This window comes from Nocardioides thalensis (genome assembly GCF_013410655.1).
Lineage (GTDB): Bacteria > Actinomycetota > Actinomycetes > Propionibacteriales > Nocardioidaceae > Nocardioides > Nocardioides thalensis.
Genome location: NZ_JACCFP010000001.1, coordinates 3,614,462 through 3,727,272, shown reverse-complemented (window position 1 = coordinate 3,727,272; position 112,811 = coordinate 3,614,462). Strand labels below are relative to the sequence as shown.

Sequence of the window (112,811 nt, the reverse complement as noted above, 5' to 3'; positions counted from 1 at the left end):
GCCTTCTGCTCGTCCCGGTCGAGGTCGGTCCACCGGAGCAGCTCGATGCCGTGGTCGCGCAGCGCGGGGACGATCTCCTCCCGGAACGCCCGGGCGTGCCGCTGGCTCAGCTCCTCCGAGCGCAGCCAGATCTTCTCGAGGACCTCGCGGGGCATCATCCCCGACGCCGCGCGGACGGCCAGGCCGGTCGCGATCCGGCGCTTGAGGCCCGCGACGCGGACCATGAAGAACTCGTCGAGGTTGCTGGTGAAGATCGCGAGGAACCGCGTGCGCTCCAGCAGCGGCAGCTCGGGGTCCTCCGCCAGCTCGAGGACCCGCTCGTTGAACCGCAGCCAGGACAGCTCGCGGTCGATGTAGCGGTCCGCGACCGCCTCGATCTCGGCGACGATCGTCGGGTCGGGGACGTACGCCGCCGCGTCGTACGTCGCCGCGTCGGGCGCCGCCGCGTGCGCACCCGCGGCACGCTCGGGGACCGTGGGCCCGACAGCGTCGTCCACCGGGTCGGGCAGCATCTCCAACGACATGCGGGGAAGTCTCCCACCCGCGGGTGAACGGGGAGTGACGACGATCGCAGGTCCGGACCGGCGATCGCACCTGGATCGGGGCTAGGGTCGCTCCCGTGAGCATCCGGAGCGCCGTCGAGGCGCGGACCCTCAACGCCCTGCTGGCCCTGCCCGAGCGTGTGCAGCGTCGGCTCGGCGGCCGGCCCGACGTACAGGACGGGGAGCCGCTGGCCGCCGACCTCCAGCTGATGCTGCGCCTGCAGCGGCTCGCCCGCAAGCAGGGCCTGGTCAGCCAGCCCCCGCTCGAGAAGAGCCGGCGCGACATGCTCGAGAACACGAGGGTCGTCGGCGGGCGGCAGCCGATCGGCGAGGTCCGGGAGCTCGAGGTCGCCGGCCTGCCCGCACGGCTCTACGTCCCCACCTCACCCGGGGTGACCTCCGGACCCGGCCCGCTGCTCCTGTTCTTCCACGGCGGCGGCTTCCTCAACGGCGACCTGGAGTCGCACGACCCGCCCTGTCGCGTGCTCGCCGAGGAGTCGGGCGTGCCGGTGCTCGCGGTCGAGTACCACTGCGGCCCCGAGGCCGCGTTCCCCGCCGCGTTCGACGACGCCGTCGCCGCCCACCGCTGGGTGGTCGACAACGCCGAGGAGCTCGACGCCGACCCCGCGCGTCTCGGGGTGGCCGGCGACTCCGCCGGCGGCAACATCGCCGCGTGGACGGCGATCGCAGCCGCCCGGGCCGGTACGCCGCTCGCGTGGCAGCTGCTCATCTACCCGTGCACCGAACCCAGGCGCGCGACGAAGAGCCTGGAGCTGTTCGGCGAGGGCTACTACCTGACCCGCGACTTCATGGACCACGTGAACGACGTCTACCTGCCGACCGACGCCGAGCGCGACGACGAGCGGGTGCAGCTGCTCGCGGCCGACCTGCCGCAGGGCCTCGCGGCGGCGTACGTCGTCACCGCCGGCTTCGACCCGCTCCGCGACGAGGGCGAGAGCTACGCCCGTCGCCTGTCCGACGCGGGCGTGGCGGTCGAGCTCCAGCGCTTCCCCGACCAGATCCACGGCTTCCTCAACATCGTGGGCGTCGGCTCGAGCAGTCGTGCCGCGGTGCTCGAGATCGCCGAGCACGTGCGCAAGGCGCTCGGCTGAGCTTCTCTACAGGGCCGGGCGGTACTGCCGGAGCTGGGCCACGAAGGACGCCGGGTCGACCATGTCGTCGTCGACGACGAGCGGGTCCATGTTGCGGCGCAGGAACCGCACCTGCCAGTAGGAGTCGCCGGGGCTGCCGTCCATCTCCACGCGGGTGGAGTCGTTCTTCAGGTCGAAGCGGTACGACGACCCGCCGCGCTCGGCGTACACCACACCGTTGGTGATGTGGACGTCGACCGGCTGCGACCGGGAGCGGGTGGCCGCGATCGCCAGGCCGATGGTGAGCGCGATCATCACGTAGCCGAACGTGGTGAACAGGTTGCCGTTGAGCAGCGCGAGCAGCGTCACCATGGCGGAGACGACGGCCGTGGAGCCCAGAGCGAGAGAGACGACGCGCGCGTCACCCTCGTCGTCCGCCGGGCTCGTCGGCTCGCCCTCGAAGAAGACCATGTCGTCGTGCGCGGGCCGGCTCTCTGCCTCGGCGCGGAGCCGAGCGACCTCCGCGTCGAGCTCGGCCGCCCGCTTCTCCGCGGCCTCGGCGCGCTTCTCCGCGGACACGCATCTCCGAGCCATCTCGTCGAGCTCGGCGAGCAGCTGCTCCTCGCTGGGGTGCTCTACAGGTCCGGACGCCACTGGCGAAGCGCCTCCGTGAAGCTGCGGGAGTCGACGGTCTTGCTGTCGATCACGACGGGGGCGAGGCTCCGCCGCAGGATGAGGATCCGCCAGCTCTTCTGGCCGGGCTCGCCGACGCGCTCCAGGGTGGTGGACGGGCTGGTGAGGTCGAAGGTGCTGGTCATCTCGCCCTTGGTGACCTTCAGCGTGCCGCGCTCGTCGAGGTGCACCGACCGCGAGGTGCCGCTGGCCCGCAGGGCGTAGAGCAGGAGCACCGCTGCGGTGACCGTCAACGCGGTGGCGAGCGGGATGTCGTCGCGCAGGGTGTCGAGCCAGGCCATCCGGCCGACCACCGCGGCGCACGCGATGGCGACGAGGATCGCGAGCGGAGCGAGGGCGTCGGTGCCGCGCTTGGAGTGGTAGGGCGCGTGCTTGCCCTCGGTGATCACCGTCGGAGCGGCGGTGGCTGCCGGGCGGGCCGTCCTCGCGGCCGGCGCGGTCACGACCGCGACCGCGGCCTCGTCCTGGTCCTCGTCGTGGCCCTCGTCCTCGTCGTCGAGCTCGGCCTCGCCCCGGATCTCGTCGAGCTCGTCGTCACCCTCGAGCTCCGCCTCGTCCTCGGCGAGGGCGTCAGCATCGTCCGGGAAGTCGTCCGTGAAGTCGGCCTCGAAGTCGTCGTCGTCGAGCTCCTCGTCGAAGAACGCGTCGTACTCGTCGTCGACGTCGTCCTCGCCGGCCTCGTCCTCGGCCGCCTCGGCGACCGGCTCGTCGTCGACCTCGACCTCGGCGACGACCTCGTCGGCAGGCTGGTCCTCGACCTCGTCGGCGGGCTCCTCCTCGACCAGGGCGACCTCGTCCGCCGTCGGCTCGTCGGCGAGCAGGTCGGCCGCGGCCGCCCCGGCAGGCGCGACATCGAGCGGGTCGACCTCGTCCTCGGGACGCCAGGAGCTGCGCCACCGGTCGAGCAGCGACTCGCCGATGCCGACCGCGGGACGCGGCTCGGTCGACGCCGGCGCGGCGTCGGCCTCGGCCGGGTCGTCGGGCAGGGCCTGGTCGGTGTCGGTCTCGTCGGCCTCCTGCACCACGCTCGCGAGGGCGGCCTCCTCGACCTCTGCGCGGGCGGCCTCCTCGGCGGCTGCGCGGGCCTCCTCCTCGGCGCGGGCGGCCTGCTCCGCCTCGAGCCGGGCCTCCTCCTCGGCTGCGGCGCGGGCGCGGGCCTCCTCCTCGAGCCGCGCGGCCTCCTCGGCCTCCAGCCGGGCGGCTTCCTCGGCCTCGGCGCGGGCTGCTGCCTCGGCGGCGAGCCGTGCCTCCTCCTCGGCTGCGGCGCGGGCGCGGGCCTCCTCCTCGAGCCGCGCGGCCTCCTCGGCCTCGAGCCGGGCGGCCTCCTCGGCCTCGGCGCGGGCGGCAGCCTCGGCCGCGAGCCGTGCCTCTTCCTCGCGGCGAGCGACCTCGACGGCCTCGAGCCGTGCTGCCTCCTGGGCGTCGGCGGCCGCAGCCGCGGCCGCAGCCACGGCCGCGGTTTCCGCCTGGGCCGCGGACTCGAGTGCGGCAGCGCGGGCCTCGGACACCTCGTGGGCAAGTGCGGCGGCGCGTGCCTCCGCCTCGGCGCGCGCGACCGCCTGAGCGGCGGCCTCGCGCTCGGCCTCGGCTCGCGCGACGGCGTGCTCGAGCGCCCGCTGCTCGGCGCGCAGCAGGTCGGCGCGGACCGCGGCGATCTCCTGCTCGTGGGCGGTGGCCGCCTGACGGGCCTCGGTGAGCGCGGCGGTCGCCGCCTCCGAGCTCTCCAGCGCGACCCGGGCGCGCTCGGCCTGCTCGGCGGCGGCGCGCTCGGCGATCATCCGCTGCTCGTGGGCGTCCTGGGCGAGCCGGGCGTGCTCGGCGGCAGCCTCCGCGGCCGCCTCGGCCAGGGCCCGGGCCCGCTCCTCCGCGTTGGCACGCTCCTCGTGGGCCCGCTGGGCAGCGCGTGCGAACTCCTCGGCCGTCGCCTCGGCCGACTGGCGGGCGGCGGCCGCCTGGGCGGCGAGGTCGCTCTGCTCGCGGGCCAGAGCCTCGGCGGCCTCGCGGTCGGCGTACGCCGCCGCGGCCCGTGCTGCCTGCTCCTGCGCCAGCCGCTCGGCCTCCTCGCGCCGCGACGCCTCGGCGTCGGCGGCCGCGGCGAGGTTGCGGGCGGCCTGCTCGGCGACCTCGCGTGCCTGGGCGGCCCGGAGGGCGGTGGCCTCGGCCTCGGCCAGCGCGCGATGGGCCTCGGCGGCCGTCTCCGCCTGCTCGCGGGCAAGCCGGTCGGCTTCCTCGCGGGCCTGGGCGGCTCGCTGCGCCGCCTCCTCGGCGGCGATCCGCTCGGCCGCCTGCTCGGCGGCTGCGAGCTCCGCGTCGCGCCGGAGCCGGGCTGCCGCTGCGGCGGCGGCCTCGGTGCTGGCGACGTCGACCGCGCCCGGGTCGAGCGGCGGGGGCGCGATTGATCCGGACACGCCCACCGGCTCGTCGACGACCGGACGGGTCGGGCGCGGTCCGGTCTCCTTGCGGCGGTGCCACAACCGCCGGTGGGTGTCGCTCGGGAGCGGCTCGCTGAAGCCCAGGTCGACCGCCTGGGCGATCACGCGTTGCGCGGCGAGCGTGTCGTCGGTGGTGAAGTCGTCGTCGTCCTCCGCGGCCCGTGCCGTCGGGACAGCCGGTGCCGACGCCGCCTCGTCGGCGACCTCCGTGGTCTCGCTGGCGTCGGTCTCGTCATCGGTGTCGATGCCGGTCTCGTCAGCAGGCTGCGGGGCGGCCTCGAGGGGGTCGACCGGTGCGACCGAGGCGTAGGAGAGCGCCGCGAACTCCTCGTCGGCCATCGGCGCCTCACCGTCGGCGTCGGCCTCCGGTCGGTCGGCGGCGCTGTCGGCGAAGGCCGACACGACCAGCTGGTCGATCGACCGGTCGTCGCCCACGGGCTCCGATGCAGCCTCGTCCAGGCGGTCGGTCAGCGGGCTCTTCGAGCGCTCGGCGACGTGGGCCGGGTCCTGCTGCTCCTCCGCACTCGCGAACGACTCGTCCTCGTCGTCGGCGAGGCCCGGCAGGGGCGCGGTCAGCGGGTCGAAGTCGTGGGTGAAGACCGCCTGGCCCGGTTCGGGCTCGTCGTCGGGGGTGCGCTCACCCAGGGAGCCCAGCCGGGACAGCACGACCTCGTCGGCCTCGGACGCGGTCGCGTCCTCGTCGTCGCGGGCGTGCCGGGCGTCACCGGTCAGGGCGGGCTCGTCGTCCTCGTCGTCGCCGGGTGCGTCGGCGGTCGCGACCGCCGACCAGTCGAACTCGTCGTCGCTCGCTGCCGGGCGCGGGCCGGTGCGGCTCTCCACGCTGCCGACGATGTCCTCGTCGGGGTCCTCGTCGATGTCCTGGTCGTGGTCGTCCGCGTGCCCGGGCGCGTCGTCGACAGGGCGGTCGACCGGCAGGTCGTCGGCGTCCTGGTCGTCCTGGTCGTCCTGGTCGCCGATGTCGACGCTGCGGCGGATGATCGCCTCGACGTCCTCCTCGGTCAGCTGGGCGACGACCGGGGCGTCGTCGTGCCGCCGTCGCCAGGGGAGCCCGCCCCGACCGCGCCCACGGCGCGCCGCAGCGTTCCGAGCACCCTCAGGCGTCGGCTCGCCGCTGGTGACGGAGCTCATGTGAACTGATGTTACCGACCGGAAGCCTCCGTGACCGCCGTACTCGAACGTCGGTACTGCACATGGGTGTCCGCCGCCGCGTGCGCGAACTCGAGCCCGCGGTAGACGTGCAACGCCGGTTCGTTGTCCGACTCGACGTACAACACCACCTCGCGGGCGCCGCGGCGGACCAGGAAGTGGAGGCCGGCGAGCGTCAGCTCGCGGCCCAGGCCGCGCCCCTGGGCCGCCGGCGCGATGCCCACGACGTAGACCTCGCCGCGCGTCTCGTCGTGCCGCTTCGTCCAGTGGAAGCCGAGCAGGTCACCGGTCTCGTCGACCGCGAGCAGCAGGCCGGACGGGTCGAACCACGGCTCCCGCATCCTCTCGGCGAGCCCGGCCTCGTCGAGCGAGCCCTGCTCGGGGTGGTCGGCGAACGCAGCGGCGTTGACGGCCAGGATCGCGGCGTCGTCGGTGCCGCCGGCGTAGGACCGGATCGTCACGCCGGGCAGTGGTGCCTGCTCGGGCAGGGGCACGTCGCTGGGCCGGCGCATGACCCACAGCTCGCGCACCCGGTCGAGACCGGACCGCTGCGCGATCACGGCCGCGGCGGGGTGGTCGCCGTGCGACCACGCCGACAGTGGGCCCGGCTCCGCGAGCGCCGCGGCCGCCAGCCGCCCCCCGAGGCCGTGGCCCCGCGCGTCGGGCGCGACCGCGAGGTCCAGCTGCCCGTCCCGGCGGACGGCGAACCCGTCCGAGGTCACCCAGCTGGCGGCGCCGTCCAGGCCGTCGTGCTTGAGGCGCAGGTGACCGGCCTCGTCGACCGGGTCGTTGCCGTCGGCCGCGAGGCAGCGGCGTCGTACGTCGTGGACGGCGTCGAGCGCCGCCGCCCCATCGAGCAGCTCGAGCTCCGCGGTGGCCATCCCTCGACCATAGCCAGCGCCGAGTCGGCTCGTGTTCACGCGGGTACGACGTCGAGTCGGCTGGTGATCACGCGCCGACTCGGCAGAAGCTCGCTGGCGGACGGCGCTGAGTCGGCAGAAGTTGGCGACCAGCGCCGGCCGACTTGGCTACCCGGCCGCGTGGGTCGCTTCGCTCCCCGCGGCCGGTTCTGCCTGTGTGTCGTTTGCCGATTCCTCGCGGCTGGACGGGAGGACGAAGCGGTAGCCGACGTTGCGGACGGTGCCGATGAGCGTCTCGTTCTCGGGGCCGAGCTTGGCGCGCAGCCGGCGGACGTGGACGTCGACGGTGCGGGTGCCGCCGAAGTAGTCGTAGCCCCAGACCTCCTGGAGCAGCTGCTGGCGCGAGAACACCCGGCCCGGGTGCTGCGCGAGGAACTTCAGCAGCTCGAACTCCTTGAACGTCAGGTCGAGCACCCGGCCGCCGACCTTCGCGGTGTAGGTCGCGTCGTCGACGACGACCTCGCCGGAGCGGATGACGTGGGCCTCGGGATCGGCCGCCTCGCGGGCGGCGGTGAGCCGGCCGATGGCCAGCTTGATCCGCGCCTCGAGCTCGGCGGGGCCGCAGGTGTGCAGCACGACGTCGTCCATGCCCCAGTCGTGGCTGACGACGGCGAGGCCGCCCTCGGTCGCGACGAGGATCACCGGGACGTCGGTGCCGGTGGTGCGGATGAGCCGGCACAGGTCACGGGAGCCGGCCAGGTCGTGCCGCCCGTCGACGAGGAGCAGGTCGGCGTCGGGCGCCTCGAGGAGCGCGCTGCCCTCGGCAGGCAGGATCTTCACCTGGTGGCCCAGCAGCGCGAGGCCGGGCAGGACCTCGGCCGAGGGCTGCAGCGCGCTGGTGAGCAGCAGGAGTGTGCTCATGGTGGCCTCCTCTCGGCACCAGCGCGGGAGGGCGCAGAGGGCGGTGCCGGATCGAGAGACCGAAACGCAACGCTGGGCTCCGGCCGGTTTTCCTTTCGGGGACCCTAGCCGAAATCGGCCCGACACGGGGAGGATCACCACGTGAATGAGATGCAGGTCATCCGGGTCCACTACTGGGCCGCCGCACGATCTGCGGCCGGCACCGCCGAGGACGTGATCGACGTCCCGGGCCCGCTCACGCTCGCGCAGCTCAAGGAGGAGGTCGTACGCCGCCACGCCGGCTCACGCCTCGGCGAGGTGATCCAGGTGTGCTCGGTGCTGCTCGGGGACCAGCCGGTCGCGACCCGCGACGCGGCCGAGGTCGAGGTCCCGCCGGGCTCGACCGTCGAGTTCCTTCCTCCCTTCGCCGGAGGCTGACCTAGACTCGCGACTCGCGCCGCCGGTGAGACCGGTACCCCACCGGGAAGAGAGAGACGTGGCTGAGAAGGCTGGGCCGATCGCGACACGAGACACTCGTGCGATCGTCGACCCGACGGGCGCGCCCGCCGGTGGCCGCGGCTCGATCCTGCCCCCGACGATCCTGCTCGCGCTGGTGGCCGTTGCGCTGGCGGTCGTCGCCACGAGCGGAGGCCTGCTCGAGGCCGTCCTCGCATGCGGCGCGGCGGCGTACATCCTGGTGCTGGTGATCATCGGCCGGGAGCGGACCGCCGTGCTCACCCTGATGGCCGCGTTCGCGACGGCGCCGATGTACAAGGGCCTGGCGCCCGCCGGCAGCACGGCGACGCCGACCGACGGCCTGCTCGTGCTGGGGTTCCTGCTGCTGATCCCCAACCTGCTCCGGGGCCGGCTCCGGCTCCCGCTGACCTACGTCATCGGCGTCTCGATCATCACGATCGCCGGACTGGTCGCGACCGTGCTCTCCGAGGAGCAGCTGCTCAGCGCGATCGCGCTGGTCTTCTGGCTCGCGGTGATGATCGGCCTGCCGGCGTTCATCATCATGTGGGCTCCCTCGTCGCGGGTGCTGCAGATCCTGGCGTGGAGCTATGTCATCGGGCACTTCATCAGCTGGGCGGGCGGCATCGCGCAGGGCCACGTGACCAACGGCCGTCACTTCGGCATGACCAACCACCCGAACTTCTTCGGGCAGGCGGCGCTCATGTCGGTCGGCCTGCTGATCTACCTGCTCTTCCGCCACCGCTCGACGATCGGCCGCGTGTGCGTGCTGGGGGCCGCCGCCCTGTGCGGGATCTCGATCATGTTCAGCGGCAGCCGCGCGGCCGTGCTGGTCGTCGCCGGCGTGTTCGTCCTGTTCCCGCTCGTCGAGCGCTCGGCGCTCAGCGGCCTGCTCATGGGCCTGGTCGCCGGTCTCGGCGTGGCCTGCCTGCCGCTGGTGGTCGAGCTCGGCGCCGACATCCCGGCCATCGAGCGGCTCCTCGGCAACGAGTCGACGGCCGGATCCAACATCGCACGCTCCGAGGGCGTCGAGACCGCGGTCGACCGGTTCTGGGCGAGCCCGTGGTTCGGCGACGGCCTGATCGACCTGTTCGACATCCACAACAACTTCCTGGAGGTCCTCGTCGGCATCGGCGTCGTCGGGACCGTCGGCTATCTCTTCGTGATCTTCGCGTTCGCCCGGCCGCTGTTCAGCTCCTCGGTCCACCGCCGGCTCTGCTACGCGATGTGGATCTACGTCGCCTGGGGCTTCTTCGTGCCGAGCCTCTACGACCGCAGCATCTGGATCCCGATCGCGATGAGCGCGATCGCCTGGTTCACGCCGTCGTCGACGGACGAGGCTGAGCCAGCTGGGCGAACACCATCAGGGTCGGCTGCAACCGCGGCGGCGTGAGCCGGTCGACCAGCGACGCCGCCCGCCAGGCCGCGGTGCTCGAGCCGGCGTACTGCGGCTCGCTCGCGTGGCCGTAGACGAAGAGGTTCCACCGGTCGGCGGGGAACAGCCGGGCGAGGTCGCGGCGGGTGTTCATCGCGTAGCGGGTCGGAAAAACGTCGCGCTCCTGGCGCCCGGGCTGGAGCTTCTCGAGCACGCGCACGTGCAGGTCGTTGGGCACCATCCGCGCGCCGACGCCGATCATGCCCCACTTGTTGGGCGTGCGACCCGCGAACCAGCCGCCGGGCCGGAGCACCCGCTGGAGCTCGCTGACGACGAACGGGGCGTCGGCGTGGTCGACGTGCTCGAGCACGTGGTCGGCGAAGACCAGGTCGAACGCGTCGTCGGCCAGCGGCAGCCGCTCACCGGGGGTGATCACGTGGGCCTCGTCGACGGACGGGTTCTCCGTCACCACTTCGTCGACGTCGACGCCGACGACGCGGTGCCCGGCGGCCCGGAAGTCACGCAGCCGGCGGTGGTACGGCGACAGCGGCGCGTCCGTCCAGCCCCCGCGGCCGGCGCCGAAGTCGAGCACGTCGGCCTTGTCGGGGAGCAGCGCGTTGATGCGGGAGAAGAACTCCACGAAGCCGTCGTGACGGGTGAAGCCGCCGGCGACCACCTCGGGGTAGAGGCGGGCGAGCGGGTGGTCGGGGTCGAGGTCGTCGCGCACGGGGGAGTGGCCTCTCAGTCGGGTCAGTCGGGATAGCCGAGCCGCTTGGCGAGGCCGGGGATGATCTCCTCGATCGCCGCGTAGTGCTCGGGGCCGAAGATCTCGCGGAAGCTCGAGCGGTCGACCCGGTAGTGGGACTCGCCGTCGCCGCGCTGCGCGAGGTCGGCGGCCTGGAGCGCGTCGCGCGACACGTCGTTGAGCACGGTCTCGAGCGCCTCGGGCTTGAGGAAGACACCGCAGTGCTCGAGCATCCGCGGCACCTCGGTGCGCGGGTCGTGGTCGATGTCCTCGAGCCGGAACGTCGCGATCGTCGGGTCGTCGACGCCGACCCAGGTCTCGATCTCCCGCAGCCGCGGCGCCGCCTGGTCGATGAGGCGCAGCAGGCCCTCCTCGATCGGGATGTGCCGGAGCTCCTCGCGGAACACCTCGAGCTCGGGGATGTGCACCTTGCGGTGGGTCTTGGTCGCCGAGAAGTAGCCGCTGACGACGAGCTCGCGCGGGTCGCGGAACATGTAGACGGTGCGGTGGTTCCACGGCTTCGGCCAGTCCCGGAACTCCGGATAGCTCATGTAGATGCCCGGCACGAACGTGCCCGGCGGGAACGCGCGGACGCGCACCATCTGGTAGTCGAGCTGCGGCAGCGTGAACAGGCCCGTCTCCGCGCGCACCAGCGGGTGGTGGAACAGGTGCTTCATCCACTGGCTGCCCGCCTTGGGCGAGCCCGCGGCGTAGATGTTGGCGATCTCCGGGATGTTGGTCCCGGCGGCGGTGAGTGCGGCACCGCGCACCCGTGCGGCCACCTGCACCCCGCGCTTGAGGCCGGAGCGACCGGCTTCCCACTGGACCACCCGGGTCGCCCACTCGCGCAGCCCGGATCCTTCGGTCGTCGGCATGGCGCGCACTCTACATACGGAAACACTAGGCTCGCGGCCGACTGAACAACTCCCCGAGACACCGGGGCGATGGAACTGCTCCGAGGGGAAACGTGGGAAGCCAAGCCGGTGCCGGGCGGCGCCTGAGCGTGATCACGATCGACCAGATCGTGTCCGGAGCGTCCAACCTGCTCATCGCGCTGCTGTCGGCGCACCTGCTCGGCACGGCCGCCTTCGGCTACTTCGGCCTGATCCTGGTGATCTACGCAGGCGCGCAGGGGGTCACCCGCTCGCTCGTGGGCGACCCGCTCCTCGTGCACCCCGACGACGCGCGCAACCGGGTGGGCGCGCCGGTCTCGAGCGCACTGGTGCTCGGCGTCGGCATGGGCGCCCTGATCCTGGCGCTCGCCGGCGTCCTCCACCTGGCGGACCTCCCGCTGGCCCCCGAGATGCTCATCCTCGGCCTCGCGTTCCCCGGCCTGATCCTCCACGACCTCGGGCGCTACCTCGGGTTCGCCGTGCAGCGACCGTCGCTCTCGCTGGTGCTCGACCTGACCTGGCTGGTGCTGAGCACGACGGCGTTCGTGGCCGTGATCGCCCTCGACGACATCTCGCTGACCTGGTTCACGCTGGCGTGGGTCGGACCGGGCGCGCTCGCCTCCCTGCTGGTGTTCGCCCAGCACCGGATCCGCCTCGGTGGCGCGCGGGCGTGGCTGCGGGAGCGCTGGTCGTTCTCCTGGCGCTACCTGATGTCCTACCTCGCGACCCAGGGCGCGGTGCTGGGCTTCTCGGTCACCGTCGCGGCGGTCGCGGGCGCCTTCGCGCTCGGCGCCGTGCGCGGCGCCCTGCTGCTCATCCGCCCCTACATGACGTTCCAGACCGCGGCCGTCGCCGCCGGGGTCTCCGAGATCGCCAACGACGCGGACCCCGCGGCGGCCTCGCGCCACCTTCGCCGTACGACGGTGCTGGCGATGTCGATCGGGCTCGTCAACGTGGCGGTCCTCCTGCTGATCCCGGACTCCGTGGGCCAGCTGGTGCTCGCGGACACGTGGTTCGCCACCGAGCCGCTCCTCGTCGCCGCGTCGCTCCACATCCTGTGCCTCGGGCTCGTCGCGGGACCGCGCTCCTACCTCAACGGGACCCGCGCGATCCGCACCACGACGACCCTCGACATCGCGACGACGTTCGGCGTCGTGGCCACGGGAACGATCGGCGTCTTCGTCGACGGCGCCCTCGGTGCCTACTGGGGAACCGCCATCGGCCAGGGTGTCGCAGCTGCCATCTGGTGGACCGTTCTCGGACTCCGCCGCAAGCGCTCGAAGATGCCGTAACCTCGCGACGGCACGCGACGTTGGGACACGACGTTGGGGGGCCGACGGCAGGAGGAATGGTGCGACTAGGTACGGCCCTGAACGCGGTACGCCTGAAGGCGTCGTGGGCGATCCGCGACCGGTTCCCCGACCGCAAGGTGGTCCGCAACATCCAGGGCGTCGAGATGGTGCTGCCGTGGTCGCACCACCTCCCCGACTACACGCGCGGCGACTCGCCGTACGGCAAGAACCTGGTCGCGCTGGCCGCCGGCCTGGCGGCCACCGGCGACGAGCTCACCGTGCTCGACATCGGCGCCAACGTCGGCGACTCGGCGCTGCAGATCCTCGACGCCGCCGGCGGTCGCGTCCTGTGCGTCGAGGGTGACCCCTACTACTTCGAGTACCTCGACCTCAACGTCGGCACCGACGAGCGGGTGACCGTCGTCGAGGCGCTGCTCGCGACCGGCGAGACCGCCGAAGCGCTCACGCCCGTGCGGTCGGGCGGCACCACCCGCTTCGAGGTCGCCGGCGAGTCGGTCGGCGTACCGACGGTCTCCGCCGCCGACCTGCGCGCGGCGCACCCCGAGTTCGCGCGGCTGCGGCTCGCGAAGTCCGACACCGACGGCTACGAGGTGCTCCTGGTGCCGGCGATCGCGAAGGCGTGGGCCGACCAGCCTCCCGTGCTGTTCTTCGAGTACGACCGCCGCCTGACCCGGATGGCCGGCAACGACCCGGAGCCGATCTGGGACGAGCTCGCCGCGCTGGGCTACGACACCGTCGCGATCTGGGACAACGGCGGCCGTGCGCTCGGGCGGGCGCCGATCGCCGACCTCCCGCGACTCTCGCAGCAGGTCGACCCGACCGGCCCCCGCGACCGCCGCTACTGGGACGTCGCCGTCACGCACGCCGACGACGCCGCGGCCCGCGAGGTCCTCCACCGACTGGTCCCCGAGACGATGGGAGAGCACGCGTCGTGATCGTCAACCTGCTCCGCAGGATCTGGCACCGCCTGATGGCGGCTCGGGACGCGGTGGTCGGCCGCAACGAGGCCCAGCTCAAGCGCCTGACCCGCGCCGGCCGGGTGACCATGGGCGAGCACACGTACGGCGTGCCGATCATCATGAGCTACATGCTCGACGAGACGAAGCTCCACGTCGGCAAGTACTGCTCGCTGTCGGAGACCGCGCAGATCATGCTCGGCGGGCAGCACCCCACCGACACCGTCAGCCAGTACCCGTTCCGCATCAACTGGCGGATGCCCGGCGCGGGCAAGGACGGCAACCCGGTGCCGTCCGAGGACACCTACATCGGCAACGACGTCATCATCTACCAGCGCGCGTTCATCCGGAGCGGCGTCAAGATCGGCGACGGCGCGGTGATCGCCGGCGGTGCGATCGTCACCAAGGACGTCCCGCCCTACGCCGTGATGGGCGGCGCGCCCGCGCGGGTGCTGAAGTACCGCGCGACCCCCGAGCAGATCGAGGCCCTGCTCGAGATCAAGTGGTGGGACTGGCCCGACGAGGAGGTGAAGGCCGCCGTGCCGCTGCTCGCCAGCAAGGACATCGACGGCTTCATCGCCTACGCCCGCGAGAAGCAGGGAGCGACCCGCCATGGCTGAGCCGACCTACTGCACGGTCCTCGCCGAGAACTACCTGCCCAAGGCGCTGGCGCTCGCCGACAGCGTGCGCCGCCACCAGGGCGGCGCCGAGCTCGTCATCTTCCTGATCGACGCCGAGCACGCCGACGACCACCAGCTGCCCGACCTGCCGGGCGTGCGCATCGTCGGCACGGACTTCCTCGGCCTCCCGCTCGAGAAGATCCGGGCGATGACGACCTACTACGAGCTGGTCGAGTTCGCCACGGCCGTCAAGCCGCTGCTGTTCAAGCGCCTGCTCGAGGACAACGACCAGGTCTTCTACCTCGACCCCGACACCTACGTGACCTCGGCGATGTCCGAGCTGCCCGGGGAGCTCGCGGCCAGCGAGGGCGGCGTCCTGCTCACCTCCCACTTCCTGCACCCGCTGCCGCCCGAGGCCCCGGCGACCGAGGGTCATCAGCTCGCGGTCGGCATCTACAACCTCGGCTTCTGCGGCTTCGACCGCCGCGGGATCCCGGCGCTGGACTGGTGGTGGGCCCGGCTGGAGTGGGACTGCCTCGTCGACTTCATGAGCGGTCTGTTCGTGGACCAGAAGTGGATGGACGTCGGCGCCGACCTGTTCCGCGCGCGCAGCCTGCGCCACCACGGCTACAACGTGGGCGTCCTCAACCTGCACGAGCGCCCGCTCGCCCACGACGACCAGGGCTACGCGATCCGCGGCACCGACGAGCGGCTGCGGCTGTTCCACTTCCACGCGTTCGACCCGCACCAGCCGCTCGCGCTGTCGACGCGCTTCGAGGGCGCTACCGGCGACCACATCGAGGACCAGCGCGACGCCGTCGAGGCGCTGTGCCTGGAGTACGCCGAGGCGGTGCTCAAGCACCAGGCGCAGCTCCCCGAGGCGCCGGCCTATCGCTACAACGTCGACACCCGCGGCCGCCGCATCCCGCGGCTGCTGCGCCGCGCGTGGCGCGTGCAGGCGCAGGCCGGCCAGGTGCCGCCGTCGCCGTTCGACCCCGCCCAGGCGGCCGCCTACGACAAGTGGCGCCGCCGCGCCTGGTCGACCGTCGGCCGTGAGCTGGCGGGCGACGTCGCGAAGGGCGCACGGATGTCCCTGGTCGACGAGTTCGTGGCGGTCCAGCAGCGGTTCCCGCGGCTGGTGTCGGCCGTCCGCGGCCGGGTCGCCGGCAAGACCGGCATCTGGGGGTAGCCCCTCGCTCCGGGCGGCGCGACGTACCTGACGAATCGGCTGCTCTCGAAGTCGATTCGCGACCAATACGTCAGGTGCCTCGCGCCCCCGGCGACGTACCTGACGAAATGGCTCTTAGTGACGTCGATTCACGACCGAAACGTCAGGTACGCCGGAGCACGATCCGGTCAGCTCTTGATGCCCTCGACGAACCAGCTGTCCTCACGCTGCTCGACGTCGGCCAGGTGGGGGAGCTTGCCTTCGCGGAACGAGTACTCGGTGAGGTCGCCGAAGCCCGCCTCGGTCATCAGGGACTTCACCAGGCCGCGGGTCGGCTGCCAGCGGTGCCAGTTGGAGCCGCCGACGAACGCCACCAGGCGCTTGCCCGAGGGGCGGCTCTCCGGGTGGGCGCGGAGCATCTCGCCGTACTGGATGCCGGCCTTGCCCTCCGGGTCGTCGCCGGCCTCCAGGAGGTCGCGCGCGAACTGCTCGGCGTCGGGCAGTGCGAGCCGCATCATGCCGCCGGGCTTGAGCACGCGGGCGCACTCGGCGAGGAACTTCCGGGCGTCCTCGAGGAAGAGGTGCTCGAGCATGTGGGAGGAGTAGACCGCGTCGGCGGTGCCGTCGGCGAGCGGAAGCGGCTTGGACAGGTCGCGCCGGATGATGTTCTCCGGCCAGTCGATCATGTGCGCGTCGTGGAGCACGCCGACCTTGCGCAGGGCCTTGCGGACCCGCGGCGCCTTCCGCAGCACCATCATCGGCGAGCGGTCGATGTTGATCCACGTCTTCGGCGCGTGGTGGCCGCAGCCGAGGTTGAGCAGGACGCCGCCGGGCCAGTCGGCCGGGTCGATCAGCTTGTCGCTCATGCGGGCTGCTCCATCGTCTTGCGCCAGAAGGCTCCGTTGCCGTCGATGTCGACGATCTCCTCGGTGATGCCGTGCTGCTTGCGGTAGTCGTGCACCGCGGCACCTGCCTGCTCGGGGAGCGTGCCGTAGTCGTCGATGATGCAGAAGCCGCCCGGCGAGAGCTTCGGGTAGAGCGCCTCCAGGGCCTGCCAGGTCGACTCGTAGAGGTCGCCGTCGAGACGGATCAGCGAGTACGACTCCGCCGGCGCGGTGGGGAGCGTGTCCTTGAACCACCCGACGAGGAACTCGACCTGCTCGTCGAGCAGGCCGTAGCGCTCGAAGTTGTGCTTGACGATCTCGACCCCGACGTTGAGGCCGGTCTGCTTGTAGAACCAGTCGCCCTTGTCGGCCGGGTAGTCCTTCGGGTTCGGCTTGGGGAGCCCCTCGAACGAGTCGGCGAGCCAGACCTTGCGGGAGGTGTCGCCCCAGGCCTTGAGGTTGCCGGCCATGAAGATGCACGCGCCGCCGCGCCAGACGCCGGTCTCGATCAGGTCGCCGGGCACGCCGTCCACCATGATCCGCTCGATGCAGTCCTGGATGTTCTGCATGCGCAGCAGGCCGATCATCGACTCCGCGCGCGAGGGCCAGTCGTTGCCGTGCTGGCGCGCCTTGGGGTCGTAGGGCTTCTTGTAGGCGATCTCGAACCCGAAGCGGGTGGCGAGCCGGCCGACGGCGTCGGCGGCCTGCTTCTTGCGCGAGGGCGAGCCGGCGGTGCGGACACCGCCGAGGATCGAGTCGTTGTCCTCGGCGACGGCGCCGGTGAGGCTCCGCTTGAGCAGGTCGAGGTAGAGCGCGCGCAGGGCGTCGGCGCCCACAGGGGGGAGGGTCACGCCGCGGAACGCTAGCAGTCCATCGGCTTCCATCTCGGCGGTTGAGCGAAAGGAGTCCGACCCGTTCACAAGATCCCCTGCCGCAGCGCGTCCTTGATCCACGGGATCAGCTCGTCGAGCATCTCGTCGAGGGTCACCCGCGCCTCGAACCCGAGGAGCTCGCGGGCCTTGTCGACCGACGGGATGCGCTTCTGGACGTCGTTCTCGAACGCGGGGTCGCTGACGTAGCGGAACGGCTCGTCGGGTCCCTTGATCCGCGTCCAGATCGCCTCGGCGAGCTCCAGGACGGTCGTCGCGACCGGCGTGGAGATGTTGAAGTCCTCGTTGAGCGCGGCGTCGTGCTCGAGCGTCGCGATGATGCCCGCCGCCAGGTCGGAGCCGTGGGTGTAGCAGCGCACCTGCGACCCGTCGCCCAGGATGTGCAGCGGGTCCTGGCCCTTGAGCAGCTTCTGGATGATGTCGGGCACGACGTGGCTCAGCGCCAGCCGCACGTTGCCCGACTGCTCCTCGACGTCGCCGACCGCTCGTCGCTCGCCGACGCCGACGGCGTTGAACGGCCGCACGATCGTGTACGGCACCTTGTACTGCTGCCACGCGGCGCGTGCCCAGTACTCCACCGCGAGCTTCTGGAAGCCGTAGCTGTTGGCGGGCGGCGGGATCGTGAGCTCGTCACCCTCGACGGACGGCCACCGGTCGGTCGAGCCGTAGGCCATCGAGCTGGACACGTACGTGACCTTCTTGAGCGGTCCGCCCTTGCCGACCACGTTGATCGCCGCGTCGCAGGAGGCGCCCATGATCGCCTCGTTGATCGACATCAGGTCGTAGGCGTGCTTGTTGAAGTACGCGATGCCGCCGATCATCGCGGCCGCCGCGACGAAGTGGTCGCAGCCCTCGAGGAGCTTCTCGACCAGCTGCGCGTCGCGGGCGTCGCCCTCGGTGAAGTGGTAGTTGGGGTGGTCGTCGTAGGACTTCGTGATGCGGCCGTACTTGGAGTAGTTGTCGAGCCCGACGACCTCCCAGCCGCGGTCGAGCATCGCTTCGACGAGGTAGCCGCCGATGAAACCGGCGGAGCCGGTCATGAGAACGCGGGTCAAGACGTGCCTTTCGTGGGGGTCAGACGCGGACGCCGGCGCCGAGCATCCCCCAGATGTCGGCGACAGGCTGGTGGGGCCGCAGCTCGCGGTAGTCGGGGTGCGGGGTGGCGATGATCAGCAGGTCCGACCGGTCGAGGACCTCCTCGAGGGGCAGGACGTCGGGGTCGTCAGTGACGTACGGGTCCGTCGTCAGGACCTTCGCCGCCTTGAACCGCAGGATCCGCTTGAGCTTGTAGGACAGGCTCTCGCGGGTGTCGTCGGACCCGCCCTTGAACGCCATGCCGAGCACCCCGACCGTCATCTTCGACAGGTCGTGCTGCTGCTCGAGCCGGCTGACCACGTGCAGCGGCAGGCCCTCGTTGACCAGCATCGCCGCGTGCCCGAGGGCGAAGTTGTTGTCGTTGAACGCCGCCAGCTGCATCGTGTCCTTGAACAGGCACGGCCCGGCGGCGAAGCCGGCGCGCGGCATGTCGGCCGCTCGCGGGTAGTCCTGGGTCACGACGCGGCGGATCTCCTCGAAGTCGAGGCCGCGCTCGTTGGCGATCATGTAGAACTGGTTGACCGTCGCGAACTTGATGTAGCGGTAGACGTTGGCGAAGAGCTTGGCCAGCTCCGCCTCCTGGGTGCCCGTGTAGATCAGCCGGTCGGTCAGCACGCCGAACAGCTCGGCGGCCCGGTGCCGGGCGCGGTCGTTGCGGGCCCCGATGATCTGCGGGAGCGAGTAGAGCTCCTCCATGGCGTGGCCCTCGAGGATGCGCTCCGGGCAGAACGCGACGTCGATCTCGCGCCCGTCCAGGATCGACGCGTCGATCAGCCGGTCGGTGACGCCGGGGAAGAGCGTGCTGCGCAGGACGACGAGCTGGCCGTCGCGGAAGTAGGCGTCGCACGGCTGCAGCGCCTTCGCGAGCATGTTCGGGTCCGGGTTGAGGTGCTCGTCGACGGGCGTTCCGATGACGACGACCACGTTCTCGGCCATGCCGACGACGGAGGCGTCGGTGGTGGCGGAGAGGCGGCCCTCGTCGACCGCGGCCAGCATCGGCTCGGCCGCGCCGGGCTCGTCGAACGGCAGGTTGCCGTCGTTGACGAGCTTCACGCGCGCCTCGTCGACGTCGTAGGAGCACACACGGAGGCCCTGCTTGGCGAACGCGATGGCCAGGGGAAGACCGACGCGGCCGCAGCCTCCGATGATCACGACGTCCAGCTGGAAATCGGGGGTGTCGCTGGAGTTGAGCATGTTCGTCCTAACGACGAAGACCCTCGGTAGTCTCGCCCCAATTGCTCCGCCTCGGGCGTCGGCCCCCACGACCATTGATCGGATCTTTCTCTTGCACCTGCTCGTCGATGCGTTCGCAGTCCAGCCCGGAAGTGCCGCGATCACGGTCGAGAACCTCCTCCTCGGCTGGTCCCAGCTGGGCACCGACGACCGAGTGACGGTCGTCGCCGCAGAGGACAAGAAGCTCGTCCTCCCCGAGGGGATGGAGAGCATCGTGATGACGCCGCCGGTGGGCGGCGCGGCCGGCCGGATCTGGGCAAGGACGCTGGGCGTACGGCGCGCCGCCCGCGAGCTGGGTGCCGACGCGGTGCTCTCCGCGGTGCCGGCCAGCGGGCTGCTCGGAGCGCCGACGCCGCACGGCATCATCCTCTACGACCTGCGCCACGAGCTGCGCCCGCACCAGTTCCCGCTGTCCCGCCGGATCGCGCGCCGGGTGTCGTGGGGCTGGAACATGCGCCAGACCGACGGCATCTACTGCATCTCGCGCCGGACGCTGAGCGACCTCGAGCGGTCGCACGCCCGGGCCGCGCGCAAGGGCGTGGTCGCCCGCTACGGCGCCGATCACGTCGACAGCTGGCCGCAGGTGCCGAAGGGCGAGCCGCCGTACGCCCTCGCGTTCGGCCACTTCTCCAACAAGAACGTCCCCGCGGTGCTCGAGGGCTGGCGGCAGTTCTGCGAGACCGACGACAAGATGGTGCTGCGCCTGGTGGGCATGGGCCGGGCCGACCGCGAGAGCGCCACCGCGCGGGTGAGCGAGCTCGGCATCGCCGAGCGCGTCCAGCTGATGCCGTGGCTCGACGACGACGAGTTCAAGGCCTGCTTCGCCGGCGCCAGCCTGGTGGTCTTCCCCTCCGACTTCGAGGGCTTCGGCCTGCCCGCGATCGAGGCGCTGCGACTGCGGATCCCGCTTGTGGTCTCGGGTGACGAGGCGCTCGCGGAGGTCACCGGCGGCCACGCCGCGACCGCCCGCTCGGTGGGCGCAGCCGATCTCGCCGCCGCGATGCGGGAGGCGATGGAGTTCTCGCCCGAGCACCTCGAGGCCGGGCGCCGGCACACCGACGGATTCCAGTGGCGCGGCACGGCCCAGGCCGTGCGCGACGGGCTCCTGTCAGCGCGCTGACGGGTCCAGGTAGCCCGGGTCGTCGACGACGCCCGTGCGGAGCCGGCGGAGGTCGACCCGCACCATGTGGGCGACCAGGTCCTCGAACGACGTCGTCGCCCGCCAGCCCAGCGCGGCGGCGGCCGGCTCGGGGTCGGCCACGAGGAACGCGGCGTCGACGGGCCGCATCAGCTCCGGGTCCTGGCGGACGTACGGCGCCGGGTCCGCAATGCCGGCGGCGGCGAACGCGGTCACGAGCAGCTGCTCGAGCGTGTGCGGGGTGCCGGTGCCGATCGTGAGCTCCGTCGGAGCGTCGTAGCGGACCATCGCGTGGATCGCCGTCACGTAGTCGCCGGCGAAGCCCCAGTCGCGGCTGACGTCGAGGTTGCCGAGCGCGAGGTGGTCGCGCCGCCCGAGCGCGATCTCGGCGGCGCCGAGCGTGATCTTGCGGGTGACGAACGCCGTCCCGCGCAGCGGGCTCTCGTGGTTGTGCAGGATGCCGATGCTGGCGTGCAGGCCGCGGTGGTCGCGCGCGTCCCGCACGATCGCCTCGGCCTCCGCCTTGGCGCGGGCGTAGGGGCTGTCGGCGGCGGCGCCGCGGACCTCGGCCGAGGACGCCTGGAAGAAACGGATCTCCCGGCCGGTGGCCGCCTGCGTCGCGAGCGCCGCGTCGACGAGCGCGCCAACGGCGTCGCAGTTGGTCTGACGCGCGACGTCGGGCTCGGCCCAGCTGCGTCCGACGGAGCTGAACGCGGCGAGGTTGTAGACCTCGTCGGGCTCCCACCGGCGGACGACGTCGCTCATGCCCGCCGCGTCCCTCAGGTCCTGGCTGACGACCTCGACCCCGGGGAGGTAGGCCGCGACCCGCTGCGCGCCGTCGCCGCCGGGACGCACCGTGCCGACCACCCGGTGGCCCGCGGCCATCAGTAGGCGGGCGAGGTAGATGCCGTCCTGGCCGGCGATGCCCGTGACCAGCGCCGTGCCGGGACCCGTCATGGGATCTGGCGTTCCCCGCGCTTGTTCTCGACGAGGCGGCCGAGCTGCTCGAGGTCGGCGTCGACCATGATCTGGGCGAGTCCCTTGGCGTCGGTCGTGGCCTCCCAGCCGATGACCTCGCGGGCCTTGGTGGCGTCGCCGATGAGGGCGTCGACCTCGGTGGGCCGCTCGTACTTCGCGTCGAGCCGGACGTGGTCCTGCCAGTCGAGGCCGGCGTGGGCGAACGCGGCCTCGCAGAACTCGCGCACGGTCGTGCCGATGCCCGTCGCGAGCACGTAGTCGCCGGGCTCGTCGTGCTGCAGCATCCGCCACATGCCCTCGACGTACTCCGGCGCGTAGCCCCAGTCGCGCACCGCGTCGAGGTTGCCCAGCGTCAGCGTGTCGGTGATGCCGAGCTTGATCGACGCGACCCCGAGGGTGATCTTGCGGGTCACGAAGCTCTCGCCGCGCCGCGGCGACTCGTGGTTGAAAAGGATCCCCGAGACCGCGAACAGGTCGTAGGCCTCGCGGTAGTTGACGGTGACCCAGTGCGAGTAGAGCTTCGCGGCGCCGTACGGCGAGCGCGGGTAGAACGCCGTGTCCTCGGCCTGCGGAGGCGGCGTCGCGCCGAACATCTCCGAGGTGGACGCCTGGTAGAAGCGGCAGTCGAGGCCGGACGCGCGGATCGCCTCCAGCAGCCGCAGCGTGCCCACGGCGTCGGTGGACGCGGTGTACTCCGGCATCTCGAACGACACCTTGACGTGGCTCTGCGCGCCGAGGTTGTAGACCTCGTGCGGCTCGATCGCGTGGATCAGGTTCACCAGGCTGACGCCGTCGGTGAGGTCGCCGTAGTGGAGGTGCAGGTCGGGGTTCTGGTGCAGGTGGTCGATCCGGCTGCGGTTCAGGGTCGACGCCCGCCGCACCAGGCCGTGGACCTGGTAGCCCTTCGACAGCAGCAGCTCGGCGAGGTAGGAGCCGTCCTGGCCGGTGATGCCGGTGATGAACGCGCGCTTCACATGAACTCCGTTGGTGGGTAGGGGCGGGGAGCCTCGGGGGTGAGCTAGCCGTCGTGGCGTCGGACGGTCTTGCCGCCCTGGGTGGCCAGCTCGTCGACGATCGCGATGCTCCGGGGGTGCCAGGCGCGGGGCAGGTCGCTCACCGCGTCCTTGACCGTACGGCGCAGCGTCTCCTCGTCGAGGGTCGCGCCGTCGGCCGGCACCACCTCGACCGCGACGATCGAGCCGGTGAGCCGGTTGGCGCGGCCGAAGACCCGTGCGGCGGCCACGCCGTCGAGCGCGAGCACCCGCTGCTCGACCGGGAGCGGGTGGACCTTCACGCCGCCGACGTTGATGACCTCGGACGTGCGCCCGCGGAACAGCACGCGATCACCGTCGACCTCGACCAGGTCGCCGGTCGGCCGCCACTCTCCGGCCCAGGTGCGCGACTCGGCCTCGTCCGCTCCGGCGTACCCCTGCATCTCGGTGGCCGGGCGCACCCAGAGCTCCCCGTCGATGACCCGCAGGTTGGCGTCGGGGTTGTCGGGGCCGAAGAGCGACGCGGCGTCGAGGCCGGGCCGGTCGTCGCGCACCGACGTGATCGACCCCAGCTCGGTCGAGGCGTAGACCTGCGAGATCCGGGCGTCGGGGAACCTCTCGCGCAGCTCGGCCAGCAGGTCGGGCGGGCTCGCCTCGCCGCCGAGGGTGATCTGCTCGAGGGCGGGCAGCTCCACGTCGCCCGCGCGCGCCTCGGCCAGCAGGAACCGCCAGTAGGTCGGCGTCGCGCTGACGCAGGTCACGCCGTGCTCGGTGATGGCCTGGAGGCCGTCGCGGGGCTGGCGCGGGAACGGCGCCACCAGCGTGGCCTGCGCGGCCAGGGTGTGCAGCAGCACCTGGATGCCGGCGAACTGGTGGGCGCCGTAGGCGAGGAGCCACCGCTGCTCGGGGCGCGGCTCGACCTGTGCGACGGCGCGGGCTAGCACCTCCCAGTCGTGGCGGGCCGCCTTCGGGGCGCCGGTGGTGCCGGTGGTGCGGATCAGCAGCGGCTGGGGGCGAAGCGCTTCGTCGTCGTCCTCCGCGCGCGGCTTCGGCGCGCTCGACAGCAGTGCCTGTGGTCGCACGACCGTCACGCCCGGCAGCCGGTCGGTGCCGCCGCCGAGGAAGCCGGACAGCCCCGGGACCAGGTCCGGTCGCGAGGTCACGACGACGTCGTGCTCGAGCGCGTCGAGATAGGTCGCCAGCTTCGGCACCGGGGTGTCGGGCTGGTACTGGCACGACTCGACGCCCGCCAGTGCGGCACCGGCGAGCAGCCTGAAGACCCAGGCGGCGTCGGCCTCGACGATCGCGACCCGGGTGATGCTACGGGCGTCGAACGCCGCCGCGACCCGCTGGGCGTCGGCGAGCAGGTCGCCGTACGTCAAGCGGTGCGGGAGCAGCGCCAGCTGGCCCGGGCGAGCCTGGGCCGCCCGTTCCAGCAGCCGGATCATCAGACGGAAGCGGCCTCGTCAGCGGGGCCGTAGTAGGCGAGCACGTCGCCGATGGTCTCCGGCAGGACGTCGGAGGTCGAGAACGGGTCGGACCCCAGCTCGTCCTCCAGCATCGTGGAGAGCTCGGCCGCCTCGAGCGAGTCGAGGCCGAGACCCTCACCCCAGAGGCTGGTCTCGTCGGTCACGGTCGTGGGGTCGACGTCCTTGTCGATCCGGTCGAGGAACTGCGCGACGATCTCCTGGGCGCGCGAGCGGTTCGGCACTGGGTTCTCCTTCACGGCTCAGGTCGGCGTTGGTGCCGATGCCTTGGCCGCCGACAGCATTCCATAGCCCAGGGTGCCATCACGCCAGAACCCTTCAAGAATGTCGCAGGCGCGGACGTAGTCGTCGACCGCCTCGGCGCCGATCAGCTCGACGAGCTCGGCCCGGTGGGCGGCGCAGTTGGCCCGCCACGCAGCGAACGTCGGCAGCGTCGGCTCGGTGATGTCGCGGGACCCGGTCACGGTGAGACCGAGTTCCTCCAGCGCTGCGGTGTACGACGCCAGCGGCTGCATGTGGGCGTCGCCGAACGCGCGGCGCAGCGTGGCGAGCTCCACCTTGCGGTCGCGCACCTCGCGGAACGGGATCTCCCGCTTGCGGATGATGTCGCACAGGACCATCCGCCCGCCGGGCGCCAGGACCCGCGCGCACTCGGACAGCAGCGCGGCCCGGTCGCGCATCAGGTGCGACGACTCGAGCACCCACACCACGTCGAACGAGGCGTCCGGCAGGCCGTTGGCGGTGCCGTCGCGGACCTCGAACCGCGCGTCGGCCAGGCCGCGCTCGGCCGCGAGCGCGGTGGCGGCGGCGACCCCCTCCTCGCTCGTGGTGATGCCGAGGGCGCGGACGCCGTACTCGTCGACGAGCGCGCAGGACTGGTGCCCGGTGCCGCAGCCGACGTCGAGCAGCCGGTCGCCCGCGCGCGGCTGCGCGCCGTCGACCATCAGCGCCGTGAGCGCCGCCGTGGCCTCGCCGAGCGGCGTCTCCGGCGTCGCGAACACGCCGTAGTGGAACTCGCTCCCCATGATCAGGCGCCACGCCTCGTGGACGCGGTCGTAGTGGGCCGCGGGCTGGTGGCTCACGTCGTTGCTGGTCATCTGCCTGCCGATCTGCTCCGCCTGTCGGATCGTGCCCGGTCATCCAGGGCCTCGCGTATAACCCCAGGGCCTCGCGTACGTTACTGGTGCTCGGGGGCCAATCGATACGAACGGTGGGTGTGATGCGGCTGCTGTGGGCAGTTCTCCAGCTCGTGCTCCCCATGCCGCTGAAGCGGCGCGTGGGCAACTGGTTCTTCGGGTGGGACGTGCACCCCACCGCGCACATCGGCCGCAGCATGATCATGGTCGGCAAGCTGGTCATGGGCCCGCACAGCACGATCGGCTCGTTCAACACGATCCGTGGTCTGGAGGAGGTGGTCCTCGAGGAGGGCGCGAGCATCGCGACCCGCAACCTGATCACCGGCTTCCCGCCGGGCTCGGACTACTTCGCCGTGAGTCCCAACCGCCGCTCGGTGCTGGTGCTCCGTCGCCACTCGATGGTCACCATCGGCCACACCATCGACTGCGCCGACCGGGTCGAGCTGGGGGAGTACTCCGCGATCGCCGGCTACCGCTGCGCGATCCTCACCCACAGCCTCGACCTCGCGCGCGACCGCTTCGTGGCCCAGCCGGTGGTCATCGGCGACCGCAGCGCGGTGATGAGCGGCTGCACGCTGCTCAACGGCACGTCGGTGCCCAGCCGCGCCATCGTGTCCGCGGGCTCGGTGGTCACGACGAAGCTGACGACCGAGCTGACCTTCTACCGCGGCAACCCCGCCGAGCCGGTGCGCGCGCTGCCGGAACGGCTGAAGTACTTCCGGCGCGGCCTCGTGGAAGTAGCATCCGAGCAATGAGTCGGCTGAGGAGTGCGTCGTACCTCCTACGCAGGGTGCGGCAGACGCCCGCCCTCTTCACGAACTTCGGGTCGGTGTTCCTCGACCTCGGCGCCCAGGCGACCCCGTGGAGCAAGCCGGAGCTGACGTTCCGGCTGCGCAACGGCTACGTCGTGCAGTGCCCCAACGTGCCGGGCGCCCGCTTCCCGCTCTACGAGATCTTCGGTGACGACGCCTACCGGATGGCCGAGCTCCTCGACGGCGTCGACGACGACGCCGGGGTGCTCGACGTCGGCGGCCAGATCGGCAGCTTCTCGCTCGCCGTCGCCGCCGAGCTGCCCAAGGCGCGGGTCCACGTCTACGAGGCCTCGCCGACCAGCGCGTCCTACATCCGCCGCAACGTCGAGGGCAACGACCTCGACGGCCGGGTCACCGTCCACGGTGCCGCGATGGCGGGGGAGGCGGGCGACTTCACGTTCGTCGACAGCGGCACGGCGAGCGGGCACAACGGCCTCACCGCCCCCGACGCGGCGGGCACCGAGGTGACGGTGCCGGCGGTGACGTTCGACGAGGCGGCCGCGCTGGTCGCCGCCGACGGCAGCGCCGTGCAGCTGGTGAAGATGGACGTCGAGGGTGCCGAGTACGACATCGTGCTGCGCTCCTCGCCCGAGTCGTGGCGCGAGGTGCGCTCGGTGGTCATGGAGTATCACCCGGTGCCGGGCCGCCACCTCGACGACCTCCTCGAGTTCTTCGCCGCCGTGGGCCTCACCCCGTCGCGCATGGAGCCCGGCACGCTGCCGGGCCTCGGCGTGATGTGGCTGTCCCGCCGCGCCGCATGAGCAAGCTCCCGGCCCGGCTGCAACCGCTGTGGCCGCTGGCCAAGCGCGTCCACCGGGCGCTGTCGTTGGTGCTGGGCGTCCTCGGGCGGCGGCTGGCGCCGCTGCTCGGCGAGCGCGGTCTCCCGCGCTCGGGCAGTACGACGTCCGCGGCCACCGCGGCCGCGGAGCCCGACGCGGTGACCCTGCACGGGCCGGCGCCGTCGCCGCCCGTCGAGCGCGCCGTCCCGCCCGGGATGCCGCCGCGGCACTGGGCGTTCACCACGACGACCCGGCCGGACGTCCCGCCGGTGCAGACCCTCGACGTCCGCGACGGCACCGTCGTCGGGGACTTCGCCGCCGTGATCACGCCCGGGCGCGTGCTCGACTTCGAGACCAGCGACTACTGGGGCATCGCCGGCTGGCAGGAGCACCCGCTGTTCCTCCGGCCCCGGCTGCCCGCGGTCGAGCACGTCAGCGGCACCGTCGCCGTGCTCGCGACCCGCGGCGGCAACGCCAGCTACTACCACTACCTCCTCGACGTGCTGCCCCGGCTCGAGGTGCTGCGGCGCACGGTCCCGGACGTCGCCGTCGATCACTACTACCTCGAGCGCTCGACCCGCTACCACCGCGAGATCCTCGCTCTTGCCGGGCTCGACGGGCTTCCTCGCCTCGACGTCGGCCGCGAGCGCGCCGTACGAGCGGACCGGCTCTTGGTGCCGAGCATCCCCAACGTCGGCGAGCACACGCCGCCGTGGATCGTCGACCACGTGCGCTCGCTGCTGCCGCCCGCGGACACCGCGGACAAGCCGACCCGGCTCTACGTCACCCGCGGCGATCGTCGCCACACCCGCCGGATGGAGTCGGAAGCCGAGCTCTGGCCGCTGCTGGAGGCGCGCGGCTTCGCCCGCGTCGACCCGGGCTCGATGTCGGTGCGCGACCAGGTCGACACCTTCGCCGCGGCCGAGGTCGTCGTCGGCGTGCACGGCGCTGCCCTCACCAACCTGCTGTTCTGCCGCCCGGGCGTCCGGGTGCTGCACCTGATGGCGCCGACGTACGTGAAGCACTGCTTCTACGCGATACTCGACGCGATCCCGGACGCGCGCTACCGCTACGTCCTCGGCGAGGGTCGTACGCCGCCGCCGGGCACCGAGCTCACCGGGGTCCAGGACGACATCGACCTGGCCCCGGAGAAGGTGCTGGCCGAGCTCGACGTACTGCTGGAGCAGTAGCCGAGCCCGGCCAGCAAGGACCGTGCCAGCTCAGGCCATCGAGCGCTTCACCTGGTCGTAGACCCAGGCGTAGGTGCGCGCCATGCCGTCGGCGAGCGTGATCGACGGCTCCCAGCCGTAGACCTCCTGGATCAGCGTGTTGTCGGAGTTGCGGCCGCGCACGCCCTGCGGGGCGTCGAGCTGGTAGTTGCGCTTGCAGCGGATGCCGGCGATCTCCTCGACGATCGTGTAGAGCTGGTTGATCGACACCAGCTCGGAGGAGCCGAGGTTGATCGGCTCGGCGAAGTCGCCGGCCAGTATCATCTGCGATCCCTGCACGCAGTCGTCGATGTACATGAAGCTGCGGGTCTGCTCGCCGTCGCCCCAGATGTCGAGCTCGTGGCGGCCGGTGATCACGGCCTCGGCGATCTTGCGGCACACCGCGGCGGGCGCCTTCTCGCGGCCGCCCGTCCACGTGCCCTCGGGCCCGTAGACGTTGTGGTAGCGGGCGACCCGGGTCGTCATCCCGTAGTCCTCGCTGAAGTGGCGGCACATCCGCTCGCTGAAGAGCTTCTCCCAGCCGTAGCCGTCCTCCGGCATCGCGGGGTAGGCGTCGGCCTCGCGCAGCGCCGTCACCGCGGTGTCGGTCTGCTTGTCGGCGGCGTAGACGCACGCCGACGAGGAGTAGAAGTAGCGCTCCACGTCGTGGGCCTTGGCCGCCTGGAGCATGTGGGTGCTGGTCAGCACCGACAGCATGCACAGCGCCTTGTTGTTCTCGATGAACCCCATGCCGCCCATGTCGGCGGCGAGCATGAAGACCTCACCGGCGCCCTCGGTCGCCGCCATCGCGTTCTCCAGCAGCGAGACGTCGGCCTGCACGTTCTGGGCGTCCGGGTGGACCTGGTACCACTCCTCGAGCGGCTTCACGTCGACCGAGCGGACAGTCTTGCCCTGCGCCAGCAGATCGGCGACCAGATGGCCCCCGATGAAACCGCCGCCGCCTGCGACGAGGACGTCGACAGGACCTGCACTCATGGGGTTCCCTTCCCGTTCGGTTGCCCCCCAGCAACCCGACAACGAACTCTAGTCTCAGGCGTCACGCCCGGCGGGCGTCTTCTCCGACTTGCGCTTGCCGTTGCCCGAGCCGGCCTTGGGAGCACGGCCCATCGGGTCGGTCTCCTCGTAGTAGTAGTAGTAATAGCTGCCCACGGCGCGCTTGGAGACCATGTTGACCACCACGCCGAGCACCTTGCTGCCGACCTGCTGGAGGCGGGCGATCGCGTCGGCGGCCTGGTCGGTGGTCGTGCGGTCGTGGCGCACGACGATCAGCGCACCGTCGGCGATCGACGAGACCACCGACGCGTCGGCGACCGGGAGCAGCGGCGGCGCGTCGATCACGATCATGTCGTAGCTGCCGCGCAGCCGCCGGATCAGGTCGGCGGTGACCCGCGACTGGAGGATCTCGGTCGGGTTGGGCGGCTTCGGGCCGCTCGCCAGCACGTGCAGGCCGCTCTTCTCGTGGACCTGGATGACGTCCTGGATCTGCGCCTTGCCCACCAGCGCCGTCGTGAAGCCGACCGCCGGGTCGAGGCCCAGGGTGCTGGCGACGCGCGGGCGCCGCAGGTCGGCGTCGACGATCAGCGTCTTGCGGCCGGTCTGTGCGAGCGCGATCGCCAGGTTGGTCGCGGTCATCGTCTTGCCCTCGGCCGGCGTGGCGCTGGTGATCGCGAGCACCTTCGGCTGGTGGTCGAGGTCGATGAACTGGAGGCTGGTGCGCAGCACCCGGAACGCCTCGGTGCGGGCGGCGAAGCCGCCCAGGTCGGTGATGAGCGGCGCCTTGCGCATGTCGGGGTCGAAGCCGATGCTCGCCAGCACCGGCGCGTCGGTGACCTTCGCGACGTCCTCGACCGTGTGGATCGTGCGGTCGAGCAGCTGGCGCGCCACGGCGGTCGCGATGCCGAGCAGCAGCCCGATGACGCCGGCCGCGACCAGGTAGAGCACCGTCTGCGGGGCCACCTTGTCGGGGTTGTAGGACGCCTCGTTGGTGACCCGCGCCGTGATCAGCGGGGTGGTCGCGCTGTCCTCGGGCGTCTCGAGCTCGGCGATGAACTCGATGAACTGGTCGACCACCACGTCGGCGATGGTCTGGGCGCGGCGCGCCTCCTCGTCCTGCACGGCCAGCTCGATCTGCACGGTGCCCTCGAGCACCTCCGCGGAGATCCGGCCGGCGAGCTGCTCGGGCGTCTCGTCGAGGTCGAGGGTGTCGATCACGCGGTCGGCGAGCTCGGAGCTCTGCGCGAGGTCGGCGTAGGTCTCGGCCCGCCCGGACACCCACAGCTGGGCGACATACGCGTCCTGCGCCTGGCGCACGTCGGCGCTGAGGAAGACCACGGCCTTGGACTCGTACATCGGCGTCTGGATGTAGATGAGCGTGCCGGCGGCGGCCAGGCACAGGGCCAGGATGGCGACGACGCTGCGCCAGCGACGACGCATCACCTGGAGGAACTGCTTCAAGTCCACGAGTGACGCCCTTGAGTGTTGGGGGAGGTACCGAGACAGAACGATCGCGGCGATCCTAGGACACGCCTCCCGGCGCCGTGGCCCGTCCGGGCGTTTGCCCGGTGATACCGCGTCGCGATCCGGCATCCTTTGCCTGTGTCTCCCGTCGTACGCCGCCGCCGCGGCCGCCGCCCGCTGCTGCGACGGCTCGCCCGTGCCCCGCGCCAGCGTCGGGTGCTGCTCGTCGGAGGCGGGGTGCTCGCGGCGGTCGTGCTGGTCGGTGGCTGGTTCGCCTGGACCGTCTGGCAGGCGGCCGACGAGCTCCAGGAGGTCGAGCGCCAGGGCCGGCTGCTCCGGGCCGAGCTGGTCGACGGCGACGCCGACGGCGCGGCCCGCGCCCTCGAGGCGTTCCAGGAGGCCGCCGCGGATGCCGAGGCGGCGACCGACGGGCCCACCTGGTGGGTCGCCGAGCACGCGCCGGTCCTCGGTGACGACGCCGAGGGCGTGGCCGTCGCCGCGCGGGTGCTGTCGGACATCGGTGACGAGGCGCTGCCCCCGCTGGTCGACGCCGCGGCCGACGTCACCGCCCGCACGTTCAACCCGACCCGGCACCGGTTCCCCCTCGCGGCGATCGCCGCCACCCAGGAGCCGGCCGCCGCGAGCGAGGCGGTCTTCGCCGACGCGGCGTCCCAGCTCTCCGGCGTCGACAGCAGCGGGTTCACGGGCCCGGTCGGCCGCCGCTTCGACGACCTGCGCCGGCTGGTGCTCCAGGCGCGCTCGACCCTCGGGTCGGTCTACCGCGCGGCCGAGATGATGCCGACGCTCCTGGGCCGCGACGGCCCGCGGGACTACCTCCTCGTGATGCAGAACAACGCCGAGCTCCGGCCGCTGGGCGGGCTGGCGGGCTCGATCAGCCTGGTCCACGCCGAGGACGGGCGGGTCGACATCACCGACCAGATGGCCTCCTCGCGCCTCGGCATCCTGGAGGAGCCCGTGCTCCCCCTGGACGAGGAGGAGCAGCAGCTCTTCGGCAGCCAGCTGGGCCGGTTCTTCCGCAACGCCAACCTGACGCCGCACGTGCCGCGGGCCGCCGAGCTGATGGCCGCCCGCTGGCGCAGCGAGACCGGCCAGGAGGTCGACGGCGTGTTCCTCGTCGACCCGGTGGCGATCGCCTACCTGCTGGCAGCGACCGGACCGGTGCCCGTGCCGGGCTACCCGGACGCCACCTCGACCAACGTCGTCCCGGCGGTGGAGAACGAGATCTACCTCCAGACCTACGACGCCGGGGTCCACGACGACTTCCAGAACGCCGTCGCCAAGGCCGTCTTCAACGCGTTCGCGGGCGGTGCGGGCGATCCAGCCGAGCTGATCCGCGCCCTCGTGACGGGCGTCGCCGAGGGGCGCATCCGGATGCACAGCTTCGAGGAGCCGGTGCAGGACGCGGTCGAAGGTACGGCGATCGCGGGCCAGGTCGCGGGGGAGGAGCCCGCGCTCGGCGTCTACCTGAGCGACAAGACCGAGTCGAAGATGTCCTACTACCTCCGCTACACCGTCGACGTGGTCGCCCGGTCGTGCGCCGGCAGCGTGCAGGAGGTCACCGGCGTCGTGACCCTGCACAACGACCCGCCGGACGGCGTACCGCTGCCGAAGTCGGTCGCGGGCTTCCGGCCGGTGGGTCAGCCGGGCTACGTCAACGGCCAGCAGTCGGTGCTGCTGTACCTGATGGGCCCGCCCGGGGGCACGCTCGAGAAGCTCGAGATCGGCGAGCAGGACATGACGCTCCCCGTCGTCTATCCCTACCGGGACCGGTGGATCGCTCCCGTCACCGTCACGCTGGACCCCGAGGAGGAGACGACGGTCGAGTTCCTGCTCCGCGGCGGGCGGGGGCAGACCGAGGACCTCGACCTCCAGGTCACCCCCGGCTCGGCGTTCGGCTCGGAGTCGGGAACGGTCCGCTCGGCCTGTCCGTCTCGATAAATGGACACGCGTCTCGCCATCCGGGACGCCGATTGGGTGCGCGACCGGGCGCGCCCTAGGGTGATGCCCATGCCGAGGACCCTCCTGACCAAGCGCCGCGCGGTGGACAACTGCCGTGTCGCCTCGGCGCTGTGTCGAATGCGCTGAGCGGGGTCCGTGTCTCCGGCGGCTCGTCCGCCTCTGGTTGACCCCCGGCGTCGCCCGGTGGGGTCCCTCATCGCGTCACGCCCGCGGCCTCCCCGCGTCGTACCGAGGTCAGCCACGTCCGCACATCTTCAGCAGCAACCATCGATCAAAAGGAATGCAATGAGCCGCGAGAACTCACTCGTCTCCGCCCAGTGGGTGGAGGAGAACCTCGACAACCCGAAGGTCGTGCTCGTCGAGGTCGACGAGGACACCACCTCCTACGACAAGGGCCACATCAAGGGCGCCATCAAGCTCGACTGGACCACCGACCTCCAGGACCAGGTCCGGCGCGACTTCGTCAACAAGGAGCAGTTCGAGGCCCTCCTGTCCGAGCGGGGCGTCGCGAACGACGACACCGTCGTCCTCTACGGCGGCAACAACAACTGGTTCGCGGCCTACGCGTACTGGTACTTCAAGCTCTACGGCCACCAGGACGTCAAGCTGCTCGACGGCGGCCGCAAGAAGTGGGAGCTCGACAGCCGCGAGCTCGTCGCCGACCTGCCGCAGCGCGAGCGGACCAGCTACACCGCGACCGAGCAGGACCGCTCGATCCGCGCCTTCCGCGACGAGGTCGTCGAGGCCATCGGCTCCCAGAACCTGGTCGACGTGCGCTCGCCCGACGAGTTCGCCGGCCGCCTCCTGGCCCCCGCCCACCTGCCGCAGGAGCAGGCCCAGCGTGCGGGCCACATCCCGACCGCGGTCAACGTCCCGTGGAGCAAGGCGGCCAACGACGACGGCACCTTCCGCTCCGACGACGAGCTCCGCGAGATCTACGGCGAGGCCGGCTTCGACTTCTCCAAGGACACCATCGCCTACTGCCGCATCGGCGAGCGCTCCTCGCACACGTGGTTCGTGCTCAAGGAGCTGCTCGGCGAGCAGAACGTCAAGAACTACGACGGCTCCTGGACCGAGTACGGCTCGCTGGTCGGCGTGCCGGTCGCGCTCGGCGACGAGCCCGGGGAGGCCTGAGCATGTGCGGAGCAACCAAGGGCGGTCTGTCGCTCGCCGGCGTGGACGTCGAGAAGGAAGCCGTGATCCAGGGCCAGGTCGTCCGCGACGGCGAGCCGGTGCCCAACGCCTACGTGCGTCTCCTGGACAAGAGCGGTGAGTTCACCGCCGAGGTCCCGACCTCCGCGACCGGTCACTTCCGGTTCTTCGCCGGCGACGGCGAGTGGACGCTGCGCACGCTCGCGCCGAAGGCCGACCCGGTCGACCGGGTCGTCCAGGCCGCGGTCGGCAGCGTCGCCGAGGTCACCGTCACCCTCTGACCTCTCCGATCGAGTTCTGATCGTCGTGACACGAGACAGCGGCCCCCGGAATGCCGGGGGCCGCTGTGCTCGTTGGGAGTAGCTGTGACCGGTCTCGTGATCCTCGGGCTCGCCGCGCTTGCCGCGGCGGGGTTCGGCGTCTACCGCGTGCGGACTGAGGGGCGGTTCTCCCCGACGGTCGCGGAGGTCGCCCCGCGACCGTCGCGAGACCCCGACCCCACCGCCTGGTCTGCCATCGCCGCCGCGCTCCCCGGCGAGGCGCTCGGTGAGCGCGCCACGCTCGTGCAGTTCTCCTCCGCCTTCTGCGCCCCGTGCCGTACGACGCGGGTGGTGCTGGCCGACGTCGCGGCGACCGAGCCCGGCGTGCGCCACGTGGAGCTCGACGCCGAGCTGCACCTCGACCTCGTCCGCGCTCTCGACGTACGACGCACTCCGACGACCCTGGTGCTCGACAGCTCCGGCCGGGAGCTCGTGCGAGCCGGCGGCGCCCCGCGGCGCGACCAGGTCCTCTCCGCCCTGCCCGAGGAGGCACCCCGATGAGCGCGCCCAGCACCACCAGCGAGACCGCGGCTCCTGCCCTGCGGAACGGCATCGACCCGCGCGGCCCGCGCTTCACCGCCGCGGTCACCGCGGTGCTGCTCGCCGCCGCCCTGGTCGCCCCGGAGGAGGTCGCGACCGCGCTGGTCGCGGTCCAGGGCCTGTTCTTCCTCGCGGGCGTCGCGCTCGGCGTGCAGCGCACGCCGACGGGTCTGGTCTTCCGCGCGTTCGTGCGGCCGCGCCTCACGCCGCCCGCGGACCTCGAGGACCCGCGCCCGCCACGGTTCGCCCAGGCGGTCGGGCTCCTCTTCGCGGCGGTGGCGCTGGTCGGCTACCTGTCCGGGGCGACCGTGCTCGGCCAGGTCGCCGTCGGCCTGGCGCTCGTCGCCGCCCTGCTCAACGCGGTCATCGGGTTCTGCCTGGGCTGCGAGCTCTACCTGCTGGGCCTCCGCGCCAGCCGGCGGGCCGCCCGCAGCGCCGCCTGAGCACACCCCGCGGCCGCGCGCAGGAAGTTGCGGGAACTTCCCCGTGACCGCGCCCACACGGCCGTACCCGCGCGGCCGGTCGTGCGTTGAGCCTCATGAGCCTGTCCACCACAGGCGAAGGGTTCGGGGGTGCTCTGATGGACGATTCACGCACGGGACTGGTCGCGGCAATACGACGCGTCCTGCGACGCGACCGCTCGCGCGACGCCGCGCCGACCGAGGCGCCCGTCCCGGCCGCTCCGACGGGTCCGACGGGGGCGCCGAACGGCGTACCGACCCCGCAGCAGCTCTCCTCCGAGCGCACCGGGGCCGACCCGGTCTGGGACTGCTGACGCGCCCGACGGGCCCACGCGCACCTCTCTCCCAGCAGGTCCTGCACGACGTAGCTGTTCTCCTCAGGTCGAGGAGCCGCCGACCGATGGGTCTCGTGGATTCCCACAGATCCGCGGGTTGACGGACCGGCCTGGCCGTCGGCCTGAATCGCTACCGCCACCTGCAAGACCGCCGGGGGATATTCGTCATGCGACCTGTCGTCGCGCGCTTCGCTGCGCTCTTCATCGCCGCCGTCGTCGGCGCCAACGTGGTCAGCGCGACGTCGCCGGCCGCCACCGCCGTACCGGCGCCCAAGCTCGACCGCCGTGTCTCCGACGAGGCCGACCCCGGCTGCGGCGGCAAGCGACCGGTCAAGGCGCGGGCGACCGCCAAGAGGAAGACGACCCGGTTCCGGTGCACGTTCTCCGACGAGTTCGACGGCACCCAGCTCGACACCGACGTCTGGGTCGCGCAGCACACGGCCTGGAGCGGCATGAGCTCGGGCAACTTCGACTGCCTCGTCGGCAACGACCCCGACAACATCTCGGTCGGCGGCGGCGTGCTCCGCCTGACCGCGCGGGTGGAGCCCGAGGAGTTCCTCTGTCGCAACCCCGCCGGGAACTTCATGACCGACACGACCGGCGCGAACATCTCGACCTACAAGACCTTCTCGCAGGCCTACGGCCGGTTCTCCTTCCGCGCCCGGTTCCCCAACACCACGGCTCCCGGCGTCCACTCCGCGCTGTGGATGTATCCGCAGGACCACGCCTACGGCCGGTGGCCCGACTCGGGCGAGATCGACGTCGCGGAGTGGTTCAGCAGCGGTGTCACCACGGTCCTGCCTTCGCTGCACTACCGCGGCGAGAAGTGGCCGCACACGACCGGGTGGACGTGCTCGATGGAGGAGCCGTGGAAGTGGCACACCTACACCGTCGAGTGGACGAAGCACGAGATGAAGTTCAAGTACGACCGCAAGACCTGCTGGACCACCGGCTGGGCCCCCGACGCACCGCTCACCGGAGGTCAGCCGTTCGACAAGCCGTTCTTCCTGACCATGTCGCAGGTGTTCGGCTTCAACGACAACGCGGTCACGGAGGCGACCCCGAGCAGCGCCACGATGCAGGTCAACTGGGTCCGCGTCTGGAAGTGAGCCCCGCCGCTCAGCTGACCGGGGCGAGCGCTCCGGGCTTGCGGGCGTAGGCCTCCAGCACGATCCGCGGGGCGATGCCGCCGCGGATCATCCCGTCCGCGGCCTTGGCCAGGCCGCGCGCGGCGCCGGCTGGCACGCCCATCGACCGCAGGTAGGTGAGCGAGTCGAGCGAGTAACGCGCCCGCGGCAGCACCTCGACGTCGACGAACCCGAGCGCCTCGAGCGTCGCCCGCATGCTCCGTGCCGTGTGGAGGAGCCAGTGGTGCGGCGCGATCCGCCGGTCGCTCCAGTGCGTCAGCCGGCCCTTGGCCGCCTCGGCGACACCCAGCGCGGTGCGGTCGATCCAGGTGCGCCGCGGCGTCTGCAGGAAGATCACGCCGCCCGGCCTCAGCAGGTCGTAGGAGTGCTGGAGCAGCGAGGTCGGGTCCTCCACGTGCGCGATCACGCACCACAGGGTCACCGCGTCGACCGGATCGAGCTCGAGGGTGGCGATGTCGCCCAGGTCGAGCGGGATGTCGTAGCGCGCCTTCGCGATCTCGACGTTGGCCTGGATCAGGTCGTTGCCGCGCACGTCGTAGCCGCGCTTGGCGGCGTGGGCGAGGAACAGCCCGTCGCCGGCGCCGATGTCGTAGATGCGGCGGCCGTTGGGGTCGCCGAGGCGGCTCTCCAGGCGGTCGAGCGCCTCGTCGTAGGCGGCGTCGGCCGTACTCGTGCGCTTGCTGGCGATCCAGGCCTCGCGCGCCTCGACGCTGATCTCGTCGAGCCCGACGCTGTCGGGCATCACCAGGTCGGCGCGGTCGGACCAGCCGAGCAGGCCGCACGAGCGACAGCGGAAGTTGCGCCTCTCGGTGCGCCGCGACGGCGTGTAGCCCCGCAGGCTCGTGGACCCGCAACCCGGGCACGTGACGACCGGCATGTTCCCTCCCTCGCCTCGCCACGCCAAGGGTCGAGTCGTGCGCCGCTGGGAGCAGAACCGCGCGCGAGGCTGAGCGCACAGTAAGGCATACCTGGCCGAGACGTCAGACGATTTCAAAAGAACGGGTCACGTGTCCTGAAGGTGTGACCTACCTGCCTGTCAGTCGTTACTCGTGCGGAAGAAGCCAGACCATCTGTACGGCGGGAGCGGGGTAACGAATGCGCGTGCTGGTGCACGACTACAGCGGTCACCCGTTCCAGGTCGAGCTGAGCGCCGAGCTCGCCGAGCGGGGCCACGACGTCACCCACTCCTGGTGCGAGGCCCACGTCTCCGGCAAGGGCAACCTCGGCGGCTACGACAAGGTCCGCTTCGACTCGATCGCCCACGGCGACGTGCTCGAGAAGCTCAGCTTCAAGCGGCGGCTCGTCAAGGAGATGCGGTACGGCGTGATGCTGGCCCGCCAGATCTCCCGGCTCAAGCCCGACGTGGTGCTGATGGGCAACGTGCCGGTGCCGATGATGGTCGTCGTCACGATGTTCCTCCTCGTGACCCGCCGCCCGTGGGTGTCGTGGCAGCAGGACGTGCAGGGCATCGCGATGAAGTCGTTCGCCGGGGCCAAGCTCCCGAAGAGCTTCCTGGTCTTCGCCACCCTCGCCGGCTGGGCCGAGCGCTGGTGCAACCGGCGGGCCGACGGCATCGTGGTCATCTCCGACGCCTTCCTCGACGTGCACCGTCGCTGGGGCACCGCCGACAAGACCACGGTCATCCCCAACTGGGCGCCCCTCAACGAGCTCGTCCCGATGCCCCGCGACAACGCGTGGGCGGTCGAGCAGGGCGTCGCCGACGTCCAGCACCTCGTCTACTCGGGCACCCTCGGCCTCAAGCACAACCCGCGGCTGCTGGTGCAGGTCGCGAGCGCGGTCCGCGCCGCCGGCACCCCGGTCCACCTGACCGTGATCACGGAGGGCCAGGCGGTCGAGGAGCTGCGCGACGAGGCGACCCGGCTCGACGTACCCGTCTCGCTGCTGCCGTTCCAGCCCTACGACCGCCTCCCCGAGGTGCTGGGCTCCGCCGACGTGCTGCTCGTCGTGCTCGACAAGTCCGCCGGCGCGTTCTCCGTGCCGTCCAAGACGCTCTCCTACCTCTGCGCCGCGCGGCCGATCCTCGGCCTGATGCCGGCGGAGAACCTCGCCTCCCGGCTCGTCGACGAGGCCGGCGGCAAGGTGCTCGAGCCCGAGGAGGCGTCGGTCGCGGAGGCCGCCGAGTGGATCACCGAGGTGCTCGCCGACAGCGACGTGCAGGAGAAGATCGGCCGCCGCTCCCGCGACCTGGCCGAGCGGGAGTTCGACCTCCAGAAGTGCGCCGGCTCGTTCGAGCGCATCCTGGCCGCCGCGTGCGGCGCCGAGGCGCCCGCGACGGTCAGTACACCAGCGCCTGCGCTCCCTCGCGCAACGACTCCTCCACGAATCCGGCCGCACCGGCGATCCGCACCCCGGGGATGAGGTCGGCCTCGGTCAGCTCGCGCCGCGCCGCGCACTGACCGCAGACCGTGACCGTCCCGAGCTCGAGCACCGACGCGAGCAGCTCCGCCAGCGGGGTGGCGAGCGGCAGCTCGAACTGCTCCGCCCTGCCCGGCACGCCGAACCACGCGGCCTCCCCGGTGAGCCACAGCGACACCGGTACGCCGCCCGCAGCCGCCGTGGCGGCGACGGTGAACCCCTGGTTGCACCGCTCCGCGGCCTCGGCCGCGCAGGTGACCTTGACGACGAGCTCGCGAGCCATGGGACCGAGGCTATCGGTGTGCGACGCTGGCGCCGTGTCCGAGCCGTCCGCGTGGAGCACGACGACCCGGCGCCTGCGGGTGCTGGAGGCGATCGCGCTGCTCCTCCTCGCCCGCGGCCTGCGGAAGTGGGTGGCGATGCGCCGCTGGGCGTCGCTGCTGGGCGAGAACGGCCCGCCGGCGGCGCCGATGGCGCTCGAGCCGCTGGCCGGCCGCGAGGCGGTGGTCGCCCGCGCGGTGGCGTCCGGCGCCCGCCGTACCTCCGCAAACTGCCTGGAGCAGGCCGTGGCCGCCAGCCTGATGCTCCGCCGCCGCGGCACCCGTGCCGTGGTGGTCATCGGCCTGGACCCCGCCCGGCCCGACGCGATCCCGCACGCGTGGCTCGTCGGGGCGTCCGGCTCGGTCGTCACCGGCGCCGACGAGATGCCCGGGTTCCGGCCGGTCAACCAGTTCGGCACCCTGGAATAGTCTGGCCGCCATGTCGTGGGAGACCGGAGTGATCCAGCGCCAGCCGGGCGTCGTCGAGGCGCCGTTCGACGAGGTGCTGGTCGTCCTCAACGAGGACCTCGACTACCTGGGGCTCGACGAGGTGGGCCAGCGGATCTGGGAGATCCTCGACGAGCCGCGCACCCTGGACGCGGTGGTCGGCACCCTGCTCGACGAGTACGACGTCGAGCGGGCCGACTGTGAGCGCGACGTCACCGCGTTCCTCGACGCCCTCGCCGAACACAAGCTGGTCGCGCGGGCCTGACCGGAGCCGGCCGGCGGCCGGTCAGCTGCCGCGGTTGTGCTTGCCCTGCTGCTGGAAGCCGTCGGCGCCGTTGCGGAAGAGAAAGCCTGCCTCGGCGGCGCGCGTCAGCACGGTGAGGGACGGTTCGCGCCAGGCCTTGCGCTGGTCGCGCTGCTCTGGACGGGGCATGGGACACCTCTGGGGCATTGGGGAGTATCCCGAGATACTCGTCAAACGAGCGGAGCGGGTTCAGGTTATATCGGACCTGGTTGGCCCGGCACCCTCTTTCAGACAGGAAGGCTGACGGCGTGGACATCACCCTCGGTCCGGCCGCGTTGACCCAGGAGGTCCTCGGGGTCGAGGTGGCCGAGCGCGCGACCCCGGATCCGTGGGAGGCAGCCAGCGCGGAGCCGCCGTACTGGTGGGCCGACGCGGACCGGCTCCTCTTCCACGGCGACCGGGCGCGGATGTACGTCGCGACCGACCGGGTGCTCCTCGACGCGCCCGATCCCGCGGCCCGCGCGGAGGAGGACTGGCTGCTCTACGCGACCGCCGCCCGCGCTCTCCTGACGTTCCGGCGCCGCTACAACCTGCACGCGACGATCGTGGTCCCGCCGGACGGACGAGCGATCGCGATCCTCGGCGAGTCGACGGCTGGCAAGTCCACGACGACGGCTGAGCTGGTGCGGCGCGGCTGGGGCTTCGCCTGCGACGACATCGCGGAGGTCGCGATCACCGGCGAGGCGCCGACCGTGCTCCCGATCGAGCGGCCGGTGCACCTGGCCGACGACATCGCGGTCCGGCTCGGTGCCGAGCTCTCCGACGGCCGGCCGCTGCCGATGCGCGACAAGCGTGCCTACGCGGTCAGCGGCGCGGACCTGACGCCGCGGCCGCTGGGCGCCATGGTCGTGCTCAGTGCGCTCGCCACCGGCGCCGAGGTGGAGGCGTTCCCGGTCACGCCGATCGAAGGGCTGACCACGGTCGCCGCGAGCGCCGACCGCTACGGGATCTGCCAGCTGCCCGAGCACCGGGCCGGCTTCCTGCAGTGGTCCACTGCGCTGTGCCGGCAGGTGCCGCTCTGGGCGGTACGCCGCCCGCCGGCCCGCGACAGCCTGGAGGAGGTCGTCGACGCCGTCGTGCGGATCGCGGGCTCAGCAGGCTCAGCCTGAGCGCACCCGGTCCTCGTACCAGACCGCGAACTGCCCGATCGCGAACGCGCGGCCGTGGATGTCCTGCCAGACCGAGGCGGTGGCGGGGTCCGTCATCTCGGGCCCCACGGCGGTCGCGAGACGCTCGACGTCGAGGACCTGTCGGACGGTCGGCGACTCCCGGAACCGGTCGACGAGGCCGCGATAGGCCTGCTCCTGGCCCCTGACCCACTGGTCGACGTCCGCGCTCTGGCCGCCGTTGGTCGTGCGCAGCCGCACGCGATCGGGAAGCAGACCGGCCGCGGCCTCGCGCGCGAGGCCGCGGTTGCGGCCGCCGGCCAGCCAGGCCTCCTCGGGGAGTCGCAGCGCGAGCGCGACCACCTCGGGGTCGGACAGCGGGTCGCTCCACCAGACGTCGTCGGAGAGGTTCTGCGGGAATCCGTGCCGGGAGGTGTCGAGCCGGACGAAGTCGAGCCACATGTCGCGGCCGGCAGGGGGGAACTCCTGGGCGAGCAGCGCCAGGTCGGCGCGGGCGGCGTCGCTGAGCGCGTCCGCGCGCACGGGGAGGTCGGCGACGTCGGGCATCGCCCAGGACACCCCGAGCCGGCGACGGCGCTGCGCTCGCCGCCAGGCGAGCACCCGGCGCGGCAGCGTCTCGCGGACGACCGACCGGGCGGCGGGCGCGAGCGCGCCGCGGGCCGCCGCACGCCGCCGCACCTCGCGCACGAGAGCGCCGAGCCGGCCGTGCTGCAGCAGGCCCCGCACGATCCCGTCGTTGTCGCGCGAGAACGTCGCGTTGCCGGAGGCGCCGGTCAGCAGCAGCGGGAGCCCGCGCGCCTCGGCGTCCCGGACGATCTGGTTGCACCACTCCTGGTTGGCGGGGTTGAACGTGGGATACCAGGCGCGGTCGAGCGCCCACCGGCAGGACTCGAGAGGCGGGACCCGGTCGGTGTTGACGACCGGCGCCCAGGTCACGCCCGTCAGGGAGCGAGCCACGTCCTCCGCGTACGGGCCGTCGTCCGCCTCCCAGGAGCCCGTCGGCTCGGGCGCACCCGGAAGGGGCACGTGGGTCATCGCGTGGATGCCGCGGCCGGCAGGCGCGAGCAGTCCCGACGCCGTCGCCACGACCATGCCCGAGTCGAGACCGCCCGACAGCGTCGCGCCGACGTCGCCGCCGGCGGGGAGCGAGGCAGCAACGGCACCGCGCACGGCCTCGCGCATCAGCGCCGGCGCCTCCGCCGTGGAGATGGCGCGATCCTCGTCGGTGGCGGGCGTGAACCAGGGGCGCACGGTCGGAGGACGGCCCGGCGACCGCTCCAGCACGTGGCCGAGCGGCAGCCGCCGTACGCCCTCGAAGACGGTGGACTCGGGAGCGTCGTAGAGGGCGACCAGGTCGACCAGCTTCGCCACGTCGAGCGCGGGGGGCCGGGTGAGTCCGCGGACGAGGTCGCGCGGGTGGGTCGCGAGCAGCAGCCTGCCCTGCTCGAGGGCGTAGAAGAGGGACTGCTCCCAGCGGGAGCCGGACGCGACGACCACCGAGCCGTCGGCGCGGGTCAGCGCGGCGACGAAGCCCTGCCGGACGGGGGAGCTGCCGCGACAGCCGGTGTCGAGCCAGGCGCGGAGAGCGGCGTGGTCGACCGGCGCGGGGCCGTGCCACGTGTGAAGGCCCGGGAGGGGCTCGTCCCAGGCGCCGCAGAAGGCGTGGGACGCGGTCTGGGGTGTGTTCAGGCTCGGCTCGGTGAGGTCAGGACCCCGCGCGCTGGCGGCCCGTCAGGACGTCGCGGGCGGCCGACCCGCCCAGCTGGGCGTCCTTCGCCGAGGTCAGCGGCTTGACGGTGGGCGCTGCCCACGTCTTCTTGTCCATCAGGTTTCCCTCCGTCACTGACCGGCCACGACCGGTGCACTGCCCGAGAACACGGTGGAGCTGTTGGGTCCTTCGCGGCGACGACCCCCGTGTCTCCGTACTCCATTCAACTAGGGAACGCGAGCGAAGTCACGCGCGGGGCTCGTCCTCTGCCGGCGCGAGGCTGACCACGTGGTCCGCGACGCCGACGACCGCGGGGCGGTGCGTGGCGACGAGGAGGGCGGCGGGGGTACGGCGCAGGTTGGCCACGACGTCCGCCTCCGTGGCGGCGTCGAGGGCCGAGGTCGCCTCGTCGAGCACCAGCAGGTCGGGCTCGCGCACGAGCGCCCGTGCGATGCACAGCCGCTGCTGCTCCCCTCCCGACAGCTGGGCCAGGTCCTGGAGCACCGTGTCGAGGCCCTCGGGGAGCTGGCGTACGACGTCGGCGACGCATGCGGCCTCCAGCGCCCGCCAGAGGTCGTCGTCGGTGACCGGGCGGCCGGCGGACCACGTGAGGTTCTCGCGCACGCTGCCGGGGATGAGGACGGTCTGCTGGGGCACGTAGCCGACGCGCGCCCGCCACGCGCGCGGGTCGGTCAGCGGCTCGCCCCCGACGACCACCTCGCCCGCGGTCGGCGGCAGCAGGCCGAGCACCACGTCGAGCAGCGTCGACTTGCCCGCGCCGCTCGGGCCGGTGACGGCGACGAGGGACGCCGGCGCCACGACCAGGTCGAGATCACGCAGCACCGGGCGGTCGCCGTACGACGCCGCGACGCCGCGCAGCTCGAGCAAGGGCCCGGAGGTTGAGGTGCTGCCGGTGGTTGAGGTGCGAGGCGCCCCGGCGCCTTGCCTTGTGCTGAGGTGCGAGCTTGCGAGCCTCGAAGTGCTCGAAACCTCCGGCCCCTCGAGTCCCTCCCGGTGCGCCGCCGTCTCGTCGATGATCCGCTGCACCGCGTCGAGCGCCGGTGAGTAGTGCGCGAACGCCTGCGTCGACGTCAGCAGCCCCCGCGCCACCGACAACAGCCGGGTGGTGACCGCGGCCAGGGCGACCAGCTCGGCGACCCCGAGCCCGATCGCCCGCCCGAGGAGCACCAGCCCGAGCGCGGCCCCGAGCGCCGCATAGCCCACGATCGCCTGCATCGCGGAGGTGACCTCGACGTACCGGTGCTCGATCCGGCGGCCCTCCCGCGCCGCGTCGTCGAGCAGCCGCACCCACTGCTCGGAGGAGTCGTGGGCCCGGATCAGCCGGAGCGAGGCGAGCGAGTCGGTGACGGTGGCGCCGAAGAGCGCGTTGCGGCGGGTCCACTCGACCCCGAGGGCGATGCTGCGGCGGACGCTGCCGCGACCGAGCGCGACCACGACCACGAGCGAGAGCACGGCGAGCCCGCCGAGCAGGGGCGAGATCACCACGGCGACGGCCGCGCTGGCGGCGAGCAGCAGCAGGTCGACGGCCGAGCGCAGCAGCAGGTGGACGGCGGCGTCGACCCGCTCCATCTCCGTGGTCGTCGCCTGTACGACGTCGCTGCGGCGCTGGCGGACGAGGTAGGTCCAGTCGGCCTCGAGCACGCCGCGGAGCGCGCGCAGCCGCAGCGCGTCGGTGGTGCGCAGGAGCACGTCGCTGTTGGTGATCGCCGACCGCCACTGCACCGCACCGCGCAGCAGCACGGCCGCGCCGGCCACGCCGAGCAGGGCGACCGGCCCGACGTCGACGCCGAGCACCGGCACGCGCACGTCGTCGTCGCCGGCGAGGAGCTGCACCAGCGGCACCAGCAGCACGAGCACCACGGCCTCGAGCAGCGCGCCGAGCAGCATCAGCAGCTGGAGCCGGAGCACCCTGCCGGCGCCGCACGCGACGACCATGGCCCGCACGTGGAGCCGCGCGCGACGGATCATCGGTGCTCGTCCCATCCCGGTGATCGCCGCGAGCGCGCGAGCAGCGCGCGGGCGATCGCGCTGACCGGTCCGCGGTCGGTCAGGTGGGTGACCCGCAGCGGCGGCAGCGCGATCCGGGCCACGGTCAGCGCGACGTCGCGGGGGGAGCGGCTCGCCGCGAGCGTGTATCCCGCGGCCCGCATCGCCGCGTCGCCGGGGAACCGGGTGAACCGGACCGGTCGGCGCTGGGCGCTCACCGCCCGTGCCAGTCCGGAGGAGGTACGCCGGAACGCGGGCGTGCCGTCCGGGAGGCCCACCGTCGCGTCGACCACGGTGAGCGAGGTGCGGTCGAGCCGCGCGAGCCCCTTCGGGCCGCGCCACGCGGCGGGGTCGCGGGCCAGCCGGTGCACGTCGACGAGGCTGCGCAGCGAGCCCCAGTCGTCCTGGGCCGCGTGCCGCAGGGCGTGCGCGAAGGCGTCGGCGACGCCGAGCGTGGCCACGGTGACCGGCCCGACGTCGACCTTCGTCCGCCGCGACCAGAGCTCGGCGAACCCCGGCAGCCCGTCGTGCGTCGGGTCGAGCCGCCAGTGCAGGTCGACGGACCCGAGCGGGCCGTCGAGCGTCACCTCGTGCGCCGCCCATCGCTGGTAGCGCCACATCCAGCTGTCCCGGTCGACCGCGTGCTCGCGACGTACGCCGAGGTCGCGAGCGGCGAGCCGCCCGAGCGCGACCGGCAGGTCGGCCGTGTCGACGAGCACGTCGACGTCCGCTGCTCCCCGCGCCGTCGGGTCGCCGGTCGTCTGGACCGCGAGCGGCGCTCCCTTGACGACCAGGTGGTCGATGCCGTCGAGGACGCCGGCGACCTCGGCCACGGCTCGCAGGTGGGCCATCGCGTCCATCCGGTCGAGGCGCGCGGCGGAGGCGAGCTGCTCATGCACCTCGGGCGGCACCTCGAGCGCCTCGGCGCCGGCCACCAGGCCGGCGACCCGGTGCCGCAGCACCGCGGCGACGAAGTCCTGTGCCGGCACCTGCCCGGACCACCGCCACAGCGGCGGCTCGCCCGTCTCGGCCCGCAGCGCGGTCCGCACCGCGCGCCGTACCTGCGAGACGGCGGCGGCTGACAACACGGGGGCCAGTCTGCCCGGTCGGAGTTGCCTAGACTGGTTGATCGTGGCCTTCGAACTCCCTCAGAACCTGCACCCCGACTGCGGCCCCATCGCCTGGCTGCTCGGCACCTGGCAGGGCAACGGGCACGGCGACTACCCGACGATCGAGAAGTACCAGTTCGGCCAGGAGCTGATCTTCCAGCAGGACGGGCGCCCGTTCTTCCACTACATGGCGCGGTCGTGGATCGTCGACGACGAGGGCAACAAGCTGCGCGACGCCGCGCAGGAGACCGGCTTCATCCGCGCCCGCCCCGAGGGCAAGCTCGAGATGGTGCTCGCGCACGCGACCGGGTTCGCGGAGATCTGGTACGGCCAGGCCGAGGGAGGCAAGATCGAGCTCCGCACGGCCGGGATCGGGTTCACGGAGTCGGCCAAGGAGGTCACCGAGGGACACCGGCTCTACGGCAACGTCGAGGGCGACCTCCTCTACGCGTACGACATGGCCGCGATGGGTCAGCCGTTGCAACCCCACCTCTGGGCGAGGCTCAAGCGTGTCGGATGACGACTGGCGCGTCGCCCTCCGCGAGAAGGGCTACCGGCTCACGCCCCAGCGCGAGCTGATCCTGCGCGCGGTCGACGAGCTCGGGCACGCCACGCCCGACGAGGTGCTGGCCCACGTGCAGCAGCAGGCCTCGACCGTCAACGCCTCCACCGTCTACCGCACCCTCGAGGTCCTCGAGGAGCTCGGCCTGGTCCGCCACGCCCACCTCAGCGACCGCGCGCCGACGTACCACTCCACGCGCGGGCACGAGCACTTCCACCTCGTCTGCCGCGGCTGCCACGAGGTGATCTCGGTCGATGCCGAGGAAGCCGAGCCGTTCGTGGAATCCCTGGGCACCCGTCATGCGTTCACCCCAGACCTGGGTCATCTGACCGTGTTCGGACACTGTCACGCTTGCGACCCACCGTTGGTCGAGGAGGCCGGCCACGGCCGTCACGAGACCCATAAGGAGACGACATGACCAGCCCGCTGCTCGACCTGCCCGGAGCCGTCGCCGGCGACGGCATCGACGCGGAGGTCGCCGCTCACTACGGATCGCTGTACGGCGAGCAGCGTGCTCTCGCCGCGGGGGAGGGCTTCGTCGACCTCTCCCACCGTGACGTGCTGCGGATCAGCGGCCCGGACCGACTGAGCTGGCTGCACTCGCTGACCTCGCAGTTCTTCGAGGGACTCACGCCCGCCATCTGGACCCGGGCGCTCGTGCTGAGCCCGAACGGCCACGTCGAGCACGCCTTCGACGGCGTCGACGACGGCGAGGCGTTCACGGCCCACACCGAGCCCGGTCGCGCCGCCGCGCTGATCGACTTCCTCGAGCGGATGAAGTTCATGACCCGCGTCGAGATCGCCGACGTCACGGCCGAGACCGCCGTCGCCTGGCGGCCGGTGGACGGCGGCCGGTTCGACCTCGTCCCGCGCGACCAGCTCACGTCGTACGCCGAGGCCGCCGGCCCCGCCGCCGGGCTGTGGGCCTACGAGGCGCTCCGCATCGAGCGCGGCGAGCCGCGCTTCGGCGTCGACACCGACGAGCGCACCATCCCCAACGAGGTCGGCCTGTCGGGCGTGCACCTCGACAAGGGCTGCTACCGCGGCCAGGAGACCGTCGCCCGGGTGCACAACCTCGGCCGCCCGCCGCGCCGACTGACCCTCCTCCACCTCGACGGCTCCGAGAACCGCCTGCCCGCGCCGGGCACCGACGTCACCGTCCCCGGCCAGGACAAGGTGATCGGCCGCGTGGGCTCCTCGGCCCGCCACCACGAGCTCGGCCCGATCGCCCTCGCGCTCCTCAAGCGCAACGTCCCCGTCGACGCCGCCCTCGACGTCGCCGGCCTCCCCGCCGCGCAGGAGGTCCTCGTCGACCCCGAGGTCGGCCTCCACTTCCGCCCGACCCGCTGACCCGTGCGCTGACCTCGTAGGTCGAGCAGGTCTCCCCAGCACCGTTTGTAGGTCAGTGCTGACACCACCCGGAGCACGAGGGCCCCTAGTGTTGGTAGGAGTTGACACCACCCTGGCGGGCGCGCAAGGGGAGCGAGTCCGAGCAGATTGAGCGGAGGTGGGCGCATGTCGGCGACGAAGCTCCTGGTACTCGGAGTCGTGCACCTCTCCGGCGGCGCACATGGCTACCAGGTGCGGTCCGAGCTGCAGAGCTGGCGTGCGGAGATCTGGGCCAAGATCAAGCCCGGCTCGATCTATCACGCGCTGAAGAAGGCGGCGGCTGATGGCCTCCTCACCGAACACGCCGAGCCGGGCAACTCCGGGCCGGAGCGCGTTCTGTACCGCGTGACAGCTCGGGGACGTGACGAGATAGTCGAACTGGTCCGCGACGGTCTGCGGCGCACCCATGACCCCACCATGCTCAACGCGTCGATCGCCATGTTGCCCATGCTGACCAGGGCAGATGCCATCGCGCACGTCAACGAGCGGGTCGCGCGCCTGGAAGCGGAGCTCGTAGAGCAGGCCAAGTGGCGGAAGCACCCGAACCCCGACATTCCCGAACACGTCCGCGATCAGGCTGATCTGTGGGCGGGACACGCACGCACCGAATTGGAGTGGGCGAAGAGCCTGGGCAAACGACTGGCCGAGGGCGCCTACACCATGGCCGATGATCCAGGTTCGTGGCGAACACCCACCTAATCAAACTTGACTAGACGCTTCTCCTCGCGTACTTTCGGGCGAGTAACCAAACTTGACTAGTCGCCCAGGCGCGGCGAGGAGAGCCGAATGAGCACCATCCTCAAGAACAGCTCGGAAACCGTTGCGCACACGCCCGGGCGGGCGAGCAGCATCGCGGTCTGGATTCTGCAAGTCGTGCTGGCGGCGATCATCGCCGGCGGCGGAATCTCGAAGCTCGCCGGTGACCCGGTCATGGTGGACATGTTCGCCGACATCGGGGCTGGCCAGTGGCTCCGGTACCTGGTCGGAGCGCTGGAGGTCGCGGGAGGGGTGGGACTTCTGATCCCGGCTCTGGCGGGCCTGGCCAGTCTCGGGTTGGCGGCGTTGCTGACCGGTGCTGTCATCACCGATCAGTTCGTGCTCGAGCAGAGCCCTTGGCTGCCGCTCGCCCTTCTCGTCGTGGCGGCCGTGATCGCAAGGGCGCGGTGGTCGCGCACTGAGGCCGTCGTCGGCACGCTGCTCAGGCGCTGAGACAGAACATTCGAACGGAGACGTGAGATGAACGAGATGGCCTTTCGCGTGACATCAAGCGATGGCACCACCATCGCCTACGACCGGAAGGGAAGCGGCCCGGCTGTCGTCCTGGTAGGCGGCGCACAGGACGACGGAGCCGAGAACGCTCCCTTGGTACCTGCTCTCGCCGAGCACTTCACGGTTTACAACTATGCCCGTCGGGGACGCGGCGCGAGCGGCTTCACCGAGCCCTACGCCGTGGAAAGGGAGATCGAGGACCTGGATGCGTTGATCGCGGAGGCGGGCGGCTCGGCACACCTGTTCGGGGCGTCCTCTGGTGGCGCTCTGGCGCTGGAAGCCGCCGCGGCCGGGTCAGCCATCGACACGATCGCCGTGTGGGAGGTGCCCTACGCGGTCGGGGACGACATACGCCCGCGATTCGAGGAGTACGTCGCGGACACCCGACGCGCCTTCGACGCCGGACGAGACGAGGAGGTTCTCGAGCTGTTCATGCGCATGACCGGCGCCTCCGACGACAACATCGCGGCCAGGAAAGCGGCAGGCAAGCAGACGACGCATTGGGCGGATTCGGTCGCCCTCGCGCCCACGCTGGTCCACGACAGCCTCTTCCTCAACCGCTACCAGTTGCCGGCCGATCGACTGGCAACGGTCACCCAACCCGTCCTGGTCATCACCGGAGGACCGATCACGGTCCCCTACATGGCAGGCCTGCCCTCGGACTTCTTCGACCGCGCAGCCGACGAGCTTGCAGACGTCCTACCCCACGCTCAACGGGAGACCCTCGAGGGGCCGGATCACGTCGTCGACCCACAGATCGTCGGCCCGCTGTTGCTACGGTTCTTCAGCAGCGAACACTGAAGGACCGCGAGGTGTCGCGGGAAGACCGATGAGGCACCGCGTGTGGGATGTCCAACCGCGCGCTGCAGCGCAAGCACTGCGTCGGCTTCGATCGACTGCCTGACGACCATGACGGGGGCCGGGATGGTGTCGTACTAGGCGTTTGCCGGAGGCAACTGTTTCCGGCTGGTTTGCGGGCCGGTCACCCACGACCAACCCAGTGGTCGACCGTCTTCTAGATGGTCTGACCTTGTGCCAGTTCTCGGGCAGTCCCCGCTGCTCATCGACCCGTTCGGCGCGTCCGCTCTCGGCGACCGCCTCGTCGCGCTCGTCGACGCGCCCGGCTTCGTGCCCGCTGCCTTCGGGCTCGCGTTCGTCGCAGGTGCCGCGCACGCCGTAGGACCCGGCCACGGCAAGAGCCTCGCGGCGGCGTACCTCGTCGGATCGGACGGCAAGGTGCGCGACGCGGCCTGGCTCGGCCTCAGCGTCGCGGTGATGCACACCGTCTCGGTGCTGGTGATCGCGGTCGCGTGGACGTTCTTCTCGCTGTCCGACCTGGTGCGGCTCGAGCACCTCACGACCGCGCTGCAGCTGGTCGGCGGTGTGCTGGTGATCGGCGTCGGCGTGTGGCTGTTCCGGCGCCACCTCCGGGCCGGAGCGCACGGGCACGGCCACGGCCACTCGCACGGGCACACGCACACCCACGAGGCCCCCTCCCGCCCCGGCCTGGTCCTGCTCGGCATGTCCGGCGGCCTCACCCCGAGCCCGGCGGCGTTCCTCGTCCTGATCACCGGGCTCTTCAGCGGTCGCAGCGGCTTCGCGCTGCTGCTGGTCCTGACGTTCGGGATCGGCCTGGCATCGGTGCTGTTCGCGGTCGGCCTGCTCGCGCTGACGGGCCGCAACGTCGTCGTCCGGGCGGCTGAGTCGCGCCGGATGTTCGCGCTCGCCACCCGCGTCGCGCCCGTGCTCGCCGCGGTCAGCATCACGCTGATCGGCTGCACCATCACCTCGGCCGCCGTCCACGGCCTCGTGGTCGCATGATCGCTCGGCACCCGTTCGGCGACCCGCAGACCGTCGAGATCTCCGCGACCGACGGGACCGTCCAGGTCCACTGGGAGGTCGGCGGCCAGGACGACCTGACCCTCCTCGGGATCCACCTCGGCGTCCTGCCCGAGGACCGGATCATGCTCGACGGCGCGATCGTCTACGACGAGGACGACGGTGACCTCGTCGCTGCCGCCCCCGAGTTCGAGGACTACCTGCTCGACCACATCGGCGTCACCGCCGACGGCCTGGACTGCGCAGGTGAGGTCACCGGGGTCGGCGACCTCACCGCCGACGAGGGCGCGGACCTGTCGTTCACCTGCCCGGCCGACGCGGCGGCCGCGACCGTGACGGTCACGATGCTCACCGACCTGCATCCCGCCTACCGCACGCTCGCCACCGGACCCGAGGGCCAGCGCGCCGCCTACAGCCGCACGCAGGACAGCCACGAGTGGGCGCTCCCGGTGACGGCCGGCGACATGTCCACGACCGTCGCCGGCACCAGTGGCTCCGGCTCCGCTGCGACGCCGGTGTCCGACGGCGGAGACCTCGGCCAGAGCGCCGCCCTCCAGATGGGCGCCGTCGGCGCCGTGCTCCTGATCCTCGTCGCCGGAGCCGTCGCGCTCCGTCGGCGCTCGCAACGCACCACCCCCTCCACCCCCGAAGAAGGAGACGTTCGTGTCGGCACGACACCCGCACGCCAAGAGGTTCCGTAGTCGCCTGGTCGCGGCCGCGGCGGCGCTCACCGTGAGCGCCGCCGGACTGCTGGCGGCGCCGACCGAGGCCGCCCCGGCGCCCGAGGCGGCGACCACGGCCCAGGCCGCCGTCGAGATCCCGACGGCCGACGTTCTCGACGCCTCCTTCGCCGGCGGCACCCCGGTGGACGAGGCGCAGGGCGTCGCCGTGACGACGGCGGGCGAGCCGACGTACGGCACCGACCGTGACTTCGGCGACATCATGACCGTCGACGGCGTCAACGACGCGGTGGGCTTCGACATGGCCGGCCAGTACGGCGCGATGGCGTCGAGCTTCTCGATCGAGTGCGTGTTCAAGATCAACGCCACGATGCCCCAGTCGCCGGAGAAGGACCTGTGCTCCAACAAGGAGGCGGGCGGCTTCTCGATCTACGTGACGGGGCCCAACCTCGGCACGATGGCCCACATCGGCGGCGGCTACAAGAGCGTGCTGACGCCGATCGACGGCAACCGCTGGTACCACGCCCTGTCGGTGTGGGACGGCTCGAGCCTCAAGCTCTACGTCAACGGGCGGCTCGCCGGCGAGACCGCCGCGAGCGGCGTGTTCACGGTCCCGCCGAACACCACCACGCACCGCTTCGTCGTCGGTGGCGACTCGGCGCCGATCACAGCGGCGAACCCGAGTGGTGTCGGCCAGTGGGCGCCGCCGTCGTCGTACAAGACCGCGAAGCTCTACAGCGCCGCGCTCAACGCCGACCAGGCGGCCGCGCTCGCCGCGCAGTACGACACCGCGATCCCGGTGCCTGCCGCGGACGCGCTGGACGTCGACTTCGCCGACGGCACCCCGGCCGACCACGCGCAGGACCTCGCGTCGACCACCCGCGGCAACCCGGTGATCGCGGAGGACTCGGCGCTCGGCAAGCCGGTCGCGAGGTTCGACGGGGTCGACGACTCGATCCAGTACGCGTTCGCGCCGCACTGGCCGATGATCACCAACGCGGTCACCATCGAGTGCACCTTCAAGTACGACGGCGCCGTGCCCACCTCGAGCGAGAAGGACGTGTGCTCGGGCAAGGAGGGCGGCGGCTACGCCATCTACGTCAACGGCACCAACATCGGCTTCATGGCGCACGTCGGGGGCGGCTACAAGAACGCCGTGGCCCCGATCGCCCAGCAGGGGCGCTGGTTCCATGTCGTCGGCGTCTGGACCGGCACCGAGATGCAGCTCTACGTCAACGGCGAGCTCGAGGCGACGACGCCCGCCACCGGCGCGCTGGGCCTTCCGGCGGCCGCGGCACGCGGCTGGACCGTCGGTGCCGACACGTCGCCGACGGGCACCCAGTTCTACGCTCCGGTGACGGTCTCCAACGCGCGGCTCTACGGTCGTGCGCTGGGCGCGAGCGACATCGCGGCCCTCAAGATCGCCGCGCTCGGCGAGTTCCCCGACGCGGGGGTCGAGGTCACCTCGACCACGCCCGCAGCGGGCAGCCACCTCAGCGCCCCGGTCGAGTTCGCCGTGGAGATCGCCAACGAGGACAACGCCACCGGCTGGACCTACACGCTCGACGGCGAGGAGATCGCGCCCGGACAGGAGATCGGCGAGGGCCTGGCGGCCGGCGATCACCTGATCGTGATCGAGGCGACCGACGTGTTCGGCGAGCCGATCCGCGAGGAGGTGTCGTTCACCTCCGACTCGATCCCCGAGGGCGGCGGCACCGGCGACGACCAGGGCGAGGGCACCGTCGCCCTGTCCGCGATCGCCAAGAGCCCCGACGGCAGCGACGTGACGACCACCTTCCGTGAGGCCGAGGCCACCCTGGCCGAGGGAGGCTTCACCGGCACGGTCGCGAAGATCCCCAGCACCCTCGAGTTCGAGTACGCCGAGGGCGCCGACCTGTCGGGGGAGCAGAAGCCCGACGACGGCGACATGACAGCCAGCCCCTCAACCGGGGACATCCCGTTCCAGCGGTTCGACGTGACCGTGCCCGGCGCCGTCGCCGGCCAGCAGGTGCTGTGGAGCGGCGTCGTCGACCCGGCCCGCAGCGCGTCGCTGCGCGTGTGGAACGCGGCCGAGAGCCGCTGGGTCGAGCTCGCCGCCGCGCGGGGCGCCACCGAGGGCGAGACGGTGCTCCGCGCCAAGCTGCGGCCGGCGTACGTCGACGGCACGGTGGTGCACGTGATGGTCGCGGGCATCGACCCGTTCGCCGACGACCTCGCCCCGCGGGACGCGTCGGCCGGCCAGCCGGAGAACCGCGACCACTTCGAGGACCCGGCCGACTACGACTTCTCGCTGGCCCACTTCACCGACACGCAGTACCTCGCCGAGGGCGCTGCCGGCGGCACCTACGACGACTTCGACGGCAACGCCGAGCCGACCGACCAGATGAAGGCCGAGGAGCGGGCGCTGTGGCAGAAGTCCTACCTCGACACCACTGAGTGGATCGCGGACAACGCTCAGCAGCGCAAGATCGCGTGGACCGGCCACACCGGTGACGTCATCGAGAACGACTACAACAACCCGCTCGCCCGGGACGTCAACGGCAACCTCCTCTACCCGGGGCTCGACGAGCAGGTGACGCGCGAGTTCGACTTCACGTCGGCGGCGCAGTCGGTGCTCGACGAGGCCGGCGTCGTCAACCAGGTCGTCGCGGGCAACCACGACAACCAGCTCGGCAACGAGGTCGGCCCGGACTCGCGGTTCAACCAGTGGTACGGCCCCGAGCGCTACTACGCCGCCGAGGACCTGTGGCCGGCGGGCACCGAGTACCACGCCTACGACGAGTCCGCCGAGGGCGCGGAGGACGGCCGGGACAACCAGAACAACTACCTGCTGTTCTCAGCCGGCGGCCTCGACTTCGTCGCCGTGGGCCTGTCGTACGGCGTGACGCAGGAGGAGGCGGACTGGGCCAGCGCGGTCTTCGAGCGCTACCCCGACCGCAACGGCATCCTGATCACCCACGCCTACATCGCGCCGTCCACGGCGCCGGACGGCCGCGGCGCCGGCTTCTCCGGTGACGGGTCGCGGCTCTACAACGAGGTGGTCGCCGACAACAAGAACGTCTTCCTGATCCTCGCGGGTCACGAGCACGGCGTCGGCACCAACGTGAAGAGCGAGGTCGGCGTGACCGTCTCGCACAACGTGGTGGAGCTGCTTGCGGACTACCAGTTCTACAAGATCCGCGCGGACGAGCTGTTCGCGTCGAAGTACTGCCCGTCCTGCACCACCCTGTCCAACGGCGACATCGACCTCGACGGCGACGGGGTGGCCGACCACAAGCCGGGCGACCTGCTCCAGTTCGGCGCAAGCTGGCTGCGGCTGCTCCAGTTCGACGTGGAGAAGTCGCAGATGAGCATCGACACCTACTCGCCGATGTTCGACAACTTCGGGGCGACCGAGTACGACGACCGCCGCCGCTACAACGGGGCGGAGGACAACACCGTGCTGCCGGTCGACCTGAGCACCCGCACCACCTCCTTCGAGACCGACGGTCTCGTGGTGGTCACTCCGACCGACACGGCCATCGGCACCGACACCGCCCGCTCGGGCTGGCCGGCGACGGTCGAGTGGTCGGGCCTGGTCGAGGGCGAGGTCTACGCCTGGGTGGCCGACAGCCGGACGGCGAGCGGCGACCGGATCGGCACGCTCAGCCAGTTCGGCTCGGTGTTCGTGGCCACGGCTGCCGGCACCGACGTCACGCCGCCGGAGGTCACCCTCCCGACGGACAACGAGGTCGAGGTCGGCGAGGTGTTCGACCCGCTCGCCGGGGTGACGGCGACCGACAACACCGACGGCGACGTGACCGAGCTCGTCGAGGTGGTCGGAAGCGTCGACACCACCGCGCCGGGGACCTACGCGCTCACCTACGTCGCCACCGACACCAACGGCAACCAGGTGCTCGTGCCCCGCGCGGTTCGCGTCGTCGAGCCGGACGAGCCGGACCTGGTCGCCACGAGGGTCGCGGTGACCAACCAGACGGTCACGTTCGGCCAGCGGATCACGCTGCGCGCGCAGGTGAGCCCGGCGGCGGCCACCGGGACCATCGAGTTCCTCAACGGCGAGGACCAGCTCTGCGAGGGGACGGTGTCCAACGGCGCGGCCAGCTGCATCGTCCAGACCCCGCCCCCGCCGGGCGACCACGCCGTCACGGCCGTCTACTCGGGCGACGAGGCCCACGCGTGGTCGCAGCGCGCGTTCGTGCTGACCGTCAAGCAGCCGTCGAAGCGGGACCCGAAGCTCGTCGCGTCGGCGGCGGACACCACGGTCCCGCGCGGCCGGGCCGCGATCCTGAAGGCCACGGTCGTCTCGGGCGCCACCGGGAAGGTCACCTTCACCAGCGGCGGCAAGACGCTGTGCGTCGCGACCATCCGGAGCGGTCGCGCGTCCTGCGAGACCTCGTCGCGACTGGGCGCCGGCACCTACCAGGTGGTGGCGACGTACCCCGGTGACGACGCGTTCCTCGCGGACCGCGACAGCTTCTCGTTCCGGAAGGCTCGGCGCCGATAGGGCACAAGAGCCGACAGCAACGGCCGGGAGCGACTCGTTCGCTCCCGGCCGTCGTGCACCCCGGGACCAAGGTCCCGACCTGCGACGTTTTCCGGGGGCGCTCCTCAACAACCGGCAGGCTCGGACGATGACGACTCGTGGGGGAATGCATCCACAACCACGGGAGACACCATGAAGAAGCTGCTCGTCGCGCTGTTCGCGGCAGCACTGGTCTCGCTCGGACTCGTGGGGGTCACCAGCAGCCCGGCTCAGGCCGACTGCGGTTACTCCGGTCCGTGCAAGGCAACGAAGGTCAGCGCCGGCGACAAGACGGTCAAGAAGGGGAACTCCACCAAGATCCCCGTCACCGTCAAGGTGAAGAACGGCTCCGGCACGCCCAAGGGTGAGGTCAAGGTGACCTGCACCAAGGGCGACGCCAAGCTCGTGGGCTCCGCCACCCTCAAGGGTGGCGACGCCGACGTCAAGGTGGGTCCGTTCACCAAGCGCGGTGCCTGGGACTGCGGCGTCAAGTACGTCTCCGGCCCCGGCTTCAAGGACAGCTCGACGTCGTCGACTGTCACCGTCATCCGACGGGGCTGACCGCCGCGGGCTCCGGCCCGCTGTGAAACGCGTGGGGGAGGGTCTCGGGCCCAGCCCGGGGCTCTTCCTCGCGTCTCCCCTTCAACGTCTCGTGCGACGTACGTCGCCTAGGGATTCATCGTGCTCTCATCCCGCAAGATCCGCGCCGCCCTCGGGGGTGTCGCACTGCTCCTCCTCGTCGCCGTGGCCTGGTGTGCCTGGCAGGCGTGGCAGGTCAGCCACGACCTCGAGGACGCCGTCGACCACGCCAACGCCTTCCGCGCCGCTGTCGAGGCCGGCGACCCCTCTGTCATCGAGGACGAGCTCGCCGCTCTCCAGCAGGCGAGCGCCGCGGCCCAGGACGGTACGTCGGGGGCGACCTGGTCGTTCCTCACCGCCCTCCCGGTCCTCGGCGACGACGCCCGTGGGGTGCGGCTCGTGAGCGACGTCGTGCACGACCTGTCGCAGGACGGCCTCGAGCCGCTCGTCGCGGTAGACGAGCGCATGGACGAGCTCCTGCCGCGGAACGGCTCGGTCCCGGTCGAGGCGATCGCCGAGCTCGAGGAGCCGGTCGCACGCGCGGAGCAGGCCCTGGCCGACGCCGAAGCGCGGCTCGCCGACGAGGACAGCTCCGGCTACGTCGGCCGACTCGCGGATCGCTTCGACGAGCTCGAGCACGAGGTCGCCGCCGCCCGCGAGGCCATGGCCTCGGCCCGCATCGCGGTCGACCTGCTGCCGGGCATGCTCGGCCAGGACGAGCCGCGCAACTACCTCCTCGTCTTCCAGAACAACGCGGAGATCCGCGCCACGGGCGGACTGCCCGGCGCGGTCTCCCTCGTCAGCGCCGACCGCGGCGCGCTCGCGATCACCCGTCAGGCGACCGGCGCCCAGTTCGGCCGGGCCACGGACGCCCCGCTGGCGCCGACGGACCCAGAGCGCCGGCTCTACGCCAACGTGCTGACCGACTACTTCCTCAGCTCCAACATGACCCCCGACGTGCCGCGGGCCGCCGAGCTGTGGGCCGCCCGCTGGGAGCAGGAGTTCCCGGACGATCAGGTGGACGGCGTGCTGACGCTCGACACCGTCGCCCTCTCCTACGTGCTCGGGGCCACCGGACCTCTCGAGATCGACGGAGTGGAGCTCAATGCCGACAATGTCGTCGACGAGCTCCTCCACAACGTCTACCTGCGCATCGAGGACCCGGCCGAGCAGGACGCGTTCTTCGCCGCGGTCGCCACCGCCGCATTCGACCGGTTCACCGCCGGCGCCACCAACCCGACCGGCCTGATCAAGGCGCTTGCTCGCGCGACGAGCGAGGGCCGCGTCAACGTCCACTCGTTCGACGACGCCGAGCAGGCCGAGCTCGGCGGCACGACCATCGCGGGCGAGCTCGTCACCGACGTGGACAACTCCTCGCCGCAGATCGACGTGACCGTCAACGACAACACCGCGGCGAAGATGTCCTACTTCCTGCGCTACGAGACCGACGTCAACGCGACGTACTGCACCGACGGCGTCCAGGGCTTCGCCGGCAAGATGCGCCTCACCTCCACGGCGACCGAGGAGGCCAAGCAGCTTCCCGGTTACATCACCGGCACCGAGGGGCTCGCCCCCAAGGGCAGCCAGTGGGTCACCGTCCGGCTCTACGGTCCCGCCGGTGGCACCGTCGACGACGTCACGCTCAACAACCGGCCGCTGAAGCCGCTCCGCGTCGACCAGGACGGCCGGCCGGTCGCGCAGTACTACATCGAGCTCGCACCCGGCCAGACCGTCGACGTCGCCTGGACGATGACCAGCGGCCCGGGCCAGACCGCCGACCCGCACGTGCGGGTCACGCCCAGCATCGCCGCGGGCGAACCCGCTCCCACCCAGGGAGCTTGCTGATGACCACCTATTCACGGGGACGCGCCACGGCTCGGGCCGACGCGGAGGGACGGAACTGACATGGAACTGCGTGACTACTTCAAGGTGCTGCGGCGCCGCTGGATCTCGGTCGTACTGATCGGGGCGCTGTGTGCCACGGCCGCCGGCGCCTACACGCTGCTCCAGTCGCCGGTCTATGCGTCGGACGCCCGCCTGTTCATCTCGACTTCGGAGTCGGACGCGGCGACGGCCGCCGCCGGAGGCCAGTTCTCTGCGCAGCGGGTCAAGTCCTACGCCGACCTGATCGGCAGCCGCGAGCTGGCGAATCGGGTGGTCACCGACCTCGGCATCGACGCAGATCCGGGAGAGCTGGCCAACCAGGTCTCCGCGGAGGTCGGCGTGGAGACAGTAAACCTGACCCTCACCGTCACCGACACGGACGCGCGGCGTGCGCAACAGATCGCACAGGTCTACGCGGAGCAGCTGGTCGACCTCGTGCGCGAGCTCGAGACGCCCCAGGGAGAGACGAACGCGCCGATCAAGGCGACGATCGTCGACGCGGCGTCGTTCTCGGAGACGCCGGTCTCCCCGAAGCCGGTGCGGAACATCGGTCTCGGACTCCTCGTCGGCCTGCTCGTCGGGTTCGCGCTCGCCGTCCTGCGACAGATGCTCGATACTCGGGTGAGCTCGCCCGAGGACCTCGCGGACGTCACCGACGCACCCACGCTCGGGACGATCGTCCAGGATCCAGCGGGCACCCGGGCGCCATTGCTCACCCAGATCGAGCCGCACGCTCCGCGCGCCGAGTCGTTCCGGGTCCTGCGCACCAACCTGCAGTTCGTCGACGTGGACACCCAGCACAAGGTCTTCGCGGTGTCGTCCGCCCTCCCCGGGGAGGGAAAGACCTCGACCGCCGTCAACCTTGCGCTCAGCCTGGCGCAGGGCGGCGGACGTACCCTTCTCATCGAGTGCGACCTGCGCCGGCCGAAGGCCGCGTCCAGGCTCGGTCTCGACGAGGCGATCGGCGTCACCAGCGTGCTGGTCGGTCGCGTCAAGGCCGAGGACGCGGTGCAGGTCCACGAGCCGTCGGGACTCGACTTCATCGCCGCTGGACCGATCCCGCCCAACCCGGCCGAGTTGCTCCAGTCGAACGCGATGTCCGAGCTCCTGGACCACGTGCGGGACCTCTACGACGTCGTCATCCTCGACGCACCCCCGTTGCTGCCCGTGACCGACGCCGCGCTCCTGGCGGCGAAGGCCGACGGCGCCATGTTGGTCCTCAACCACGGCAAGGTGACCCGCGATCAGGTGCAGCTCTCGATCGAGCGGCTGGAGCAGGTCGACGCCGCTCTGGTCGGTCTCGTGTTCAACCGGGTCCCGGCCAAGAACAAGACCTACGGCTACGGCTATGGCTACGCCCCGCAGGAGTCCGACCAGGCGGTGCCAGCTCGTCGGCGCGAGGGTTGGCACCGGCGGTGACCCGCGTCCTCCACGTGACCCAGGCGGTTGGCGCCGGCGTCGAGTCGGCCATCACGCAGTACGTGCGGTCCACGCCCGATCTCGACCACTCCGTCCTGGCACTGCGCCGTGACGACCGTGAGCGGGTCGGCGGCAACGGTGACCTCAGCTGGACCTATGCCGACCGCCCGCTGACCTTCGCCCGGATGGTCCGCTCCGCCGGGCGGGACGCCGACGTCGTCCATCTGCACTCCTCGGTCGCAGGTGCGGTCGGGCGGGTCGCGGTGGATAGGGTCGGTGCACGGGTCGTGTACACCCCCCATGCACTCGCACACCTGGGCGGTGACCGCCGCGGGCGTGCGGCCTTCCGGTTCGTTGAGCGGATGCTCGTGAGCCGGGCCGCCGCCTTCGGCGCGGTGAGCGACCACGAGGCCGAGGAGCTGGTGAGCCTCGGCGCGGATCCCGCAGGCGTCCTCGTCCTGCCCCACGCCGTCGAGCCAGGCGGGGTCGCCCGGAGCTTCGACGAGCGGGCGGATCGGGCGGTCGCGGTTGGAAGGGTCGCGTGGCAGAAGGACCCGGGCCTGTTCGCCGCCATCGCTGGGGAAGCGATCGGCCGTGGCATCCAGTCGGCATGGAGATGGGTGGGCGCCGGAGACCCGGACTCGGAGGCAGCTCTCGCCGCGGCAGGCGTGGGCGTCACCGGCTGGCGTGGCTCCGCCGAGGTGCGGGACCTCGTGGGGAGCTCGCGGATCATGGTCCACACCGCTCACTACGAGGGGCTGCCCATCTCGGTGCTGGAGTCGATGGCCGCGGGCACGCCGGTGGTGGCCCGCCGGATCCCGAGCCTTCGAGGTCTCCCGATCTCGACCTTCACCACGCTGGAAGAGGCGCTGGCACACGTCCGGCGCCTCAGCGATCCCGGTGTGTGGCAGACCGAGAGCACGGCGGTCCGCGAGTTCGTCTGCAGCAGCTACAACGCGACCCGCCAGGCAGCTGCGTTGCGCGCGCTCTACGAGGTGGCGTCATGATGCTCGTCGTCTGTCCGACGCCCCGCGGCGGACACATCGAGCACGCGGCCAACATCGCGCGCGCGGCGTTCCGCGCCGACGGCGGAGCCGTCCTGGTGTCGCGACGGGGGAGCCGTGCCTACCTCGCGGGCACTGCCGACGGTGTCGCCGTCCGCGAGGTGCTGCCGGACGTCGAGCGGTGGTCACTTCCGCGTCCGGTCCGGAGCGCGGTCGCGCTGGTGCTGGAGAACCTGCTGCTGGTGCAGTTCCTCCTCCGCCATCGCCGCGAGCTCACATCGGTCCTCCTCGAGGAGCCGAGGTTTCCGCTCGTGTGCGCCCTCCGGGCGCTCTTCCCGCCAGTCGTCCTGTTCGTGCACAACGCGAGAAACCATGCGACCGGCAACAGCCTGTGGGTGCGGTTCCAGGACCGGATGCAGTCCTACATGGCGTCACGACTCAAGTGCGTGGTCCACGGAGCCCCCCAGTTCGAGGAGCTGAGGTCGCAGGGGGTGGGCGACGTGGCTCAGGTGCCGCTTCCGGGGTTCGGTGCGGTCGAGTCGGCGGCGGCCGCCGAGCTCTCCCGCCCACCCGAGCTGGACGGCCTGGACGAAGGCTCGTTCGCACTGTGCCTCGGTGAGATGCGCGAGAACAAGGGCTTCCACCACGCCATCGCGGCGGGGAACGCCGCCGGCTGCCCACTGGTCGTCGCGGGTGCTGCCCACGACGACGCCTACCTGGGCTCCCTCCGCGCGGAGGCCGGTGTCGAGTCGCTGCTGCTCCCGCGCTTCCTCGATGCCGGTGAGTTCTCCTGGTTGCTCGCCAACTGTGCCGTGCTGCTGCTCCCGTACGGTCGGTTCGCAGCGCAGAGCGGACCGCTGTCCCGGGCAATGGCCCTCGGCAAGCCCGTCATCATCAGTGACAACCCTGCGCTCGAGGACCAGGCACGCGGCTACGTCCGTGCGGTCGCCGTCGACCCGGCGGACACGTCGGCCTTCGCGGCCCTCATCCGGACCTGCCTGGGAGGTGATCTGGACCATGCCCGCCACCCTGTCGAGCCCACCGCGCCCCGTGGCAGCTGGGAGACCGTCGTCGAGGCGATCCGGACGTCCGCAGCGCACGGCTAGGCCGCGACTGCTCACGCTCTCGATCGTCCTCGCGTTCTTCCCCTACCTCGCGCTGCCGCTCGGCGAGAACTCGAACCTGCCGGCGAGCTCCCTGGTGGGCGCATTGTGGTTGGCGCTCGCCGTAGGGCCGAAGATCCGGATCGACGGGTTCGTGGCTGCCCTGGTCGCGGTGGCCCTGGTCAACCCGGGACTGGTCGCTCTGTTCGTGCCCGACGCGGACGCCGCGGTGGCGGCGCGCTCCGCCGCGACGTTCATCGCGTGGCTGGTCCCGGCGGTGGTCGTGTCGACAGCGGTCCGCAGGGGGCACGATGGCGAGCTTGCCGTGGGTGCCGCCGTCGGCGTAGCAGCGTCCGCGGTGCTCGTGCTCATCCAGCACGTGTTCATCATCGGCGGGACCCTGCCGTTCCTGGGCCTCTACGAGCTGCCGGGCTACGCGTCGGTGCGCGCGGTCGAGGAGCAGGTCCTCCTCTACGTCAAGCGTCCGTTCGGCTGGTATCCCGAGCCGTCGTTCATGGCAGGCACCCTGATCCTGGGGATGGTGATCGTGGCCCTCGCAGGCCAGGCGATCACGCGCAGGATGATGGTCGTTGCGCTCGTCCTGGGCGCGGCCGCGCTCGTCGTCAGCCAGTCCGGGGTGGTTGTCGTGGGCGCTGTGCCCGTGGCGATGGTGCTGGTCGCCCGCTTGCGTCCGGCCCACCGCACGCTCGGCTTCCTCGTCCTGCTCCCGGCGGCGCTCGTCGCGGGCATCGTCACCCTCACTGCTCGCGGACGGTTCGACAACTACTCGTGGGGCGACCGCGCGGGCGCGAGCATCGTGTCGCTCCGCCACATGGCCGGTGAGCTCGCAACCATGCTGGTCGGCGTCGGACGGGGGGGCATGTCGGAGCTGTTCTCCGCGCGGGCGGTCGATCTCGGGGACATGGCCTTCGTCGCGTACCCCACCGGCGTCTACAGCGTGACGACACGGTGGATCGCCGAGGTTGGGCTGCCGATGGGGATCCTCACTGTCGGACTGCTGCTGGTCGCGTTGTGGCGAGGCATCGCCGACCGTCACGGCAGCTGGGTCGCCTCGTGGCTCACGTTCCTCTGGTTCGTCGTCGCGACCTTGGCGATCGGCTACGACAGTGGCGCGGTCCTGTGGCTCTTCGCAGGTCTGGCCGGCTGGCGCCGAGGGGGTGAGACGGTTGAAGGTGCTCCACGTCGTCAACACCAGTGACACCGGCGGTGCCCAGACCCTGATCGAGGCACTTGCCGCGAACGCCGGCGCGAACCTCAGCACCCATGTGTGCGTGCTCTCCGCCGAGGGCGCCCTCGCCGACCGACTCCGCGAGGTCGCCGACTCGGTCACCCATCTTGGCTCCACCGGACGCACCTCCGACGTCGCCCGGTTGGCGGCGGGCCTCCGTGGGGTCGTCCGACGGATCCGCCCGGATGTCCTCCACTCGCACCTGTTCCAGTCCAACCTCCTCGCCGCTGCTTTCGCTGGCCGGGACATCCCGCACGTCTGGACGGTGCACACGTCCGGGCACGGGACCCGGGACAGGATGCGCACGCAGGCGGTGGTGCGCGCGCTCAGGCCGTTCGCGCGTCGAGCCGACGCGGTCGTGGCGTGCTCTCCGACGGCGGCGGAATGGGTCGGCCGACAAGGGTGGACCGCAGAAGACGTGCCGATCGTCCCCAACGGCGTTCACGTCCCTGCGCCGGCTGACCTGCCCGTGCGCTCGGGAGCGCCCTACATCCTTTCGCTGGCACGGGCTCACGAGATGAAGGATCACGCCAACCTGTTCGCGGCCTTCGCCCTTGTCGGCGACGACACCGAGCTCGTCTGCGCGGGACTGGACGTGGCGGAGGGTACGCCGATCATCGATGCGGCCCTGGCCTCGGTGCCCGCCGATGTTCGGTCGCGCATCCGACTGCTCGGCAGCGTGGACGACCCGCGCGCCCTGACCCGGTCCGCCCGCGCGCTCGTCCTCTCCAGCTCCTACGGAGAGGCCCTGCCGATGGCGGCCCTCGAGGCGCTCAGCGTCGGGACGCCGGTCGTGACGACCGACGTCGGCGACTGCAGGATGGCCGCGACCGATCCGCGGCTCATCGTGCCGCCGTCGGATCCGCACGCACTGGCGACCGCGATCGCCTCGGTGACCGCATCAGGCACCGAGGCGTACGCCGCCATGCGGCGCGAGGCACGTGCCCTCGGACAGACCTTCGACATCAGGCGTACCGTCGAGCGCTATCGCGCGATCTACGAGCTCGCGACTGCCTAGCCACCGCGGGTGCCAGCCGGACGGGCAGTCGTCTCCACCGGGCCTCCCGGGACCTCACGAGTCGAGCGCGTCGGCGATTCGATGCCCTGCCGCGGCGAGACGCTCGCGCTGAGCGGCCGCGCCCTCGGCCGCGCGTACCCGGTTGTGCGGAGCCTCGCGCCACTGTGAGTCCGCCAGCGTCGCGAGTGCGCCCCCGGACACCCGGTCGATCCAGATGCCCCAGTGATCGAGGCCCATCGCCTCGAGGATCCCGGTCGTCTTCGGCTCGTACGCGATCGCGACCACCGGGGTGCCGACCGTCATGGCGAGGATGTTCGCGTGCATGCGCGTGCCGAGGAGAAGCCGGAGCTCGGCGTAGACCGACTGAAGATCGGTCGGCGACAGGTTCGCGGTCACGTTGCGCGAGGCGACACCAAGAGTCCGGAGGGCATCGTGAAGCTCGGCTCCGATCCTGGCGTCCTCCTCGGTCTGGGGAACGATGACGACGAACGCGTCGTGGTCGGCCTGGAGGGCGCCCAGCGCCTCCGCGACCGCGGCCAGGTAGGTCTGCTGCATCGCCGCCGGGTCGACGTGACCCGGATAGTTGTGCTCGCGCACCGAGATCCCGACCAGCGGTCGCCCGCCCGCTGCCGCGCGGACCTCGTCCAGGACCGCCTGCGCCGCGGCCGACGGGGAGGACGGCGCTTCGTACGCGAACGCCATGTCGGGCGTCTGCACGAGTCGGGCGGCGTCCACGCCCAGGCTCAGGGCGAGGTCGTACGTCGGCCGCTCGCGAGCCAGCACGAGCCGCGCCATCGCGAGCACCTCACGCGCATGGTGCTCGTGCGCCCCGTCGAACGGCCCCAGCGAGCACGGTCCGAGGATCGGATGCTTGCCGGCCGCGCTCGCCAGCCACAGGGTCGGCAGGTGGAACAGCCACCAGTCGTTGGTCGACCGATAGGCGTTGAGGTAGCCCCCGGGCACGGCGACGACCGCGTCGGCGGCGTCGACCTCCTGGGCGACCCGGTAGACGTTCCCGGGGACGAGCAGGCGCGCCGTCCTCGGGGCGCGGAGGAACAGTCGCATCCACGTCGACAGGTAGCGACGCAGGAGCGCGAACCACGCGATCCGGGCACGGGCGAGCAGCGCTCGGCCACCGGGCAGCCGGTTGGCGACCAGCTCCTGCGCGCGGTGGAAGCGCCGCCACGGCCGGGTCGGCATGTCGATGAAGCGCTGACCGAAGTACGCCGCGTCCTCCCGCGGGGAGAAGGAGGTCACCACGTAGTCGGCACCTCCTAGGTGCGTGGACAGCCACGGGAGGAAGGCGGTCAGCAGCGCGGCGTCCCCCTTGTTGGCCCAGGTGTAGAACCCTGGCACGAGGACCTTGGTCGTCATGCTGCGGCACCTCCGGTCGGTGCGCTCGCGCGCGGGATGGAGCGGACGAGGGGGACGGAAAGCGCGAGGTAGCTCGCCGACAACGCGGCCGCCAGGACGACCGCGAGCACGAGGTGAGGCGACGGTCCGATCGCGGGACGGAGCACGGCGATCGCGGGGATGGTGGCGGCGGTCAGCAGGACGGCGTGCGGTGCGATCGCCGTCCGCACGAACTCGGACCAGGTGACGCCGAGGGTGCTGAGGGTGTGACGGACGTAGAACGGCTCGAGCAGGACGGCAGGGATCGAGATGGCAGCCGCGACGCCGACAGGCCCGTACAGGCTGCCCAGCGCAAAGCCGGCGGCGAGGGCGGTCACGGCCCACGTGGCGTGCAGCCACACGAAGACGCCGAGGCGGTCCATTGCGGTCAGGATCGGGAGGGCGACGAGGTGGTTGTTGCCTGCGAGCAGCCCGACGACCAGCCAGAGTGCCACGCGCCCGCCCTCGGCCAGGCCAGCTCCTGCCCACGCGCTCACGAGCTGGTCGCCGAACGAGAGGACGGGAAGCGCGGCCGCGCACAGGAGCGCGTTCGACGATCTGGTCGCCCTGAGGAAGAGAGCCCGCACCTGGTCGGCATCGTCGGCGACCCGGGCAGCGTGCGGGAGGAGCGCCACGACGAGCGCCCCGGTGGCCTCCTTGCACAGCTGGTAGACGCGGAAGCCGGCGGAGAACACCGCAACGGCAGCGACTCCGGCGGTCACGGAGACCAGCAGGTTCGCCGACTGCAGGAGGATGAGCGCGGCCACACTCATCGCAAGCATCGGCATGTTCCACTTCAGCAGCACGAGCAACGACCGCGGCTCGAACGCGCTGCGGGCCACGCGGACCGGGGTGAGACGGCGGCGCCAGATCCACGTGCCCGCTGCGATCGCGGCCACCGCGAGCGTGTCGACGACAGCAACCCACACGATCCCAGCGTCGACACGGAGCACGATCAGTGTCCCCACGATCCGGCCGGCGGCCGCTGCGACCTGGATCCAATTCGCCACGTCCAGTCGGTCGTCCGCGGCCAGCATGTGGCGATTGGCTGCGCCTGCGAGCGTGATGACGCACTGCGACCCTGCCAGGACGGCGATCCACGCCGCACTGGGGCGAGCCGATGGCGGGATGTCCAGGGAGTCCCAGGTTGCCGCCGTCACGAGCAGGAACAGGATGCCCGCGACCACGCCCATGCCGGCGAACATGGCGACTGATGCGGTGGCCAGTCGGTTGCTGCCCTCGGAGTCCCTGGCATGGAGTGCCTGTGCGAGGCGGGTGACGGTCGTCGATCCCAGGCCGAGGTCGGCCTGGAGCAGCACCGAGATACAGGTGAACAGCAGGTAGGCACCGAAGAGGGTCATGCCTCCCGACCGGGCAACGAGCGGGAAGAGGATGACGAGGGTCCCTACACTCACCGCGCGCACGACGTACGTCGACACCACACCCCTGCGGAGTCGTTGCGTGGCAACGGTCACGGTCACGCGCGCGCCCTCGCGGTGTGGAGTGCGGCCTCGAAGGCACGCGCGGCGTCGTCCGGGGTGTAGGACCGCATCAGCGCCGCACCTCGGGCGCCGCGGTCCTGCCGCTGAGCGGGATCACCCAGCAGGGCCCTGGTGTGCCGGATCAGCCCCGGACCGTCGCCGACCGGCGCGAAGAGACCGACGTCGTCGGCGTAGGCGAGAACCCCCGGGATGGCGGTCGACACGACCGAGCACCCGCTGGCCATCGCCTCCGCCGGGGGCAGGTGCCACCCCTCCGCGTCGCTCGCGCACAGGTACACCTGGGCGCTCGCATAGAGCCGACGCAACAAGTCTCTCGACGGCTCCCGGTGGTGAACGACACGAGGGTCCAGCGCGGCGGGCCTGTCGATCGTCCCGAACGTCACGCAGGTCTCACCGTCGGCGGCCAGCCTGTTCATCGCCTGGATCACCAGGTCGGGCCGCTTGAAGGGCTTGTCGGAGATCATGGCGAGCACCGCGATGTCCCGCTCGCCTGCTTCGTCGCTGAAGTGGGTCGTGTCGATCGCGTTCGGCACGAGGATGGGGCGATGACCGTGCGCCTCCGAGATCTGGCGGAGCCACGGCGCGATGACGATGTGTTGAAGGGGCAATCGCCAGCTCGCGCCGCGCTGCTCGGCTCCGACCCACTGCTCGTCGTGCTGGATGAAGTAGGCTCCCGCGGCGCCGGACGCTGCCGCCGCCTCGAGCACGAGTGGTGCCGTCTCGGCAGCAGTCGCGACGAGGACGTCGTGGTACCCGATCCGCCGGACGTCCAGGCGTGGGCTGTTCTTCACCATGACGAGTCCCGACAGGGCGTGCCACCGCGGCCGCTGGCGTCTCACTCCCAGGTGACGCACGAAGTCACTGAGGCGCTCGCGGTGCGGTCGCGCTCGGTTCCGCGCACCGGCCAACAGGGGAGCGTGGTAGATCGTGACGCGGTGGCCGAAGCCCGCAAGGTCGTTGCAGTAGTCGTAGACCACCTTGTAACCGCCGGCCGGCGCACGGCTCAGGCCGGGGAGAACGACCCCGATCGAGAGCTTCGCCGGTGACGACTCCTGACCCGCCGACATCACGTGGCCCCGCGAAGCTTGTCGAGGGCGACGGCGCCCGGGAGGTCGGCCGACCGCAGTGCCAGCAGCGCGACTCGGGCCCGGCGCCACTGTCCGCGTGCCACCGGACGGACGACGTGGTCGCTCAGCCACGCCGACCAGAAGCGCACCCGGCGCGACCCGCCGAGCGACCCAGCGAGCCGGACCCGGTTGCGCGCCGTGAAGAAGAACTCCAGGTCCGTCGAGACGCCGCTGGTGGTGGAGCCTGCATGGTGGCGGACCAGCGCCTGGTTGCTGCACACCACCGTCAGCCGGCTGCGCAGCTGCCACTCGACCTCCTCGAGATACAAGAAGAGATCCTCGTCGAGGCGCTCGGCCCGCTCGATCGTCCGCTGGGGAAGGTACATGTTGGCTCCGGACGCCCACTGCGTCGGGAAGCTCGCCACCGCCGGCGGCGCCTGGAACACCTCGCCGTACCGGAGGTGTCGCTGGCGCAGCGTGCGCGGGTCGTGCACCCCGCCGCCGTACCAGATCCTGTCCGTGTCACCGTGCAGCGCGACCGATGTGTAGATGTCCGCGTCGCCCGCTTCCGCGGCGTCGGCGTACACCCCGAGCGCGTCCGCGCGAGCGACACAGTCGTTGTTCATGATCCAGAGCGCGGAGAGCCGGCGCGACCGCGCCTCGCCGATCAGCCGGTTGCAACCGCCGGCGAAGCCGAGGTTCCGCCCCGGCCGGATCACGACGGCGTCGCCGTACTCCCCGCGCGTGGTGCCGTTCTCGACGACCAGGATCATCGCGCCGGGGAACTTGCTCCGCAGGTCCGTGACCGCGGCCTCGGTCACCCGAGGCGTGTTGAAGTCGATGAGCCCGATGGCGATGTCCACCGTCCGTCGGACCTCCGGCATGCTCGATCGAGCGGTCTGCGGAGCGCGCGATCGTTCCTGGACCGAGCTCATAGGATCCCATCAGGTGTCTGTGCGGTGGCTCGGGCGTGCCGCGGACAAGAGCACGCCCGACTAGACCATCGGGGCGCGCGGTCCGTACCTGAGCAATCCCGTGGGAAATGAAAGAACGGGGCGCACCCCGATGGGTGCGCCCCGCTCTCGGGTGCGAGGTCAGCTGCCGCTGTTGATCATCCCGGCCCCGACAGTGATGCCGGTGGACTCGTCGATCAGGATGAACGAGCCGGTGGTGCGGTTCTTCGAGTACGGGTCGCACAGCAGCGGGACCGTGGTCCGCAGCTGGACGCGGCCGATCTCGTTGACGCCGAGCTCCTTCGTCTCCTGGTCGCGGTGCAGCGTGTTGACGTCCAGGCGGTACTGGATGTCCTTGACCAGGGCACGCGCGGTGCGGGTGGTGTGCTTGATGGCGAGCTTCTGCCGCGGCTTGAGCGGCGTCGTCGTCATCCAGCAGACCATCGCGTCGATGTCCTGGCTGGGCTGCGGGGCGTTCTTGACGCGGGCGATCATGTCGCCGCGGGAGACGTCGACGTCGTCCTCGAGGCTGACGGTGACGCTCATCGGCGGGAAGGCCTCGTCGATCTCCTTGTCGAACAGGTCGATCTTGGAGATCTTCGACGTCATGCCCGACGGGAGCACGACGACCTCGTCGCCGGGCTTGAGCACGCCGCCGGCGACCTGGCCCGCGTAGCCGCGGTAGTCGTGGAACTCGTCGGACTTCGGCCGCACGACGTACTGCACTGGGAACCGCGCGTCGATCAGGTCGCGGTCGGAGGCGACGTGCACGTGCTCGAGGTGGTGCATCAGCGTGGGGCCGGAGTACCACGGCATGTTCTCCGACCGGGTCACCACATTGTCGCCCTGGAGGGCGGAGATCGGGATGACGGTCAGGTCGGGGATGTTGAGCTTCGTGGCGAACTGCACGAACTCCGCGTGGATCTTCTCGAAGACCTCCTCGGAGAAGTCGACGAGGTCCATCTTGTTCACCGCGAGCACCAGGTGCGGGACCCGGAGCAGCGACAGGATCACCGCGTGGCGGTGCGACTGCTCGGTGAGTCCCTGGCGGGCGTCGACGAGCACCAGGCCGAGGTCGGCGGTCGAGGCGCCGGTGACCATGTTGCGCGTGTACTGCACGTGGCCGGGGGTGTCGGCGATGATGAACTTGCGGTTGGGCGTCGCGAAGTAGCGGTAGGCCACGTCGATGGTGATGCCCTGCTCGCGCTCGGAGCGCAGACCGTCGGTCAGAAGCGCGAGGTCGGTGTAGTCGTAGCCCCGGTTGGCGCTGGTCGCCTCGACGGCCTCGAGCTGGTCCTCGAAGATCGCCTTCGAGTCGAGCAGCAGGCGGCCGATCAGGGTGGACTTGCCGTCGTCGACCGAGCCGGCCGTGGCGAACCGGAGGAGGTCCATCTGGCGGTCCTGGGTCTCGCTCATCAGAAGTAGCCTTCCTTCTTCCGGTCTTCCATGGCCGCCTCGGAGAAGCGGTCGTCGCCGCGGGTGGCGCCGCGCTCGGTCTTCTTCGCGATCGCCACCTCCTCGATGATCTCCTCGATCGTGGCGGCGGTGCTCTCCACGCAGCCCGTCAGCGTGATGTCGCCGCAGGTGCGGAACCGCACGGTCCGCTCCTCGACGACCTCGCCCTCGCGGGTCGGGTTGAGCGGCGTCTCGCTCATCAGCATGCCGTCGCGCTCGAACACGCGGCGCTGGTGGGCGAAGTAGATGCTCGGGATCTCGATGCCCTCGCGGCCGATGTAGTCCCAGACGTCGAGCTCGGTCCAGTTGGAGATCGGGAAGATCCGCATGTGCTCGCCCTCGTGGAGGCGGCCGTTGTAGAGGCTCCAGAGCTCGGGACGCTGGTTCTTCGGGTCCCACTGGCCGAACTCGTCGCGGTGGGAGTAGACGCGCTCCTTGGCGCGGGCCTTCTCCTCGTCGCGGCGGCCGCCACCGAAGGCGGCGGTGAAGCCGTTCTCCTCGATGGCGTTGAGCAGCGTCGGGATCTGCAGCCGGTTGCGGCTGACCTTCGCCGCGTCCGGGATGATGCCGTTGGCGATCGCGTCGTCGATGCTCGCGACCACGAGGTTGACGCCGAGGCGGTTGACCCAGTTGTCGCGCGTCTCCATGACCTCGGGGAAGTCGAGGCCGGTGTCGACCTGGAGGATCGGGAACGGGATCTTCGCCGGGTAGAAGGCCTTCTCGGCCAGGCGCAGCATCACGATGGAGTCCTTGCCGCCCGAGAACATCAGGACGGGCTTCTCGAACTCGGCTGCGACCTCACGGAAGATGTGGATCGACTCTGCCTCCAGCTGGTCGAGCTGACTCAGCCGGTAGTCGCTGTGGGTCTGTGTCATGCGGGGTCGGCGCCATCCTTTCGGGAACGGGTTCAAGCCGAAGTCGCCTCATCGTGCCATGCACAGCCGTGCAGACAGACATCCTCGGGAGCCGCGTAGACAAATCTACGAGTTTGGCCCGATCGGTCGTAGCCTTGCCGGGTGCCCGCGGACTTCGTCGCGCGACTCGGGTCGCGCGCCTCCGACCCCGCCGAGGTCTTCTCGCGCTACGGGATCGCGGAATACGTCGCCCTGATGACCGGCGCCGAGGACGTCGACGGCATGCTCCGGCGGACGGCGTACGGCGCCGCGCCCGCGTTGCGGCGGCTCGACCCGGAGCGCATGCTCGCGCTGGTCAGGGCGATGGCGAGACCACCGTCGGCCGAGCTCAACAAGGCGCGGCTCGCTGCCGCGTCCGGCATCCCCGGGACCACGATCGCGCCGTACATCGACGTCGTCGAGGCGCTGGGCCTGGTGCGGATGCTGCCGGGCACGCGGTCGCCGGTGGCGAAGCGCGCGGTCGCGCGCCCGCGCGTGGTGTTCGCCGACGCCGCGGTCGCCCGGCACCTGTCCGGGGCCGAGCCCGCGGACCTGGTCGCGCTTGCCGGCCGTGCCCGCCTGGCGCCCTTGCTCGAGGGCGTCGCGATCACCGAGCTGATGCGGCAGCAGGCGACCAGCTCGGTCGACTACCGGCTGAGCCACCTGCGCGAGCGCAACGGGCTGGAGGTCGACCTGCTCGTCGAGGTGGCCGACGACACGCTCTACGGGATCGAGATCCGCACGGCGGCGGGCTTCCGCCCGCACCAGTTCCGCGCGCTCGAGGCGTTGGCGGCGCGCGCCGGCTCCCGGTTCCGCGGTGGCATCGTGCTCAACACGGCTCCGGTCGGCGTGAAGTACCGCCCCGGCCTGTGGGTGCTGCCGGTCTCTGCGCTGTGGGACTGGGAGGGTCTCGATGCGCCCGAGCGCTGGAGCGCTCGGGCTGCTCGACCGACCTAGGTGGGCCGCTCAGCGCTCCGGCCACGGAGTGACGAGGTCGGTGAGCTTCGACGCCTCACCGGCGGACGGCTGGTAGGCCTGGGCAACCTCTCCGGTGCCCACGACCCGGATCTCACCGTCCTTCTCGTCGGCGTAGGCGACGTCGCCACGCTGGAGCCAGAGTGACTCGGCCTGCTCGTTGACCAGTGCCACCTCGCCGCCGGTGCACACGATGATCCGCTGCCCGCGCTCGGGCAGGGCGGTGCCCGCGGGCTCGGCCTGGGAGCTCTGGGTCACCGACAGTGCGAAGTCGCCGGAGCCGGGGGAGAAGACGTCGGTCGAGAAGCCGAACTGGCGCGGCGTCACCCGCGCCACGCGCGACATGCCCTCCTCGAGGCACTCCACCAGTCCCGCTGGCTCGACGTGCTTGGAGGTGAGGCCGGCGCGCAGCACGTTGTCGGAGGAGACCATGACCTCCAGGCACATGCCCGAGAGGTGCGCGTGGATGATGCCGGCCTCCAGGTAGGCGGCCTCGCCGGCCTGCAGGGTGAGCCGGTTCATCAGCAGCGAGACGACCACGCCGACGTCGCCGGGGAAGTGCTCGGCGATCTCGATGATCGTGGCGTAGGCGCGCTTGATGTCGATGCCCTTGCCCAGCGCATCGCGGCACTGCTCGACGATCTCGGAGACTTCGGTCTCCGACGGCGGGTCGGTCAGCAGGCCATGCAGCAGCCGCACGATGCCGTTGAAGCCGGGCTTGTTGCGCAGTGCCGTCGTCATCGTCTGGATCCGCGGCGACGAGATCGGCGACAGCACGCGCAGGATCTCTGCGGTCGGCCGGAAGCCGACGAGGGTGTCGAACGCCGACAGCGCGTAGACCATCTCGGGCTTGGGATGGGGGTCCTTGAACACCCGCTCAGGAGCGTCGATGGCGATGCCCTGCCGCTCCTCCTCCTCGAACCCGACCTTCGCCCGCAGGGCATTGGGGTGCGCCTGGATCGACAGCGGCTGCTGCGCGGCGAGGATCTTCAGCATGAACGGCAGCTCGCCCGACACCGAGGTCAGCGGCACGGCGCCGTCGTCGGTCACGACCTGCGCCGCTCCGAGGGGATGGGTGCCCATCCACATCTCGGCCACGGGTTGCCCGTCCGACTGGCGACCCCGGAAGGACGGGATCCCCTCCCGCGAGCCCCAGTCGTAGGACTGGGTCGGGCAGTCGAGCGCGTACACGTTCCTCCAGGGGTAGGCCGGCGCGTTACACCCCCCAGCGTAAGCGGAGAGAGAGTACGCCGGACGGGGCGTCCGCCGCCGGGAAACGGCCGGTTCGGGCATCCTCGGCAGCCACGCACCGACGCCGGGCCGACACCTGCGGTTCCGCTCAGCGTCGGTGTCCGGTCGATTGCCTCACCCACCGTCGTGAACGTGAAGATCACCATCGCGGGCGCCGGCTACGTGGGTCTCTCCAACGCGGTCCTCCTCGCCCAGCACCACAGCGTCACCATCGTCGACGTCGACAAGGCACGGGTCGCGGCCGTCAACCAGCGCCTCTCGCCGATCGTCGACGCCGACCTCGAGCACTACCTCGCCACCCGGGAGCTCGACCTGGTCGCCACCCTCGACAAGGGCGTGGCCTACCGCGACGCCGACTACGTCGTCGTGGCGACGCCGACCAACTACGACGAGGTCACCAACTACTTCGACACCTCCTCGGTGGAGGCCGTCACGGCCGAGGCCCTTGCTGCGAACCCGGGCGCGTCCGTCGTCATCAAGTCCACCGTGCCCGTCGGCTTCACCGCCCGGCTGCGCGAGCAGCACCCCGGCGCGTCGATCATGTTCAGCCCGGAGTTTCTCCGCGAGGGCCGCGCGCTCCACGACAACCTGCACCCGTCGCGGATCGTCGTCGGCAGCGAGACCGAGCAGGGCAAGATCTTCGCCGACCTCCTCGTGGAGGGCGCGGTCGAGAAGGACGTGCCGGTGCTCTTCGTCGGCTCCACCGAGGCCGAGGCCATCAAGCTCTTCGCCAACACCTACCTCGCGCTGCGGGTCGCCTACTTCAACGAGCTCGACACCTACGCCGCGATGCACGGCCTCGACACCGGCGAGATCATCCAGGGCGTCGGTCTCGACCCGCGGATCGGCACCCACTACAACAACCCCTCGTTCGGGTACGGCGGCTACTGCCTGCCGAAGGACACCAAGCAGCTCCAGGCCAACTACCTCAACGTGCCGCAGAACCTCATCAGCGCGATCGTCGAGGCCAACACCACCCGCAAGGACTTCATCGCCGACGACATCCTGGCCCGGAAGCCGAAGACGGTCGGCATCTACCGGCTGACGATGAAGGCGGGCTCCGACAACTTCCGCGAGTCGGCGGTGCAGGGCGTCATGAAGCGGATCAAGGCCAAGGGGGTGAAGGTCGTCGTCTTCGAGCCGGAGCTCGACAAGAAGCGGTTCTTCAACTCCAAGGTGATCAAGGACCTCGACGAGTTCAAGGAGAGGGCCGACATCATCATCGCCAACCGGCACACCGACCTGCTGGGCGACGTCGCGGAGAAGGTCTACACGCGCGACATCTACGGGCGCGACTGACCGGCTTGGCTCCGCGAATCACCATGCGGTGCTGTCGTCCGACGCCGAGATGACCACGCTGGTGCATGGTGATTCGCCTACTCGACCACCGAGGACTTCTTCTTCGCCCGGTCTCCCGGCAGCCGCTCGAGGTCGCTGACCGTCGGGGCGCCGAACATCGGCAGCCCGTGCTGCTTGCGCAGCAGGCCCCAGATGAAGGGGACCAGGGCGAGCATCACGACGCCGATGCCGGCGACGAGCATGGCCTCTGCGGTCTCGTGACCCTCGCCGAACGGGTGCAGTCCGGCCTTGAAGAGCAGTGCCACGCCCGACATCGTCAGCACGATCACGATGCCGCGCCGGATGATCGACTGCGGCACCCGCGGCGCGATGCGCGCTCCGATCAGCGTGCCCGGCACCGAGCCGATCACCAGGGGGATCAGCAGCTCCCAGTCGAGACCGTGGATCGCGATGTTGGCGATGGCGGCGCTGAGGACGAGCGGCACCGCCTGCACCAGGTCGGTGCCGACCAGCTTCACGGCCGAGAGGCCCGGGTAGAGCATCAGCAGCGCGATCATGATGACCGAGCCGGATCCCACGCTGGTGATACCGACCAGGAGGCCGCCGAGCATGCCGACGAGCAGCGTCGGGACCGGGCGGATCGGCGGGTTGTCGTCGGGCGGCGCCTGGCCGCTTCGCACCCGCTTGAGGTTGATGTAGAGCCGCAGCGCGTAGGTGCTGGCCGCGAGGAGGAGCGCGATGCCGATGCACAGCTTGAGCGTCTTCTCGAGGTCCTCGGGGTCGCCGGTGAGGGCGTCGACGAGGTAGGGCCCGACGAACGCCATCGGCACCGACCCGATGATCAGCCACATCGCGAGCCGGAGATTGGGCGACCCCTCCTTCGCGTGGGTGATGGCCCCGCCGGTCTTGTAGATCGCGGCAGCGGTCAGGTCGGCGGTCACGATCGACGCGGTGTGGCCGACGCCCAGGAAGATCAGCGCGGGCGTCATCAGCGCGCCGCCGCCCATGCCGGTGAGGCCGACGACGATGCCGACGAGGAACCCTGCGATCGCGATCGAGAGGGCCGTGGTGGTCAGGAGATCCATCAGGAGGTCCTCTCCGCAGGAGCGAGACGGGGCAGTACGACGCGCAGCAGCCCGTCGATCTGGTCGGCGGCGGACTCCGCGGCCGGCAGGCCGCGGTTGAACGGGTCGGCCACGTCGTGCGTCGCGGTCGCGCCCGCGCGGCGCTGGCCGACGGCGGCGAGCAGCTCGGCGCCGTGCAGGGCCTTGTCGACCCTTCCGATCGACTCGGCGAACTGGCCGAGGGTGAAGACCTTGCGGAACGCCCCGGGCACCTCGTCGAGCACGAACTGCCGGTGCGTCTGCTCGGCGGTGAGGATCAGGTCGGCGGCCTCGACGAGCTCCTTGGTCAGCCGCCGGCTGGCGAAGCCCGCCACGCTGTCCTTGGTGATCTCTCGGTCGGCGAGCACTTCGGCCATCGTCGCGTCGACCGGGTGGGCGCGGAAGCCGTGGGTCCCGGCGCTCCCGAACTCGATGCGCCCCGCCGTCGCCGGGTCGGCGTCGAGGATCGCGCGGGCCCGCAGCTCCATGTAGGGGGAGCGGCAGATGTTGGCGGTGCAGACGAACAGCACCGACAGCGGGCGCTCCGCCGCGCGGTCGCCCTCGGGGGCGGCGGTCTCGGCCGCGGGCGATCCCCAGGTTGAGGTGCGAGGCGACCCGGCGCCGGGCCTCGAAGCCTCCGGCGGATCCGTCAGGTCCAGGTAGCCGCTGTCGCGCAGCGCGACGATCACGTCGTCGAGGGCGTCGTCGATCGTGCGGCCCGTCGTGTCGACCCGGACGTCGGCGTCCTCGGGCTCCTCGTAGGGCGACGAGATGCCGGTGAACTCGGGGATCTCGCCGCGCCGGGCCTTCGCGTAGAGGCCCTTGCGGTCGCGGCGCTCGCACTCCTCGAGGGGCGTCGCGACGTGCACGAGGAAGAACGCTCCGCCCGCGTCCTCGACGTACTGCCGGACCTGCTTGCGGGTGGCGTCGAACGGGGCGATCGGGCTGCAGACCGCGACTCCGCCGTGCCGGGAGATCTCGGCGGCGACCCAGCCGATGCGGCGGATGTTGGTCTCGCGGTCCTCCTTGGAGAACGTGAGGCCCGCGGAGAGGTTGCGCCGCACGACGTCGCCGTCGAGCGAGGTCAGCGAGCGGCCACCCCGCTCGAGCAGCCGGTCCATGAGGGCCTGGGCGAGGGTCGACTTGCCGCTGCCGGAGAGGCCGGTGAAGAAGATGACCAGGCCTTGCTCGTCGGGGGCGGGGCGCTCCTCGGCGATGATGTCGGCGACCTCGGCGACGACGCTGCCTCCGGCCACGAGGTCGACGACCGGGTCGGCGCCCGCGTAGGCCAGCAGCACCCTGGCCCGCAGCGCGGCGTCGTCCTCGGCGTCGCCGTGGCTCGGCAGGGGTACGGCGACGACTGCCGCGTCGAGACCGGCCGCGACCCGCAGCGTGGCGCGCAGCAGGCCCACCGGGGACAGCGACGGCGTGCCCGTGCCGACCAGGGTGACCAGCGTGACCGGGCCGAGGGCCGAGAGCTGCTCGACCTGGGCGTCGGTGAGCGCGTCGGTCACCGCCACGAAGGTGCGTCCGGCGTACCGCTGCCGGGCGTCGGCGGGGCTGAGGTAGTAGCGCCGGAACGGTCCGTACTGGGCGTGGGTCAGCGGCGTCACGGTGAGGCCGGCGTCGCCGCCGGTCACCTTCGCCAGCGGCAGGCCCTCCGGGTCGACCAGCTCGACGGTGCCGCCGTCGGCGACCGCCGCGGCGAGCTCGTCGGGCAGCTCGAGCGTGACCGGGCTGCCGGGCTCGTTGAACCCCAGGGTCGGCGCGAGAGCGCCCCACGACAGCAGCTCGAGGTCGTCGAGCTCGCGTGGGGTCGGGCAGTGCTGCGGGGTGGACGGGCTCGACACGCGGGTCATCCTGCCAAACTTTCTGGAGTCACTCGACTTATGGCCATCCGGACGCGCCGACAGGCGGGGCCGCGCACTGTGAAGCAGTTCACCTGCTGCCCGCTTGCAATGTGCTAACTCTTGCAAGCAGGATGGAGCCATGGCAAAGGGCAAGGTCGGCAAGACCGTCGAGTCGCTGGGCGACTACCTCAGGGAGCAGCGGGTCGCGTCCCGCCTCTCCCTGCGGCAGCTCGCCGAGCTGGCCGGCGTGTCGAACCCGTACCTCAGCCAGATCGAACGCGGCCTCCGCAAGCCGTCCGCCGAGGTGCTCCAGCAGATCGCGAAGGCGCTGCGCATCTCCGCGGAGCAGCTCTACATCCGGGCAGGGATCCTCAGCCCGGATGACGGCGTAGGAGGTTCGGTGGAGCTCGCCATCTTGGGCGACACCGGGCTGACCGAGCGGCAGAAGCAGTCGCTCCTCGACGTCTACGCGTCCTTCCTGGCGCTGAACGCGGTCAGTGACGCCGAGTTCGCGGCCGACGGTGACGTCGCTGCGGAGCCGGTCGCCACCGACCCGCCCGCTGACACGCAGGACCAGGACCCCCAGAAGATCACCACGGAAGGGTGACCACACACATGCCGAAGCTCGAGCTCCCGAAGATCGAGATCCCGACCATCGACCTCAAGAAGGTCGACCTCCCCGACATCCCCCCGGCGGCCGCGAAGCCGATCTACGCCGGCGTGGGCGCGACCGACCTGGCCTACGCCGCCGCCAAGGGCTACGTGACCGACGTCCAGGCCAAGGTCACCGCGAAGGTCGCCGACGTGCAGAAGGACGTGACCACCCGGGTCGCCGACGTGCAGAAGGCCGTGAAGGGCTTCAAGGCGCCCGAGCCGAAGACCGTGCAGGCGAAGGCCGAGGCCAAGCTCGCCGAGCTCCAGGCCGACGCCAAGTCGCTGCCGACCAAGGTGCAGACGACCGTCAAGGCCAAGTACGACGAGAACGTCAAGGTCGTCAGCAGCACCTACGCCGAGCTCGCCAAGCGCGGCGAGGTCGTCGTCGTCAAGCTCCGCACCGGTGAGGGCACCGCCAAGAACGTCCAGGCGAAGCAGGGCGCCCCGGCCGCCAATGCCGCGGCGAAGAAGGCTGCGCCGACGAAGAGCACGGCGACCAAGAAGGCTCCCGCCAAGAAGGCGCCGGCCAAGAAGACCACCGCGAAGAAGGCCCCGGCTCAGAAGGCCTGACCTCTTCTCGAATGACGCCGGCCCCGGAGGATCACCTCCGGGGCCGTTGTCGTCCCCCGGTTAGGATCGCCCCACCATGGATCTCTTCGCACCGCCGGCCAACGACCCGGAGCGGTACTTCGCGCTCGTCGTGTACTTCGCGCTGCTGGTCGTGAAGATCTTCGCGCTCGTCAGCGCGCTGCTCTACTCGTCCGAGTCGTACGTGGCCGCCGGCAAGCTCACCAAGCCGGCCTGGTGCGCGATCCTCGGTGTGGCCGTCGTGCTCCAGTTGGTGCCGATCAGCCTGTCGATCGTCAACCTGGCGATGACCATCGCGGCGCTCGTCTACCTCGCCGACGTGCGGCCGGCGCTGGCGGGGCTGAGGCGACGCTAGGTCTCGATACGGCCTCGCCCAGCGGTGGTTCCTGAGTGCGCGCGAGGAACGAGCGCGTGTATCGAAGGGCTCGGCCTACTCGACCAGAGAAACGACGTACTTCTCGAGCGCCTCGTCGGCGTCGGTGGGCCGGAAACCGGTCGCCTCGATCTTCGCGAGCGACAGCACGCTGTCGTGCGGCCGCGGGGAGACGCCGGTCTTGCCGCCGACGTACTCCTCGGTGCTGATCGGCGTGACGTCGTCGGCCGACCGGCCGCTCAGCTCGAAGACCCGTCGTGCGTAGGCCGCCCAGGTGCGCGGCTCCCCGGCGTTGGTGACGTTGTAGGTGCCGTACGGCGCCGCGCTGTCGACGAGGTGCCTGGTCGCGCGGGCGAGCTCGTCGGTGAACGTGAGCCGGCCGACCTGGTCGTCGACGACCGTCGGCGAGATGCCGCTCTCAGCGAGCCGACGCATGGTGCGTACGAAGTTGTTGCCGTCGCCGATCACCCACGAGGTGCGGAGCACGTAGTGCCGTGGTGCGGTCGCGACGGCGAGGTCGCCCGCCGCCTTGGTCTGCGCGTAGACGCCGAGGGGCGCGAGGGGCTCGTCCTCCGTGTGGCCGCCCGCCACCGGCTCGCCGTCGAAGACGTAGTCGGAGGAGTAGTGCACCAGGGTCAGCCGGTGCTCCGCGGCGATGCGTGCCAGCGCTGCCGGGGCGGCGGCGTTGGCCGCCCACGCCGTACGGCGCCCGTCGGGCGTCTCCGCGGTGTCGACGGCGGTGAACGCGGCCGCGTTGAGCACGGTGTCGTAGTCGCGCCACGGCCAGGCGGCGAGCTGAGCGGGGTCGGTGAGGTCGAGCTCGTCGAGGTCGACCAGGGTGGCGTCCGGGTAGACGGCGGCGAGCGCCCGTCCGAGCTGGCCGCGGCACCCGGTGATCAGGGTCCGGCGCGGCGGCATCGGTGTGACGTCGTCGAGGCGCGGGTTGTGGTGGCGGTCCTTGTCGGAGACCTCGGCCTCCGCCAGCGGGATCGGCCACGGGATCGCCACCGTCGGGTCGTCGAGCGCGACCGCGGGGTAGGTCACTCCGGGCACGTAGTGGTCGTTGACGAGGTAGCAGTAGGCGGTGTCGTCCTCGAGCGCCTGGTAGGAGTTGCCGACACCACGCGGCACGTAGACCGCGACCGACGGGTCGACCTCGACGGTGAAGGTGGTGCCGAAGGAGTCGCCCTCGCGGAGGTCGACCCAGGCCCCGAACACCCGCCCGGTCGCCACCGTGACGAACTTGTCCCAGGGCTCGGCGTGGATGCCGCGCGTTGCCCCGCGGTGCTTGTTGAAGCTCATGTTGGCCTGCACCGGCCCGAAGTCGGGAAGCCCGAGCGAGAGCATCTTCTCCCGCTGCCAGGCCTCCTTGAACCACCCGCGGGCGTCACCGTGGACGGGCAGCCGGACGACGAGGAGGCCGGGGATCGGGGTGGCCTCGACGGCGAGGTCGGTCATCGTCACTGGCCCTTCGCGGCGTACGCCGACTCGACGGCCTGCTTGTGCGGGCGCCACCAGTCCGCGTGCTCCTCGTACCAGCTGATGGTCTGCGCCAGTCCGTCCTCGAAGTCGCCGTAGGTCGGCGTCCAGCCGAGCTCGGCGCGCAGCTTGCCGGAGTCGATGGCGTAGCGCAGGTCGTGGCCGGCGCGGTCGGTGACGTGCTCGAAGTCGTCCTCGGGCCGGCCCATCAGCCGCAGGATCAGCCGCACGACCTCGAGGTTGTTCTTCTCGCCGTCCGCGCCGATCAGGTAGGTCTCGCCGATCCGGCCGCGCTCGAGGATCGCCAGCACCGCCGAGCTGTGGTCCTCGGTGTGGATCCAGTCCCGCACGTTCTCGCCCGAGCCGTAGAGCCGCGGCCGGCGGCCCTCGATGACCTCGGTGATCTGGCGCGGGATGAATTTCTCGATGTGCTGCCAGGGGCCGTAGTTGTTGGAGCAGTTGGAGATCGTCGCGCGCACGCCGAAGCTGCGCACCCAGGCGCGCACCAGGTGGTCGGAGCCCGCCTTGCTCGCGGAGTACGGCGACGACGGCTGGTAGGGCGTGTCCTCGGTGAACCGCTTCGGGTCGTCGAGCTCCAGGTCTCCGTAGACCTCGTCGGTCGACACGTGGTGGAGGCGTACGTCGGCCTTGCGGCACGCCTCGAGCAGCGTGAACGTGCCGATCAGGTTGGTCTGGATGAACGGCGACGGGTCGCGCAGCGAGTTGTCGTTGTGGGACTCCGCCGCGAAGTGGACCACCGCGTCGTGCGCAGCGACCAGGGGGTCGACGACGGTCGCGTCGGCGACGTCGCCGACGACCAGCGAGACCCGATCCTCGGGCAGCCCGGCGAGCGCGTCGCTGCTGGCGGCGTACGTCATCTTGTCGAGGACGGTCACCGTCGCGTCGGTGTTGCCGACGACGTGGTGGACGAAGTTGGAGCCGATGAAGCCGGCGCCGCCGGTCACCAGGATGTTGTGCACGTGCGTGATCCTATGCAGTTGAATGGGCGGGTCGGAGACGTACGCGACGACGTGGGGAAGGCAGATGCGAGGAATCATCCTGGCCGGTGGCACGGGGAGCCGCCTGCACCCGATCACGCACGCGATCAGCAAGCAGCTGATGCCGATCTACGACAAGCCGATGATCTACTACCCGCTGTCGACGCTGATGCTGGCCGGGATGCGCGAGATCCTGGTGATCAACACCCCGCACGAAGCCGACCAGTTCCGGCGGCTGCTCGGCGACGGGTCCCAGTTCGGCATCTCGATCACCTACGCCGTGCAGCCCTCGCCCGACGGGCTCGCCCAGGCGTTCCTGATCGGCGAGGACCACCTCGCCGGCGAGGGCGCGGCGCTGGTGCTCGGCGACAACATCTTCTACGGCGCCGGGATGGGCACCCGGCTGCGCCGGTTCGAGAGCCTCGACGGCGCCGCCGTGTTCGGCTACCGCGTGGCCGACCCGACGGCCTACGGCGTCGTCGAATTCGACGACAGCGGGCGGGCGCTCTCGCTGGAGGAGAAGCCCGACAAGCCGAGGTCGCCGTACGCCGTGCCGGGCCTCTACTTCTACGGCCCCGACGTCGTCGAGCGCGCCAAGGCGCTGAAGCCCTCGGCCCGCGGCGAGCTCGAGATCACCGACCTCAACCGCACCTACCTCGAGGAGGGCCGGCTCCAGGTCGAGGTGCTGCCGCGAGGGACCGCCTGGCTCGACACCGGGACGTTCAACGACCTCAACGACGCGTCCAACTTCGTGCGCGCGCTCGAGGCGCGGCAGGGCACCAAGGTCGGCGCTCCCGAGGAGGTCGCCTGGCGGATGGGCTACATCGGCGACGAGGAGCTGCACGAGCGCGCCGTGGCGCTCGACAAGAGCGGTTACGGCCGCTACCTGCTCGAGCTCCTCGACGAATGAGGACCTAGTAGGCACCGCGGGAGCTGACGACGGCGCCGGCGGTGCGGACCAGGATCGCGACGTCCTGGAGCATCGACCAGTTGTCGACGTAGAAGAGGTCGAGGCGCATCGCCTCCTCGGCGGAGAGGTCGTTGCGACCCGACACCTGCCACAGGCCGGTCATGCCAGGCCGCACGAGCAGCCGTCGGCTCATGCCGCCGTGGTAGAGGTCGACCTCGCGCTGCACCTGCGGGCGGGGGCCGACGAGGCTCATGTCGCCGCGGAGCACGTTGAACAGCTGCGGCAGCTCGTCGACGGAGAAGCGCCGCAGCCAGCGGCCGGGCCTGGTGATGCGCGGGTCGTCCTTCATCTTGAACAGCAGGCCGTCGTGGTCCTGGTCGGCGAGGAGCTCGGCGATCAGGCGGTCCGCGTCGGGGACCATGGTGCGGAACTTGAGGCACTCGAACATCTCGCCGTGCCGCCCGGCTCGCTTCTGGCGGAACAGGATCGGACCGCGGTCGTGCAGCCAGATCTGGGCGGTCGCGAACAGGAAGACCGGGCCGAGGGCGAGGATCAGCATCGCCGAGCCGACCACGTCGAAGAGCCGCTTGCCGAAGCTCGCCGCGTCGCTCCACCGCGGGCTGTCGACGTGGATCAGCGGCAGGCCGCCGACGGGGCGCACCGTGATCCGGTCGCTGGAGATGTCGTCCAGGCTGGGGGCGACGACGACCTTGATGCCGCGCTCCTCGAGCTCCCAGACCTTCTCGCGCATCTCCTTGGCGGAGTCGAGGCCGCCGCTGGCAAAGACGATCACGTCGGCGTGGGCATCCTCCGCGACCATCGTGACGTCGGTCGCGAGGCCGAGGACGGGTACGCCGGTGGCGGTCTCCTCCACGAGGTCGCGCTCTCGGGTCACCGCGCCGACGATGCGGTAGCCCAGCCACGCCTCGCGGCGCAGCACGTCGGTCACCTCGTCGATGTGGTCGGGCGTGCCCGAGACCAGCACCCGGACCTGGAGGAACCCGTGCCGGCGGGCGCTGCGCAGCAGCCGGCGCGCCAGCCACCGGCTGGCGATGAGACCGGGGAGGCCGATGGCGAAGGCGAGCAGGAACCACCCGCGCGACAGCTCGAACTTGGCGAGGTAGCAGCCGATCCCGACGAGGCCGGCGGTGAGGAAGCTGGCGTTGACGACGCTCCGGTACTCCGCGGTGCCGGACCCGAAGGCGTCGTGGCGGTAGCCGCCCACCAGGGCGACCATCGCGATCCAGCCCGCCACGATCAGCGGGCCGGCCACGCCGAGCGACTCCCGGACACCGTCGACGGGATTGAGGAACCGGAGCTGCTCGCGCCCGTACAGCGCCAGCGCGCCGACGACCACCATCATCGCGAGGTCGACGGCCAGCACCGCGACCGGTACGTAGCGCAGCGTCCTGCTCGGCTCCGCACCCACCAGCTGGCGGGTGCGCTCCATCATCGTCGTCACTTCTCGTCCCCCGCCTAGCCGGACCCGGGTCCGTGCGGTCGTGCAGCGTGTCTCGACGGGTTGATCGGCGGTTGGGACCGACGCCTTAGGCTTCGCCCCATGAAGGTCTTGGTCACCGGCGGCGCCGGCTACATCGGATCGGTCACGGCGAAGGCGCTCGAGGAGGCCGGGCACACGCCGGTCATCCTCGACTCGCTGCTGAGCGGGCCGCGCGGCTTCGTGCGTGACCGGATCTTCTACGAGGGCGACATCGCCGACCGCGCGCTGCTGCGGCGGATCGTCGAGGAGCACCCCGACATCGACGCCACCATCCACATGGCCGCCCGCATCGTCGTACCGGAGTCGGTGGAGCTGCCCTACGAGTACTACCGGGACAACGTCGCCAAGTCCCTCGAGCTGTTCGACGAGCTGGTCGCGCTCGGGAAGCCGCGGCTGCTGTTCTCGTCGACGGCGTCGCTCTACGCGCTCAAGCCCGACTTCGAGGTGCGCGAGGGCGATCCGGTCGACCCGAGCTCGCCGTACGCGCGGACCAAGCGGATGATGGAGCAGGTCCTCGAGGACATGGCGGTCGCGACCGACCTGCGGGCGATCATCCTGCGCTACTTCAACCCGATCGGCACCGAGCCGGACCTGGAGACGGGCTACCACCTCAAGGACGCCACCCACGTGGTGCCGCTGCTCGCGCAGACGGCGCTCGGGCAGCGGCCGTCGTTCACCATCACGGGAGTCGACCACCCGACCCGCGACGGTACGGGCATCCGCGACTACATCCACGCCTGGGACCTCGCGAAGGCGCACGTGCGCGCGATCGAGCGGTTCGACGCGGTGATCGAGGCCGAGGGCGCGCCGTACTCCTACATCAACCTGGGCGCCGGCGACGGCGTGACCGTGCGGGAGCTGATCGCCGCCGTCGAGCGGGTCGTCGGCAAGCCGGTGCCGGTCACCGAGGCGCCGCCGCGGCCGGGCGACGCCGTGGGCGCGTTCGCCAACGCCGACAAGGCCGCCGAGCTGCTCGGCTGGAAGACCGAGCACTCCCTCGACGAGGCGATCGCCAGCGCGCTCGCGTGGGGCGAGAAGCGGAAGTCAGTCCTCGGCTACGAGTAGCCGCCGGGGCGCTCGGGTGCGGTCGCCGGACGGTCAGTAGGCGCCCTTGGGGAAGATGACCGCCCCCAAGGTGCGGAACAGGATGTGGAGGTCCTGCAGCATCGACCAGTTGTCGACGTAGTAGAGGTCGAGGCGGACGGCGTCCTCCCACGACAGGTCGGACCGGCCGGAGACCTGCCAGAGGCCGGTCATGCCGGGGCGCACGTGGAGGCGGCGGCGCGCGGCCGTGTCGTAGTTGGCAACCTCGTGGGGGAGCGGCGGCCGGGGGCCGACCAGGCTCATGTCGCCGCGGACGACGTTCCACAGCTGCGGCATCTCGTCGACCGAGTGCTTGCGCAGCCAGCGGCCGGGCTTGGTGATGCGCGGGTCCTGCTCCATCTTGAACAGTCCGTCGCCGTCGTAGCCGGTCGCGGCGTGCAGCTCGGCGAGCCGCTCCTCGGCGTCGACGACCATCGTGCGGAACTTCGCGCACCGGAAGGGGACGCCCTGGCGGCCGACGCGGGACTGGTGGAAGAAGATCGGCCCGCCGTCGTGGATCTTGATCCGCAGCGCGACGAACGCGAACAGCGGGCTGAGGACGACCATCAGGCCGAGAGCGCCGACGATGTCGAAGAGCCGCTTGCCGACGCGGGTCGCCTCGGCCCACGCAGGCGTGCCGAGGTGGAGCAGCGGGAGGCCGCCGACGGGGCGGAACGACACGCGGTCGGTGGTGATGCCGGTGACGCCCGGCGCGACGACCACCCCGATGCCGCGCTCCTCGAGCTCCCAGACCCGCTCCTGGAGCTCCGGGCCGGTCGCGGCGGCGCCGGCGGTGAAGAGGATGACCTGGGCGTCGACCCGGAGCGCCGCGAGCGTGGCCTCCGCGGTGGACCCGACGATGGGTACGCCGGCCGGCGTACGGCCTTCGCCCTCGGGCGTGATCGCGCCGATGACGTCGTAGCCGAGCCACTGGGCGCGCTCGAGCACGCCGTGGATCTCGTCGACGTGGTCGGGCGAGCCGGCGACCAGCACGGGCAGGCCGAGGTAGCCGTGCCGGCGCGCGCTGTGGAGGAGCTTGCGGAGGCCCCAGCGGCCCACGAGCACGGCGGGGAGGCCGACGGTGAAGAGACCGACGAAGAACCCGCGCGAGATCTGCACGCCGGTGAGGAACGAGGCGAGAGCGAGCACGCCGGTGCTGATCGCGGTCGCGTTGAGGACGCGCTTGTACTCGTCGCTGCCGCTGCCGAGGACCTGGCGGCGGTAGCCGCCGCCGATCGCGAGCATGAGCAGCCAACCGACGGCGATCGACGGGGCCGCGATGCGGGTCGCGATGTCGACGGGGGCGTCGGGGTCGAGGAACGGGATGCCGTGCTCGCCGAGCGAGGCGAGGACCGTGACGACGGCGAGGATCGCCGCGTCGGTCAGCAGCACGATCCAGGGCAGGTAGGGCAGCGTCCGACTGCGCGTCACGGCTGCCGCGCGCTGCCTGCGCGCGTGCCCGACGACTGCGGTCATGAGCCACCTCAGCTACATCACGTGTAACGGCCTCCGTGTCGAGGCCCCCCGACGAACGACACGTGCCCCTCTCAACGAGTGCTGAGGTGCTCGGTTACACCTGCAACGACATTCGGGACCGGTCGCGCCAAGCGGTCTAGACCTCTCGCGACGCTCGTCGTTCCGGTTGCGCCCGTCGCCCCTTGTCCGAGATCGGTTAGGTTCGACCGTCGTGACGTCTCTAGCGGCCAGGATCGCGGCAGTTGTTGCGGTGGTCGTGGGACTCGGCGCCGCGGGCGGCGCCGCCCTCGGGGTGCTCGAGGTGCGCGGGGACGTCGACTTGCTGCCGATCGGGAGCCCGACGCAGGACGCGGACGGCGTACCGGAGGAGACGGCGGAGGCCCCGTCGGGGACCGACTCGCCGACGCCGGGCGAGCCCGGGACGACGGAGCAGACCGAGCCGACGGAGACGCCCGAGCGGCGCGAGGAGAGGGAGCGCCGCAAGCCGCTGGCGGGCAGGGTCGTCGTCCTCGATCCCGGCCACCAGCTGGGCAACAGCCGGTTCCCGCGGGAGATCGGGGCGCCCGTCGACGCGGGCGGCTTCGAGAAGCCCTGCAACACGACCGGCACCTCGACCGACGGCGGCTACGCCGAGGCGACGTTCGTCTGGGAGGTCGCGCTGCGCGTCCGGCGACTGCTGGAGCGTGACGGCGCCCGGGTGCTGCTGACCCGCGACTCCAACAGTGAGGACGAGTGGGGCCCGTGCGTCGATGACCGGGGCCGCGCCGGCAACCCCGACGAGCCGGGCCCGACCGCCGACGTGAAGCTGAGCATCCACGCCGACGGGACCTACGCCGACGGGGCGCGCGGGTTCCACGTGATCGCGCCGGGCAGGGTCGAGGGCTACACCGACGACATCGGCGCGGAGTCGCTCGACCTGGCCGTGGCGCTGCGCGACCGGCTGGTGGCGGGCGGGTTCGTCGTGTCGACCTACACCGCGGAGGACGGCCTCGACGTACGCACCGATCTCGGGACGCTCAACCTCTCCGACGTACCGACCGCGATGGTCGAGCTCGGCAACATGCGCGACCCGGCGGAGGCCGAGGTGATGACGAGCGAGCAGGGGCAGCGGCAGTACGCGCGTGCGCTCGCCCGGGGGCTCGTCACCTACCTGCGCTGAGCCGAAGGAGCCCGCTGGGCGTGCTTGTGCAGGGTGGGAGCGGTGACCTTGATGGCGCGCGTCCGGCAGTGCCCGCGACCGTGCGGACACTCCTTGCCGTAGCGCAGCCGGCAGCGGATCTTGCGCTTCATCCTCCGGAACGACTTCCCCATGACCGGACGGGTCCCCTTCTCCCCCCAGAGAGCAGACCGAGTCCCGAGACGTCAACGGTGACACAGGACCGCTACCTGCGGGTAGCAATCGAGGAAACTCTTTGCCCGGTGGTCGGCCGCGGGCGCCGACATGCGGTCGCGTAGGGTCGCGGCCATGGCGATCCGGACCGCCCGGTGGGACGACTGGACGCTCGAGGCGTTGCTCGCCGCGAAGGGCGCGACCACGGTCTCGTTGGTCGTCCCGGCCCGCAACGAGGCGGGCACCGTGGGCGAGGTCGTCGGCCGGGTGCGCGAGCGCCTGGTGGAGACCGTCGAGCTCGTCGATGAGATCGTCGTCATCGACAGCGACTCCACGGACGCGACGTACGACGTCGCGGCCGACGCCGGCGCGGTCGTGCATCGGTCCTCGGAGATCCGCCCCGACCTCGGCACCCATCCCGGCAAGGGCGAGGCGATGTGGAAGTCGCAGTTCGTGACGACCGGCGAAGTGGTGGTGTTCATGGACGCCGACCTCGTCGACTGGGACACCCACTTCGTCCCCGGACTGCTCGGGCCGCTGCTGACCTGGCCGGAGGTGCAGCTGGTCAAGGGGTTCTACGAGCGGCCGGGGAAGGACGGCGCCCTCGACGGCGGCCGGGTCACCGAGCTCGTCGCGCGCCCGGTCATCTCGCTGCTGTTCCCCGAGCTCTCTGACCTGGTGCAGCCCCTCGCCGGCGAGTGGGCCGTGCGCCGCTCGCACTTCGGAACACTGCGGGTGCCGACGGGGTACGCCGTCGAGATCGCGTCGTTGGCCGACACCGTCGCCTCGGTCGGCACCGCCGGGCTCGCTCAGGTCGACCTGGGCACCCGCGCCCACTCCCACCAGGCGCTGCTCGACCTCGGCGGGATGGCCACCCAGATCCTGGCGGCGGCACTTCCGCGTGCCGGCTTCGACCGCTGGGACGCGGCCGCTCCGGAGCATGCTGTGCTGCGGCAGTTCCTTCCCGGCCCCCTGCCGGTCGACCGGGTGGTGCAGCTCGCCGAGCGCCCGCCAGCAGGGGACCTGTGGTGACCCTCCGGCTGCGCAGGCACGAGTTCTCAGACGACGCCACGCTGATGATGGCGATCGTCAACCGCACCCCCGACTCCTTCTACGACCGCGGCGCCACCTGGGCCGAGGACGCCGCGATGGACCGCGTCGACCGGGTGGTCGCGGAGGGCGCGGAGGTCGTCGACATCGGCGGCATCAAGGCCGCTCCCGGCGAGGAGATCTCCGAGGCCGAGGAGCGAGCGCGCATCGTCGACTTCGTCGGCCGCGTGCGCGCGGCGCACCCGGGCCTGGTGATCTCGGTCGACACTTGGCGGGCCTCGGTGGGGGCGGCGGCCTGCGAGGCGGGTGCCGACGTGCTCAACGACGCCTGGGGAGGCGCCGACCCCGAGCTCGTCGACGTCGCGGCGTCGTACGACGTCGGCATCATCTGTACGCACACCGGCGGCGTGACGCCGCGGACCCGGCCGTTCCGGATCGAGTACGACGACGTGGTGGCCGCCGCGGTCGCCGACACGGTGGCCTACGCCGAGCGCGCACTGGCGGCCGGCGTCGCGCGGGAGTCGATCGTGATCGACCCGGCCCACGACTTCGGCAAGAACACCTTCCACTCCCTCGAGGTCACGCGGCGGCTCGGCGAGCTCGTCGACACCGGGTGGCCCGTGCTGGTGTCGCTGTCCAACAAGGACTTCGTCGGCGAGACGCTCGACCTGCCGGTGGGGGAGCGGCTCACCGGAACGCTGGCGGCGACCGCGGTCTGTGCGCTGGCCGGTGCCCGGATCTATCGCGTGCACGAGGTCGTCGAGACCCGGCAGACCGTCGACATGGTGTGGTCGATCGCCGGGCGGCGGCCGCCGAAGCGGGCGATTCGGGGGCTGCAGTGAGCACCGCCGCTGGTCGAGCAGCCGAGGCCTCCCAGGACCGAGGCGTGTCGAGGCCCGTCGCCCTCGTCCCCGGCGTGCCGGCCCTCCTGCCCGAGCACGCGTCGCTCGAGGACCCGGTCGTCGACCTGCGCGCGGCGTGCCGCGCCGCGGTCACCGGACTCGGCCCCCGGATCCAGGTCGTGGGCGGCGCCGGTGCCCGGGTCGGCCACCACCTGGTGCGCGACGCCGGCGCGGTCGTGTGGCCGCACGACCTGGTGCCCGCCGAGCGCGCGGTGGACCTCGACCTGCCGGTCGATGGCGGGCCGCTGTGGTGCGGGACCGACGTGCTGGACGAGATCGGGCCACCGTCCGGGGTGCTGGTGGTCGCCAACGGGTCGGCGAAGCGCACCGAGAAGGCCCCCGGCCACTTCGACGAGCGCGCCGAGCCGTTCGACGAGCTGCTGCGCGAGCTCCTGGTCGGTCCCGACCCGGCCGCGCTCCGGGCGGTCGACCTGGAGCTGGCCGAGGAGCTCTGGGCGGACGCAGAGGCCCTGCCCGTGCTCGGAAGCCTCCTGCGGCCGGGCACGGAGGTCGACGTCACCTACGACGGCGCGCCGTACGGCGTGCAGTACTGGGTGATCTCCTACCGCTGACCGGCGGGATCAGCCGCGGAACGCGGGCTTCTCCTTGGCGAGGAACGCGCGGACGCCCTCGGCGAAGTCGGGTCCGCCGTAGACCTCGCGGAGGAGCGCCTCCTCCTCGGGCGGCTCGTGCTCGGTGAGCCGGGCACGGGCGAGCAGCTGCTGCTTCGTCACGCGCAGCGTGACCGGGGAGGCCTGGGCGATGCCCTCGACGAGGGACGCGACCTCCGCGTCGAGCTCCTCGGCGTCGGCCACGCACGCGAGGAGGGCGCCGGCGCCGTACGCCCGGTCGGCGGAGACCAGCCGGGACGCCAGCAGCATCTCGCGGGTGAGCGACTCGCCGAACACCGCCGCGCAGCGGTAGAGCACCGGGGAGGAGAGGGCGTTGCCGAGGGTGCGGGCGATCGGGTAGCCGAACCGGGACGACGCGGTCGCCACGCGCAGGTCGCAGTTGGTGGCGACGGCGAGGCCGCCGCCGACGCACACGCCGTCGATCGCCGCGACCGTGACCTGCGGGAGCGTGAGGAGCCCGTCGAGCATCTCGCGGATCCACGTCTCGTACTCGACGGCATCGTCCTTCGCGAGGAAGTCGGAGATCTCGTTCCCGGCGGCGAACGCCTTGCCCCCGGCGCCGCGCAGCACGACCACGCGGGCCGAGTGGTCGTCCCTCAGCGACTGCCACAGCTCGCGCATCTCGCCGTACATCGCCGTGGTGAAGGCGTTGCGGCGCTCGGGTCGGTTGAACGTCACCTCGACGACGCCGTCGTTCCGGTTGATCAGCAGGTCGGCCACATGAGCACGCTAGAAGACGCCGGCTCCGGCGGACGACCGGGCCGGGCAGCCGTGAGACGGCTGCGACCGGGGTCACACGCCCGGGGTCAGGCGAGATAGATCATCGCGACGCCGGCGAGCCCGAGCAGCCAGCTGGCGAAGCTGCCGATCAGGAAGTACTCGGTGACGTCGCTCGGACCCTCGCGGGTGCTGGTCTGGAGCTCGGGGAACCGCAGCAGTCCCTTCGCGGCCACGACGATGGCGGCGGCGGTGGTCTCGCCGATGGCGCCGAGGCCGACGATGAAGATGCGCTCCATCGGGCCGAGCAGGCGCCCGCCCTTGAGCTTCTTCTCGTTGGTCGTCGCCGGCACGCCGACCGCGTCGAGGAGGAGCCGCACCACGATGTTGGCGGTCGCGAGCTGGAGCAGCAGGGCGCCCGCGGCCACGACGACGTCGTAGGCCGGCCAGCGGGCGAGGAACGTCTCCTCGAGGCGGGTGGGCCACTCGAGCCACTCCTCGAGGGCGCCCACCCCGAGCAGGGAGACGACCGCGCCGACGCCCAGGCCGCCGAAGGCCACCGACCGCAGCGCTCCGCCCCTCGGCCCGCGGCGGAGCGCACCCGCGGAGCCCACGACCCACATGGCCAGGCCGGACAGCAGGCCCAGACCGAGCAGCACCGAGCCGCCGACCCCGTCGCCGGCCCACGCGAGGAAAGCGGTGATGCCGGCCGCACCCACCGCCACCATGAGCAGCTGCCGGAGCACCGAGACGTCGTCGCGGTCGGCGCGCAGCAGGTCGCAGGCGCCGACGGTCGCGAGGAACGCGCCGAAGGCCATCAGGGTCATGTCACGCTCCGTCGGACGGGTCGGGGTCGGCCCCGAACCTACGATGCGCGTCGCGCAGCGCCCCGACGCCACGAGCGAACTGCTGCGAGATCGCCGACGCGGAGACCCCCTCGGCCTCCGCGATCTCCCGCTGGGTGCGGCCCTCGAGCGCCCCGCGCAGCACGCGCAGCCCACGCTCGTTGAGGCGGTCGACGAGCGCGTCGCGGGTCAGCAGGAACGCGGTCGCCCGGCCGGCGTCCGGTCCGACGTACCAGGTGCGACGACCCGCGGCCCGGCTCCCGCCCAGGGCGTCGAGTGCGTCGCGAGCGGCCCACCAGCCCGGCCCGTCCTGGAGCAGCGGCCGCCGGGTCGCGTCGTGCACGACGACCTCGCCGTACCCGATCCCGCACCGGACGTCGATCGCGGGCAGGAGGTGCAGCCGCACCAGCAGCGACGCGAGCACCGCGTCGGCGAGCGTCTCCGTGGCGCCCTGGAACTCGTCGCCCACCGTGGCCTCGAACGGCTGCGCAGGCGCGATCCGGTCGTTCACCCGGGTCAGGGCGGCGCCCACGGCCCGCTGGGCCTCGGCCCGGTCGGCCAGGCGGCGCGACCCGACGAGGTCGCCGATCACGGCGTAGATCATCGATAAAGCATATCGCTTATCTTCGATAGAAGTAAGCCATGTCCTGAACTCATGCCGAAGCAAGTGTCCCGCTTCACCTGCGGCCCAGCACCCGCCTCGCTCCGGCCAGTCGGTCGTTGCTCAGCACCGCGGCGGCGACCGCGCCGCCGATCGCCCCGAACAGGTGGCCCTGCCACGAGACGCCGGGCTGTCCGGGCAGCACGCCGAGCAGCACGGTGCCGTAGACGATGAGCACGACGACGCCGACGAGGATCTCCCAGGGCTCCTTGTTCACGATGCCGCGGACACCGAGGTAGACGATCCAGCCGAACACGAGGCCGGAGGCGCCGAGGTGCACCGAGTTGCTGCCGGCCACGAGCCACACGCCCAGCCCGCCGACGACCCAGATGACCGCGGTCGCGAGCAGCCCGCGGGCGAGGCCGGTGGCCAGGGTGACGAACAGCAGCACCAGCACAGGGCCGGTGTTGCCCTCGAGGTGCGACCAGCCCCCGTGCAGCACCGGCGCGAACAGGATGCCGAGCAGGCCCTCGTCGGAGCGCGGCTGGATACCGTACTGGTCGAGGTCGTGGCCCATCGCCGCGTCGACCGCCTCCAGCACCCACAGCAGGACGACGAACGCGATGGTCCCGAGCCCGGCGACCTGCCACGCCGGCAGCCTGCTCTCGATCTCCACGGACTCAGTGTGCCCGACGAACCGGCACGGTTGGCGTGACGAACCGGCACGGTTGGCGTGACGAACGGGCACGGTTGGCGTGACGAACCGGCACGGTTGGTGTGACGAACCGGCACGGTTGGGGGTCCGAGCCGTCAGTCCTCCGCGTGCAGCGCAGCGGCGAGTTCGGCGACCTGGTCGGCCGGCGGGGTGTAGCCGGGGAAGTAGGCGCAGACCCGGTCGGCGACGCCGTCGAACCGGCGCAGCAGCTCGCCGGCGCACTCCTCGGGCGTGCCGACGACGGCGATCCGCGCGAGCATCTCGTCGCTGACCAGCCCGGCCATCGCGGCCACGTCGCCGGTCTTCGACAGCCGGTTGAGCTCGAGCTGGAGCTCGCCCCAGCCCTCGACCTCGAGCACGGGCAGGTAGGCGGGCGTCGATCCGTAGAACGCCACCAGCGCGCGGGCGCCGTACGACGCCGCGCGGAGCTCCTCCGCGGTGCGTCCCATCGCCAGGATCGCCTGCGGGAGCACCGGGAAGCCCGATGCCGTGCGGCCGGACCGGGCGAGCCCGTCGGCCACGGCCGGCAGCGTCCGCTCGCGGAAGTGCCGCTCGGTGTGGAACGGCATCACCAGGAGCCCGTCGGCCACCTCGGCGGCCGTGCGCGTCATGACCGGGCCCAACGCGCCGAGCAGCACCGGCGGCGGGCCGTGCGGGTTGGGCCCGGGCACGAACGTCGGCGGCATCAGGGTGTGGCGCGTGTGCTCGCCGCGGAAGTCGAGCGGCGTGCCGTCCTGCCACGACGTCAGGATCGCCTTCACCGCGAGCACGATCTCCCGCATCCGCGCGGCGGGCGGCGACCACGCGGCGCCGTACCTCTTCTCGATGTGGGGCCGGATCTGCGAGCCGAGGCCGAGCCGGAACCGGCCGCCGCTCATCAGGTGCAGGTCCCAGGCGGCGTGAGCCAGATGCATCGGGCTGCGCGGCATCGCGATCGCGACGTTGGTCATCAGGTCGGTCGCGACCTGGCCGGCGACGGCCGCGAGCGGCAGGAACACGTCGTGCGGACCCTCGAACGTGAACAGCCCGTCGGCACCGGCGTCGGCCAGCTCGCGGGCGCGGGCGAGCGCTTCGTCGGGGCGACCGTCGAGGCGGAGGTCGAGCTTCACCCGGCGAACCCTGCCACCAACCCCGTTCCTACGCCTGGCCGCGGAACATCTTGTTGCCGGTCGTGGTCATCGTCTCGACCACCTTGATGCTGCGGGGCCGGCCGGCACGCGGCAGGTCGTTGCAGGCCAGCCGGATCGCGTCGACGACGACGTCCTGGTCGTAGCCGGGCTCGAGCACGACCTCGGCCGCGACGACGTAGCCGACCATTGGGTTGGGTCGCCCGAACGCGCGCGCGAGCGAGACGCCGGCGACCCGGCTGATCCGGTCCTCGACCGGCAGCGGGTGCACCTTCACGCCGCCCACGTTGATCACGTCGGTCTTGCGGCCGCGGAACTCGATCCGGTCGCCGACCACCTCGACGAGATCGCCGGTGGCGCGCCACGCGCCCTCGGGCAGGGAGTCCTCGCCGTGGTAGCCGAGCATCGCGGCCTTCGAGCGCACCCACAGCTCGCCGTCGCGGATGTCGAGCTCGACGTCGCCGCCCTTGTCGAGCATCGAGACCGGCAGCCCGGGCAGCCCGTCGCGCACCGAGATGTTCTGACCGAACTCGGTGGCTCCGTAGATCTGGGTGAGGTTGGCGCCGGGGAAGCGGTCGCGCAGCCGCTCCAGCAGGGCGCCCGGCACCGCCTCGCCGCCGAGGCTGATCTGCTCGAGCGGCGGCACCGGGCCGCGATCGGCGTCCATCTCGGCGACGACGAAGCGCCAGAACGTCGGGGTCCCGCTCGCGTGCGTGACGCCGTGCTCACGCATGCCGGCCAGCGCGACCCGCGGCTGGAACGACTCGGCGGCGACCAGCATCGCCTGGGCGGCGAGCACGTGGATCAGGATCTGCAGGCCGCCGAACTGGTTGAGGCCGTAGGCCAGCAGCCACCGCTGCTCGGGCGCGGGCTTGATCCGCCGGGAGGCGCGCAGCAACCGGTCCCACTCGTGGCGCACGCCGCGCGGGTAGCCGCTGGTGCCGGTGGTCATGACCATGATCGGCCGCGACTCCGGGGAGGGCGGCAGCCCGTCCTCGGTGCCGGCCGCCGCGGCGCTGTCGCCGGGCGACACCGTGACCACGTCGAGGTCACGGTCGGTGAGGACCGCCTCGTGCTCGAACCGGGCCGCGAGCTTCGAGGCGGCCTCATCGGTCAGCGCGACCGGGTAGACACACGCCTCGACACCGACCCGACAGGCGGCGAGCAGGATCGCCAGCACCTCGGCGGGGTCGTCGGACAGCACGCCCACGCGCTGCAGCCCGCGGGCGTGCAGGTCGTGCGCGATCGCCACGGCGTCGCGGTGCAGCTCGGCGTACGTCATCACCCCGCGGGGTCGGGTGACCGCCACGGCGTCCGGTCGTACGGCGACCGCGGCCTCCAGGAGCTCGTACATGTCGTCACGCGCCTTCCGGCTTGGCCGCCGAGAAGATGCCGTAGCCGAGGGTGCCCTCGCGCCACAGCGCGTCGAGGATGCGGCTGCCCTCCTCGAACTCGGCGAGGCTCTCCGCGCCGAGCGCGGCGGTCGCCTCGTCGCGGTAGCGCTCCGCGTTGCCGAGCCAGTGCTCGAACGTCTTCAGCGTCGCCGCGGTGAGGTCCTCGGTCATGTCGACGACGAGGCCGTTGGCGGTGGCCAGGTCGACGTACTGCGCCATGGTGTCCATCCGGGCGCTGCCGAACGCCGCCCGGAGCGCGGCGAACTCCGCGGTGCGGCGGCGCACCTCCTGGAACGGGATCTCGCGCATCCGCATCACGTCGCACAGCACCATCCGGCCGCCGGGGCGCAGCACCCGGGCGCACTCGGCGACCAGGGCCTCGCGCTCCCGCATCAGGTGCGAGGACTCCAGCACCCACACCCGGTCGAAGCTCTCGTCGGGGAGGCCGTTGGCGGTGCCGTCGCGCAGCTCGAACCGGACCCGGTCGGAGAGCCCGCGCTCCGCGGCCCGCCGGGTGGCGGTCTCGACGCCGACCGGGCTCGTGGTGATGCCGACGACCTCGACGCCGTACCGCTCGGCGAGGTCGCACGCGGGGGCGCCCGTGCCGCAGCCGACGTCGAGCACCGTCAGGCCGCGCTCCAGGCCGGCGCCGTCGATCATGCGCCGGGTCAGGTTGCCGGTCGCCTCGGCGAGGTCCTCGTCGCCGCGGTCGAAGACGCCGTAGTGCAGCTCGTCGCCGAGGAGGTACTGCCAGGCCTGGGTGACCCGGTCGTAGTGGGACGCGGGGGAGTAGTCGACTGCCACGAAAGTTCTCCTTGCGGCGTACACGGGGAGCAACGCCTGCCCGACTCTGACACCCGTGGCCGGTCTCGGCACCCGAATCGCCGAGAAATTTTGCCCCGGGAGGACGTCGGCTCAGGCGGACGCGCGGCGCACGAGCGAGGGCGGGAAGATCACCCGGATCGCCTGGCGGTCGCGCTCGCCCTCGATCTGCTCGAGGAGGAGACGCGTGGCCTGCTCCGCCATCTCGCCGATGGGGTTGCGAACCGTCGTCAGCGGCGGGCTGGTGCGCTCGGAGACGCCCAGGTCGTCGTAGCCGGTGACCGCGATGTCGTCGGGGACCCGGCGGCCCTTCTCGGCCAGCACGCGGAGCGCACCGACGGCCATCAGGTCCGACGCGACGACGAGCCCGTCGACCTCCGGGAAGCGGCCGAGGAGCTCCCGCGCCGCGGCCTCGCCGCCGGCCTCGGTGAAGTCGCCCTCGACCACGGCGTCGTCGGAGAGCCCGGCGTCGCGCATCGCGGCGCGCCAGCCCTCGAGCCGGTCGGTGCCGGCGGCCATGTCGGCCGGGCCCGCGATGGTCCCGATCCGGCGGCAGCCGCGGTCGACGAGCAGCTCGGTCGCGAGCCGTCCGCCGGCGGCGTTGTCGGTGTCGACGTAGGCGACCTTGTCGGCGCTGTCGATCGGCCGCCCGACGAACGCGCTCGGCAGCCCGAGCGCCGCCAGGTGGTCGGCGAGGCGGTCGCTGCGGTGGTGGGAGACCACGAGCGCGCCGTCGATGTGCCGCTTGCGCAGGTAGCGCAGCATCCGGCGCTCCTCGTCGCCCGGCCGCGCGAGCAGCAGCACCAGCTGGAGGTCGCGGCTGGCGAGAACCCGGTTGACGCTGCGCAGGGTGTGCACGAAGAACGGGTCGGTGAACACCCGCTCGTCGGGCTCCGGCACCACGAGTGCGACCGAGTCGGTGCGCCGGGTGACCAGGCTGCGGGCGGCCGGGTTGGGCGTGTAGCCCAGCGACTGCACCGCCGCCTCCACCGCGGCGAGCGCGGTGGCGCTCACCCGGTGACCGCCGTTGATCGCCCGCGAGGCCGTGGCCCGCGAGACACCCGCGAGGCGCGCGACCTCGTCGAGGGTGGGCGCGTCGCCGGGCCCCTCGTTCTGCGGCTGCGCGGGCGTCACGGGCGTTCCTCTCGTCGGTCGTCGGTCGGATCGGTCAGCCGCGCGGAGCGGGAAGCGCGCCGGTGCGGGCCACCTCTGCGTACCACTCCGCGCTCGCCTTGGGTGTGCGCACCTGCGTGTCGTAGTCGACGTGCACGATGCCGAACCGCTGACGATATCCGTAGGCCCACTCGTAGTTGTCGAGCAGCGACCAGGCGAAGTAGCCGCGCACGTCGACGCCCTGCTCGATCGCGTCGTGGATCGCCCGCAGGTGCCCGTCGATGAAGGACAGCCGGTCTTGGTCGTCGATCACGAGAGAGCTGCCGTCGGCACCCGTCTGGGGCACGTCGTCGAAGGCAGCGCCGTTCTCGGTGATGTAGATCGGCGGCGCGTCGTACTCGTCCTTCAGGCGCGTGAGCAGCCGGGTGAGGCCCTCGGGCTGGATCTCCCAGTCGAGGCCGGTCTCCGGCAGCCCGCGGCGCGGGAAGGTGAAGTCGTCGCACCCGGGCCACGGGAGACGGGTCGGGCGCGAGGGGTGCTCGATGCGGGAGCCGAGGAAGTCGGTGCCCGACGGCATCGGACGGCCCGCGGGGGCGTCGCCGTGGTAGTAGTTCACGCCCAGCATCTCCAGCGGCGCGTTGATGAGGGCGAGGTCGCCCTCGTGCACGTAGTCCTGCCAGGTCTTGCCCTCGAACGTCATCCCCTCGGTGTGCGGAGCGAGCTCCTCGGGATAGCGGCCCTTGAGGATCGGGTCGAGGAAGACCCGGTTCCACAGCAGGTCGAGCCGGCGTGCGGCGTCGACGTCGGCGGGCTCCGCGGCGTCGTACGGGTCGGCGACCGTGAGGTTGAGCGTGATGCCCAGCTGCTTGGCCCCGCGCTCGCGGAGCTGGTCGACGGTGAGGCCGTGGGCGAGCATCAGGTGGTGCGCGGCGATGACGCCGGCAACGCCCTCCTGTCGGCCCGGCGCGTGCTGGCCGCCGGTGTAGCCGAGGAAGGCCGAGCACCACGGCTCGTTGAAGGTCGTCCAGTACGGCACCCGGTCACCGAGCGCGTCGTACACGGTGTTGGCGTACTCGGCGAACCGGTGGGCGGTGTCGCGGTTGGTCCAGCCGCCGAGGTCCTCGAGCGCCTGCGGCAGGTCCCAGTGGTAGAGCGTGACCCATGGCGTGATCCCGTTGCCGAGCAGCTCGTCGACCAGACGCGAGTAGAAGTCGATGCCCTTCTGGTTGGGCGCGCCGGCGTCGGGACGCACCCGGGGCCAGGCGATCGAGAACCGGTAGGCGTCGAGGTTGAGCGAGCGCATGAGCGCCACGTCCTCGGGCATCCGGTGGTAGTGGTCGCAGGCCACGTCGCCGTTGTCGGCGTCGAGCACGGCGCCCGGGACCCGGGAGAACGTGTCCCAGATCGACGGCGTGCGGCCGTCCTCGTCGGCAGCGCCCTCGATCTGGTACGCCGCGGTGGCGGCGCCGAAGAGGAAGGTGCTCGGGAAGGTGGTGTCGTTCGGGGATGTCATCCTTTGACGGCTCCTTGCATGATGCCGGCCACGAGCTGGCGGCCGGAGACGATGAACAGGACGAGCAGCGGAATGGTGGCGAGCCCGGTGCCGCAAAGCACGAGCGCGTAGTCGGTGGTCTGGCCCTGGCCGGTGATGGCGAGCTCGTCGAGCGCCACCTGCAGGGTCTGGTTGTCCTTGAGGGCCACGAGCGGCCACATGTAGTCGGTCCAGACCGTCATGAACGTGAACAGGAAGAGGATCGCCATCGCGGGCCGTGCCGCGGGCACCGCGACGGTCCAGAACGTGCGGAGCATCGAGGCGCCGTCGACGCGGGCGGCCTCGATCAGCTCGCCCGGGATCGCGTCGACGAGGTACTGACGCATGAAGAACACGCCGAACGCCGTCACCAGGGTGGGCAGGGCGACCGCGAGCAGCGTGTCGTACAGGCCGTAGTCGGTGATGATGATGAACAGCGGCACGATCGCGAGCTGCGTGGGCACCGCCATCGTCAGCACGACGAAGCCCATCAGCCCGTTGCTCCCGCGGAACTGCAGCTTCGCGAAGCTGTAGCCGGCGAGCGTCGAGAAGAACACGACCGACGCCGCGCATGCCGTCGAGACGATGAGGCTGTTGAGGAGCGCCTGCCAGAACTCGATGGTGTCGAACACCCGGCCGGCGTTCTCGAAGAAGTGACCCCCGGGCAGGATCGGCGGCGGCATCTCCATCGCACCGGTCTTGTCGTGCGAGCCGATGACGAACGACCAGTACAGCGGCAGGGCCGAGCCGATGACGACGGCGGCGAGCAGGCCGTAGACGACCCAGCCGGGACGGTGGACCAGTCCCTTGCGCGAGCTCATGCCGACCTCCTCGTGAAGAAGCGGGTGAGGACGAAGTTGAGGAGAGCGATGCCGACGATGATCAGGAAGAGGATCCACGCGGCTGCGGACGCCCGGCCGTAGAAGCCGTCGACGATGCCGCGGTCGTAGATGTAGAGCGCCATCGTCATGTACTGGTGGTCCGCGCCGCCCTCGCGGCTGGGGGCGTCGTCGAAGAGGCGCGGCTCGGTGAAGATCTGGAGGCCGCCGATGGTGCTGGTGACGATGACGAAGATCATCGTCGGGCGAATCATAGGGAGCGTCACGGACCAGAACTGGCGGAGCCGGCTGGCGCCGTCGAGGGCGGCCGACTCGTAGAGGTCGCGCGGCACCGCCTGCATCGCGGCCAGGAAGATCAGCGTGTTGTAGCCGGTCCAGCGCCAGTTGACCATGCTCGAGATCGCGAAGTGGCTCCAGAGCCGGTCGACGTGCCAGCGGATCGGCTCGAGTCCGGTCTCGCGCAGGATGGCGTTGATCAGGCCGGACTGGTCGGCGAAGAGGCTGCCGAAGATGAGTACGGCGGCGGCGGGCGCCACGACGAAGGGGAGCAGCACGCTCATCCGCCAGAACGTGGCCGCGCGAAGACGGTTGTCGAGCAACGCGGCGATCGCGACGGCGACGATGATCTGCGGCACCGACGACATCAGGAAGATGCTGAACGTGTTGACCAGGGCCTTCTGGAAGACCGGGTCGCCGAGCACGAAGCTGAAGTTCTCGAAGCCGGTGAAGTCGCCGCGCTGGCGGTAGAGCTTGTCCCAGTCGTGGAGCGACAGGTAGCCCGTGTAGAGCAGCGGGAAGAGGCCGACGATCCCGAACAGGATGAAGAACGGCGAGATGTAGAGGTAGGGCGAGAGCCTCAGGTCCCAGCGCGAGCGGCGCTGGCGCCGCAGCAGGCGACGACGGTCGGGAGCGTCGTCCGGCGTGGTGGTCTCCGGCGCGGCCGGGCGTTCGTCGGTGAGCATCGGCGCCTTCCTCCTGCGCGCGGTGGGACAAGCGGTCGGTGGGTCTGCCAGGCCGCCCGGGGCTGGCGGGTCCGGGCGGCCTGGCAAGTCATTCAGCCCGTCACTGCAGGGAGGCGACGTCCTGCTCGAAGGTCGCCCACGACTCGTCGGGCGAGGTGCCCTGGTCGACGCGGTTGATGGCGTCCTGGAACTTCTGCAGGATGTCCGAGTAGAGCGGACCGTGGTAGGAGGTCACCGTGATCGCCTCGGCGCGGTTGGAGAAGATCTCACCGGCCGGAGCGCCACCGAAGTACTCGTCGGTCGCCGAGAGCACGGTCTCGGACTGGAGCGCCTCGACCTGCGACGGGAAGTTGCCCGTCAGCTCGAAGATCTCGGCCTGCTGCTCGGGCGCGGTGATCCAGGTGATGAACTCCAGTGCCTCGGCCTGGTGGGTCGAGACCTTCGGGATCGACAGGTAGGAGCCGCCCCAGTTGCCGCCGCCACCGGGGAAGACGTCGGCGATGTCCCACTCGACGCCGGCGGGCGCCGGGTCACCGGTGTTCTCCTTGATGTTGTTGCGCATCCAGCCGGGGCAGGCGACGGTGGCGATGCCCGGGTCCTTGAACGCCGCGGTCCAGTCGGGGCTCCACTGCGGGGCCTGCGTACCGAGCTCGACGTGGGAGGTGACCGCGTCCCACACGGCCGCGAGCTCGGGGCTGGAGATGTCGACGGTGTTGTCGGCCTGCTCGAACGGGAACTCGACCTGGTTCAGCATCGCCTGAGCGATCGAGCCGCTGGCGTCGTAGAAGTGCGCGTCGGAGTTCTTCTTGAACTCCTCGCCCAGCGCGAAGTAGTCGTCCCACGTCGTCATCTCGGCGGCGACCTCCTCCCGCTCGCTGGGAAGGCCGGCGGCCTCGAACAGGTCCTTGCGGTAGCAGATCGCCTCGGGGCCGGCGTCGGTCGCGTAGCCGAGCAGGGCGCCGTCGGCGGTGGTCGCGCCGGCCTCCTTGAAGTCGAGCCAGCGGCCCTCGACCTCGTCCTGGCTGAGGTCGACCCAGACGTCGGGCGCCGCGACGACGGCGGGCATGTAGTCACCCTCGAGCGCGACGATGTCCGGCAACCCCTCGCCACCGGCCTGGAGGCTGGTGGTGACCTCGGCCTTCCAGTCGTCCCACTTGGAGACCTTGGTCTGCTCGACCTGGATGTCGGGGTTCTCCTCGTTCCACTGCTCGATGAGGGCGTCGTAGCCGAACTCGCCGAACGTGGTGATGGTGATGGCCTCGCCCTCCTTGAGGTCCTCCTGCTCGGCGGACTCGGTGGGGTCGTTGTCGTTGCCGCAGGCTGCGACCAGCCCGAGGACAAGGGTGCCGACGGCACCAGCTGCAAGCCGGCGGACCACGGGGGAGGTCCTGGCCGGTCGGGTGGTCGTGTTGCGCACGGTGACTCCTGACTGCACGAAAATCGTCGTTGACTCAGTGGTGACTCAGTGGTGACTCGGTGGTGTGCCCGGGCGGGTCGGCTCCGTGAACGGTGTGAGAGCGCTTCCACTCCTGACGCGGCGCAACCATGGCATGCGTCACATCGCCTGTCAACCATGTCCGCCGTTGAGCGTGATTCACCCTTCCGGGCGAATGAAAGCGCTTCCACTAGACGCGGGGCCGACGTCGCCGTACCCTGGGGCGCGTTGTGGCCCACGTCACCCGCGCGGAGCGGGTGTCCAGCTGAGAGGAACATCCATGGCGACGGTGCGGTTCGAGCACGCCGAGCACGTCTATCCGGGAGCCAAGCGCCCCGCGGTGAGCGACCTGGAGCTGACCATCGAGGACGGCGAGTTCATGGTCCTGGTCGGACCTTCCGGATGCGGCAAGTCGACGTCGCTGCGGATGCTCGCCGGGCTGGAGGAGTGCACCTCGGGCAAGATCTGGATCGGCGACCACGACGTCACCGACGTGGCGCCGAAGGACCGCGACATCGCGATGGTCTTCCAGAACTACGCGCTCTACCCTCACCTGTCGGTCGCCGACAACATGGCGTTCGCGCTGAAGATCGCCGGTGTGCCGAAGGAGGAGCGCCGGTCGCGCGTCCAGGAGGCCGCCAAGCTGCTCGACCTCGAGGCCTACCTCGACCGCAAGCCGAAGGCGCTCTCCGGCGGCCAGCGGCAGCGGGTGGCCATGGGCCGCGCCATCGTGCGCCAGCCGCAGGTCTTCCTCATGGACGAGCCGCTGTCGAACCTCGACGCCAAGCTCCGTGTCTCGACCCGCACCCAGATCGCGGCGCTCCAGCAGCGGCTCGGCATCACCACCGTCTACGTCACCCACGACCAGGTCGAGGCCATGACGATGGGCGACCGGGTCGCGGTGATGAAGGACGGCGTGCTGCAGCAGGTCGACAGCCCGCTCGCCCTCTACGACCGCCCGGCCAACCTCTTCGTCGCCGGCTTCATCGGCTCGCCCGCGATGAACCTGCTGTCGGGCAAGACCGCCGGTGACGGCGCCGCCGTGGTCGACGGCTTCGAGCTGCCCATCCCGCGCAGTGCCGCGGCCGCGTCGTCCGGCGCCGTCACGCTCGGCGTCCGGCCCGAGGCCTGGCGCGTCGCCGAGAACGGCGAGCAGGGCTACCCGGTCAAGGTCGCCGTCGTCGAGGAGCTCGGAGCCGACGCCTTCCTCTACGGCACGCCCGCCGGCGTCTCCGACCAGCCGACCGAGGGCGTGCTGCCCCAGATCGTCGCCCGCCTCGAGGGCCGCCAGGACCTCCAGCGCGGCCAGGAGGTCCGGCTCGTGGCCGACCCGACCCGGGTGCACATCTTCGACACCGAGACCGGGCTGCGGCTCGCGGGCTGAGGGCCTACCCGAACACCTCCGGCAGCTCCGAGGCCCGCCCGCTGAACTCCGGCGCGCGCTTCTCGAGGAACGCCGCCACGCCTTCCTTGCCGTCGGCGATCGAGGAGTAGAACATCGCCAGCGAGTCGGACAGGTGCGCCTCGAGCGGGTCCGCCGCGGCGCTATTGCGGTAGAGCAGCTGCTTGGCGAGGCCGAGCGCGACCGGGGAGCGGCCGACGACGAACGACCGCGCGAGGTCGAGGGCGGCGGGCAGCAGCTCGTCGGGTTCGTGCACGCTGCGGACCAGGCGGCCGGCGTGGGCCGCTTCGGCGGTGAGGATGTCGGCGGAGTAGACCCACTCCAGCGCCTGCTGGATGCCGACGATGCGCGGGAGGAACCAGCTCGAGCACGCCTCCGGCACGATCCCGAGGCGGCCGAAGACGAAGCCGATCCGGGCCTTCGAGGACGCGAGCCGGATGTCCATGGCCAGCGTCATCGTCGCGCCGATGCCGACCGCCGGACCGTTGATGGCCGCGATGACCGGCTTGGGGAGCGCGTGGATCGCCAGCGTCACCTTGCCGCCGGTGTCGCGGATGCCGTCGGCGTACGGCGCCTCGTCGTACCTCTGCCGGAAGTCCGCGGGCGTCGGGCGCAGCGACTCGTCCAGGCCGAAGACGTTGCCGTCGGCCGAGAGGTCCATGCCGGCGCAGAACGCCCGCCCGGCGCCGGTGACCACCACGGCGCGGACCTCGTCGGAGCGCGCGTCGGTCAGGAAGACCTGCTCGAGCTCGCCGGCCATCGTCAGGTCGAACGCGTTGAGCGCGTCCGGCCGGTTGAGGGTCAGTGTCGCGATGCCGTCGGCGTCGACGCTCCAGTCCAGGGTCTCGTAGGCCATGGCCGGGAGTCTGTCAGCCGGCGGTCACGACCAGGTCGGCGCGTTCGCGCGTCGGTACGACGAGCCGCGCGTTGGCCTCGTCGGAGCGGGTCACCCACTCTTCGGCTGCACGCCTGGTCCGGCCGTGACCCTCGTGCCGGCTCACGAGCCGCTCGACCCGCACCGCGTCGTCGAGGTCGACGTACCAGCACTCGTCCAGGAGTGGCCGCACGTCGCGCCACCCGGGCTGGTCGAGCAGCAGGTAGTTGCCCTCGGTCACGACCAGCCGGTGCTCCGGCAGCACGGGGATGGCTCCCGCGAGGGACTGCTCGCGCTCGCGGTCGAAGAGCGGCGCGTAGACGACGTCCTCGCTGCGCAGCCGGCGCAGCAGCGCGACGTAGCCCGCCACGTCGAACGTGTCCGGGGCTCCCTTGCGGTCGGCGCGGCCGAGGCGCGCGAGCTCGTCGTCGTGGAGGTGGAACCCGTCGAGGGGTACGACGACCGCGGCCTCGCCCAGGTCGGCGACCAGCTCCGCGGCCAGGGTCGACTTCCCGGCGCCGGGCGGGCCGGCCAGGCCGAGCACCGATCGCCGGCCGGGGGCGATCAGACCCCGCGCCCGGTCGACCAGGTCCGTCATCGGAGTGCCCGAAGCGCTACTTGCTGGCCTTGCGGGCCCGGCTCGCGATCTTCGCCCGCTCGTTCTGGTCGAGGATCACCTTGCGGATCCGCACCGTCTCGGGCGTGATCTCGACGCACTCGTCCTCGCGGCAGAACTCCAGGCACTGCTCCAGCGACAGCTTCTTCGGCGGGATGAGCTTCTCGAAGTTGTCGGAGGTGGCGGACCGGATGTTGGTCTGCTGCTTCTCCTTGGTGATGTTGACGTCCATGTCGTCGGCACGGGAGTTCTCGCCGACGATCATGCCCTCGTAGACCTCGGTCGAGGGCTCCACGAACATCACGCCGCGCTCCTGGAGCGAGGTCATGGCGTACGACGTCGCGGCGCCCGCGCGGTCGGCGACGAGCGAGCCCGACTGGCGGGAGCGGATCTCCCCGGCCCACGGGAAGTAGCCCTCGGAGATCGAGTGCGCGATGCCGGTGCCGCGGGTCTCGGTGAGGAAGTCGGTACGGAAGCCGATCAGGCCGCGGGCGGGGACGATGAACTCCATCCGCACCCAGCCGGTGCCGTGGTTGGTCATCCCCTCCATCCGGCCCTTGCGGTTGGCGAGCAGCTCGGTGATCGTGCCGAGGAACTCCTCGGGGGCGTCGATCGTGAGACGCTCGAACGGCTCGTGCAGCTTGCCGTCGATCTCCTTGGTCACCACCTGCGGCTTGCCGACGGTCAGCTCGTAGCCCTCGCGCCGCATCTGCTCGACGAGGATCGCCAGCGCCAGCTCGCCGCGTCCCTGCACCTCCCAGGCGTCGGGCCGCTCGGTCGGGAGCACCCGGAGCGAGACGTTGCCGACGAGCTCGGCGTCGAGACGGTCCTTGACCAGTCGCGCGGTGACCTTGTGGCCCTTGCCGCCCTTGCCGACGAGCGGGCTGGTGTTGGTGCCGATAGTCATCGAGATGGCCGGCTCGTCGACGTGGATGAGCGGCAGGGCGACCGGGTTCTCCGGGTCGGCGAGGGTCTCGCCGATGGTGATCTCCGGGATGCCGGCGACAGCGACGATGTCGCCCGGACCCGCCTTCTCGCCCGGCTTGCGCTCGAGGCCCTCGGTGACGAGGAGCTCGGTGATCTTGACGTTCTTGACCTCGCCGTCGCGCCGCATCCAGGCGACCTGCTGGCCCTTGCGCAGCTCACCCTGCTTGACCCGCAGCAGCGCCAGCCGGCCGAGGAAGGGCGAGGCGTCGAGGTTGGTCACGTGCGCCTGCAGGGGCGCGCCCTCGTCGTACTCCGGGGCGGGGATGGTCTCGAGGATGGTCCGGAAGAGCGGCTCGAGGTCGCTGCCCTCCGGGAGCGTGCCGTTGGCGGGCTTCTCGAGCGAGGCGATGCCGGCCTTGCCGGAGGCGTAGACGACCGGGAAGTCGAGGGCGTCCTGGCTGTGGTTGTCGTCGAGCAGGTCCATGAACAGCTCGTAGGTCTCGTCGACGACCTCGTCGATGCGCGCGTCGCCGCGGTCGGTCTTGTTGACCACCAGGATCACCGGCATGTCGGCGTTCAGCGCCTTGCGCAGCACGAAGCGGGTCTGGGGGAGCGGCCCTTCGGACGCGTCGACGAGCAGCACGATGCCGTCGACCATCGACAGGCCGCGCTCGACCTCGCCGCCGAAGTCGGCGTGGCCGGGGGTGTCGATGATGTTGATGACCATGCCGTCGGCCGCGTCGGCGCCGAGCAGCTCCTGGGCCGAAGGACCGCGGTAGTGCACCGCGGTGTTCTTCGCGAGGATCGTGATGCCCTTCTCGCGCTCCAGGTCACCGCTGTCCATCACGCGCTCGGCGACGCCCTCGGCCTCGTGCGCGGTGAACGCGCCGGCCTGGTGCAGCATCGCGTCGACGAGAGTTGTCTTGCCGTGGTCGACGTGCGCCACGATGGCGACGTTGCGGAGGTCGGAACGCTGGGTCTTGGACACGAGGGGTCAGCCTATCCGCGCTCCACCCGTCGAGTCGCATCGGCGACTCCGCTCCCAGGCGGGCCTCAGCGGTAGACGCGCACCCAGTCGACCGCCATCTCGCCCTGCCCCGGCAGGCTCTGCGAGATCGGGTACGTCGTGTCGCCGTACCCGTTGGAGAGGACGAGGAAGAACCGCTTGTCGAACGGCTGCGGCGCGACCAGCGGTGCCGACGGCGTCCACGCGCGCTCGAAGCACAGCGCGTCGTCGTAGTAGAACCGCATCACCTCGGGCGTCCACTCGAGGCGGTAGGTGTGGAACTGGGTCGCATCGGCGACCGTGCAGCTCCACGCGGTGTCGGCGCTGGTGCGGCCGCTGTAGTGGAGCGACGGGAAGACCTTGTCGCCGTGCCCCGACCAGTGCTCGGCTACGTCGATCTCACCGGAGTGCGGCCACCTGCCGTAGGTCAGCTCCTGCGGGTAGAGCCACAGGTTGCTCCAGAACCCGGCCTCGCGGGTCGCGGGGTACTTCGCGCGGAACTCGAAGCGGCCGTAGGCCTGGGCGAACCGGTTCCACGTCATCACGGCCCCGCCGGTGTGCCGGGTGCTCCAGGAGCTGGATCCGGTGCTGCACGACAGCGGTCGCGACTCGGTCCGCGCGGTGAGGCGCAGCAGCCCGTCCCTGACCGCGATGTTGCGGCTGGTGTCGACGTAGCACGTGTCGGCCGTCGTCCAGCCGCTGAACGCGGTCGTCTGCGCCCTCCACTTGGCCGGGGCGAGCGACTTGCCGCTGAACTCGTCGCTGAACGTGCACACCCACGGCGAGCCGTCCGCCTTCGTCGGCTGTACGCCGCCGCAGGCCGGGGTGGTGGGCCCGGACGGCGCCGCCTGCGCCGGACCCCCCACAGGACCGGCGCCGGCGACAGCGAGCGAGACCCCCGACGTCGACGTGAGCAGCACCATGGCTGCGCACAGCAGCGACTTCCTCGCGCGCATACCGCGTTCCCCCCTGTGCGGAGCCGCGCCCCCGGCGGCTCCGTGGCGCCTCACGCTAGCGAAGGTCGCGGGCCCGGTGCAGGTTCGGACGTGCACCGGTGGTCTAGTCCCATCGGACTACGTCCCGAGTCGCGGGAGTGCCCGCGCGGGCTGGGTACGCTGCTCCAATGCAGACCATCGGACTCATCGGCGGGATGAGCTGGGAGAGCAGCGCGGCCTACTACGAGCTCCTCAACCGGGGGGTCGAGGAGCGTCTCGGCGGGCTCCACTCGGCGAAGACGGTCATGGCATCGGTCGAGTTCGCCGAGGTCACGGCCATGCAGGAGGCCGAGGACTGGGACGGCGTCGCGCGCGTGCTGACCGCCGCCGGCCAGTCGGTCGAGCGCGCCGGGGCCGACTTCCTAATGCTCTGCACCACGACGTTCCACCGGGTCGCCGAGCAGGTCCAGGCCGCCATCGACATCCCCCTGCTCCACCTCGGCGACGTGGTCGCGCAGGCCGGCAAGGAGAAGGACCTCGAGGCCGTCGCCCTGCTCGGCACCAAGTTCGCGATGTCACGCACGTTCTTCACCGACCGGATCGCGAGCCACGGGCTCGACGTACTCGTGCCCGACGAGTCGCACCACGACGAGCTCAACCGGATCATCTACGACGAGCTGGTCCACGGGAAGGTGCTCGACAGCTCGCGCCGCCAGGTCGTCTCCCTGATCTCCGAGCTGTGGGACGCCGGCGCCGGCGGGATCATCCTCGGCTGCTCCGAGCTCGAGCTGCTCGTCAAGCAGGCCGACTCCGAGCTGCCGGTGCTGCCGTGCACCACCCTGCACGTCGAGGCGGCGCTGGACCGAGCGCTGGGGTAACACTGAGTTACCCCACGCGCCGCCCGCCCGGGAATGCCCGGCGCCCGGCGCTGGTTATCGCTGCGGACAGTTCTGCCGACAGCAGTAGGAGGCCGGGTGCACGGGATCGACAGGGTGGCGATGATCAGCCTCCACACGTCCCCGCTCGACCAGCCGGGCACCGGCGACGCGGGCGGCATGAACGTGTACGTCGTCGAGGTCGCGCGCCAGCTCGCCGAGCAGGGCATCGAGGTCGACATCTTCACGCGCGCCACCTCGTCCGCCCTCGACCCGGTCGTCCGGCTCACCGACGGCGTGACGGTCCGCCACGTCCACGCGGGGCCGTTCGAGGGCCTGACCAAGAACGAGCTACCCGGCCAGCTGTGCGTGTTCGCCCGCGAGGTGCTGCGCACCGAGGCGATGTTCCCGCTCGGCCACTACGACGTCGTCCACTCCCACTACTGGCTCTCGGGCCAGGTCGGCGCGCTCGCCCGCGACCGGTGGGGCGTCCCGCTGGTCCACTCCATGCACACGATGGCCAAGGTCAAGAACGCCGCGCTCGCCGACGGTGACACGCCGGAGCCGGCGCAGCGCGTGATCGGCGAGGAGCAGGTCGTCGACGCCTCCGACGTGCTGATCGCCAACACCGACATCGAGGCGCGCCAGCTGGTGGACCTGTACGCCGCCGAGCCGGCCCGCGTCGAGGTCGTGCACCCCGGCGTCGACACGGCGCTGTTCCGCCCGCTCGACGACGCCGCGCGAGCCGCCGCACGACGCTCCCGGGGCATCCCCGAGGACGCGATCGTGCCGCTGTTCGCCGGCCGGATCCAGCCGCTCAAGGCGCCCGACGTGCTGCTGCGCGCGGTCGCCGAGCTGCTCGCTCGCGAGCCCGGCCTGCGCCGCCGCCTCGTCGTGCCGGTCGTCGGCGGGCCGTCCGGGTCGGGCCTCGACCACCCCACCTCGCTGGCCGACCTCGCGGTCGAGCTCGGCATCGACGACGTCGTGCGGTTCGTGCCGCCGGTCGCCCAGGCCGAGCTCGCGGAGTGGTACTCGATCGCCACGCTGGTCGCGGTGCCGTCCTACAACGAGTCCTTCGGGCTCGTCGCCGTCGAGGCCCAGGCGAGCGGTGCCCCGGTGCTCGCGGCTGCCGTGGGCGGCCTGCCGACCGTGGTGCGCGACGGCCGCAGCGGCCTGCTCGTCGACAGCCACGACCCGCTCGCGTGGGCCGCGGCCATCGGCCAGGTCGCGGGCGACCCGGCGTTCCGGGCCCGCCTCGCCGCCGGCGCCCGCCGCCAGGCCGAGAAGTTCTCCTGGGCCGCGACCGCCGACCAGACCCTGGGTGTCTACCAGCGGGCTCGCGCGCTCATGCGAGAGTCGGCTGCGTGAGCGAGTCCGGTCCCAGCGAGCCCACCCGTCCCTACGACGAGCGCATCGCCGCCGTCGTCCGCGACCATCTCGCCGAGGCGGAGATCGAGTACGACGAGCCCGAGCCGGGCCTGTTCTCGTTCGCCCTGCCGGGGGAGCGCAAGCTGCAGACACCCGTCCGCATCGACGTCGGCCCCCACGCGCTGGGGGTGCACGCGTTCGTCTGCCGCCGCCCCGACGAGGAGCACGAGAAGGTCTACCGCTGGCTGCTCGAGCGCAACCTGAAGATGTACGCCGTCGCGTTCGCCCTCGACCACCACGGCGACATCTACCTCGACGCGCGTCTCCCGCTGGGGGCGGTGGACTCCGACGAGCTCGACCGGCTGCTCGGCTCGGTGCTCACCTACGCCGACGAGTCGTTCAACACCATCCTCGAGCTCGGCTTCGCGACGTCGATCCGCAAGGAGTGGGAGTGGCGCAAGCTGCGCGGTGAGCCGACCCGCAACCTGGAGGCGTTCCGTGGCTGGCTCGAGGCCGGGGACGGCCCGACCGACTGAGGTGCGTCAGGCCGGGGCCGGCTCCTCGACCGGCGCCGCGGTGCGGGCCCGCGGCTGGCGCCGCGCCACGGCCACGCCGACGAGCGCGAGCGCGCCGCCGACGTACGCGATCGTCGGCGGGACCTCGTCGAGGAAGACCAGGCCCATCACGATCGTCAGCGGCGGCACGACGTACGTCGTGACCCCGAGCGACGACGCGGTCATGTGGCGCAGCGCGTAGGCGTAGGTGGTGAACGCGATCGCCGTCGGGAACACGCCGAGGTAGACCAGCCAGAGCGTGGAGGACGCCGGCGCGTCGCCAACCTGGTCGACGAGCTGGCCTGCCCACGGCAGGCAGGCGACCGCGCCGACGGCGCACGCCAGCCAGGTGACGTGGAGCGCGGAGAGGCGCGCCACCAGCGGCTTCTGGAGCACGAGGCTGATCGAGTAGACGACCGCGGAGACCAGGCACAGGCCGACACCGAGCAGGTCGCGGTTGCCGCCGGGGGAGGTGGACAGGCCGATGATGGCGACGCCCGAGAACGCCAGCACCAGCCCCACGGCCAGGTACGTCGTGAACCGCTCCCCGAGGAACAGCGCTGCCAGCACGGCGATCAGCACCGGCGAGACCTGGATCAGCATCGCCGCCGTACCGGCGTCGACGCGCTGCTCGCCGGCGTTGAGCGCCAGGTTGTAGACGCCGAACCACAGCACGCCGATCGCGACGATCGAGCCCCACTGGCGCAGGGTCGGCCGCGGCATCGGCTGCGACAGGGCGACCACGCCGAGCGCGATCGCCCCGACCACCAGCCGACCGAGCGACAGCGCCCCGGCGGAGAAGTCGTGGCCGAGGTGGCGGATGCCGACGAACGCGCTCGCCCAGAGCACCAGCGTCACCGAGACCGCCAGCACGGGCAGCCAGGTGGGTGGGGCGGTGCGCTCGTGCTCGTCGTTCACACAACGACCCTAGGAGTCAGCACCGACGCTCGTCGCGCGGTTTTCGGTCAGCGTTGCACGAGATGCGGCCAGGGCGCCTACGTGGTGCGAGCTGATCGGGTCTCGATACGCGCGGTCGCGGGCTCGTCCCTCGCCCGCGCGCGCACTCGACCTCTTCGCCTTGTCCGCCGGACCTCGTTCCTCGGTCCGACGGAGGCTCAGACGTCGAGCTTATAGCCCAGGCCGCGGACGGTGACGAGGTACTTCGGCTCGCTGGGCTCGGGCTCGAGCTTGGCGCGCAGCCGCTTGACGTGGACGTCGAGGGTCTTGGTGTCGCCGACGTAGTCGGA

109 protein-coding genes (2 of these 109 running past the window's edge) are annotated in these 112,811 nt (G+C 71.5%); 54 read left to right on the top strand and 55 right to left on the bottom strand.

Features of this window, described 5'->3' with window-relative positions:
* Window positions 1-524, bottom strand: the beginning of a protein-coding gene (locus tag HNR19_RS18130; RefSeq protein WP_246303544.1) for an RNA degradosome polyphosphate kinase. 1,669 nt of this gene lie to the left of the window's left edge; 524 of the gene's 2,193 nt are visible here — the first part of the coding sequence; its start codon is at window positions 522-524; its stop codon lies off the left edge, out of view.
* A 95-nt stretch (window positions 525-619) separates the two neighbouring features.
* Between HNR19_RS18130 and HNR19_RS18125 the strand changes: the two genes are divergently transcribed.
* On the top strand, window positions 620-1,654 hold the full coding sequence (locus HNR19_RS18125) for an alpha/beta hydrolase fold domain-containing protein (RefSeq protein WP_179669213.1): 1,035 nt from the start codon (window positions 620-622) through the stop codon (window positions 1,652-1,654).
* Window positions 1,655-1,660: 6 nt separating this feature from the next.
* Here the strand turns inward: HNR19_RS18125 and HNR19_RS18120 are convergent, their stop codons facing one another.
* The 4 genes from HNR19_RS18120 to HNR19_RS18105 form a co-directional block, all read right to left on the bottom strand.
* Window positions 1,661-2,287 (bottom strand): hypothetical protein, encoded by a 627-nt coding sequence (locus HNR19_RS18120; RefSeq protein ID WP_179669212.1) that lies wholly within the window; start codon window positions 2,285-2,287, stop codon window positions 1,661-1,663.
* Window positions 2,269-5,907 carry a hypothetical protein gene (locus HNR19_RS18115; protein WP_179669211.1) on the bottom strand — a complete coding sequence of 1,213 codons (3,639 nt, stop codon included), beginning with the start codon at window positions 5,905-5,907 and terminating at the stop codon, window positions 2,269-2,271. The genes HNR19_RS18120 and HNR19_RS18115 overlap by 19 nt, the downstream gene beginning before the upstream one ends.
* 11 nt (window positions 5,908-5,918) lie before the next feature.
* The gene (gene mshD / locus HNR19_RS18110) at window positions 5,919-6,806 is read right to left on the bottom strand and encodes a mycothiol synthase (RefSeq protein ID WP_179669210.1); all 888 of its coding nucleotides are present in this window, start codon (window positions 6,804-6,806) and stop codon (window positions 5,919-5,921) included.
* A 147-nt stretch (window positions 6,807-6,953) separates the two neighbouring features.
* Window positions 6,954-7,706 carry a response regulator transcription factor gene (locus HNR19_RS18105; RefSeq protein ID WP_179669209.1) on the bottom strand — a complete coding sequence of 251 codons (753 nt, stop codon included), beginning with the start codon at window positions 7,704-7,706 and terminating at the stop codon, window positions 6,954-6,956.
* 150 nt (window positions 7,707-7,856) lie between these two features.
* Between HNR19_RS18105 and HNR19_RS18100 the strand changes: the two genes are divergently transcribed.
* Both HNR19_RS18100 and HNR19_RS18095 read left to right on the top strand, forming a co-directional pair.
* A complete protein-coding gene (locus HNR19_RS18100; RefSeq protein ID WP_179670367.1) occupies window positions 7,857-8,123 on the top strand; it encodes a MoaD/ThiS family protein in 267 nt (88 codons plus the stop codon).
* A 58-nt stretch (window positions 8,124-8,181) separates the two neighbouring features.
* Window positions 8,182-9,552 (top strand): O-antigen ligase family protein, encoded by a 1,371-nt coding sequence (locus tag HNR19_RS18095; protein WP_179669208.1) that lies wholly within the window; start codon window positions 8,182-8,184, stop codon window positions 9,550-9,552.
* Here HNR19_RS18095 and HNR19_RS18090 read toward each other — a convergent pair.
* Window positions 9,476-10,261, bottom strand: a complete 786-nt coding sequence (locus HNR19_RS18090; protein ID WP_179669207.1) for a methyltransferase domain-containing protein — start codon at window positions 10,259-10,261, stop codon at window positions 9,476-9,478. The genes HNR19_RS18095 and HNR19_RS18090 overlap by 77 nt on opposite strands.
* A gap of 23 nt (window positions 10,262-10,284) precedes the next feature.
* A complete protein-coding gene (locus HNR19_RS18085) occupies window positions 10,285-11,154 on the bottom strand; it encodes a sulfotransferase domain-containing protein (RefSeq protein WP_179669206.1) in 870 nt (289 codons plus the stop codon).
* A gap of 92 nt (window positions 11,155-11,246) precedes the next feature.
* Here HNR19_RS18085 and HNR19_RS18080 point away from each other — a divergent pair, with 92 nt between their 5' ends.
* The 4 genes from HNR19_RS18080 to HNR19_RS18065 are packed head-to-tail and all read left to right on the top strand — an operon-like array spanning window position 11,247 to window position 15,250.
* Window positions 11,247-12,464, top strand: a complete 1,218-nt coding sequence (locus HNR19_RS18080; protein WP_179669205.1) for an MATE family efflux transporter — start codon at window positions 11,247-11,249, stop codon at window positions 12,462-12,464.
* A gap of 59 nt (window positions 12,465-12,523) precedes the next feature.
* A complete protein-coding gene (locus HNR19_RS18075; protein ID WP_179669204.1) occupies window positions 12,524-13,420 on the top strand; it encodes an FkbM family methyltransferase in 897 nt (298 codons plus the stop codon).
* The gene (locus HNR19_RS23635; RefSeq protein ID WP_343047264.1) at window positions 13,417-14,061 is read left to right on the top strand and encodes a CatB-related O-acetyltransferase; all 645 of its coding nucleotides are present in this window, start codon (window positions 13,417-13,419) and stop codon (window positions 14,059-14,061) included. The genes HNR19_RS18075 and HNR19_RS23635 overlap by 4 nt, the downstream gene beginning before the upstream one ends.
* A complete protein-coding gene (locus tag HNR19_RS18065) occupies window positions 14,054-15,250 on the top strand; it encodes a hypothetical protein (RefSeq protein ID WP_179669203.1) in 1,197 nt (398 codons plus the stop codon). Before HNR19_RS23635 ends, HNR19_RS18065 begins: the two co-directional genes overlap by 8 nt.
* A 167-nt stretch (window positions 15,251-15,417) precedes the next feature.
* On the opposite strand, the gene HNR19_RS18060 is transcribed toward HNR19_RS18065, so the two are convergent.
* The 4 genes from HNR19_RS18060 to HNR19_RS18045 all read right to left on the bottom strand — a co-directional run bounded on the left by HNR19_RS18060 (window position 15,418) and on the right by HNR19_RS18045 (window position 19,292).
* Entirely contained in the window at window positions 15,418-16,095 is a 678-nt protein-coding gene (locus tag HNR19_RS18060) for a class I SAM-dependent methyltransferase (RefSeq protein ID WP_179669202.1), read from the bottom strand.
* A complete protein-coding gene (locus HNR19_RS18055; RefSeq protein ID WP_218910307.1) occupies window positions 16,092-16,964 on the bottom strand; it encodes a TylF/MycF/NovP-related O-methyltransferase in 873 nt (290 codons plus the stop codon). Before HNR19_RS18055 ends, HNR19_RS18060 begins: the two co-directional genes overlap by 4 nt.
* A gap of 65 nt (window positions 16,965-17,029) precedes the next feature.
* A complete protein-coding gene (locus HNR19_RS18050; RefSeq protein ID WP_246303543.1) occupies window positions 17,030-18,058 on the bottom strand; it encodes an NAD-dependent epimerase/dehydratase family protein in 1,029 nt (342 codons plus the stop codon).
* 19 nt (window positions 18,059-18,077) lie between these two features.
* A complete protein-coding gene (locus HNR19_RS18045; protein ID WP_179669200.1) occupies window positions 18,078-19,292 on the bottom strand; it encodes a nucleotide sugar dehydrogenase in 1,215 nt (404 codons plus the stop codon).
* A 91-nt stretch (window positions 19,293-19,383) separates the two neighbouring features.
* Between HNR19_RS18045 and HNR19_RS18040 the strand changes: the two genes are divergently transcribed.
* Window positions 19,384-20,451, top strand: a complete 1,068-nt coding sequence (locus tag HNR19_RS18040) for a glycosyltransferase (RefSeq protein WP_179669199.1) — start codon at window positions 19,384-19,386, stop codon at window positions 20,449-20,451.
* Here the strand turns inward: HNR19_RS18040 and HNR19_RS18035 are convergent.
* From HNR19_RS18035 to HNR19_RS18015, 5 genes are read right to left on the bottom strand one after another with little or no spacing between them, the layout of a single operon-like run.
* The gene (locus tag HNR19_RS18035) at window positions 20,440-21,426 is read right to left on the bottom strand and encodes a GDP-mannose 4,6-dehydratase (RefSeq protein WP_179669198.1); all 987 of its coding nucleotides are present in this window, start codon (window positions 21,424-21,426) and stop codon (window positions 20,440-20,442) included. The genes HNR19_RS18040 and HNR19_RS18035 overlap by 12 nt on opposite strands.
* On the bottom strand, window positions 21,423-22,421 hold the full coding sequence (gene gmd, locus HNR19_RS18030; protein WP_179669197.1) for a GDP-mannose 4,6-dehydratase: 999 nt from the start codon (window positions 22,419-22,421) through the stop codon (window positions 21,423-21,425). The genes HNR19_RS18035 and gmd overlap by 4 nt, the downstream gene beginning before the upstream one ends.
* Window positions 22,422-22,465: 44 nt before the next feature.
* Window positions 22,466-23,887 carry a class I adenylate-forming enzyme family protein gene (locus HNR19_RS18025; RefSeq protein ID WP_179669196.1) on the bottom strand — a complete coding sequence of 474 codons (1,422 nt, stop codon included), beginning with the start codon at window positions 23,885-23,887 and terminating at the stop codon, window positions 22,466-22,468.
* Window positions 23,887-24,150: a phosphopantetheine-binding protein gene (locus HNR19_RS18020; RefSeq protein WP_179669195.1), complete on the bottom strand. Its 264-nt coding sequence runs from the start codon at window positions 24,148-24,150 to the stop codon at window positions 23,887-23,889. Before HNR19_RS18020 ends, HNR19_RS18025 begins: the two co-directional genes overlap by 1 nt.
* Before the next feature lie 18 nt (window positions 24,151-24,168).
* Window positions 24,169-25,023, bottom strand: coding sequence for an SAM-dependent methyltransferase (locus tag HNR19_RS18015; RefSeq protein ID WP_179669194.1), 855 nt, complete (start codon window positions 25,021-25,023; stop codon window positions 24,169-24,171).
* A gap of 122 nt (window positions 25,024-25,145) precedes the next feature.
* Here HNR19_RS18015 and HNR19_RS18010 point away from each other — a divergent pair, with 122 nt between their 5' ends.
* Genes HNR19_RS18010 through HNR19_RS18000 form a run of 3 tightly spaced genes read left to right on the top strand, consistent with a single transcriptional unit; the run spans window position 25,146 to window position 27,843 of the window.
* On the top strand, window positions 25,146-25,817 hold the full coding sequence (locus HNR19_RS18010) for an acyltransferase (protein WP_179669193.1): 672 nt from the start codon (window positions 25,146-25,148) through the stop codon (window positions 25,815-25,817).
* A complete protein-coding gene (locus tag HNR19_RS18005) occupies window positions 25,814-26,635 on the top strand; it encodes an FkbM family methyltransferase (protein WP_179669192.1) in 822 nt (273 codons plus the stop codon). The genes HNR19_RS18010 and HNR19_RS18005 overlap by 4 nt, the downstream gene beginning before the upstream one ends.
* A complete protein-coding gene (locus tag HNR19_RS18000) occupies window positions 26,632-27,843 on the top strand; it encodes a glycosyltransferase family 61 protein (protein WP_179669191.1) in 1,212 nt (403 codons plus the stop codon). The genes HNR19_RS18005 and HNR19_RS18000 overlap by 4 nt, the downstream gene beginning before the upstream one ends.
* 30 nt (window positions 27,844-27,873) lie before the next feature.
* Here the strand turns inward: HNR19_RS18000 and HNR19_RS17995 are convergent, their stop codons facing one another.
* The gene (locus HNR19_RS17995; RefSeq protein WP_179669190.1) at window positions 27,874-28,857 is read right to left on the bottom strand and encodes an NAD-dependent epimerase/dehydratase family protein; all 984 of its coding nucleotides are present in this window, start codon (window positions 28,855-28,857) and stop codon (window positions 27,874-27,876) included.
* Between the two features lie 54 nt (window positions 28,858-28,911).
* Window positions 28,912-30,342, bottom strand: coding sequence for a polysaccharide biosynthesis tyrosine autokinase (locus tag HNR19_RS17990; protein WP_179669189.1), 1,431 nt, complete (start codon window positions 30,340-30,342; stop codon window positions 28,912-28,914).
* Window positions 30,343-30,477: 135 nt separating this feature from the next.
* On the opposite strand from HNR19_RS17990, the gene HNR19_RS23630 reads away from it, so the two are divergent.
* From HNR19_RS23630 to HNR19_RS17955, 8 genes are all read left to right on the top strand, one after another.
* Window positions 30,478-32,298: a DUF4012 domain-containing protein gene (locus tag HNR19_RS23630; RefSeq protein WP_179669188.1), complete on the top strand. Its 1,821-nt coding sequence runs from the start codon at window positions 30,478-30,480 to the stop codon at window positions 32,296-32,298.
* Window positions 32,299-32,445, top strand: coding sequence for a putative leader peptide (locus HNR19_RS23725; protein WP_425490687.1), 147 nt, complete (start codon window positions 32,299-32,301; stop codon window positions 32,443-32,445).
* A 159-nt stretch (window positions 32,446-32,604) separates the two neighbouring features.
* Window positions 32,605-33,453 carry a sulfurtransferase gene (locus HNR19_RS17980; protein ID WP_179669187.1) on the top strand — a complete coding sequence of 283 codons (849 nt, stop codon included), beginning with the start codon at window positions 32,605-32,607 and terminating at the stop codon, window positions 33,451-33,453.
* A gap of 2 nt (window positions 33,454-33,455) precedes the next feature.
* Window positions 33,456-33,752, top strand: coding sequence for a DUF1416 domain-containing protein (locus HNR19_RS17975; RefSeq protein WP_179669186.1), 297 nt, complete (start codon window positions 33,456-33,458; stop codon window positions 33,750-33,752).
* Window positions 33,753-33,836: 84 nt separating this feature from the next.
* Window positions 33,837-34,292 (top strand): thioredoxin domain-containing protein, encoded by a 456-nt coding sequence (locus tag HNR19_RS23625; protein WP_179669185.1) that lies wholly within the window; start codon window positions 33,837-33,839, stop codon window positions 34,290-34,292.
* On the top strand, window positions 34,289-34,774 hold the full coding sequence (locus HNR19_RS17965; RefSeq protein ID WP_179669184.1) for a DUF4395 domain-containing protein: 486 nt from the start codon (window positions 34,289-34,291) through the stop codon (window positions 34,772-34,774). Before HNR19_RS23625 ends, HNR19_RS17965 begins: the two co-directional genes overlap by 4 nt.
* Window positions 34,775-34,911: 137 nt before the next feature.
* On the top strand, window positions 34,912-35,106 hold the full coding sequence (locus HNR19_RS17960) for a hypothetical protein (protein ID WP_179669183.1): 195 nt from the start codon (window positions 34,912-34,914) through the stop codon (window positions 35,104-35,106).
* A gap of 188 nt (window positions 35,107-35,294) precedes the next feature.
* Window positions 35,295-36,236: a glycoside hydrolase family 16 protein gene (locus HNR19_RS17955; protein ID WP_179669182.1), complete on the top strand. Its 942-nt coding sequence runs from the start codon at window positions 35,295-35,297 to the stop codon at window positions 36,234-36,236.
* Window positions 36,237-36,246: 10 nt separating this feature from the next.
* Here the strand turns inward: HNR19_RS17955 and HNR19_RS17950 are convergent, their stop codons facing one another.
* Window positions 36,247-37,152: a class I SAM-dependent methyltransferase gene (locus HNR19_RS17950; protein ID WP_179669181.1), complete on the bottom strand. Its 906-nt coding sequence runs from the start codon at window positions 37,150-37,152 to the stop codon at window positions 36,247-36,249.
* A gap of 218 nt (window positions 37,153-37,370) precedes the next feature.
* On the opposite strand from HNR19_RS17950, the gene HNR19_RS17945 reads away from it, so the two are divergent.
* Window positions 37,371-38,654: a glycosyltransferase family 4 protein gene (locus HNR19_RS17945; RefSeq protein WP_179669180.1), complete on the top strand. Its 1,284-nt coding sequence runs from the start codon at window positions 37,371-37,373 to the stop codon at window positions 38,652-38,654.
* Here the strand turns inward: HNR19_RS17945 and HNR19_RS17940 are convergent.
* Window positions 38,572-38,934 carry a DsrE family protein gene (locus HNR19_RS17940; RefSeq protein WP_179669179.1) on the bottom strand — a complete coding sequence of 121 codons (363 nt, stop codon included), beginning with the start codon at window positions 38,932-38,934 and terminating at the stop codon, window positions 38,572-38,574. The genes HNR19_RS17945 and HNR19_RS17940 overlap by 83 nt on opposite strands.
* A gap of 34 nt (window positions 38,935-38,968) precedes the next feature.
* Here HNR19_RS17940 and HNR19_RS17935 point away from each other — a divergent pair, with 34 nt between their 5' ends.
* On the top strand, window positions 38,969-39,400 hold the full coding sequence (locus tag HNR19_RS17935; RefSeq protein ID WP_179669178.1) for a lasso peptide biosynthesis B2 protein: 432 nt from the start codon (window positions 38,969-38,971) through the stop codon (window positions 39,398-39,400).
* Window positions 39,401-39,410: 10 nt separating this feature from the next.
* A complete protein-coding gene (locus tag HNR19_RS17930) occupies window positions 39,411-39,683 on the top strand; it encodes a PqqD family peptide modification chaperone (RefSeq protein WP_179669177.1) in 273 nt (90 codons plus the stop codon).
* Window positions 39,684-39,704: 21 nt separating this feature from the next.
* On the opposite strand, the gene HNR19_RS17925 is transcribed toward HNR19_RS17930, so the two are convergent.
* Window positions 39,705-39,851 (bottom strand): hypothetical protein, encoded by a 147-nt coding sequence (locus HNR19_RS17925; RefSeq protein ID WP_179669176.1) that lies wholly within the window; start codon window positions 39,849-39,851, stop codon window positions 39,705-39,707.
* Window positions 39,852-39,970: 119 nt separating this feature from the next.
* Here HNR19_RS17925 and HNR19_RS17920 point away from each other — a divergent pair, with 119 nt between their 5' ends.
* Window positions 39,971-40,831 carry a hypothetical protein gene (locus HNR19_RS17920; protein WP_179669175.1) on the top strand — a complete coding sequence of 287 codons (861 nt, stop codon included), beginning with the start codon at window positions 39,971-39,973 and terminating at the stop codon, window positions 40,829-40,831.
* On the opposite strand, the gene HNR19_RS17915 is transcribed toward HNR19_RS17920, so the two are convergent.
* The 3 genes from HNR19_RS17915 to HNR19_RS17905 all read right to left on the bottom strand — a co-directional run bounded on the left by HNR19_RS17915 (window position 40,823) and on the right by HNR19_RS17905 (window position 45,652).
* Entirely contained in the window at window positions 40,823-42,346 is a 1,524-nt protein-coding gene (locus tag HNR19_RS17915; RefSeq protein ID WP_179669174.1) for an asparagine synthase-related protein, read from the bottom strand. The genes HNR19_RS17920 and HNR19_RS17915 overlap by 9 nt on opposite strands.
* Window positions 42,347-42,803: 457 nt before the next feature.
* On the bottom strand, window positions 42,804-44,546 hold the full coding sequence (locus HNR19_RS17910; RefSeq protein ID WP_179669173.1) for an ATP-binding cassette domain-containing protein: 1,743 nt from the start codon (window positions 44,544-44,546) through the stop codon (window positions 42,804-42,806).
* Window positions 44,543-45,652 carry a nucleotidyltransferase family protein gene (locus tag HNR19_RS17905; protein WP_179669172.1) on the bottom strand — a complete coding sequence of 370 codons (1,110 nt, stop codon included), beginning with the start codon at window positions 45,650-45,652 and terminating at the stop codon, window positions 44,543-44,545. The genes HNR19_RS17910 and HNR19_RS17905 overlap by 4 nt, the downstream gene beginning before the upstream one ends.
* A gap of 43 nt (window positions 45,653-45,695) precedes the next feature.
* On the opposite strand from HNR19_RS17905, the gene HNR19_RS17900 reads away from it, so the two are divergent.
* The 16 genes from HNR19_RS17900 (at window position 45,696) to HNR19_RS17825 (ending at window position 64,190) form a co-directional block, all read left to right on the top strand.
* Window positions 45,696-46,193, top strand: a complete 498-nt coding sequence (locus HNR19_RS17900) for a heme-binding beta-barrel domain-containing protein (RefSeq protein ID WP_179669171.1) — start codon at window positions 45,696-45,698, stop codon at window positions 46,191-46,193.
* Window positions 46,183-46,653, top strand: a complete 471-nt coding sequence (locus HNR19_RS17895; RefSeq protein WP_179669170.1) for a transcriptional repressor — start codon at window positions 46,183-46,185, stop codon at window positions 46,651-46,653. Before HNR19_RS17900 ends, HNR19_RS17895 begins: the two co-directional genes overlap by 11 nt.
* Window positions 46,650-47,585: a CAF17-like 4Fe-4S cluster assembly/insertion protein YgfZ gene (gene ygfZ / locus HNR19_RS17890; RefSeq protein WP_179669169.1), complete on the top strand. Its 936-nt coding sequence runs from the start codon at window positions 46,650-46,652 to the stop codon at window positions 47,583-47,585. Before HNR19_RS17895 ends, ygfZ begins: the two co-directional genes overlap by 4 nt.
* A 165-nt stretch (window positions 47,586-47,750) precedes the next feature.
* A complete protein-coding gene (locus HNR19_RS17885) occupies window positions 47,751-48,323 on the top strand; it encodes a PadR family transcriptional regulator (RefSeq protein ID WP_179669168.1) in 573 nt (190 codons plus the stop codon).
* A gap of 87 nt (window positions 48,324-48,410) precedes the next feature.
* Window positions 48,411-48,833 (top strand): DoxX family protein, encoded by a 423-nt coding sequence (locus tag HNR19_RS17880; protein ID WP_179669167.1) that lies wholly within the window; start codon window positions 48,411-48,413, stop codon window positions 48,831-48,833.
* A gap of 27 nt (window positions 48,834-48,860) precedes the next feature.
* Window positions 48,861-49,694, top strand: a complete 834-nt coding sequence (locus HNR19_RS17875; RefSeq protein ID WP_179669166.1) for an alpha/beta fold hydrolase — start codon at window positions 48,861-48,863, stop codon at window positions 49,692-49,694.
* Between the two features lie 231 nt (window positions 49,695-49,925).
* A complete protein-coding gene (locus HNR19_RS17870; protein ID WP_179669165.1) occupies window positions 49,926-50,714 on the top strand; it encodes a HoxN/HupN/NixA family nickel/cobalt transporter in 789 nt (262 codons plus the stop codon).
* Window positions 50,711-51,433, top strand: a complete 723-nt coding sequence (locus HNR19_RS17865) for a hypothetical protein (protein ID WP_179669164.1) — start codon at window positions 50,711-50,713, stop codon at window positions 51,431-51,433. Before HNR19_RS17870 ends, HNR19_RS17865 begins: the two co-directional genes overlap by 4 nt.
* The gene (locus HNR19_RS17860) at window positions 51,396-55,916 is read left to right on the top strand and encodes a LamG-like jellyroll fold domain-containing protein (RefSeq protein ID WP_179669163.1); all 4,521 of its coding nucleotides are present in this window, start codon (window positions 51,396-51,398) and stop codon (window positions 55,914-55,916) included. Before HNR19_RS17865 ends, HNR19_RS17860 begins: the two co-directional genes overlap by 38 nt.
* 171 nt (window positions 55,917-56,087) lie before the next feature.
* Window positions 56,088-56,495, top strand: a complete 408-nt coding sequence (locus HNR19_RS17855) for a hypothetical protein (protein WP_179669162.1) — start codon at window positions 56,088-56,090, stop codon at window positions 56,493-56,495.
* Window positions 56,496-56,615: 120 nt separating this feature from the next.
* Entirely contained in the window at window positions 56,616-58,358 is a 1,743-nt protein-coding gene (locus HNR19_RS17850; protein WP_179669161.1) for a DUF4012 domain-containing protein, read from the top strand.
* A 60-nt stretch (window positions 58,359-58,418) separates the two neighbouring features.
* Window positions 58,419-59,816 carry a tyrosine-protein kinase domain-containing protein gene (locus HNR19_RS17845; protein WP_179669160.1) on the top strand — a complete coding sequence of 466 codons (1,398 nt, stop codon included), beginning with the start codon at window positions 58,419-58,421 and terminating at the stop codon, window positions 59,814-59,816.
* Complete coding sequence (locus HNR19_RS17840) at window positions 59,813-60,823, top strand: glycosyltransferase (protein WP_179669159.1); 1,011 nt, start codon at window positions 59,813-59,815, stop codon at window positions 60,821-60,823. Before HNR19_RS17845 ends, HNR19_RS17840 begins: the two co-directional genes overlap by 4 nt.
* Window positions 60,820-61,926 (top strand): glycosyltransferase, encoded by a 1,107-nt coding sequence (locus HNR19_RS17835; RefSeq protein ID WP_179669158.1) that lies wholly within the window; start codon window positions 60,820-60,822, stop codon window positions 61,924-61,926. The genes HNR19_RS17840 and HNR19_RS17835 overlap by 4 nt, the downstream gene beginning before the upstream one ends.
* Window positions 61,871-63,142 carry a hypothetical protein gene (locus HNR19_RS17830; RefSeq protein WP_179669157.1) on the top strand — a complete coding sequence of 424 codons (1,272 nt, stop codon included), beginning with the start codon at window positions 61,871-61,873 and terminating at the stop codon, window positions 63,140-63,142. The genes HNR19_RS17835 and HNR19_RS17830 overlap by 56 nt, the downstream gene beginning before the upstream one ends.
* On the top strand, window positions 63,117-64,190 hold the full coding sequence (locus HNR19_RS17825) for a glycosyltransferase (protein WP_343047346.1): 1,074 nt from the start codon (window positions 63,117-63,119) through the stop codon (window positions 64,188-64,190). Before HNR19_RS17830 ends, HNR19_RS17825 begins: the two co-directional genes overlap by 26 nt.
* 54 nt (window positions 64,191-64,244) lie before the next feature.
* On the opposite strand, the gene HNR19_RS17820 is transcribed toward HNR19_RS17825, so the two are convergent.
* From HNR19_RS17820 to cysD, 6 genes are all read right to left on the bottom strand, one after another.
* A complete protein-coding gene (locus tag HNR19_RS17820; protein WP_179669155.1) occupies window positions 64,245-65,564 on the bottom strand; it encodes a polysaccharide pyruvyl transferase family protein in 1,320 nt (439 codons plus the stop codon).
* On the bottom strand, window positions 65,561-67,063 hold the full coding sequence (locus HNR19_RS17815) for a lipopolysaccharide biosynthesis protein (RefSeq protein ID WP_179669154.1): 1,503 nt from the start codon (window positions 67,061-67,063) through the stop codon (window positions 65,561-65,563). The genes HNR19_RS17820 and HNR19_RS17815 overlap by 4 nt, the downstream gene beginning before the upstream one ends.
* Window positions 67,060-68,151: a glycosyltransferase family 4 protein gene (locus HNR19_RS17810; RefSeq protein WP_179669153.1), complete on the bottom strand. Its 1,092-nt coding sequence runs from the start codon at window positions 68,149-68,151 to the stop codon at window positions 67,060-67,062. The genes HNR19_RS17815 and HNR19_RS17810 overlap by 4 nt, the downstream gene beginning before the upstream one ends.
* On the bottom strand, window positions 68,151-69,035 hold the full coding sequence (locus HNR19_RS17805; RefSeq protein ID WP_179669152.1) for a glycosyltransferase family 2 protein: 885 nt from the start codon (window positions 69,033-69,035) through the stop codon (window positions 68,151-68,153). Before HNR19_RS17805 ends, HNR19_RS17810 begins: the two co-directional genes overlap by 1 nt.
* A 210-nt stretch (window positions 69,036-69,245) precedes the next feature.
* Window positions 69,246-70,520, bottom strand: coding sequence for a sulfate adenylyltransferase subunit CysN (cysN, locus tag HNR19_RS17800; RefSeq protein ID WP_246303541.1), 1,275 nt, complete (start codon window positions 70,518-70,520; stop codon window positions 69,246-69,248).
* A complete protein-coding gene (gene cysD / locus HNR19_RS17795) occupies window positions 70,520-71,434 on the bottom strand; it encodes a sulfate adenylyltransferase subunit CysD (protein WP_179669151.1) in 915 nt (304 codons plus the stop codon). The genes cysN and cysD overlap by 1 nt, the downstream gene beginning before the upstream one ends.
* A gap of 141 nt (window positions 71,435-71,575) precedes the next feature.
* On the opposite strand from cysD, the gene HNR19_RS17790 reads away from it, so the two are divergent.
* Window positions 71,576-72,409 carry a DUF4143 domain-containing protein gene (locus tag HNR19_RS17790; RefSeq protein WP_179669150.1) on the top strand — a complete coding sequence of 278 codons (834 nt, stop codon included), beginning with the start codon at window positions 71,576-71,578 and terminating at the stop codon, window positions 72,407-72,409.
* 9 nt (window positions 72,410-72,418) lie between these two features.
* Here HNR19_RS17790 and manA read toward each other — a convergent pair whose 3' ends face one another.
* Window positions 72,419-73,618, bottom strand: coding sequence for a mannose-6-phosphate isomerase, class I (gene manA / locus HNR19_RS17785; RefSeq protein WP_179669149.1), 1,200 nt, complete (start codon window positions 73,616-73,618; stop codon window positions 72,419-72,421).
* Window positions 73,619-73,810: 192 nt separating this feature from the next.
* Here manA and HNR19_RS17780 point away from each other — a divergent pair, with 192 nt between their 5' ends.
* Window positions 73,811-74,977 carry a nucleotide sugar dehydrogenase gene (locus HNR19_RS17780; RefSeq protein WP_179669148.1) on the top strand — a complete coding sequence of 389 codons (1,167 nt, stop codon included), beginning with the start codon at window positions 73,811-73,813 and terminating at the stop codon, window positions 74,975-74,977.
* A 77-nt stretch (window positions 74,978-75,054) separates the two neighbouring features.
* On the opposite strand, the gene HNR19_RS17775 is transcribed toward HNR19_RS17780, so the two are convergent.
* Both HNR19_RS17775 and cysC read right to left on the bottom strand, forming a co-directional pair.
* Entirely contained in the window at window positions 75,055-76,062 is a 1,008-nt protein-coding gene (locus HNR19_RS17775; RefSeq protein WP_246303539.1) for a sulfite exporter TauE/SafE family protein, read from the bottom strand.
* Entirely contained in the window at window positions 76,062-77,930 is a 1,869-nt protein-coding gene (gene cysC / locus HNR19_RS17770) for an adenylyl-sulfate kinase (RefSeq protein ID WP_343047263.1), read from the bottom strand. The genes HNR19_RS17775 and cysC overlap by 1 nt, the downstream gene beginning before the upstream one ends.
* Window positions 77,931-78,069: 139 nt before the next feature.
* On the opposite strand from cysC, the gene HNR19_RS17765 reads away from it, so the two are divergent.
* The 3 genes from HNR19_RS17765 (at window position 78,070) to HNR19_RS17755 (ending at window position 79,527) form a co-directional block, all read left to right on the top strand.
* Window positions 78,070-78,537 (top strand): helix-turn-helix domain-containing protein, encoded by a 468-nt coding sequence (locus HNR19_RS17765; protein WP_179669146.1) that lies wholly within the window; start codon window positions 78,070-78,072, stop codon window positions 78,535-78,537.
* Between the two features lie 8 nt (window positions 78,538-78,545).
* Window positions 78,546-79,154 carry a hypothetical protein gene (locus HNR19_RS17760; protein ID WP_179669145.1) on the top strand — a complete coding sequence of 203 codons (609 nt, stop codon included), beginning with the start codon at window positions 78,546-78,548 and terminating at the stop codon, window positions 79,152-79,154.
* Window positions 79,155-79,230: 76 nt separating this feature from the next.
* A complete protein-coding gene (locus HNR19_RS17755; protein WP_179669144.1) occupies window positions 79,231-79,527 on the top strand; it encodes a DUF2516 family protein in 297 nt (98 codons plus the stop codon).
* Window positions 79,528-79,602: 75 nt separating this feature from the next.
* Here HNR19_RS17755 and HNR19_RS17750 read toward each other — a convergent pair whose 3' ends face one another.
* Both HNR19_RS17750 and rfbB read right to left on the bottom strand, forming a co-directional pair.
* A complete protein-coding gene (locus HNR19_RS17750; RefSeq protein WP_179669143.1) occupies window positions 79,603-81,003 on the bottom strand; it encodes a sugar nucleotide-binding protein in 1,401 nt (466 codons plus the stop codon).
* 2 nt (window positions 81,004-81,005) lie between these two features.
* The gene (gene rfbB / locus HNR19_RS17745; protein ID WP_179669142.1) at window positions 81,006-82,004 is read right to left on the bottom strand and encodes a dTDP-glucose 4,6-dehydratase; all 999 of its coding nucleotides are present in this window, start codon (window positions 82,002-82,004) and stop codon (window positions 81,006-81,008) included.
* Window positions 82,005-82,068: 64 nt separating this feature from the next.
* Between rfbB and rfbA the strand changes: the two genes are divergently transcribed.
* Complete coding sequence (gene rfbA, locus HNR19_RS17740) at window positions 82,069-82,932, top strand: glucose-1-phosphate thymidylyltransferase RfbA (protein WP_179669141.1); 864 nt, start codon at window positions 82,069-82,071, stop codon at window positions 82,930-82,932.
* Window positions 82,933-82,936: 4 nt separating this feature from the next.
* Here the strand turns inward: rfbA and HNR19_RS17735 are convergent, their stop codons facing one another.
* The gene (locus HNR19_RS17735; protein ID WP_246304962.1) at window positions 82,937-84,385 is read right to left on the bottom strand and encodes a sugar transferase; all 1,449 of its coding nucleotides are present in this window, start codon (window positions 84,383-84,385) and stop codon (window positions 82,937-82,939) included.
* A gap of 108 nt (window positions 84,386-84,493) precedes the next feature.
* On the opposite strand from HNR19_RS17735, the gene galE reads away from it, so the two are divergent.
* Entirely contained in the window at window positions 84,494-85,498 is a 1,005-nt protein-coding gene (gene galE, locus HNR19_RS17730) for a UDP-glucose 4-epimerase GalE (RefSeq protein WP_179669139.1), read from the top strand.
* A 33-nt stretch (window positions 85,499-85,531) separates the two neighbouring features.
* On the opposite strand, the gene HNR19_RS17725 is transcribed toward galE, so the two are convergent.
* On the bottom strand, window positions 85,532-86,992 hold the full coding sequence (locus HNR19_RS17725) for a sugar transferase (protein WP_179669138.1): 1,461 nt from the start codon (window positions 86,990-86,992) through the stop codon (window positions 85,532-85,534).
* A gap of 211 nt (window positions 86,993-87,203) precedes the next feature.
* On the opposite strand from HNR19_RS17725, the gene HNR19_RS17720 reads away from it, so the two are divergent.
* The 4 genes from HNR19_RS17720 (at window position 87,204) to HNR19_RS17705 (ending at window position 90,846) form a co-directional block, all read left to right on the top strand.
* Complete coding sequence (locus HNR19_RS17720; RefSeq protein ID WP_343047262.1) at window positions 87,204-88,151, top strand: N-acetylmuramoyl-L-alanine amidase family protein; 948 nt, start codon at window positions 87,204-87,206, stop codon at window positions 88,149-88,151.
* A 306-nt stretch (window positions 88,152-88,457) separates the two neighbouring features.
* On the top strand, window positions 88,458-89,354 hold the full coding sequence (locus HNR19_RS17715) for a glucosyl-3-phosphoglycerate synthase (protein ID WP_179669137.1): 897 nt from the start codon (window positions 88,458-88,460) through the stop codon (window positions 89,352-89,354).
* A complete protein-coding gene (gene folP, locus HNR19_RS17710) occupies window positions 89,351-90,214 on the top strand; it encodes a dihydropteroate synthase (protein WP_343047261.1) in 864 nt (287 codons plus the stop codon). Before HNR19_RS17715 ends, folP begins: the two co-directional genes overlap by 4 nt.
* A gap of 44 nt (window positions 90,215-90,258) precedes the next feature.
* A complete protein-coding gene (locus HNR19_RS17705) occupies window positions 90,259-90,846 on the top strand; it encodes a class III extradiol ring-cleavage dioxygenase family protein (protein WP_179669136.1) in 588 nt (195 codons plus the stop codon).
* Window positions 90,847-90,855: 9 nt separating this feature from the next.
* Here HNR19_RS17705 and HNR19_RS17700 read toward each other — a convergent pair whose 3' ends face one another.
* From HNR19_RS17700 to HNR19_RS17645, 12 genes are all read right to left on the bottom strand, one after another.
* The gene (locus HNR19_RS17700) at window positions 90,856-91,626 is read right to left on the bottom strand and encodes an enoyl-CoA hydratase-related protein (RefSeq protein ID WP_179669135.1); all 771 of its coding nucleotides are present in this window, start codon (window positions 91,624-91,626) and stop codon (window positions 90,856-90,858) included.
* Window positions 91,627-91,712: 86 nt separating this feature from the next.
* On the bottom strand, window positions 91,713-92,450 hold the full coding sequence (locus HNR19_RS17695; RefSeq protein WP_179669134.1) for a hypothetical protein: 738 nt from the start codon (window positions 92,448-92,450) through the stop codon (window positions 91,713-91,715).
* A 1-nt stretch (window position 92,451) separates the two neighbouring features.
* A complete protein-coding gene (locus HNR19_RS17690; protein ID WP_218910302.1) occupies window positions 92,452-93,072 on the bottom strand; it encodes a SatD family protein in 621 nt (206 codons plus the stop codon).
* A gap of 73 nt (window positions 93,073-93,145) precedes the next feature.
* A complete protein-coding gene (locus HNR19_RS17685; protein WP_343047260.1) occupies window positions 93,146-93,745 on the bottom strand; it encodes a rhomboid family intramembrane serine protease in 600 nt (199 codons plus the stop codon).
* 134 nt (window positions 93,746-93,879) lie between these two features.
* Entirely contained in the window at window positions 93,880-94,893 is a 1,014-nt protein-coding gene (locus tag HNR19_RS17680; RefSeq protein WP_179669133.1) for a TIGR03617 family F420-dependent LLM class oxidoreductase, read from the bottom strand.
* A 28-nt stretch (window positions 94,894-94,921) separates the two neighbouring features.
* Window positions 94,922-96,265 (bottom strand): class I adenylate-forming enzyme family protein, encoded by a 1,344-nt coding sequence (locus tag HNR19_RS17675; protein WP_179669132.1) that lies wholly within the window; start codon window positions 96,263-96,265, stop codon window positions 94,922-94,924.
* 4 nt (window positions 96,266-96,269) lie between these two features.
* Window positions 96,270-97,109 (bottom strand): class I SAM-dependent methyltransferase, encoded by an 840-nt coding sequence (locus tag HNR19_RS17670; protein WP_179669131.1) that lies wholly within the window; start codon window positions 97,107-97,109, stop codon window positions 96,270-96,272.
* A gap of 111 nt (window positions 97,110-97,220) precedes the next feature.
* A complete protein-coding gene (locus HNR19_RS17665) occupies window positions 97,221-98,261 on the bottom strand; it encodes a substrate-binding domain-containing protein (protein ID WP_179669130.1) in 1,041 nt (346 codons plus the stop codon).
* Window positions 98,262-98,295: 34 nt separating this feature from the next.
* Complete coding sequence (locus HNR19_RS17660) at window positions 98,296-99,753, bottom strand: glycoside hydrolase family 1 protein (protein ID WP_179669129.1); 1,458 nt, start codon at window positions 99,751-99,753, stop codon at window positions 98,296-98,298.
* Window positions 99,750-100,592, bottom strand: coding sequence for a carbohydrate ABC transporter permease (locus HNR19_RS17655; protein WP_179669128.1), 843 nt, complete (start codon window positions 100,590-100,592; stop codon window positions 99,750-99,752). Before HNR19_RS17655 ends, HNR19_RS17660 begins: the two co-directional genes overlap by 4 nt.
* Window positions 100,589-101,572 carry a carbohydrate ABC transporter permease gene (locus HNR19_RS17650; RefSeq protein ID WP_179669127.1) on the bottom strand — a complete coding sequence of 328 codons (984 nt, stop codon included), beginning with the start codon at window positions 101,570-101,572 and terminating at the stop codon, window positions 100,589-100,591. The genes HNR19_RS17655 and HNR19_RS17650 overlap by 4 nt, the downstream gene beginning before the upstream one ends.
* A 100-nt stretch (window positions 101,573-101,672) precedes the next feature.
* Window positions 101,673-102,989, bottom strand: a complete 1,317-nt coding sequence (locus HNR19_RS17645) for an extracellular solute-binding protein (protein ID WP_179669126.1) — start codon at window positions 102,987-102,989, stop codon at window positions 101,673-101,675.
* Window positions 102,990-103,287: 298 nt separating this feature from the next.
* On the opposite strand from HNR19_RS17645, the gene HNR19_RS17640 reads away from it, so the two are divergent.
* Window positions 103,288-104,391 (top strand): ABC transporter ATP-binding protein, encoded by a 1,104-nt coding sequence (locus HNR19_RS17640; protein ID WP_179669125.1) that lies wholly within the window; start codon window positions 103,288-103,290, stop codon window positions 104,389-104,391.
* Window positions 104,392-104,395: 4 nt separating this feature from the next.
* Here the strand turns inward: HNR19_RS17640 and HNR19_RS17635 are convergent, their stop codons facing one another.
* The 4 genes from HNR19_RS17635 to HNR19_RS17620 all read right to left on the bottom strand — a co-directional run bounded on the left by HNR19_RS17635 (window position 104,396) and on the right by HNR19_RS17620 (window position 108,788).
* A complete protein-coding gene (locus HNR19_RS17635; RefSeq protein WP_179669124.1) occupies window positions 104,396-105,265 on the bottom strand; it encodes a crotonase/enoyl-CoA hydratase family protein in 870 nt (289 codons plus the stop codon).
* Window positions 105,266-105,278: 13 nt separating this feature from the next.
* The gene (locus HNR19_RS17630; protein ID WP_179669123.1) at window positions 105,279-105,881 is read right to left on the bottom strand and encodes a nucleoside/nucleotide kinase family protein; all 603 of its coding nucleotides are present in this window, start codon (window positions 105,879-105,881) and stop codon (window positions 105,279-105,281) included.
* 16 nt (window positions 105,882-105,897) lie between these two features.
* The gene (gene typA, locus HNR19_RS17625; RefSeq protein WP_179669122.1) at window positions 105,898-107,814 is read right to left on the bottom strand and encodes a translational GTPase TypA; all 1,917 of its coding nucleotides are present in this window, start codon (window positions 107,812-107,814) and stop codon (window positions 105,898-105,900) included.
* A gap of 65 nt (window positions 107,815-107,879) precedes the next feature.
* Window positions 107,880-108,788, bottom strand: coding sequence for a glycoside hydrolase family 16 protein (locus tag HNR19_RS17620; protein WP_179669121.1), 909 nt, complete (start codon window positions 108,786-108,788; stop codon window positions 107,880-107,882).
* A 167-nt stretch (window positions 108,789-108,955) separates the two neighbouring features.
* On the opposite strand from HNR19_RS17620, the gene HNR19_RS17615 reads away from it, so the two are divergent.
* From HNR19_RS17615 to HNR19_RS17605, 3 genes are all read left to right on the top strand, one after another.
* Window positions 108,956-109,645: an aspartate/glutamate racemase family protein gene (locus tag HNR19_RS17615; RefSeq protein ID WP_179669120.1), complete on the top strand. Its 690-nt coding sequence runs from the start codon at window positions 108,956-108,958 to the stop codon at window positions 109,643-109,645.
* A gap of 96 nt (window positions 109,646-109,741) precedes the next feature.
* Entirely contained in the window at window positions 109,742-111,010 is a 1,269-nt protein-coding gene (gene mshA, locus HNR19_RS17610) for a D-inositol-3-phosphate glycosyltransferase (protein WP_425490685.1), read from the top strand.
* Entirely contained in the window at window positions 111,007-111,546 is a 540-nt protein-coding gene (locus HNR19_RS17605) for a type III secretion system chaperone family protein (protein WP_343047259.1), read from the top strand. Before mshA ends, HNR19_RS17605 begins: the two co-directional genes overlap by 4 nt.
* A gap of 6 nt (window positions 111,547-111,552) precedes the next feature.
* On the opposite strand, the gene HNR19_RS17600 is transcribed toward HNR19_RS17605, so the two are convergent.
* Entirely contained in the window at window positions 111,553-112,482 is a 930-nt protein-coding gene (locus HNR19_RS17600) for a DMT family transporter (protein ID WP_343047258.1), read from the bottom strand.
* 197 nt (window positions 112,483-112,679) lie between these two features.
* Window positions 112,680-112,811: the 3' portion of a response regulator gene (locus HNR19_RS17595; RefSeq protein WP_179669118.1), read on the bottom strand. The gene runs 546 nt beyond the window's last position; the window shows 132 of its 678 coding nt (coding positions 547-678); the start codon falls outside the window, past its right edge — the gene reads right to left on this strand; the stop codon is at window positions 112,680-112,682.

Bases quoted from the DNA above. Each gene is read 5' to 3' on its own strand.
- HNR19_RS18115 (WP_179669211.1), bottom strand. From the start codon at position 5,907: ATGAGCTCCGTCACCAGCGGCGAGCCGACGCCTGAGGGTGCTCGGAAC.
- mshD (WP_179669210.1), bottom strand. From the start codon at position 6,806: ATGGCCACCGCGGAGCTCGAGCTGCTCGATGGGGCGGCGGCGCTCGAC.
- HNR19_RS18105 (WP_179669209.1), bottom strand. From the start codon at position 7,706: ATGAGCACACTCCTGCTGCTCACCAGCGCGCTGCAGCCCTCGGCCGAG.
- HNR19_RS18100 (WP_179670367.1), top strand. From the start codon at position 7,857: ATGCAGGTCATCCGGGTCCACTACTGGGCCGCCGCACGATCTGCGGCC.
- HNR19_RS18085 (WP_179669206.1), bottom strand. From the start codon at position 11,154: ATGCCGACGACCGAAGGATCCGGGCTGCGCGAGTGGGCGACCCGGGTG.
- HNR19_RS18065 (WP_179669203.1), top strand. From the start codon at position 14,054: ATGGCTGAGCCGACCTACTGCACGGTCCTCGCCGAGAACTACCTGCCC.
- HNR19_RS18060 (WP_179669202.1), bottom strand. From the start codon at position 16,095: ATGAGCGACAAGCTGATCGACCCGGCCGACTGGCCCGGCGGCGTCCTG.
- HNR19_RS18045 (WP_179669200.1), bottom strand. From the start codon at position 19,292: ATGCTCAACTCCAGCGACACCCCCGATTTCCAGCTGGACGTCGTGATC.
- HNR19_RS18035 (WP_179669198.1), bottom strand. From the start codon at position 21,426: ATGACGGGTCCCGGCACGGCGCTGGTCACGGGCATCGCCGGCCAGGAC.
- HNR19_RS18025 (WP_179669196.1), bottom strand. From the start codon at position 23,887: ATGATCCGGCTGCTGGAACGGGCGGCCCAGGCTCGCCCGGGCCAGCTG.
- HNR19_RS18015 (WP_179669194.1), bottom strand. From the start codon at position 25,023: ATGACCAGCAACGACGTGAGCCACCAGCCCGCGGCCCACTACGACCGC.
- HNR19_RS18010 (WP_179669193.1), top strand. From the start codon at position 25,146: ATGCGGCTGCTGTGGGCAGTTCTCCAGCTCGTGCTCCCCATGCCGCTG.
- HNR19_RS18005 (WP_179669192.1), top strand. From the start codon at position 25,814: ATGAGTCGGCTGAGGAGTGCGTCGTACCTCCTACGCAGGGTGCGGCAG.
- HNR19_RS18000 (WP_179669191.1), top strand. From the start codon at position 26,632: ATGAGCAAGCTCCCGGCCCGGCTGCAACCGCTGTGGCCGCTGGCCAAG.
- HNR19_RS17995 (WP_179669190.1), bottom strand. From the start codon at position 28,857: ATGAGTGCAGGTCCTGTCGACGTCCTCGTCGCAGGCGGCGGCGGTTTC.
- HNR19_RS23725 (WP_425490687.1), top strand. From the start codon at position 32,299: ATGGACACGCGTCTCGCCATCCGGGACGCCGATTGGGTGCGCGACCGG.
- HNR19_RS17980 (WP_179669187.1), top strand. From the start codon at position 32,605: ATGAGCCGCGAGAACTCACTCGTCTCCGCCCAGTGGGTGGAGGAGAAC.
- HNR19_RS17975 (WP_179669186.1), top strand. From the start codon at position 33,456: ATGTGCGGAGCAACCAAGGGCGGTCTGTCGCTCGCCGGCGTGGACGTC.
- HNR19_RS17965 (WP_179669184.1), top strand. From the start codon at position 34,289: ATGAGCGCGCCCAGCACCACCAGCGAGACCGCGGCTCCTGCCCTGCGG.
- HNR19_RS17960 (WP_179669183.1), top strand. From the start codon at position 34,912: ATGGACGATTCACGCACGGGACTGGTCGCGGCAATACGACGCGTCCTG.
- HNR19_RS17955 (WP_179669182.1), top strand. From the start codon at position 35,295: ATGCGACCTGTCGTCGCGCGCTTCGCTGCGCTCTTCATCGCCGCCGTC.
- HNR19_RS17950 (WP_179669181.1), bottom strand. From the start codon at position 37,152: ATGCCGGTCGTCACGTGCCCGGGTTGCGGGTCCACGAGCCTGCGGGGC.
- HNR19_RS17945 (WP_179669180.1), top strand. From the start codon at position 37,371: ATGCGCGTGCTGGTGCACGACTACAGCGGTCACCCGTTCCAGGTCGAG.
- HNR19_RS17940 (WP_179669179.1), bottom strand. From the start codon at position 38,934: ATGGCTCGCGAGCTCGTCGTCAAGGTCACCTGCGCGGCCGAGGCCGCG.
- HNR19_RS17930 (WP_179669177.1), top strand. From the start codon at position 39,411: ATGTCGTGGGAGACCGGAGTGATCCAGCGCCAGCCGGGCGTCGTCGAG.
- HNR19_RS17925 (WP_179669176.1), bottom strand. From the start codon at position 39,851: ATGCCCCGTCCAGAGCAGCGCGACCAGCGCAAGGCCTGGCGCGAACCG.
- HNR19_RS17910 (WP_179669173.1), bottom strand. From the start codon at position 44,546: ATGATCCGTCGCGCGCGGCTCCACGTGCGGGCCATGGTCGTCGCGTGC.
- ygfZ (WP_179669169.1), top strand. From the start codon at position 46,650: ATGACCAGCCCGCTGCTCGACCTGCCCGGAGCCGTCGCCGGCGACGGC.
- HNR19_RS17885 (WP_179669168.1), top strand. From the start codon at position 47,751: ATGTCGGCGACGAAGCTCCTGGTACTCGGAGTCGTGCACCTCTCCGGC.
- HNR19_RS17880 (WP_179669167.1), top strand. From the start codon at position 48,411: ATGAGCACCATCCTCAAGAACAGCTCGGAAACCGTTGCGCACACGCCC.
- HNR19_RS17875 (WP_179669166.1), top strand. From the start codon at position 48,861: ATGAACGAGATGGCCTTTCGCGTGACATCAAGCGATGGCACCACCATC.
- HNR19_RS17865 (WP_179669164.1), top strand. From the start codon at position 50,711: ATGATCGCTCGGCACCCGTTCGGCGACCCGCAGACCGTCGAGATCTCC.
- HNR19_RS17855 (WP_179669162.1), top strand. From the start codon at position 56,088: ATGAAGAAGCTGCTCGTCGCGCTGTTCGCGGCAGCACTGGTCTCGCTC.
- HNR19_RS17845 (WP_179669160.1), top strand. From the start codon at position 58,419: ATGGAACTGCGTGACTACTTCAAGGTGCTGCGGCGCCGCTGGATCTCG.
- HNR19_RS17835 (WP_179669158.1), top strand. From the start codon at position 60,820: ATGATGCTCGTCGTCTGTCCGACGCCCCGCGGCGGACACATCGAGCAC.
- HNR19_RS17820 (WP_179669155.1), bottom strand. From the start codon at position 65,564: ATGACGACCAAGGTCCTCGTGCCAGGGTTCTACACCTGGGCCAACAAG.
- HNR19_RS17810 (WP_179669153.1), bottom strand. From the start codon at position 68,151: ATGTCGGCGGGTCAGGAGTCGTCACCGGCGAAGCTCTCGATCGGGGTC.
- HNR19_RS17805 (WP_179669152.1), bottom strand. From the start codon at position 69,035: ATGCCGGAGGTCCGACGGACGGTGGACATCGCCATCGGGCTCATCGAC.
- cysN (WP_246303541.1), bottom strand. From the start codon at position 70,520: ATGAGCGAGACCCAGGACCGCCAGATGGACCTCCTCCGGTTCGCCACG.
- cysD (WP_179669151.1), bottom strand. From the start codon at position 71,434: ATGACACAGACCCACAGCGACTACCGGCTGAGTCAGCTCGACCAGCTG.
- HNR19_RS17775 (WP_246303539.1), bottom strand. From the start codon at position 76,062: ATGGATCTCCTGACCACCACGGCCCTCTCGATCGCGATCGCAGGGTTC.
- HNR19_RS17765 (WP_179669146.1), top strand. From the start codon at position 78,070: ATGGCAAAGGGCAAGGTCGGCAAGACCGTCGAGTCGCTGGGCGACTAC.
- HNR19_RS17760 (WP_179669145.1), top strand. From the start codon at position 78,546: ATGCCGAAGCTCGAGCTCCCGAAGATCGAGATCCCGACCATCGACCTC.
- HNR19_RS17755 (WP_179669144.1), top strand. From the start codon at position 79,231: ATGGATCTCTTCGCACCGCCGGCCAACGACCCGGAGCGGTACTTCGCG.
- HNR19_RS17750 (WP_179669143.1), bottom strand. From the start codon at position 81,003: ATGACCGACCTCGCCGTCGAGGCCACCCCGATCCCCGGCCTCCTCGTC.
- rfbA (WP_179669141.1), top strand. From the start codon at position 82,069: ATGCGAGGAATCATCCTGGCCGGTGGCACGGGGAGCCGCCTGCACCCG.
- HNR19_RS17735 (WP_246304962.1), bottom strand. From the start codon at position 84,385: ATGATGGAGCGCACCCGCCAGCTGGTGGGTGCGGAGCCGAGCAGGACG.
- galE (WP_179669139.1), top strand. From the start codon at position 84,494: ATGAAGGTCTTGGTCACCGGCGGCGCCGGCTACATCGGATCGGTCACG.
- HNR19_RS17725 (WP_179669138.1), bottom strand. From the start codon at position 86,992: ATGACCGCAGTCGTCGGGCACGCGCGCAGGCAGCGCGCGGCAGCCGTG.
- HNR19_RS17715 (WP_179669137.1), top strand. From the start codon at position 88,458: ATGGCGATCCGGACCGCCCGGTGGGACGACTGGACGCTCGAGGCGTTG.
- HNR19_RS17695 (WP_179669134.1), bottom strand. From the start codon at position 92,450: ATGACCCTGATGGCCTTCGGCGCGTTCCTCGCGACCGTCGGCGCCTGC.
- HNR19_RS17690 (WP_218910302.1), bottom strand. From the start codon at position 93,072: ATGATCTACGCCGTGATCGGCGACCTCGTCGGGTCGCGCCGCCTGGCC.
- HNR19_RS17675 (WP_179669132.1), bottom strand. From the start codon at position 96,265: ATGTACGAGCTCCTGGAGGCCGCGGTCGCCGTACGACCGGACGCCGTG.
- HNR19_RS17660 (WP_179669129.1), bottom strand. From the start codon at position 99,753: ATGACATCCCCGAACGACACCACCTTCCCGAGCACCTTCCTCTTCGGC.
- HNR19_RS17655 (WP_179669128.1), bottom strand. From the start codon at position 100,592: ATGAGCTCGCGCAAGGGACTGGTCCACCGTCCCGGCTGGGTCGTCTAC.
- HNR19_RS17650 (WP_179669127.1), bottom strand. From the start codon at position 101,572: ATGCTCACCGACGAACGCCCGGCCGCGCCGGAGACCACCACGCCGGAC.
- HNR19_RS17640 (WP_179669125.1), top strand. From the start codon at position 103,288: ATGGCGACGGTGCGGTTCGAGCACGCCGAGCACGTCTATCCGGGAGCC.
- HNR19_RS17635 (WP_179669124.1), bottom strand. From the start codon at position 105,265: ATGGCCTACGAGACCCTGGACTGGAGCGTCGACGCCGACGGCATCGCG.
- HNR19_RS17630 (WP_179669123.1), bottom strand. From the start codon at position 105,881: ATGACGGACCTGGTCGACCGGGCGCGGGGTCTGATCGCCCCCGGCCGG.
- HNR19_RS17620 (WP_179669121.1), bottom strand. From the start codon at position 108,788: ATGCGCGCGAGGAAGTCGCTGCTGTGCGCAGCCATGGTGCTGCTCACG.
- HNR19_RS17615 (WP_179669120.1), top strand. From the start codon at position 108,956: ATGCAGACCATCGGACTCATCGGCGGGATGAGCTGGGAGAGCAGCGCG.